We start from the raw sequence: 104299 nt of genomic DNA, 5'->3' as shown, positions 1-104299 counted from the left end.
TAAAATTGCTCTGTTTCATAATTATCCCTAAGTTAATAAACTATATTTTTAAACGGTCCGGTTTTTAGGGAAGATTACATTTCCATACATTTATTTCTATAATTTGCTCTTCTTTAATTCCAGACTTTATTAGTTTTTGTTTTATTATTTTATAGAAAAAGGTCTTACCAACTCCCCAGCTTCCATTTATACCAAATATACTCTCATCTACTCTATCTTGTAAAAGATTAAAAAAATCATCTGCTTTACTACCTAATAGCAATTGATCTTTATTATGTTCTTTTGAATCGTTTAAAGATTTTTCTTCTGAAAACAACAAAAAAATACTGATATAATAGAGATTAATGATAAGCAGAATAAGACTAAGAATGTTTATTTCAATATTTTTGAAACTAATTAATACAAATAAATCAAAATAATCTAAACAAACACTTTTAAAAAATAAAAGATTTAAAAATAAAAGTATTGAATAGATTAATAGATTGTTCAATAAGACTAATAGATTATATCTGATTAATAAGTAAATAGATAATATAGATATAAATAAAATTGTAATACAACTAAACCAAGTATTTTCAAATTCAAAGAATGGCTTAACATATAAGTCAATTAAATTTAAAATATTTTTAATCAAACCTTCATTTTTAAAAAAAATTAAGAAGATGATAGTTATTAGAAATAAACTGAATAATGTTTTTTTATCAAAGTTTTTAAACTTCATATTAATGTATATTGTATTTCAAATATAAATTAATATTATTGGTAAAACAGAGGAAAGCGTATAAAAACAAAAAAAGTGCTAATCAATTTGATTAACACTTCTGAGGTTCCTAGCGGATTCGAACCGCTGTGGACGGTTTTGCAGACCGCTACCTAACCGCTCGGTCAAGGAACCATTCCCGTTCTTTTGGACTGCAAATATAAGGATATTTTCAGAAAAAAAAAGTTTAATACGTTTTTTCTAAAATAACACTCACTTTTTCTACATGCCCACCAATAGGAGGATTCAGCTTAGATAATTTCACTTTAGCATACGTAACACTTGTAAGTTCTTGACCTATACGATCTAAGACTCTTTTACAAACATGTTCTAATAATTTTGAACGAACACCTACTTCTTCCTTAACAATTTTATTTAACGACACATAATCCAATGCATCAACCAATTCGTCCGATTCCGTTGCTTTCGTAAAGTCTGCGTGCGCTTCCAAATCTACCAAATAATCCGAGCCTATGCGAGCTTCCTCGTCTAAACATCCGTGATTAGAATAAATTTTTATATTTTCTAAAATTATTATTCCCATTACTCTATAATTCTATTCTCATTAATAAATTTTGTCGGATCCAAATAACCCTCTGTTTCAGAAGAATACCCTGCTCCTAAAGGTAAACCTACCTGATCTCTAATCTCAAAATGCAAATGTGCTAAATATTTTCCATTCGCAGTTCCTATAGTCCCTATTTTATCACCTTTAAAAACAATATCTCCCTTATTTACTAATATTCTATCACAGTGCGCATATAAAGATTCTATCTTTTTTCCATCAAATCTGTGCACAACACGAATTACATTTCCCCATCCTCCACTCATATCTTCTGCGCTAACTACATATCCATCAGCAATAGCGTAAATCGCATCTCCTAAATCTGTATTTCCTCCTCCAATTCCATTCCAATCATCTCCTAAATGATTATTTTCTCCAAAAATTTGTGCGTTATAATACCCACTTGCATTGGGTTTACCTACAGGAAAATCAAAACCTTTGGCATTAGGAAAATCATCAATCTTAACTTCATTAACTTCATGAGATTGATGATTACAACTAAGCACAAGCACTAGAACAAAAAAAGGTATTTTAAATTTCATAGATAAATGGATATAATTAATCAAAAGATTATCAATGAAATATACAAAAAAAAAGACTTGCATATTTCTACACAAGTCTCATATAGTTTAAAAATTTTTAAACAAATTATTTTGCAGATGCAAATCTTTCTGCAACTTTATCCCAGTTAATTACAGCGAAGAAAGCCTCAATGTAATCTGGACGACGGTTTTGGTAGTTTAAGTAATAAGCATGTTCCCAAACATCTAATCCTAAAACTGGAAATCCTTGTACATCAGCAACTGGCATCAAAGTAGAATCTTGATTTGGAGTTGATGTTACAACTAATTTACCATCTTTCACGATTAACCAAGCCCATCCTGATCCAAAACGTGTTGCAGCAGCTTTAGAAAACTCGTCTTTGAAAGCTTCAAAAGATCCAAAAGCAGCGTTAATTGCTTCAGCAACTTCTGCAGTTGGTTGATTAGCTCCACCTGGAGTTAAAATTTCCCAAAATAAGTTGTGATTATAAAAACCACCACCATTGTTACGAACAGCTGGTTTATCAGTTCCTTTTGCTAAAATTTCTTCAATTGTAGCATTTGCTAAATCAGTACCTTCGATAGCAGCATTCAAGTTATTTGTATATGCAGCGTGGTGTTTATCGTGGTGAATCTCCATTGTTTTTGCATCAATATGAGGTTCTAAAGCGTCAAAAGCATAAGGTAATTTTGCTAATTCAAAAGCCATAATATTATAATTTTTAGATTTATTATTTTGTATAAATGTACGCATTTACTCCGCAAATATAATTCCGTTATGATAGAATTTTAACATTATTTAATAGTAAAAGCTTATTTTAGTAGAAGATTATATTTTTTTGTGATGAAAATACTTTGGAAAATAATAAAATGGATCATTATAATTATCTGTGTTCTAATTCTGATTCTTTATGCAACCGGAAATGACTACATTTTTCGTGGTGTAAAATTGACGTACCTAAAAGGTGAAAAAACCGCCAACATTGATGATTATAAAGATTTTGATAACAATGTAATTATGGCTGCTTCGCCACGTGTTTGGTACCAACACTTAGATTACAACCAATTTCCGTTATCTCCAAAATTCGAAAAAGAAATGAAGGATTTCGGAACTGCTGGATTGGTTATCATAAAAGATAATCAAATTTTGAGCGAATATTATTTTAATGGTTATGTACAAAATGATATTACCAATTCATTCTCAATGGCCAAAACATTCACAACAATGATGTTAGGAAAAGCAATTGAACAAGGATATATCAAAAGTTTAGATCAAAAAATAACAGATTTTATTCCCGAATTTAAAGATGATAAATTTGGAGTCGAATGTACGGTTGGCGATTTATCTGCGATGACTTCTGGTTATGATTGGGACGAAGATTACTATTTCCCTCTCAATCCTACTGCAAAAGCCTATTATGGCGATGATATCGTCAAACAAATGTTAGACAGAAAATTTGTTGCTCAACCAGGCGGACATTTCAAATATCAATCGAGTGATACACAACTTTTAGGAATTGTAATTGAACGTGCATTAAAAAATAAATCGTTATCACAATATTTTCAAGAAGAATTTTGGCAGCCAATGGGTATGGAATTAGATGCACAATGGTCAAAAGATAATCCGAAAGGAATGGAGAAAACCTATTGTTGTTTCAATGCTACAGCGCGAGATTTTGCCAAACTTGGACAATTATTATTGAATGATGGAAATTGGTACGGAAAACAAATTTTAGATTCTGCTTTTGTGCAAAAAATGGTTTTACCAAACAAAAAAGCGTTTGGACCAAATGAACCACAAATTTATGGTTATTCGGTTTGGATGGATTACGATTACAAAACGCCTTTTTATACGATGTTAGGTCATTTAGGACAACGTGTAATTGTAATTCCTTCGGAAAAATTAGTTATTACTCGAACTGGAAAAACACATAACGATCAGCCAAATAATCGTCCAATTGCAGATGGCGATGTTTACCGATTAGTAGACGAAGCGATGCGAATTAATCAAAAAGTGAAAGAAAATGATCCAACGAATTCCTTACAGTAAAATACTATTTTTAGACATCGAAACGGTTCCACAAACCGATGATTGGAATCTTTTGTCCGAAAGAACACAAGCGCTTTGGGATAAGAAAACGGCTTATCAACGCAATAATAACGAAATTTCTCCTGAAGAATTTTACCACGAACGTGCTGGAATTATGGCTGAATTCGGAAAAATTGTATGTATTTCAGTCGGAATTGTCGTCAAAGATTCTTTCATTCACATCAAAAGTTTTTATGGACATGATGAAAAGATTTTATTGGAAGAATTTAATACGATGTTAATTGAAAACTTTTTCAAGCCCGATCATATTTTGTGTGCACATAATGGAAAAGAATTTGACTTTCCGTACATCGCTCGCCGAATGATGATTAATCAGATAGAAATACCTGTTATTCTGCAATTATTTGGTAAAAAACCGTGGGAAGTTCAACATTTAGACACAATGGAACTATGGAAATTTGGCGATTATAAAAACTTTACATCGTTGGATTTATTAGCCAATATTTTCGAAATTCCAACACCTAAAGATGATATCGACGGTTCGCAAGTTGCACGTGTATACTACGATGAAAACAATGTAGAACGCATCAAAGATTATTGCGAAAAAGATGTTGTAACATTGATTAACGTTTTCCGTAAAATGCGCTACGATGAACCTTTGCAACGAAAAGAAGATTTATAAAACGAATAAAAAAATCCGCTACAAGCGGATTTTTTTATTCTATATTTTTTAATGATTAATTTTCATCATCTTCGGCAGAATCAGGTTCATCTCGAAAGTTTTCAATCAATTCTTCTTTCACTTTCAATTGAATTTGCTCAACAGAATTTCGGTACATTTTGATAATTGTTCCTGTATATTCATCTAAATCAACCAAATCACCTTCTTCTAGTTCTTTATCAGGATAACATTCAGAAACCAATCCAGCCAATGTATCATAATGTTCACTTTCTTCAAACCTAAATGGTACCAAACGATTAATATCGCTTATTGCGTTATGCGCATTTACATTATAAACACCTTCAGAAACACGAGAAACAATTGGATCTTCGTTATCGTATTCATCTTGAATTTCTCCAACTAATTCCTCCAAAATATCTTCCATCGAAACAATTCCTGCAACTTCACCTACTTCGTTTGTCACAATTGCAATTTGCATATGTTTTTTCTGAAATTGTTTCATTACATTTTTAATCAACGCATTTTCTGAGATAAAAATTGGCTCACGCAATAAACCCTCGATTTCAGTTTGATTTGGATTTTCTAATAACTGCTTGATTAAATCTTTCGCGTAAATGATCCCTTTTATATTATCAAATTCTTCTTCGTAAACTGGATAACGAGAATAACCTTCATTTATCGCAAAATCTAACGCCTCTTTTACAGATGTATTAATGTTAATTGCAGAAACATTTTTACGTAAAGTTTGAATATTCATTACTCGACGATCATCAAAATCAAAGACATTCTGAATTAAATTACGTTCAGATTCTTCAATTGCACCACCTTCAGTACTCTCAGTAATAATCATCTTTAATTCCTCTTCTGAATGAATTTCACCTCCATGAATAGGATGAATACCAAAAGCGCGAAGAATAACATTCGCCAAACCATTCATCATAACAATAAGTGGTTTAAACACAAAATAGAATGCTCTAAGTGGCCAGGCTACTGCGAAAGTAGTTCTTGCTGGAAACTGAATTGCTAACGATTTCGGTGCTAATTCACCAAAAACAATGTGCAAAATTGTGATGATAACGAAAGCTGCCGGAAATGCTACATTTTGAGCAATTGTAGTCCAAGACGGAGATGTTAATCCTAAAACTTCAAAAAGTTTTACGATTACAGGTGTCAAAGAACTTTCTCCAACCCAACCAAGTCCAAGCGAAGCTAATGTAATACCTAACTGTGTTGCAGCAAGATAAGAATCTAAATGTGTTACGATTCTTTTTGCAGCATTAGACGTTCTTTCGTTAATATCTTGATTAACTTCAATTTGTGACGAACGTACTTTTACAATTGCAAACTCAGCTGCAACGAAAAAACCATTTAATAAAACAAGGAAAATTGTAAGCAAAAGTTTTGCTATAGAAATTTCATCGGCGACATTGTGATTAGCAACTAAAAACAATGTCGAAATCTGGGAGTATGTATCCATTCTACGAATTTAAAAAACTGACTTGTGATAAGTTTTATGAGTCAGTAAATCAATACATCTAAATTAATAAAAAAAATTTAAAAATCACAACGTTTTGATTCGTAGCAAAATTACAAAATTTATAAATACAAAATCTTAGAAATTATTGATTCGATAAAATGACTAAAAAATCACTAAATTTCCACTTCATTTACCAAGCAACAATTTGCCATGCAAAAGCAAGATTTACATTATATCATCGAGGTTAAAAATTTATCGATTTCTTTTGGAGATAAACAAGTTCTGAACAACATCAATTTCAATGTTGAACAAGGCGATACATTAGGAATTGTTGGAGAATCTGGCTCTGGAAAGTCGTTAACTTCTTTGGCGATTATGGGTTTATTGTCACCTAATGCAACAATTCATCCCGAAAGTGAAATTCTTTTTCGTCAAGATGATAAAATGATCGATTTACTGAAACTTTCGCCTAAAGAACTGGAAGAAATAAGAGGAAATGAAATCGGAATGATTTTTCAAGAACCGATGACTTCACTTAATCCAAGTTTACATTGCGGGGAACAAGTAGAGGAAGCGATTCGTTTGCATCAAAATTTATCGAAAGAAGAAGCTAAAAAGAAAGTTCTTCATCTTTTTGAACAAGTAAAATTACCCAATCCAGAGCGTATTTATAAAGCATATCCCCACGAATTATCTGGAGGACAAAAACAACGTGTAATGATTGCAATGGCTATTTCTTGCGAGCCAAAATTATTGATTGCCGACGAACCTACAACCGCTTTGGATGTTACGGTACAAAAAGCAACATTAGATTTACTGAAAGAATTACAAGAAAAAAATAACATGAGCATGTTGTTTATTTCACACGATTTGGGTGTAATTGCAAATGTTTGTGAAGAAGTTTTGGTAATGTTTCGTGGCGATGTTGTGGAACAAGGAAATGTAGAAACAATTTTTAATCATCCGAAAGAAAATTATACAAAAGGATTAATCGCTTGCCGACCTCGATTAGATGAACGCGCAAAACGTTTGCCTACTGTGAAAGACTTTCTTGAAAACCCAAATTTCGAAACTGAAATCTATACAAAAGGGGAACGCGAAGCTTTCCATGAAAAAATTTATGCAAATCCACCAATTTTAGAAGTTAAGAACTTAAAAAAATATTTCTATCCATCGACTTTATTCGGTAATGCGAAAAATCCAAATGTAAAAGCTGTAGATGATATTTCGTTTAAGGTTTATCCAGGCGAAACGATGGGCTTGGTTGGTGAATCTGGTTCTGGAAAAACAACATTAAGCAGAACGGTTTTGTTATTAGAGAAACCAACTGCTGGAGAAATCTATTATAATGGTACAGATATTACAAAACTTAAAAAAGAGGAAATTCGAAAATTAAGAAGAGAAATTCAGATTATCTTCCAAGATCCTTATTCAAGTTTGAATCCCCGACAAACCGTTGCGCAAATTATTACAGAACCAATGCAAGTTCATAAAATCGGTGCAAATAAAACGGAAAGACTACAAACAGCTTCATCTCTTTTACAAAAAGTTGGCTTATCAAATCAAGATTTAAACAAATATCCGCATGAATTTTCTGGTGGACAGCGTCAGCGCATCGGAATTGCTCGTGCTTTGGCTTTAAATCCTAAATTTATCATTTGTGACGAGTCGGTTTCTGCGTTGGACGTTTCTGTACAAGCACAGGTTTTAAATTTATTAAATGATTTAAAAACGGAGTTTGGTTTTACCTATATATTTATCTCACACGATTTGGCTGTCGTAAAATATATGAGCGATCAATTGTTGGTAATGCAACATGGAGAAATGAAAGAATTAGATGATGCAGACAATGTCTATGCTAATCCCACAACAAACTATACTAAAGAATTGATAGAGGCTATTCCGAAATTATAAACGGAAACCATAAAAAAGACAAAAGGGTATGAAATAAATTTCATACCCTTTCTAATATCCAATAATTGGAAGCTATTGAATATATATTAAAAAAGCATTCAAAATTATGAATGCTTTTTGTAGTCCCTAGGGGAATCGAACCCCTCTTTCTAGAATGAAAATCTAGTGTCCTAACCGATAGACGAAGGGACCTCCCTTTCGTATTATTGTGGTGCAAAAATAAACGTTTATTTTGTATTACCAAACAATTTTCGAAAAATTTTATTTTATTTTCTAATTAAGCCAAAATTTGTAGTCCCTAGGGGAATCGAACCCCTCTTTCTAGAATGAAAATCTAGTGTCCTAACCGATAGACGAAGGGACCACTTAATATGAATTAATTATTCGAATATTCTTTTAATGAACGTCAATTTGTGTTGGGAGTTGTAGAAAAGTCGATGTATAATTCTAATAATTTGAACCAAGTTGAATTATACAGCGACATTTTCATTCCCGATTAATCATCTAAACAATATGATTAACCTTTACAAACAAAACACAAAAAACAATTTCCTTTACACAGTATTCTACTGGTTGTTTAATTAAAATCAACAACTATGAACAAGGAAAAAAAAGATTGCATTACTGCAATCCATCTATTAATTTGTAGTCCCTAGGGGAATCGAACCCCTCTTTCTAGAATGAAAATCTAGTGTCCTAACCGATAGACGAAGGGACCACTTGTATGATTATTAAGCTAATCCCGCGATATGTTTAGCTAACTTAGATTTTAAGTTTGAAGCTTTATTCTTGTGAATAATGTTTCTTTTAGCTAATTTGTCAATGATTGAAGAAACTTTTGGAAAAACTGTTTCTGCTTCATTTTTATCTGTTTCAGATCTTAAAGCTTTAATTGCTGTACGAGCTGATTTGTGATAATATTTATTACGATCGCGTCTAACCGCTGATTGTCTAATTCTTTTTAATGCTGACTTATGATTTGCCATAACGTTTAAATCTCTTTCTATTTTAGTTCGGCAAAGATAAAAACAAATATCTTATCTAACCAAATTAATTTTACAAATTTCTAAAACACTTTTATGTAGCCCATAGGAGAATCGAACTCCTGTTTCCAGGATGAAAACCTGATGTCCTAACCACTAGACGAATGGGCCGCATGACGGCTTATACACTTCTTGTGAAAAGCGAGTGCAAATGTATATCTATTTTTGAGACTAACAAAATTATTCAAAACTTTTTTTGATTTATTTTTTGTTAAAAAATGTTAAGGAAGTTAATATTTTGTCAAAATGTAGCTTATATATAATGTGTTATAATTTTAACAACTACTTTAGCCTCGCTATTAAAATTTATACAAAGAAAACAAAATATATGAAAGCATCGATTTTAGGTGTAGCTGCAGTAGTTTGTACGATGTTCATCACTTCATGTTCATCTTTAACTCCAGTTAATGAAGCTACAGAATATTCTTCGAGAAGTTTCATCCCGAAACCAAGAGCAATCGAAGCTCAAGCTAAAATAATCAACAAGCATGCCAATTTAGATGTTACGCCGATTGAAATTAACGACGAAGCAAAGTCTATGGTTGTGTTAAACAGTGTTTTAGAAGAGACTAATGAATTATTTTCTGGGTTTTTGTTAAAAGAAGCAGAGACATATATTGGTACACCATACCGATACGGAGGCACAACAAGAAGTGGTATTGATTGTTCTGCATTCGTAAGAAATGTTTTTGAAACTTTTAATAAAAATTTACCTCGTGTTTCGGCTGATCAAGCAAGAGAAGGTTTTACAGTTAGTACTGACGAAGCAAAAGAAGGAGACTTAGTATTTTTTGCTACAAGAGGAAGAGGAAGAGTATCTCACGTAGGAATTGTACATGGAAGAAATAAAGATGGTGTTTTAGAGTTTATTCACTCATCAACTTCTCAAGGTGTTATGGTATCATCATTAAACGATAAATACTGGGGACCTAAATTTTTATATGTTAAAAGAGTTTTATAATCCGATATAAATTTATTTCATTATCATAAAAAAAGCATCAAGTATACTTGATGCTTTTTCTTTTTGTATTTATTTTATTTACTTTCTATTATCTCTCATAATCATTATAAATAAAACGATTAATGGTAAAATCATTCCGATAATATAATAAGTATTGATTTGCAAAATTGCTGGATAATAAATGATTGTTGCTAACATTCCGACAATTGCTCCTCCTAAATGAGCTGAATGCCCTATGTTACCTAAATTAGTTTTCATTCCATATACAGAGTATCCTAAATATAGAATTGCAAAAATCCACGCTGGAATAGGTATTGCAAAAAACAATCTTAATTCCATTTCAGGGAAAGCTGCAATTGCAGCAAACAAAACTCCTGTCACTCCACCTGAAGCACCAACTGCTGAATAGTAATTTTCTTTTTTATGTATCAATAAAGAAAGTAAATTACCTCCGATTACAGCTGCTAAGAAAATTAACAAAAACATTCCGTAACCTACATTCAATTTTGCTCCAGAAAAATCACCAAAAAGAAAACCTTCAGGACTCGCAAAAAAACCAATCACAGGATTCGCAAAAAAGTATAAGGTTAACATATTAAATAGTAAATGCGTAAAATCTACATGCAAAAACCCTGAACTTAAAATCCTGTAATACTCTTTGTGATGTATAATTGATCCTACTTGAAATTTATACTTATCAAAAAAAGCTAAATCATTAAACCCTTTCCAACTAATTAATACATTAAGACCAATTACACCTAATGCTACAATAGAAATATCTCCCATTATTCTATATTTTCTTCTTCATTATCATTCTCCTCAATCGCATCAAAAAGCGTTGGTTGTGGCTCTTCTTCAGGCTCTTCCTCTTCTTCTGGCTCTTCGAAAGGAAGCGATTCCAACACATTAATTTGTTTTAATTTATACGTCGTCAACTGATTTCCTTGCGCTTTGATTCCTTTAATTGTAATAAATTCTTCTAAATTTATCACTTCTGGTTCTTTTTCTAAACCTTTTACTTTCGGGAAAATCAACTCAATAACTGGTAAATAATCTGTCGAAACAACTTTAATAGATGATTTACCATCTTCTAACGTATAAAAAGCTTGTGGAGAAAATGTATCTTCTAAAAGGAAACGTTTCACGAAATAACGATCTTTCTCCGCATCATAATACACGCAAGAGATTGGTTTTGCAGGCTTCCATTTCTCGATAATTTCTAAATCTTCGTCAAAACGATTACTCAAATCAAACGAAACCAATTTCGCTTCACCTTTTTTATTAATCGTTAAAATTTTATCATCACCTTTGAAAGAACCCAATAAAATCCCCAATCCATCAGCATTTAGACGCTTTGTATCCGTATCAAACCAAATTTGACGAGGCGCTAAAGTCGAAACTCCTTCCTCTTTCAATTCTACTTTTTTGATTGGATATTTTGTTACTAAATTACCTTTAGATGCACGACCTTTAATCGCTAAATCAGCAAAATTAATATCGAATTTTAACTTTTTGATTCGTTGATGAGTTTTCAAAATAATTGACACAACCTCGGCTTCACCATTTGGATTCGCTGAAAAATACAACACTTCCGACCCTTTATTACCAGCCGTTAAATCATATTCTTTATCTCGCGTAATTCCCGTTACAGCAAAACGTTTTTGATAAGCCGGACCATTCTTACCATCGCGATAAATCAAGTTGTAAATAGTACGTTTATCGTTTTTATGCCAAATTCCGACATGAATAATTCCTTTTCCGACAAACGTTTTTGCGTCAACTTTTGTCACAATCATAGAACCATCATGTTTGAAAACCACAATATCATCAATATCAGAACATTCGAATAAATATTCATCTTTTTTCAACGAAGTTCCGATGAAACCTTCGTTTCTATCTACATAAAAACGTGTATTTGCAACAGCAACTTTTGTCGCATCAATCGTATCAAACGTTCTAATTTCTGTTTTACGTTCTTTTCCTTTTCCGTATTTTGTTTTTAGATTTTTGAAATAATCAATCGCGTAATCAATCAAATTTGCTAAATGATGTTTTACATTCTCGATTTTATCTTCTAACGATTCAATAAATTGTTGCGCTTTATCTAAATCAAATTTCGAAATACGTTTGATTCGAATTTCTGTTAAACGTGTAATATCTTCTTCCGTAACTGGACGAACTAAATGCGCAATATGCGGTTTTAATCCTTTATCAATTGCAGAAATTACGCCTTCCCATGTTTCTTCTTCTTCGATATCATGATAAATTCTATTCTCGATAAAAATTCGTTCCAACGAAGAAAAATGCCATTGTTCTTGTAATTCATCTAACTCAATTTCTAATTCTTTTTTCAACAAATCAACTGTATTGTTTGTATTGTGAATTAAAATTTCAGAAACTGTTAAAAATTCTGGAGTTTGTTCATTAATCACACACGCATTTGGCGAAACAGAAATCTCGCAATCCGTGAATGCATACAACGCATCAATCGTTTTATCAGGACTACTTCCCGGAACGAGATGAATTAAAATCTCCACCTCAGCCGCTGTATTATCTTCAATCTTTTTGATCTTGATTTTACCTTTATCATTGGCTTTCAAAACCGAATCAATCAAAGAACCTGTCGTTGTTCCGTATGGAATTTCCGTAATTTTTAGCGTTGTTTTATCTTCTTGCAAAATCTTTGCACGAATTCGCACTTTACCACCACGCAATCCGTCATTATAGTCCGAAACATCAACCAAACCAGATGTTAAAAAATCTGGGAAGATTTGAAATTTCTTTCCTTTCAAATGTAAAATTGACGCATCAATTAACTCATTGAAATTGTGCGGTAAAATCTTTGTTGATAAACCAACTGCAATTCCTTCCACTCCTTGTGCCAAAAGCAAAGGAAACTTGATTGGAAGATCGATTGGTTCTTTATTTCGACCATCATAAGACGGTTGCCATTTTGTAGTTTTTGGGTTATAGACAACTTCTAACGCAAATTTAGTCAATCGAGCTTCGATATAACGCGACGCAGCCGCTCGGTCACCAGTGTAGATATTTCCCCAGTTTCCTTGCATATCGATCAACAATTCTTTTTGACCAATTTGCACCATTGCATCAGAAATCGCCATATCACCATGCGGGTGATATTTCATCGTATTTCCTACAATGTTCGCAACTTTGTTGTATCGTCCGTCTTCCAACTCGCGCATTGAATGTAAAATTCGGCGCTGAACTGGTTTCAAACCATCATAAATAGATGGAATTGCTCGTTCTAAAATTACATAAGAGGCATAGTCAAGAAACCATTCTTGGTACATACCAGAAACCTTCTTGATGCTCTCTTGATTGTCTTGCATCATGTTATATAGCTACTTCTACATTGTCTTTTACCGCATAATTAGACTCTACTATTTTGTCTAACTCGGTCAAAATAATATTAATATTTCGGTTAGAAATGAATGCTAAACGAAATTTCACTTTTGTTAAATTGGTAGGATTCTTTTTACTATTAATATAAAAAGTAATACGCTTAGAAAGAAGTCCTTTCTGAAAATCGTATTTGATCAATTTATATTTCGGTAAATCGATTTTATTTGCTTTTGAATCTAAGAAAGATAAAAATCCAACATTCTTGGTTTCAAAAGTTATGGTTTCTCCTTTTGTGTCCATCGAAAAAAATTGATTTCCACTTTTATAGCTCACGAAAATCAGCCATGCTATAAATACGGTCACAACATAAGGTGGAATTATGTGATACTTGTAAGGTAAAACTCCAGTATACATAATCAAGTTTAGGATGATTAAAATAACGATAGCGATATTCAGTAGTTTGAACAACTGAATAACTTTTTTATTATTTTTCTTCATACATTAATTTTGGTTTTTGGGTTAGGTTAGGTTTAGTTTATTAATTTTTTATCGATTCAATTGCTAAATTATTTATAATAAATTCTTGTCTTGTTGGTGTATTTTTTCCCATGTAAAACTCTAGAAGACTTTCTATGGTTTGATCTTTCCCTATCATTACAGGCTCCAAACGAATATCTTTTCCTATAAAATGCTTGAACTCGTCTGGCGAAATTTCTCCTAATCCTTTGAATCGTGTAATCTCTGGATTTTTCACTTCTTCCAACGCTTTTATACGTTCTGGTTCAGAATAACAATAACGTGTTTCTTTCTTATTTCTCACGCGGAAAAGTGGTGTTTGCAAAATATACAAATGACCTTCTTTGATCAGTTCTGGAAAAAATTGTAAGAAAAATGTAATAATCAATAAACGGATATGCATTCCATCTACGTCGGCATCAGTTGCAATTACAACGTTGTTGTAACGTAAATCTTCTAATCCTTCTTCGATATTTAGTGCAGCTTGCAAAAGATTAAATTCTTCATTTTCATAAACAATTTTCTTCGTCAATCCGTACGAATTCAATGGTTTTCCTCTCAAACTAAATACTGCTTGCGTTTCTACACTTCTACTTTTGGTAATCGATCCACTTGCCGAATCTCCCTCGGTAATAAAAATCGTAGAATCTAAACGTAATTCAGCTTTCGGATCGTTATAATGTTGACGGCAATCGCGCAATTTCTTGTTATGTAAACTCACTTTTTTAGCACGATCACGCGCTAATTTTCGAATTCCAGAAAGTTCTTTTCGCTCCGTTTCCGATTGTTTTATTTTACGTTCCAATGCTTGCGCAACTTCTGTATTTTTATGTAAAAAATTGTCAAGATTTGTTTTAATAAAATCATTTACAAACGTACGAACCGTTGTCATTCCTGGTCCAATCTCGTTAGAACCAAGTTTAGTTTTGGTTTGTGATTCAAAAACTGGTTCAATAACTTTTATCGAAATTGCTCCAATAATCGATTTTCTTATATCCGCAGGATCGTAATTTTTATTATAAAATTCGCGAACAGTTTTTACAACCGCTTCTTTAAAAGCTGTTAAATGCGTTCCTCCTTGCGTTGTATTTTGTCCATTTACGAAAGAATAATAGGTTTCTGAATAAGATTTTGAACTGTGCGTCATCGCCAATTCAATATCTTCTCCTTTCAAATGGATGATATCATAAATCGTTTCTTCCTCGATATTATCTTTCAATAAATCTTTCAAACCATCTTTCGAAAAGAACTCTTCTCCATTGAAAATAATTTTCAATCCTGGATTTAAGTAAACATAGTTTTTCAACATTTTGTCTACATATTCTTTTCTGAATTTAAAATTCAAGAAAATTGATTTATCTGGAACAAATGTAATTTTAGTTCCTTTTCGCAAAGATGTTTCTTTTTCATCCTCTTGAACCGTCAAAATTCCTTGTTCAAACTCCGCTACACGCGTTCTACCATCACGAATAGATTGCACTCGAAACGATGTTGACAACGCATTTACCGCTTTTGTACCAACCCCATTCAAACCAACCGATTTTTTAAAGGCTTGCGAATCGTATTTACCACCTGTATTCATCTTAGAAACGGCATCAACCATTTTTCCAAGCGGAATTCCACGACCATAATCACGAACTGTCACCTCATCTTCGCGCAGATTAATCTCGATTGTTTTCCCTGCACCCATCACAAATTCATCGATACAGTTATCTACAATCTCCTTCAACAAAATATAAATTCCATCATCTTGAGACGAACCATCTCCCAGCTTCCCAATATACATCCCAGGTCGCATACGAATATGTTCGCGCCAATCAAGGGTTTTGATATTGTCTTCCGTATAATTTACTTGTTGATCTAATTCTGACATTTGAGTTGTTGAGTGTTAAACGAGTTTTACAAAAATAAGAAAAAAATTCCTAAAAATATTAAGGTTTATTGTTTTGATTTTGAGCAAAAACGACCTAATTTACCAATATGATAAAATCTAAACTACCCCATGTTTCGACAACCATTTTTTCGGTCATGAGCCAATTAGCAAATGAACATCAAGCGATTAATTTGGCGCAAGGTTTCCCTGACTTTAACGCAGATTCTGAATTAATTAGCCGTTTAAATTATTATTCAATACAAAATTACAATCAATACGCGCCAATGACTGGCGTCGAAAAATTGCGCATATTACTTTCAGAAAAATATTCTAAACTTTATCAATCTGATTACGATTTTCAGAATGAAATTAACATTACAAGTGGTGCAAGTCAAGCAATTTTTAATGTTATTTCTACATTAATTCATCCAAATGATGAAGTGATTATTTTTGAACCTGCTTACGATTTATATCAACCAACTGTCGAATTATTTGGAGGAAAAATTGTTCCAATTCAATTAAAATATCCTGAATATTCAATCGATTTTGAAGAATTGAAGCAAAAAATCAATGATAAAACAAAACTAATTATCGTTAATAATCCGAACAATCCAACAGGAAAAATTTTATCTGAAAATGATTTGAAACAATTTGAACAAATCTTAAAAAATACCGATTGTTATTTATTAGCAGATGAAGTTTATGAGCATATTACATTTGATGGAAAATTGCACCAAAGTTTTGCGAAATTAAAATCGGTTAAAGACAAAGTGTTTATTGTTGGTTCTTTTGGAAAATTATTTCACATTACAGGTTGGAAAATCGGTTACATTTTAGCCGAAAAAGAATTGATGAAAGAGTTTAGAAAATGTCATCAATTTAATACATTTTCTACGCATACGCCATCACAATATGCAATTGCAGATTACTTAGAAAACCCTGATCATTACTTGTATTTGAATGATTTTTTTCAACAAAAAAGAGATTTATTTGTTGAAGGTTTAACTTCAACAAATTTTGAAGTTTTGCCTTGCGAAGGAACTTATTTTGTAAGTGCAAATTATGCTAAAGTAAGTGATTTATCTGATGATGAATTTGCAAAACAGTTAACCATCAAAAATAAAGTTGCCACAATTCCAATTTCGGCATTTTACCATGATAAAACAGATAACAAAGTCATCCGATTTTGTTTTGCTAAAAAGGATGAAACACTTTTAATGGCTTTAGAAAATTTGAAAAATTTATAAAAAACAAAAGCTCAATCCGAAGATTGAGCTTTTTATATAGAGATGTTTTTAAATCTTAAACATTAAATAAGAAATGCATAATATCACCATCTTGTACGATGTATGCTTTTCCTTCTACGTTCAATTTTCCTGCTTCACGACATTTAGATTCTGATCCGTAAGTAATAAAATCTTCAAATTTAATAACCTCTGCACGAATAAATCCTTTCTCGAAATCGGTGTGAATAACTCCTGCCGCTTGTGGTCCAGTAGAACCTTTTTTGATTGTCCAAGCGCGAACTTCTTTTACACCTGCTGTGAAATAAGTTTCTAAATCTAACAATGTATAAGCCGAACGAATCAAACGATTAACACCAGGCTCTTCTAAACCTAATTCTTCTAAGAAAATTTGGCGCTCGTCAAACGTTTCTAATTCATTGATATCCGCCTCAATTTGTGCAGCTAAAATTAACACTTCAGCATGCTCATTTTTAACAGCTTCTTTTACTTTCTCTACCCATTCGTTTCCGTCTTTTGCAGCAGACTCATCTACATTACATAAGTATAAAACTGGTTTAGAAGTAATCAATTGTAACGAATCTACAATTTCTTGCTCTTTTTCGTCTAAATCCATTTCACGAACATTTTTCAACTCTTCTAAATGAGCTATAACTGCCATTAAAACTTCTACTACTTTTTGTTCGTCTTTATTACCAGCTTTAGCTGCCTTTTTAGATTTATCAATACGTTTCACAACTGTATCTAAATCTTTCAATTGCAACTCGATATCAATTGTTTCTTTATCACGAATTGGATTAATAGAACCATCTACGTGCGTAATATTTTCGTTTTCGAAACAACGTAAAACGTGAATAATTGCATTACACTCGCGGATATTTCCTAAAAACTGATTCCCTAAACCTTCTCCCTTACTTGCTCCTTTTACCAAACCAGCAATATCTACAATTTCTACAACCGCAGGCACAACGCGCTCTGGATTTACAATTTCCTCTAATTGGTTTAATCGAATATCTGGTACAGAAACAGTTCCTACATTAGGCTCTATTGTACAGAAAGGATAATTCGCCGATTGCGCTTTTGCATTCGACAAACAGTTAAATAAAGTAGATTTACCAACATTAGGCAATCCAACAATTCCACATTTCATATATGTTGTTTCTTTTTTTAATGATTGAATATTAGAACGATGTTCTAATAATTTTGTGCAAAGATAATGATTTCCATTAAATTTATTTAACCGAAGAAACCCTGTTTAATTTTATGTTTAATACATTTCCTGAATGTGATTTCATTTCACCAAAAAAACAGTCACACACTACATCATAATTAAGGTCGTATCGATTAAATGTTTTTTCAAGATTTATTTTTCTAAACTTAAGTTGCGGATAATTAAATACAACAGAATCTGTTTGATCTTTTTCGTAACCATCTTGAAAATCAAATTCTATTTTTATTTTTGATTTAATTCTCGAAACGTCCATAATCGCATCACTTTTTGCTAAATGAACATCCACAACTTTAGATTTGTAATCTAAGAATTCTTGTTGCCATTTTCCTTCAATCGTTTTCATCTTATTCGAAGCACAACTTGTCAGCAATAGCAAAAAGATAAATCCTAAAAAATGTTTCATAAGTGTTAATTTTTTATTGAAAATACAATTATTTATTTACATTTACTTAAATACTTATTACAATGAAATTAAAAGCCTTAATCGTAAGTTTTATGATTGCTTTCGCAGGAATCGTAAACGCGCAAACAGCAACAGAAATATTAACAAAAGCTCAAAATCAAGCGAAAGTTGAAAACAAAAATGTCTTTTTAATTTTCCATGCTTCTTGGTGTGGATGGTGTAAAAAGATGGAAAAAAACATGGACGATCCAGCTGTAAAACCATATTTTGATGCGAATTATGTCAAAACTTTTATCACCGTACAAGAACGTGCTGAAAAGAAAAATTTAGAAACGCCTGGTGGAGCAGAAATTAACGAAAAATTAGGTGGAAAAGATCAAGGTTTACCTTTTTGGGTAATTTTAGATTCTAACGGAAAAGTTCTAGAAGATTCTCGCGTAAATGGAGAAAATCTTGGAGGTCCAGCATCTGAAGAAGAAGTAAATCATTTGATTACAAAACTAGAAAAGACAACGAAAAACGATAAAGTTGATCCAGAAAAAATCAAAGAAGTTTTTATCTTGAAAAAGAAATAATTTACAAAAAAATCCGCTCGATGAGCGGATTTTTTTATTGCGTTAAAACATGAAAAGCTTCTTCCAAATTTTTATATTGTCCTTTAAATTCTTCAATTGATTGATCTGCCACAATTTTTCCTTTATTCAACAAAATTACACGTGAACAAAGCGCTTCCACTTCTTGCATAATATGTGTTGAAAGAATCACCGTTTTCTCTTTTCCAATTTCTTTAATTACCTCTCTAATCTCGATAATTTGATTTGGATCCAAACCATTTGTAGGTTCATCCAAAATTAAAATTTCTGGACTCGAAATAATCGCTTGCGCCAAACCAACACGTTGTTTATATCCCTTTGATAATTGATGAATTTTCTTATGTTTTTCTGGTCCTAAACCTACTCTCTCGATAACTTCATCAATTTTAGATTTTGAAACTTTTCTCAGATTCGTCACAAATTCCAAATACTCTTTTACATACATATCCATGTACAATGGATTATTTTCTTGCAAAAACCCAATCAACTTTTTCGATTCAATTGGCTGCGATGTAACATTAAAATCATTCACAGAAATTTCTCCAGAATCTGCATTTATTGCATTGGTAATACTTTTCATCAAAGTCGATTTTCCTGCTCCATTTGGACCAAGTAAGCCAACAACTTCTCCATTATTTATCGAAAACGAAACTTTGTCCAAAGCCAGCTGTTCACCGTATTTTTTTACTAAATCTTTAATGATTATTCCCATTTGATGAAAAATTTTCGATAAAATTAGCAAAAAAGATTTGGATAACTGAAAAATTATTTTTTAGATTTGTATATCAATTAGAAAACAAAATGGCAACATTCAATATTTATAACGCATTCTTTTTTTACTTTTTTGGATATTATCCAGGAGAGCAGGGACTGCGTTGTCAAAATTGATTGTTAACATTCATAATAAGATAATATAAAGTCCCGCAATTTGTGGGACTTTTTTTGTGGAAAAAAATGAAAAATAGAGTTGCAATACAAGGTTACATTGGTTCATATCATCACGAAGCTGCCAATAATTATTTAGGAAATGACATCGAAATTGTAGAATGTGACACATTCAAAACTTTAGCAAAGTCGCTTGCAAAAGGAAAAGTTGATACAGCAATTATGGCAATAGAAAACACAATTGCCGGAGCAATTTTACCAAACTATGCTTTGCTAACGAAATATAATTTGAAAGTTGTAGGAGAAATTTATTTATCAATTCAACATCAATTGATGGTCAAAAAAGGACAAACTTTAGACGATGTAAAAGAAGTTCGTTCGCACCAAATGGCATTATTGCAATGTGATAAGTTCCTTGAAAAACATCCTACATGGCGTGTTGTAAATGATATCGATACCGCATTAACAGCCAAAGATATTGTAGAACAAGATTTGAATGATGTTGCTGCAATTGCATCTAGAAAAGCGGCAGAAGTTTATGGATTAGACATTTTAGCATCAAGCATTCAGACGTTTCAAGATAATTTTACTCGCTTTTTTGTATTGCAACGCGAGCACAATGATTACGAAAATTTCAACAAAGTTTCGATGCGTTTTTCTGTTCCACATCAATCTGGTGCTTTGGTTGACGTGCTAAACCAAATTGCGGAATGTGGAATAAATATGGACAAAATACAATCTGTTCCGATTATTGAAAAACCTTGGGAATACTCTTTCCACATTGATATTACGTTCGAGCAAAAAGAACAATATTATGAATTGCTTGGGAAAATTGCACGAAAATTAACTGATTTAGAAATATTAGGAGAATATAAACTGGGAAAAAAATGATAACAGAAGCCCAACGATTACAAAGCGTTCAGGAATACTATTTCTCGAAAAAATTACAAGAAATAGCGAACATGAAAACCGACATTCCAATCATTTCATTAGGAATTGGAAGTCCAGATTTACAACCTCATCCAGATGTGATCGAGGAGTTAATCAAAAGTTCACAAAGCGGTATCAATGGTTATCAGAGTTATCGTGGAATTCCAGAAATGCGTGAAGCAATGGCAACTTTTTACAAAAACAAGTTTGATGTAGACGCCAATCCTTCAACAGAAATTTTACCTTTAATGGGTTCTAAAGAAGGAATTATGCACATTTCGATGGCTTTTTTGAATGAAGGCGACAAAGTTTTAATTCCGAATCCTGGTTATCCAACCTATTCTTCGGTTACAGAATTAGTTCAAGCAGAATCGTTATTTTATGATTTGAAAAATGAAAATGATTGGCTTCCAGATTTTGATCAATTAGAAAAATTAGCCGAGCAAAAACCTAAAATTATGTGGCTTAATTATCCACATATGCCAACAGGAGCCAAAGCTCCGAAAGACGTTCTTAGAAAATTAGTAGAGTTTGCAACTCGTCATCAAATCTTAATTGTGAATGATAATCCGTACAGTTTTATCTTAAACGATGAACCGACAAGTATTCTAACAATTGAAGGTGCAAAAGATATTTGTATAGAACTTAATTCATTAAGCAAAACCTTTAACATTGCAGGTTGGCGAGTAGGAATGGTAATTGGGAAAGAAAGTTTTATCAATTCTATTCTAAAAGTGAAATCAAATATGGATTCGGGAATGAATTTTGCAATACAAAAAGCTGCTACAAAAGCACTTTTGGTTGATGATTCTTGGTATGATGAGTTGACAAAAGTTTACGCAGAAAGACGAAAAATCATTTGGGAAATCGCTGATCTCTTAAATGTAAAATACAATCCCAATGCCGCAGGAATGTTTATTTGGGCGAAACTTCCGGAAGGAAAAGATGATAAAGAATTTATTGATGAAATTCTGTACAACAAAAAAGTATTTATCACGCCAGGAAGTATTTTCGGAAGCAATGGCGAAGGATTTATAAGATTCTCACTTTGCGCACCTGTCGAGAAGTTGATTGAAGTAAAGAAAAGATTAGAAGCATGAAAACAATTTCTGTAATCGGTTTAGGATTAATCGGAGGTTCTTTTGCTTTAGCTCTGAAAAAAGTTGGTGTTGCAGAGAAAATAATCGGAGTTGATCAAAATATCGAACATCAAATACAAGCTTTAGAATTAGGAATTGTAGATGAAATTGCTCCTTTAGGTGAAGCGCTTTCTCAATCAGATTTAGTCGTGATTGCGGTTCCAATTAATACGATCCAAAAAGTTTTACCAGAGATTTTAGATCAAATTAATGATAAAACAATTGTAATGGATATGGGATCGACAAAAGCTGGAATTTGTAAAAAAGTAGCAAATCATCCCAAAAGAAAACAATTTGTAGCTACGCATCCAATCGCAGGAACAGAAAATTCTGGGCCAAAAGCAGCTTTTCCTGAATTGTTTTTGAACAAAGTTGCGATTTTGTGTGATATTGAAGAAAGCGAAAAAGAAGCGGTAAAAAAAGTGAGAAAAATTTATCAATCGCTTTGGATGAATGTCAAAACAATGACTTCGGAGGCGCATGATGCGCACATTGCCTACGTTTCTCATCTTTCACATATTACATCTTTTGCGTTAGGACAAACAGTTTTGGAAGAAGAAAAAAACGAAGATGCAATTTTTGACATGGCTGGATCTGGTTTCGAATCTACGGTTCGTTTGGCAAAAAGTTCTCCTGATATGTGGACGCCAATTTTGATTCAGAATCGAGAAAATTTACTCAATGCTATTGATGCTTATCAAACACAAATTTCTAAAATCAGAAAAATGATCGAAGAAAAAGATGCCGAAGATATTCATCAATATTTAAAAAACACAAACGACATACGTCGAATATTAAATAAATAATTACTCTCAAATAAAATAAATATTAAACCTTAAATTTGTAAATGTTATGGAAAACAATAACTGGATAAAAGAATACGACAAACCAATGATCATTGCTGGACCTTGTAGTGCAGAAAGTGAAAAACAAATGATGACAATCGCTGAAGATTTGGACAAAGATTACGTTCAAGTTTTCCGTGCAGGAATTTGGAAACCTCGTACTAAACCAAATTGTTTTGAAGGAGTTGGAGCAATCGGGTTAAACTGGTTGAAAAAAGTAAAAGACGAATTCGGAATGAAAATCGCGACTGAAATCGCCAATGCTAATCACGCAAAATTAGCGTTAGAGTATGATGTTGACGTTTTATGGATTGGAGCTCGTTCTACTGTAAACCCTTTTACAGTACAAGAAATTGCAGAAGCTTTACGCGATACTGATAAAACAGTTTTAGTTAAAAACCCTGTAAATCCGGATTTAGATTTATGGATTGGTGCTTTGGAGCGTTTAGAAGGGCAAGGAATCAAAAATTTAGGTGCTATTCACCGTGGTTTCTCTTCTTACAAAAAGACAAAATACCGTAATGATCCACAATGGCAAATCGCATTAGATTTCAAAAATAAATTACCAAATATTCCTATCATTTGTGATCCATCTCACATTTGTGGTAACAGAACAGGATTATTTGATGTTGCGCAACAAGCATTCAATTTTGAGTACAATGGATTAATGATCGAAACGCACAATAATCCTGACGAAGCTTGGTCTGATGCTGCACAGCAAATTACACCAGCTCGTTTACTAGAAATCTTAAAAGATTTAGAAATTCGCGTTTCTGATGATCCAGATTCTATTTACAAAACTGGTATTGAGAATTTACGTCATCAAATTGATGAATTAGATAGCTCAATTTTAGATACAATTGCACAACGTATGAAAGTTGCAAATTCTATCGGAGAATTAAAAAAAGATCATAACGTTGCTGTTTTTCAGCCAGATCGTTGGAAACAAATCAAAGATAACTCAATCAAGGCAGGAATGTCTTTAGGTTTATCAGAAGATTTTGTTGATAAATTATTACAAGCAATTCACCAAGAATCGGTTGCTCAGCAAAACCAAATTATGGTGAAAAGAGAAGAAAAAATTTAATACATATTGAAAGGAATTGTAGTAAAATCTACTGGTAGTTGGTACCATCTTCGTACAGAAGATGGTACAACTTTTCAGGCAAGAATTAGAGGAAAGTTTAGAATCGCAAATATCAAGCACACCAATCCTATTGCAGTTGGTGATGAAGTAGATTTTGAAATAGATAAAGATGAAATTGCTGTGATTACAAAAATTCACGAACGCAAGAATTACATCATCAGAAAATCAGTCAATCTCTCAAAAAAAACCCACATTATAGCGTCTAATATTGATGTGGCATTTTTGGTTGTAACACTTTCTAATCCAAAAACATCTTTTGGTTTTATTGATCGTTTTTTAATTACAGCAGAAGCTTATCATATTCCGGTTGTTATTTTATACAATAAAATTGACATTTACAAAGAAGAAGAATTAGCAGATTTAGCTTTTTATAAATCGATTTACAATTCTATTGGTTATGATAGTTTAGAAATTTCTGCAGAATCTGGTCATAATTTAGACTTGGTAAAAGAGTACATGAAAGATAAAGTTAGTTTAGTTTCTGGACATTCTGGTGTTGGAAAATCTACTTTATTGAATGCTTTAAACCCAGAATTAAATCTAAAAACACACGAAGTTTCTGATTTTAATAGCAAAGGACAACATACCACAACTTTTGCACAGATGTACGAATGGCCTTTTGGAGGTTTTATTATTGATACTCCTGGAATAAAGGAATTTGGTTTAGTACATATCGAAAAATCAGATTTACAAGGTTATTTTCCTGAGATTTTAGCGTTAAAGAGCGAATGTAAATTTGACAACTGTATTCACGTCAACGAACCAAAATGTGCTGTAAAAACCGCAGTAGAAAACGGAGAAATTGCAGATTCTCGCTATGATAATTACCTTACTTTTTTAGAAGAAGAAATTTACACGGATTAATCCTTTTTTTTTAATCATATTTATAAAGTCATTTCAATCCGAAATGGCTTTTTTTATTTAAAATAAGCTAATTACGGTTTCACGTAAAAATATCATATAAAATCATTTTAAGTTTGTCAAAACAAAACAATGATGGATTTTTCTGTACAAATTGCTTTAGACTTTGTTGAATGTACTAAAGCTCAAAAAGAGGCTTTTACAAAACAATTAGAGTTGATGAATTGGCAAGCGATTAACCCAAATAAATTATGGGTTGTAGAAAGTACAGCATATAAAAATCATACAAAACTTATTCAACGAATTGAGAAAGATATTGCTTTAGCAAAACAAGTTTCAAAATTATATGAATTGGATTATATCATCATTGCTAAGGATGAATTGCTTTATAATCAGCTAATGTAAATAGAGATTACTTTTCAAACTTAAATTACTAATTGACGCGTTACAACTTTAACCTAACCAAATTGTTGTAACGCATTTTTTATTTCTTAAATTTTTCTTAAATTTCTAAAAATTTAATGTTCAACTTATGCGAACAATAATACAACGTGTACAACACGCGTCTGTAACTGTAGATGGAAAAATTACAGGAAAAATTCAGCACGGCATTTTAGCCTTAGTTGGTTTTGAACCTGATGACACAACAGAAGATTTTGAATGGATAGCAAAAAAAATCATTCAACTCAGAATTTTTAATGATGAAAACCAAGTGATGAACTTGGATGTACAACAAACAAAAGGTGAAATATTAGTTGTTTCGCAATTTACACTTCATGCTGCAACTAAAAAAGGAAATAGACCTTCCTATGTAAAAGCATCTAAACCAGATTTGGCTGTAGAACAATATGAGGAATTTTTGAGCGTCTTAGAAAAAACTTATCAACCTGTACAAAAAGGAATTTTTGGAGCAGATATGAAAGTTGAATTGCTAAATGATGGTCCTGTAACAATTTTCATCGATTCAAAAAACAAAGAATAAATTAACACTAATATGAATAAAACTCTACTAACAATTTCATTATCTATTAGTACTTTTAGTTTTGCTCAAAACTATGCGATAGACCAAATTCCGGCAAATTTACTCACAGATGCTTACGCTGTTGTAAGACAAAATGATGAGAAAATTGAGCTGTTAAAAATAGATGAGTTAAAATATACCGAAGATGTTGTTGTAACAGTTTTGAGTAAAGCTGGGGATAATTACGTTGGTGCCCAAACAGATTATAGTCCAAATACAAGAATCGATTTATTTGAAGCCACACTTTATGATGCAAATGGTAAAGAAATAAAAAAATTCAAAACCAAAGATTTCAGTGATCAAAGCTATGTAACTGGTGGTCAAATGTACACGGACGATCGTATAAAGTATCTAAATTATACTCCCACAACATATCCGTATACTATTCATTACAAAATAACAACGACGACAAAAAATACACTTTGGATTCCGAGATGGATGCCAATTAAAGCGCCAAATTTAGCAATAGAGAAATCATCTTATCAATTTGTAAACAAAACCACGTCAATTATTCGATTGAAAGAAGACAATTTCAAAGGTTTTGAAATCTCAAAAACGGGTGATAACAATAATTTAAATTATTCGTTGAGCAATATATCAGCGTTCAACGAAGAAGATAAAATGGTTAGTGGACGCAAAATTTTTCCACAAGCAATTTTAGCCTCAAATCAGATTAATATTGATGGTGTTAAAGGAAATTTTGATAATTGGAATGATTACGGAAAATGGACTTTTGATAATTTAATTCGTTCAAAGTTAGATTTCACTCCAGCGCAAAAAGCCTACTTTCAAGATTTGATAAAAGATGCCAAAACTGATCAAGAAAAAGTACAAATTTTATACAAACATTTACAAAACAAAGTTCGATATATTGGCGTACAGCTTGGCATTGGTGGACTTTCTCCTTTTCCTAACTCTTATGTAGAAAGTAAAAGTTATGGCGATTGCAAAGCACTTTCTAATTATATGATCGGAATGTTAGATGCTGTAAACATAAAATCGTATCACACTATTTTATACGCAGGAAATCCTGTTGATATTGATGAACAAATGATGTATCAACAAGGCAATCATATGATAGTTTTTGTTCCGCTAAAAGATCAAGAAGTTTGGTTAGAAGCAACTAGCCAGACTGCTCCATACAACTATTTAGGCGATTTTGCAGGAAATAGAAAAGTATTGATTGTAGATCATGAAGGAGGAAAAATTATTCCAGCACAACAATTCAAAACAGAAGATAATCAATTACTTGTTGAAGGAAATGCAACAATTTCCTCTGATGGAACGTTAAATTTCCAGTTTTCTGAGACTACAAAAGGTTTACTTTACGAGAATTTCTCACGTTTTAGTCAATACACTCCTAAAGATTTAGAGAGTAGTTTAAAAAATCGTTTTTCTTACTTACAAGGAATTACATTCAAAAAGAAAGATTTCAACAACAATTGGAAAGAGGCTATTTTTACATCAAACTTTGAATTTTCTGCGCCAAATTACGCCAAAGTACAAGGAAATAATATTATCATAAATATGATTCCTGTTAATAGAGAAGAAACTTCTCTTAAAAAATCTAAGGATCGCAAATTTGATTTTAATGTAGAAACTGGTTATGTAGACCAAGTTTCTTACTTATTAACATTGCCAATAGGCTATAAAATGCCTCAAAAATTTGATGCTTTAACTATTAAATCTGCTTTTGGTGAATATCAATTAGAGATCAATCCTAAAGAAAATAACACTTTCGAAATAAAACGAGTTTACAAACAATTTTCTGGAACTTTTGCAAAAGAAAAATACAACGATTATGTAGAATTTCGCAGACAAATTGCTGGCTATGACAACACTAAATTACTTTTAGAAAAACTATAACACTAATATGAAAACAATCTTTACAATTGTAGCTACTATAGCGACAGTATCAAGTTTTGCACAAGATGTGAAATTTGGTAAAATATCAAAACAAGATTTTGAGAAAACAAAAAGTACAATACAAACGGATGCTCCGGCAGAAGTTTTATATGCAGACGGTAATTATAAAGTCAGTTTCAATACATCACAAGGAGGAGTAGAACAAACAAAGCGTGTTTTTTACAGAGTCATAGTTTTTGATAAAGACAAAACACCTGATGACGTTTTAAAAATTGAAATTCCATTAAGAAAAAATGCAACGGGAGATTATGAAAAAATATTATCTCTAAAAGCGGTTACTTACAACCTTGACAACGGAAAAATAGTTGAACAGAAAGTTGAGAAAAAAGATATTTTTCAAGAAAAAGTTCATCGTTTTATGGACAAACAAACGTTTACATTTCCAAATGTAAAAAATGGTTCAATTTTAGAATATTCTTACGAAGTCCTTTCTCCATTTGTCAATCAAACAGATACTTGGTATTTTCAGCAGTCAATTCCAGTTGTAAAGAGTAATCTAACGATGCAAAGCCAAGAGTTTTTCAACTTTCAACAAGATTTAAGAGGAAGCTTTGCGCCAAAAGTAACAACTAATTCTAAAGAGGACACTTATTCAAGTACTTCATTTGGTAACAGAGGCGTTACATCATTTGGTGGAGATATGGGTAATCAAGGAGCAACATCAAGTAGTCAAAAATTAAAAATTAACACTCAAACATATTCCTTATCAAACTTACCAACTTATGCTAACGAAGCATATGTTTTAAATCCTCGCAATATGTTATCGAGTATCAATTTTGAGCTAGCTTCGTTTGTTGCTCCAGGAAGAGCTTCAGAGAATTATTCAACAACTTGGGAACAAATTGGTAAAGATTTAATGGATCATGAAAGTTTTGGTCGTGAATTGAATGGTAATGGATTCTTAGATGAAGCTGTAAATACTACTATAGCAGGAAAATCAACACCTGTAGATAAAATGCTTGCTATTTTTAACTACGTAAAAAATAATATGACTTGGAATGATTATTACGGAGAATACACTGACAAAGGTTTGAGAAAAGCGTTTAATGAAAAATCTGGAAATACAGCTGATATCAACTTAATGTTAACATCAATGCTTAAAAAAGCTGGTATAGATGCTAATCCAATTGTTTTGAGTACAGTACAAAACGGTGTGTTAAATTATTCTTTTCCATCGCGAAGCAAACTAAATTATGTGATTGTTGGAGTTTCAATGGGGGAAGATTTTTACCTAATGGACGCAACAGACAAAAACTCTCAAATCAATCTGCTTCCAATTCGTGCAATAAACGATAGAGGATTTATGGTTACTAGTAAAGGAATAAAAGAAATTCCGCTTCGTAATTCTGTCGAAACATCAGATAACAAAACGATCACAGCAGAATTAACTGCTGACGGAAGTATTACGGGTACTTATGCTAGCGTTAGAGATAATTATTTTTACATGTATGATTTAAATGAAATAACAAATGATCCTAAAGCTTTCGAAAAAGAATACACTGAGGATTATAATTTTGAAATTTCAGATTTCAAAACACAAGACAACAAAAAAGATTTAATTCGTCATCAATTCAAATTTAGTGATGTAAAAGCTGATGTTGCAGGAAATAAAATCCTATTCAACCCATTTTTGTTTATTGCAAATACTAAACATCATCTAAATTTAGATCAACGTAATTATAATATCGAGTTTGGTGCGCCAATTAGTAATACAAATACAGTCAAAATTAAAATCCCAGAAGGTTATAAAGTAGAATCTTTACCAACTGAAAAGCAATTATCAATGCCAGATAACACTGGTGGATATGGTTCTAAAGTAATTGAAAAGGATGGTTACATTATAGCGCAAACAAAAAAGATTATGCCTTATAGCGTTCTGCCTCCTCAATATTACAAATCACTGAAAGAATTTTTAACAAACATCATTAATTCAGAAAGTCAGCAGGTAATTTTAGTAAAAAAATAAAATAATTTCGAAACCACTAATAAAGCCAACTCCTAACGTGAGTTGGCTTTTTATTTTTGTACATTTACATCAACAAATTTTAATAAAATGAGTCTTAAACAAGCACAATTAGACGTTGATAATTGGATAAAAGAACATGGTGTTCGTTATTTTAACGAGTTAACAAATATGGCACAATTAACAGAAGAAGTTGGAGAGGTTGCACGTATTATTGCTCGTCGTTATGGTGAACAATCAGAGAAAGAATCAGACAAAAACAAAGATCTAGGCGAAGAATTGGCTGATGTTATTTTTGTAGCGCTTTGTTTAGCAAATCAAACAGGAGTTGATTTGGAATCAGCTTTTTATAAAAAATTAGATTATAAAACAAAACGTGATCACGATCGTCATCAAAATAATGATAAATTAAAATAAATATGATTGAAATTTCTGCTCTAAAATCTCCGATAAACAATCAATTAGCCATCACAGGATCTAAAAGCGAGAGCAATCGTTTATTATTATTGAATCAATTATTTGAGAATGTTTTGACATTAGAAAATGTTTCAAATTCTGAAGATTCTCAATTAATGCAAAAAGCTCTGGCAAACAAAACGGACTTAATTGACATTCACCATGCGGGAACAGCAATGCGATTTTTGACGGCTTATTTTTCTATTCAAGATGGGCGAAAAGTAACGTTAACGGGCTCTGAAAGAATGAAACAACGCCCAATAAAAGTTTTGGTTGATGCCTTGAATGAGTTGGGTGCAGAAATTTCGTATCAAGAAAATGAAGGTTTTCCACCTTTATCAATTGTTGGAAAAAAATTAACGAAAAATTCAATTACAATACCTTCTAATATTAGTTCGCAATACATTACTGCTTTGTGTTTAATCGGGACGAAATTAGAAAATGGTTTGACAATTAATTTGGATGGAAAAATTATTTCTGTTCCTTATATTCAAATGACAATTCAATTGTTGAATAAAGTTGGAATTGAAGCTATTTTCGAAGGAAATACAATCAAAATTCCATTTACAGAAAATATTAAAGCGCAAAATTTACAAGTAGAATCAGATTGGAGCTCAGCTTCATATTATTATAGTTTGATTGCTTTATCACAGAATTCTGAAGTGAAAATTTCAACTTATTTCGAAGATTCTTTGCAAGGAGATTCAGCTTTACAACATATTTATGCAGATAATTTCGGTGTAATTTCAAGTTTCGAAAATGGATTTTTATCATTGAAAAATGAAGAAAATTTCATTCCAAAATCTATCATCGAATTAAATTTAATCAACACACCAGATATTGCGCAAACCATTGCTGCAACTTGTGTAGGATTGAAAGTAAAATGTCATTTAACCGGTTTAGAAACATTAAAAATTAAAGAAACTGATCGTTTAGTTGCACTTAAAAATGAGTTAGAAAAATTTGGAGCAATTATTACAATTACCAACGATTCTTTAACAATTGAAGGTTATAATCATTTTGAAGAAACACCAACTTTAGCGACTTACAATGATCATAGAATGGCAATGTGTATGGCGCCTTTGTCTCAAATTTACCCAATTAAAATTGAGAATGAAATGGTGGTAGAAAAGTCATATCCAACATTTTGGGAAGATTGGAAACAATTAGGTTTTGAAATTAAATCAATTTAATATAAACAAAAAATCCGCTTTTTAAGCGGATTTTTTTATGTTATAAAGATAATTTTATTCAAAATTTTGCATGTTTACCAAATTCGCGTAAACACCTTTTTTCTCGATAAGCAAATGATGATTTCCTTCTTCAATAATTTTTCCAGCTTCCATTACCACAATTTTATCTGCACTCTGAATCGTTGATAAACGGTGCGCAATAACCAAAGAAGTTCTGTTTTGCATCATATTATTTAGAGCAACTTGAACCAGTTTTTCAGATTTTGTATCCAAAGCAGAAGTCGCCTCGTCCAACACCATAATCGGTGGGTTTTTATAAACGGCACGCGCAATACTTACACGTTGTTTTTGTCCACCAGAAAGCTTGCTACCGCCCTCACCTACTGATTCCTCGTATTTCTCCGGCATTTTTACAATAAACTCTTCAGCATTTGCAATTTGCGCCGCATGTTCTACTTTTTGTAGATTTGGAGCTTTATCTCCCAATGAAATATTGTTGAAAATTGTATCATTAAATAAAATAGAATCTTGCGTTACCAAACCAAATAACAAGCGATAATCATGTAATTTTATATGTTTAATATCTATTCCATCAATTAAAATTTGACCAGATTTCACATCCCAAAAACGCGTAATTAAATTGGCTAAAGTCGATTTACCTGAACCTGATTGACCAACTAAAGCAACTGTTTCTCCTTTATTAATCGTTAAATTAAAATCAGTAATCACATCATGCTCTCCATAAGCAAACGTTACATTTTTGAACTCAATTTTATCTTCAAAAGCTTCAATTCCTTTTGCATTTGGAACATCTTTAATGGAAACATCTGCATCCAAAACATCAAAAATTCTTTTTGCAGAAACTTCTCCTTTTTGCACATCTGATAAAGCCTTAGAAAAACGCTTGATAGGATCTAATAATGTATAAAATGTTGCGATATAAAAGATAAACTGTGAACCCGTTAATCCATTTCCTTCCAAAGATAATTTTCCTCCAAAAAATACAATTAGACCAATTGTTATCGCTCCTAAAAACTCACTTGTTGGCGATGCCAACGCTCGTTTTTTCATTACTTTTTGAAGATATTTTCGATAACGATTAATTGACGAATCAAATCGACCTTTTACTTGATCTTCTGCATTGAAAATTTTAATAATCTTAAGCGAAGTCAAGGTTTCATCAACATATGTAATAATATTTGATAGTTCATCTTGCGCATGTTCTGCAGCTTTTTTCAAGCTTTTACCAATCAACGAAATAATTGTTCCCATAATTGGAAAAACCAAAATAGCAAAAATCGTCAATTGATAACTTACTGTAAATAAAACAACTACAAAAACAATAATCATAATTGGCGAACGAACAATTTCTACAATCGAATTTAAAATGTTAGATTCCACTTCATTCACATCACTTGAAATACGATTAATCATATCTCCTTTTCGTTTTTCGGTAAAATAAGCAACTGGCAAATCGATAATTTTGTTGTGAATATCTACTCGCAAATCGCGTGTAACCCCCGAACGTAAATCAACTAAACAAGTTTCGGATAAAAAGCTGAAAATATTTCGAAATAAAAAAGCTACAATAAATACAACACACGAAATGGCTAATACATAAACTGGACCTTCAGTTTGAGAAACCTCATTCATATAATAGGCAGAATAATCAGAAAAAAACTGCTTCAAATCACCTAAATTTCCCGAGTAAACTGGTTTAGCAATTATTCCAGACGTTTTTTCTCCAAACAAAACACCCAAAATAGGCATCATAAATGCCAACGCAATTACGTTGAAAAGTGCATAAAGTAAATTGAATATAATCGCTGTTACAAACGAACTTCTATATGGTTTGGCGTATGCAAACGCTCTTTTAGTTAAACTCATTAATTTATTTTAGAAAATCAAAACTTTTGTTTTGAAGCTACAAATTTAAGCAAAAAAAATAATGACTATTCTTTTTAGAAATAGTCATTATAGAGTAAATTTTTGTGGGTTTGATTACTCAGAGTAACCTTTTCGTTTTTGTTTTGATTTTTATTTAACTCGTTGCCAAGTCTGCGTTCTTCCTACAAGAGAAATCCCGATAAAACCTCTTACGTCTAATTTATCATTTCCGTTAAGAGACATTTTTGCTTTGTATTCCTTTCCAGAATTAGGATCTAAGATTTTTCCTCCGTTCCATTCTTTTCCATCTTTTTTCATCGCAGAAAGAATTTGCATTCCTAAAATTGGTTTATTTTTTAATGCTCCTGAACAATCTGTACATTTAGCATTTTCTTTTCCTTTTGTTAAAATCTTTGTGACTTTACCATAAAGTTTTCCATCTTTCTCGAAAATCTCTACGTAAGACTTCGCCTGTTTCGTTTCGTCATCAATTGTTTTCCATGTCCCAACTGGTGATTGCGCATACATTAAAGATGTCAACATAAAGAATAATCCGAATAAAATTGATTTTTTCATATTTTTATCCTTTAAAAATTATTTCACTAAAATAAATCTTTTTTAGTGTAAACAAAACACTATGCTTTATTTTTTATAAAAATAATCATTTTTTCTTATAAATATCAATTTAACACATTAATTATCAATACAATTTTTCAAAACTCTGTTTTAAATAAAATTACATGATTTTTATTTTAAAAAGTCATTTTAGTGTACTACATTACTCCTCGACAGACAAATTAATTGAATCTATAATTAAGAAATACTCAAAATTAATTGAAAAAAGGTAGACAAGATTAAAATAATTTTTATATTTGTCTACTATTTTTATAGAGTTTATAGATATACAAAATGATCCAACTAACACGTTATAGTTTACCTTTTAAAAAACAAGAATTAGAACCGTTGATTGAATCCATTATTTATGATGAGATTTTTCAACAACCAAATCCTTCTTACAAGAAAGAGGATTTACTTAATCAATTTAATTCTATTTTATTAAAAATTGTTCCTGAGGAAAAATCGAACCAAATAAGTCTTTACTTTTTTGATCAATTTGCAAAACTTAGACAGGAGTTAGAGGAATTAATTTTTGTATTCTATTCAAATGATCCTGCTTCGAAATCAGAAATCGAAATTATTTTGGCTTATCCAGGTTTTTTTGCAATTGCAATTCATCGTTTAGCAAACATTCTTTATAAATTAAACACTCCTATTCTTCCGCGTTTCTTCTCTGAATATTCGCATTCTAAAACAGGAATTGACATACATCCTGGAGCAACAATTGGTAAAAATTTTTATATAGATCATGGTACAGGAATTGTAATTGGAGAAACAACTGTTATTGGTGATAATGTCAAAATTTATCAAGGCGTTACATTGGGTGCATTTTATGTCTCAAAAAATTTGGCTGATAAAAAAAGACATCCAACGATCAAAAACAATGTCACCATTTATGCTGGCGCAACTATTTTAGGAGGAACAACAGTTATTGGAGAGAATTCTGTAATTGGCGGAAATGTTTGGATTACAGAAAGTATTGAGGATAATTCTATTGTTTATCAAGAGAATCAGCCACAAATTAAAAAACAAAAAAAAGAACAACATCAAGATTATATCATCTAAAACCTTAAAATAATGATTTACAATAATGTATTAGAAACTATAGGAAATACACCAATTATTAAACTGAATAAATTATTTCCTGATCACAACGTTTATATTAAAGTAGAAAAACAAAATCCAGGCGGATCAATTAAAGATCGAATTGCTTTGGCAATGATTGAAGATGCTGAAAAAGCTGGAATTCTAAAACCTGGAGGAACAATTATAGAACCTACTTCGGGAAATACTGGAATTGGTTTATCATTTGTTGCCGCTGTAAAAGGTTACAAAATGATTATCACAATGCCAGAATCGATGTCAATTGAACGTCGAAAAATAATGGAAGCTTATGGAGCTGAATTTGTTTTGACGCCAAAAGAATTGGGTATGAAAGGTGCCATTGCAAAAGCACAAGAATTAGCCGAAACAATAAAAGGCGCTTGGGTTCCGCAACAATTTGAGAACAATTCGAATCCAACAGTTCATTACAATACAACTGCAAAAGAAATTCTTACAGATTTTCCTCAAGGAGTTGACTATTTAATCACAGGAGTTGGAACAGGTGGACATCTTTCTGGAATTGGAAAAGCATTAAAAGAAGTTAATTCTTCAACAAAAGTTATCGCTGTAGAACCAACTGATTCTCCCGTAATTTCTGGAGGAAATCCTGGTCCTCACGCGATTCAAGGAATTGGAGCAGGATTTATCCCAACTAATTTAGACACTTCAATCGTTGATTCTTCTATTCAAATTACAAAAGAAGAAGCATTTGAATTTGCAAAAAAAGTAGCTAAAGTAGAAGGTTTATTTGTCGGAATTTCGACAGGTGCATCATTAGCTGCAGTTGCTAAAACATTAAATGAAGTAGACAAAAATGCAAAAATACTAACTGTTAACTACGATACTGGCGAACGCTATTTATCAGTAGAAGGATTGTTTTAAATACTTAAAATTTTTAAACGAAAGGAGATGTTGTCAAAATGTCTCCTTTTTTTATGCAAATAGGTCAAAAAGTCAGTAATAATTTCTTAATCTTAGTTTGGAATTTTTTTTGATTAACTTGTAGCAACAACAAAACAAACTATTAAACTATGGATTTTAATCAATTTACTATAAAGGGTCGCGAAGCGATTCAAGCAGCACAACAAATCGCAGTTGCGTATAAAAATCAAGCGATAGAGCCAGCTCATATTTTAGGAGGAATGATCGATGTTGATGAAAACGTGTTATCATTAATTTTAGAAAAACAAGGTGTAAAAATGGATATGTTGAAACCTGAGTTGGATTTAGAAATCAATAAATATCCAAAAATTGAAGGTCAACAAGGAAATCATTTTTCTAATTCGTCTAACCAAATTTTGCAATCTGCACAACAAATTGCGAAAGAGATGAACGATGATTTTATCACCTTAGAGCATTTATTATTAGCAATAATCAAAGATGTTTCGTCTGTAAGTCAATTATTAAAAAATAGAGGTGTAACATTCGATAACACAAAAAAATTAGTAACAGAATTGAGAAACGGAGAAAGAGTAACTTCTGAAAACGCAGAAGGAACATATAATTCATTAAACAAATACGCTAAAAACTTAACAGATTTAGCAAAAGAAGGAAAATTAGATCCTGTAATTGGACGTGACGAAGAAATTCGTCGTGTTTTACAAATTCTATCACGTCGTACAAAAAATAACCCAATCCTTATTGGTGAACCAGGTGTTGGTAAAACCGCTATAGCAGAAGGTTTAGCACATCGAATCATCAATGGAGATGTTCCAGAAAATCTTTTGAATAAACAAATTTTTTCATTGGATATGGGAGCTTTGGTTGCGGGTGCAAAATACAAAGGTGAATTCGAAGAGCGTTTGAAAGCCGTTGTAAAAGAGGTAACTGCTTCTAATGGAGAAATAATTTTGTTCATCGATGAGATTCACACGCTTGTTGGTGCTGGCGGTGGCGGAGAAGGCGCTATGGATGCAGCAAATATCCTGAAACCTGCTTTGGCTCGTGGCGAATTACGTTCAATTGGTGCTACTACTTTAAATGAATATCAAAAATATTTCGAAAAAGATAAAGCTTTAGAGCGTCGTTTCCAGAAAGTAATGGTAGAAGAACCAGATGAAGAATCGGCTATTTCTATTTTGCGTGGAATCAAAGATAAATACGAGCAACATCATAAAATTGGAATTAAAGACGAAGCAATTATTGCGGCTGTAAAATTATCAACACGTTATATTACAGATCGTTTTTTACCAGATAAAGCCATCGATTTGATGGACGAAGCAGCTTCTAAGTTGAGAATGGAAATGAATTCGAAACCTGAAGATTTAGATAAATTAGATCGTAGAATTATTCAGTTAGAAATCGAAATTGAAGCGATAAAACGTGAAAATGATGAGAAAAAATTGAACCTTTTGAAAGAAGAATTATCTAATCTTCAAGATGAAAGAAATCAATTGAATTCGAAATGGGAAGCGGAAAGAAATCGTGCCGATGAAGTTCAAGATTTAAGAAAATCTATCGAAAATATCAAATTCGAAATTGAGCGTGCGAAACGTGATTATGATTATGCAAAAGCTTCCAAATTAGAGTTTGAAGATTTAGTTAATGCAAAAAATAATTTAGAAGAAGCTGAACATAATCTTGAAGAAAATAAACAAAATAAACTCGTTAAAGAGTTTGTTGATGCTGATGATATTGCAGAAGTTGTATCAAAATGGACTGGAGTTCCAGCTCAGAAAATGATGCAATCGGACCGCGAAAAATTATTGAATTTAGAAAGTGAATTACACAAACGTGTCCTTGGACAAGAAGAAGCAATTACAGCTGTTTCTGATGCAATTCGTCGTTCTCGCGCAGGTCTTAGTGACGAAGGAAAACCAATTGGTTCGTTCTTATTCTTAGGTTCGACTGGTGTTGGGAAAACTGAGTTAGCTAAAGCTTTGGCTGAATTCTTATTCGATGATGAAAATGCAATGACTCGTATCGACATGTCCGAATATCAAGAGCGTCATGCGGTTTCTCGCTTGGTTGGAGCACCTCCGGGTTACGTTGGTTACGACGAAGGAGGTCAGTTAACAGAAGCGGTTCGTCGTCGTCCTTATTCAGTTATTTTGTTGGACGAAATTGAAAAAGCTCATCCAGATGTTTTCAATATTTTGTTACAAGTTTTGGATGACGGGCGTTTGACAGACAACAAAGGGCGTATGGTTAACTTTAAAAATACGATTATCATTATGACATCGAATTTTGGTTCGCATACGATTTTAGAAAAATTTGCAAATATTAATGAAAACAATGTTCCGCAAATTTACAACGAAACAAAAGATGTGGTTTTTGAAGAATTGAAACAAAACTTTAGACCAGAATTTTTGAATCGTATTGATGAAATTATTTTGTTCCGTCCGTTGAGCGAAAATCAAATCTCTGGAATTGTAAATATCTATTTAAGCGGAGTTGCGAAGAAATTAGCACAACGTGATATTACATTAGATATTACGCCAGAAGCTGTCGATTACTTGGCAAGAAAAGGTTACGATCCACAATTTGGAGCACGACCATTGAAACGAGTTATTCAGCAAGATGTGTTAAATGAACTTTCGAAAGAAATTTTGAAAGGAACAATAAATGATAATGATGCGGTTTTAATCGATTATTTCGAAGAAAAACCTGGAGATAATAAATTAGTTTTCAGAACTAATCAATAAATAAATTACGATTTTATTCATGTGTAAAAAATCCGCTCAATTGAGCGGATTTTTTAGTTTTTATCAACACCTTGTTTTTGATTCATTGATTCTTCAATTTTTTTATAATATTCGTCTTCAATTTTCTCAAAATCAGCTTTAGAAACTTGTTTTCCTTTATTCGAAATTTGAATTTTTAACTTATCATCAACTTGTATCGACTCAAGTTTATAAGTAGAATATTGTTTTTCATCTTTCAAAGAAGTTCTCTTCAGTTCAAGTAACAATCCTGGTAATCCGTCATAATTCTCTGGTCCACATTTAGATTTTATCGAAGTTGAATACCAAGCAACATTCTCGTAATCTTTGTCAATAAAAATTGCTTTTTTGGCTTCGTAACCATTTATTTTCTTTGTTTCTCGTGTCAAATTCCACTTATTTTGGGTAATCGAATCATCGATCGAATAAATTTTAGAATCCATTTCTCGTAAAACTTTTTTAGTATTTTTCTCAAAATCTGTATAAATTTCTAAATCTTTAAAACCTCCAATAACTCTCATTTTATAATTAGTTCCTTGCGAATTATCAATCTTCTCCACTTCCTTCGACAAACATTGATTTTTATCAACAGAAAGTTCGATGTATTTAGGCTTAGAAAAAACTTCTTCTCTTAATTTTTTACTCTCAGGATTGGGATCATTCAAATTAATAAAAAATCGTCTTTCATATTCAACCTTAAACTTTTCTTGAGAAAAAATAGAAATCGGCAGTAACATCAATAATAAGTATTTCATCTAAATGGTTTTGTTTGAAATTTAAAGATAGCAAAAAAGCCTCACCAAAAGATGAAGCTTTTTTGTTATATACCCCTATATAGTTGATTAAAATACTTTAATCAATAATTCTTGTTCGATTTTATCATGACAATCTTCTAATGCATTTTTCTCTGCCTTACCAGCTTTCCAGTGCGATGTACAATAAAATTCGTCTTTTTTCCATTCTAAATCATCTTTAAAAAATGATTTTATTTCTTTAACAGATTTAGATTCTCCCGCAACATAAGCAAAACGCTTTCCGTCTTTACGTTTCGGAAAATCTTGTTTCTTTACTAAAGTATGCAACGCTGTTCCATTTCCTACAGCAGGATTAACAATCCATTTAAACTCTAAATTAGCTTTTGTTTCAATTGTATGAATATCATTTTCCGTTGGCACTTCTACACATACAATTCCTTTTGTTTTAGCAGATAAAGACTCTATAATTGCTGAAATAACTGGTAAACCTGTAAGATCCGCAGCTAATAAAATAAAGTCTGTTTTTGGAGCTAATTCTTTCTTTTTCGATTTCATCGAAACGCCAATTCTATCTCCAATTTTAGCTTCGTTTGCCCAACGCGAACCAGGACCATTCAATCCATGATTAGCAATATCTATTACCACTTGATTATTTTCTACATCTATATTACGTAATGTATAAGTACGAGAAACTGGTTTGAATTTTTCTGAGGGCGAAATCCATTTTTTATTCTTTTCATCATACTCTGCATAATGAATATCACGGATTCCCAGTGGAGGAAACAACAACTTACACGTTCCGCCAAGCGTTGTGTCTTCAAAAAAAGAAACGTCATCATTCTCCAAGTAAACGCGTATAAGATGTGGTGTTACAAATTCTTTCTTTTTTAAGATGAATTTTTCTTTCGCGATTTTAACTTTCTCTCCCATCAGGCTATTTAGATTTATTCTAATTATATGCGAAGATAATCTAAATTTAGATTGAATTAAAATAATAAAATGTTAAATAAAAAACTTATCTTTTTTTTAATATCATCAACTCAATTAAAACCCTTAACTTTTAAGTGCAAAAAATAACTACCTAAAACGAATAGAAAATGGAAAATACTTTATCAGCAATTACGCTAAACGAAAGAAATCTTCCACTTGAAGGCGGATTTAATTTTAGAGATTTAGGCGAAATTATTAATACAAAAAATCAAGTTATAAGAAAAGGATTGTTAATTAGATCTGATGATTTAGCAAACTTGACAGATAATGATTTAGAAATCCTGAATGATTATCCAATCCGAACAATTATAGATTTAAGAACAACTTATGAACGTCTAAAAAATCCTGATCATATTCCGAACAGTTGTAATCACGAAGTTCATTTAGATATTTCTTCTGGACATTTTGAAAATCTTGTCAAACAATTTAAAAAAGGAATCTCTAATCCAAAAGAATTTATGTGTAACATTTATGAAGATTTTGTTTTAGACAAAACGTGTCAAATGCAATACAAAAAATTCTTTGATATTATTCAGCACAAAAACAGAACACCAATCTTATTTCATTGTACTGCTGGAAAAGATAGAACAGGTTTTGCAACAGCTATGATTTTAGCTGCTCTGAAAGTTGATTTTGAAACTATTTTGGATGATTATATGGATTCAAATTTTTATTTGGAACAGAAATACGCTCACATCTTAAAAATCAATCCTGATTATAAATACTTAATTGAAGTTTATCCAGAATATTTAGGAAAATCATTTGAAGTTATTGAAACTAATTTTGGATCTGTCGAGAACTATTTAACTGATATTTTAGGAATTGATCTTCAACTAATGGAAGAGTTATATTTAGAGAAATAAAAAAGTGACTTTTTAGCCACTCATGGTCGGAAGAAATTCCGACCATTTTTTATGTTTTAAAAATTTTATCAGGATCACCACCTGCAAAAATGATTAAAATAGCCGTAATCATTTCACTAAGTTCCATTTTAATGCGTCGTTTTGCGGTTTTATACCCCAGATTATTGGCTTTTTTGTAAATCAAAAGTAACATTGCAGCAATCATGGTGGTGTAAATCATGACCTCAATTCCATTTTTGTTGAGTGACACAAGATGACTTAGATTGAGCTCTTGTTTCATAAATCTAAAAAACACTTCAATATACCAACGTTTTCTGTAATAATCTGAAATTTCTTTGGCAGAAAGATCAAATTCATTCGTCAAAAACCAAAACTTCTTATCCGTTTTTTCATTTTCAATCACTACCAAACGAAACGCTGTCTCCACCTTCTCTTCTCTAAAATGCGCATTTCCACGCTTATTCTGAATAGGTTTTCCTGTGTAAAGCTTCACTTTTGAATCTTTCACTAACAACCAATTGTCCCATTTTTGGACATTTGTTTCTTCAAGAAAAGACTCCAATTCCTCAAATTTTCGATTCTCTTTCGAGCGAATAATAAATTTGATCGATCTCCCGTCAAAATCTTTCATCGCTCGGGTTGACTGCAAACCTCGGTCGATAACATAAATATTTTTATGATCCGCCTCCTTGAAAGCATGTTTCAAAATAGCTTCTGGCAAAGCAGATTCCTCCGAAGAATATTTTTGACCATTAAAAACTTCAACCCCCGAAGGCAAAATTCCGTCAAAAGAAAAGCTAAATTTCACCAGTTTTTTACCACTTTTTTGATCAATTCCCTCTTTCAATTTCACACAAGTATCTGAAACAATGGTGCTATCCACACGAATAAGATTGTATTTTTCGATTTCAGTTCCCGAATAAAAACTTGAAAATCGATCGTACATATGCTCATAAATCTCCTTGAAATAATTGGGATCGATTTTGGAAAGTCGCTCTGAAATTGAGCTCCTTCTAATTTTTTCATCCTCACCCAATCCAAATAAAGCCTTAAAACTGCTTCCATTAAAAGTGTCTTCGAGTGTTCTTTGGCTCAGTTTTTCATTGTCGAAAATAGAAAATAGCAACAGGTAAAACATTTTTTCACCATGCAGCACTTTGCTGTAATAATCCACTTTCGTGGTCGCCGAAAGATGGCTTAACAAAGCTTTTGGAATAAATTCTAAAACTTGTTTGAGAGATATTTTGTGATCCTGAAAAACTGACATAACATATTGATTATCAAATATAAAGATACAAAATAATAATCATAAAAACAATTTAAATAATTAATAATCAGCTATTTGTCTCGAATATCCTTACGTTTAAAAACAAAAAAGTCGGAAGAAAAATCTTCCGACCATGAGTGACTTTTTAGCCACTTTTTTATTTAATATCAGATTTTAAAATTTCATCTTCTGGATGCGTATTGCATTCAGAATTGCTAACATCGCAACTCCTACATCAGCGAAAACAGCCTCCCACATATTGGCAATTCCTTCGGCTCCTAGTAATAAAACAATAATTTTTACACCCATTGCCAAAACAATATTCTGAATCACAATCTTTTTAGTTTCGCGACCTATTTTAATTGCTGTTGCAATTTTAGATGGTTGATCTGTTTGAATCACAACATCTGCAGTTTCTATCGCTGCATCGCTTCCTAATCCTCCCATTGCAATTCCAACATCAGAAAGAGCTAAAACAGGCGCATCATTGATTCCATCTCCAACAAAAGCAACAATTTGATTTTGATCTTTTTTCAAAGCTTCTATTTTTTCAACTTTTCCCTCTGGTAACAATCCACCAAAAGCCTCATCAACACCTACTTCTTTCGCTACTTTTTGCGTAATGGTATTTTTATCACCACTCAACATAATTGTTTTCGAAACGCCCAAAGCTTTCATTTTCTGAATTGCTTGTTGTGCATCCTCCTTTATTTTATCAGCAATCGTAATATATCCAGCATATATATCATCAACCGCAACCACCACAATACTTTCTACAATATCATGAATTTCTTGTGGATATTGAATCGAGAAATGATCTAACAATTTAGAATTTCCAGCTAAAACTGTCTTTCCTTCAACTTTTCCTTTCAAACCTTTTCCAGAAATTTCTTCCACTTCTATTGCTTTCAAATCAGATGGATGACTTGCGACAATCGCTTTTGCAATTGGATGTGTAGATTGTTTTTCTAAAGCTGAAACTAAGTTTAAAAAATCTTTTTCAGGAAGATTAGTTTCAATTTTTTGCACTTCGAAAACACCTTCTGTCATTGTTCCGGTTTTATCCATCACAACCGTGTTAACTTTAGCAATTAAATCTAAAAAGTTAGAACCTTTTACTAGAATTCCGTTACGCGAAGCTGCTCCAATTCCACCAAAATAACCCAACGGAACCGAAATAACCAACGCACAAGGACAAGAAACAACCAAGAAAACTAAACCTCTGTACAACCAATCATGAAAATCGTAATTGTCGACAAAAAAGTAAGGAATAATCACCAAAGCTGTTGCCAAAAAGAAAACGATTGGTGTATATATTTTTGCAAATTTTCTGATAAATAATTCGGTTGGTGCTTTGCGAGAAGCTGCATCTTGAACCATTTGTAAGATTTTTGCGATCGAACTATCTTCAAATTTTTTAGTCGTTTGAATTTCAATTACATTTTCGAGATTTAACATTCCTGCCAAAACAGTTTCTCCAGTTTTATAAGTTGAAGGTTTACTTTCTCCTGTCAAAGCAGCTGTATTAAAGCTTCCTTTATCTGAAATCATAATTCCATCTAACGGAACTTTTTCCCCAACTTTTACCTGAATTGTTTCTCCAATTACAACATCATGAGGTTTTATCGTCTCAAAATTACCATTTCGTAAAACATGCGCTGTATCTGGACGAACATCTAACAAAGCCTTAATATTTCCCTTTGCTTTGTCAACCGCAGCGTCTTGAAACATTTCTCCTATTGTATAGAATAACATTACCGCAACACCTTCTGGATATTCGCCAATAATAAAAGCACCCAAAGTTGCAATTCCCATCAACGAAAACTCATTGAAAAAATCCAACTTTTTGGCTAATTTGAACGCTTCTCCCCAAACAGGGAACGCAACTAAAATATAGGAAATAGCGAACCAAATCAGACGAATAGCTTGATTATCAACAAACCAAGTTGGTTTCAAAACATATTGAACAAAAATCCCCGCAAAGAAAATAGCTAAACTTACTCCTAATAAGATTTTACTATTGTTATGTTCATGGTCGTGATCATGACCTTCGTGATTGTGATCATGTGAATGATTGTGTTCGTCATTTGACGTGCTACAGCAAGTTTTAGACATAATTCAAAATTTATTCTACAAAATTATGAAGCTTTTGCTGCAACCAAGTTGCAAAGTTTAGGATTTACAATGATCGCAAATTCCTTTTAAGATAAATGAAGATTGTTCGACCTCGAAATTTTTGGGAAGATTGATTTCGGGTAAATGAATATTTCTCAAACAAAATGTCTGATTACAGTTATTGCAATGAAAATGAGCATGTGTAAATTCGGGTGTGCATTTGCAACTCGACTCACACAATGCATATTTTATAGAACCTGTTCCGTCCTCAATCGAATGAATTAATTTATTTTCTTCGAAAGTTTTTAATGTACGATAAATCGTCACACGATCCGCTTGATCCATTTCAATTTCAAGATCTGCTAAACTTAACGCAACTTCTGCATTCATTAATTTATCTAAAATCAATAAGCGCATTGCGGTAGGATTTATTTCTCTACTTTTTAATCTTTTTGTTAAAACTTCGGTTTGCATTTCATTCAAATTCTGAACCTAAAGTTACGAAAAATCGAAGAGTTTAGATTATACAATTTTACTTATTCGTTATAAAAAAATCCATTTGAAATGATTCAAATGGATTTTAAAATTTTATTTCACAGTTATTTCATCAACAAAAATATAGGATTTTCCTTTGAAAGGTTCTGCTAAATGACCTTTCGGAAATGCACCATAATTGTACACTTTTACTTTTATATATTGTGCTTTTTGGGTTTGGAACTGAACTTTCCAAAGATCTGTAAAAGTTGAATCATTGAATGGATTAGCTTCTTTCTCGATAACGCCAGCTAATTTAAACACCTCTTTATTGTTTGATGTATAAATTTCTAATTTTGTAGGCATCATAATCCACGAGCGAGAATCTTGTAAGAAATTTACATCAACTTCTGAAATAGATTTGACTTTTCTTAAATCTATAATAGCTTCAAAATCTTGATCAAAATAACCTTGCCAATCTCCTTTTTTCCAGTTTTGTGTACCGAAAATCCCATCCAATAAACCATCTGGTCCACCAGCATGATATTGCGGAGTGTAGGTAGAATGCAACTCTATTCCATAATCATTCGGCTTTTTAGTAAAAGTACCCGAAATTGTTTTGCTTTTCTTATCTCCATTTTTCACATAAGCTGTTATTGTAGAAGTTTCTTTAATCGAAATTGGATTTTTGAACAATTGTTCTTTCTTTCCATTCACCGAATAATAAATTTTGTCTTTAGAATTTTGAGATGTCAAAACAATAGTGGTTCTATCTTTAAATGCTCTCTCAGAGTTCTTAAATACAGGTACTGTTACAATTTTTTCTTCTTCTGAAATAGATTGAACATTACGATCTTTCAAAAACTCAAAACCTAAATATTGATTTTCTTTGTAATTTTCTTTTGTAATAACACGCTTCGAACCATCTTCTAAATTAATCGTGATTTCATCAAAAAATGGTTCAACTGTTGTCCAAATTCCAGAACCTGGCGTAACGCTGTAAATTCCCATCGAAGCCAAAACATACCAAGCACTCATTTGTCCGCAATCTTCGTTGCCGATTAATCCGTCAGGAGAATTTTTATAAAAATCATTCAGAATTTTATGAACTAATTCTTTCGTTTTTTCTGGTTTATCGATGTAATTATATAAAAAAGCTACATGATGACTCGGTTCATTTCCTTGTGCATATTGCCCAATTAATCCCGTAACATCTACTTGCTCACGACCTGTCATTTCAGAAGTTGAATTGAACAACTCATCTAATTTAGCCTCAAAACTTTCTTTTCCTCCATAAGAATCAATCATTCCATTAATATCTTGCGGAACAAAAAATGTGTATTGCCAACCATTTGCTTCTGTATAATTATTATTCACTTCTCGCGGATCAAAAGGAGAATCCCAAGCGCTATTTTTCTTTGGTTGAATAAATTTTGTGCTTTGATTAAATAAATTTTTCCAAGACTGAGAACGTTCTATAAAGTATTTATAATCATCTTGTTTATTTAAAATCAAAGCCATTTGCGCAATACACCAATCATCATAAGCATACTCTAACGTTTTAGAAACTGACTCGTGTTCATCATCAATAGAAATAAAACCATTTTCTTTATACGCTTTCAATCCTAAATGATCTAACATTGCCGAATGTTTAGATGCTTCGAACGCTTTTTCGTAATCAAAACCTTTTAAGCCTTTTACCATCGCATCTGCAATCACAGAAACCGAGTGATAACCTATCATACAATCTGTTTCGTTACTTGCTAATTCCCAAACTGGCAAACGTCCACCTTGCTCGTATTGCTTAATAAATGTATTGATAAAATCTACTGTTCTTCGTTTCTCAATCAACGTATACAAAGGATGTGCAGCTCTAAAAGTATCCCAAAGTGAAAACACAGAATAATAATCGAAATTGTTTGCTAAATGAATTTTATCATCACGACCACGATAGTTTCCGTTTACATCTTGCGCAATATTTGGTTGCATCATTGTATGATAAAGCGCTGTGTAAAAAATAGTCAATTTGTCTTTATCTGATGATTTTATCTCAATTTTGGATAATTCTTTGTTCCAAACTTTTTCAGCTTCTGCTTTCGTTTTTGCAAAATCAAAACTTGGTAATTCTTTCGAATTGACATCTGTTCCTTCAAATCCTGTTGTTGATAAAGTAACTTTAACAAGAATTTTTTCTCCTTTCTTTACTTTCTTTCCAAAAGCCAGAGCAATTTCATTTCCTTTAAATTCATTTGATTTAAGAGATCCATTTTTTGTAGACGTTACTTTTAGCGGAACATTGAACTGTATTTTGGCAAAAATCTTTTGATTAGTAGCCCAAGCTTCAGAATTTCTGTAGACATAAACTGTTTTATCGTCTACAACTTTTACTGAACCATCTACCAATCTATCACGATGATTAAGATCTAAAATGATATTAGCATCACCAGCTTTACTAAATGTATATTCGTGCAAACCAACTCTTGTTGTTGTAGTAAGTTGTACATTTATATTATCTTTTTCTAACAAAACTTGGTAATATCCAGCCGAAGCTTTTTCATTTTTATGAGAAAACTTTGATCCATATTCTTTTTGGTCAAAACTTGTATTCCCCATTGTTGGCATTAACATAATATCACCATAATCTGAAACTCCAGTTCCATTAAGATGTGTATGTGAAAAGCCATAAATAAAATCATCAGAATAATGATAACCACCACATCCGTCCCAGCTTCCGTCTACACGAGTATCTGGTGATAGCTGCACCATTCCGTAAGGTAATGTAGCACCTGGAAAAGAATGTCCATGACCACCAGTACCGATAAATGGATTTACGTACTGTACAACGTTTTTGGTTTGTGCTTGAATAAAAATAGACGAAATAATCATCCAAAGAGTGAGTAAAGTTGATTTCATACGTTTTTTTAAGTTTAGTTTTATCTGATAACAGACATACAATAATATGAATTATATTTGTTATCAACACAATTAGAAATCGATAACCACATGAGTAACAGAAGAAATTTTATTAAAAACTTAGGCGCACTGAGCCTGCTTTTAGGTACTTCTAAAATAACCGTTAATGCTCAAACTCCTAAAAAAACAGCTTCTAAAAAAGTTAATAAACCAATTGTTCTTTCAACTTGGCGTTTCGGAATTGAAGCCAATGCAGAAGCTTGGAAAATTCTAAGTAAAAACGGAACGGCTTTGGATGCCGTAGAGCAAGGTGTAAAATTAGTAGAAGCTGATCCGAATGAGCGAAGCGTTGGTTATGGTGGACGCCCGGATCGTGACGGAAAAGTTACTTTAGACGCATGTATTATGGATGATCAAGCAAATATTGGTTCGGTTGCTTGTCTTGAGAATATAAAACACCCTATTTCTGTTGCTCGAAAAGTGATGGAAGATACGCCACACGTGATGTTAGTTGGAAACGGAGCATTACAATTTGCTTTAGAAAAAGGTTTTAGAAAAGAAAATTTATTGACTGAACTTTCTGAAAGAGAGTGGAAAGAATGGTTGAAAGACACCAATTATCAGTTACCAATAAATATAGAAAATCATGATACAATCGGAATGATTGCCTTGGATGCGCACGGAAATCTTTCTGGAGCTTGTACGACGAGTGGAATGGCGTACAAAATGCATGGTCGTGTTGGCGATTCACCAATTATCGGTGCAGGATTATATGTTGATAACGAAATTGGCGCTGCAACGGCTACTGGACATGGTGAAGAAGTGATTCGTATTGCGGGAAGTCATTTGGTTGTAGAATTAATGCGTCAGGGTTATTCACCAGAAAATGCTTGTAAAGAAGCTATTCATCGAATCATTAAATTAACAAAATCACGAAAAAAAGACTTGCAAAATATTCAAGTTGGTTTTATCGCAATAAATAAACAAGGCGAATATGGTTCGTTTTGTATCCATCCAGGCTTTAACTTTGCGGTTTATGACGAAACTGGAAATCGTTTGATTGACGGAAAATCTATTACAAAATGAAAAAATTAGAAATCGCTTGCTTTAACATAGAATCGGCTTTAGTTGCAGCAAAATCAACTGCAGATAGAATTGAATTATGCACTGATGCTTCTTTAGGTGGAATTACGCCAGATTTTGAAGATATCAAAACATTAAGAAAAGAAACGGATAAAGAAATTATGGTGATGATTCGTCCTCGTGGTGGAGATTTTTGTTATTCTGATCAAGAGTTTGAACAAATGAAATCTGAGATTATCATGATTAAAAATTTTAGAATCGATGGTTTTGTTTTCGGAATTCTGAATGAGGATAATGAAATTGATTTTGAAAGAAATCAAGAATTAGTTGAACTTGCAAAACCTTTTCCTTGTACATTTCATCGTGCTTTTGATAGAGCAGCTGATGCCGAAGATTCACTTCAAATGGTAATTGAATTAGGCTTTACAACCATCTTAACTTCTGGTTTGGATATCAATGTTGATTACGGAAAACGTGAATTAAAAAATCTGGTTAAAAAAGCAGAAAATCAAATCACTATTATGCCTGGAGGAGGTTTACGTTCGACAAATATTCAAGAAATTGATACTTATACAAACGCGACTTACTTCCATTCTTCTGCAATGATAGACGATTCAGGAATTGCTAATCTCGAAGAAATCAATCGATTGAAAACTTTGATAAATTCTGAAAAATAAAAATAGTAACTTTGACTTATGCTTTGGGAAAACATAATTGGTCAAGAAGAAGTTAAAGCCAAACTTCAACAATCTATAAAAGATGGTCGAATAAGTCATGCGCAGCTTTTTGCTGGACCAGAAGGTTCTGGTACATTAGCATTAGCTATTGCTTATGCTCGTGAGGTTTTATGCGGTCTTGATAACAATCAATGCAATTTAAAGGTTGATAAATTACAACATCCAGATTTACATTTTGCATTTCCTTATTCAGCGACAGATACAGTTAAAAAACCACTAGCTAAGTATTTATTAAATGACTGGAGAAGTTTTGTAGACGAAAATGTCTACGGAAATTTAACTGATTGGATGACTCATCTCGGTATTGAGAAAAAACAAGGTGTTATTCCAGTTGATGAAGCAGATGAAATTGTCAAAACATTAGCTTTAAATAGCTACGAAGGTGGTTATAAAATTATGATTATTTGGCAGCCAGAAACAATGACAACTTCTGCGGCAAATAAATTACTGAAGATTTTAGAAGAACCTCCACAGAAAACATTGTTTTTGTTAGTAACTGAACGAGAAGATCTTTTATTACAAACGATTACTTCTCGCTGTCAATTGGTTAAAATTCCACGATTAGCTCAAAATTCGATCAAAGATTATTTGATTGAAACGAAAAATATTAGCCCAGAAAAAGCTCAACATATTGCTTTTTTGTCTCAAGGAAATGTACGAGAAGCCTTGCATCAATTGAGTGATGAAGAGCATTTATTTGATAAATATTTTGTGACTTGGGTAAGAAAAGCATTTATGGCTGCGAAAACACCAACCGTTTTAAAGGATTTGATTGATTGGTCAAATCAAATTTCAAGCTGGTCAAGAAGTGAGCAAAAAGATTTTTTGAATTATTGTTCGGAGATTTTTCGTCAAGCTTTATTAAAAACCTATCAATCTGATGATTTAGTTTTTTTACAAATCAATGCAGAAGGTTTTAAATGGCAAGGGTTTGCGCCTTTTATACATGGAGCGAATATAGAAGATATTTTAAATGAAATTAACGAAGCTTCGTATCATATAGAGCGAAATGGTAATTCTAAAATTATACTTTTAGATTTATCGATTAAGTTAACACGTTATTTACATCGCAAAACAGCATAAAAAAAACCACTTATCTAATAAGTGGTTTCTTTATATGATTTGAATTTAGTTCAAATTATTTTGCTGGAGCTTCAGTAGCTGGAGCTGCTGGAGTTGTAGCTGCATCTTTAACTGCACCTTCTACTTTAGTTGCTGCTGAATCAACTTTAGTTGCTGCTGAATCAACTTTAGTTGCTGCTGAATCAATTGTAGCTGCTGCTGAATCAATTGTAGCTGTTGCTGAATCTACGTTTGTTGCTGCTTCTTCTGCTTTTTTCTCTCCACAAGATACTGCTCCTAATGATAAAGCTGCTACTGCAACTACTGCGAAAAATTTTTTCATTGTTTTATTGTTTTAATTATTAATAATTTTCGATTAATTTTCTTTGTCAAAGATATTTCGATCTAAAAAAAATAGTGTGTAAAATGAATGTAATATCATTGTAACAAAATTTACTGAAATATTAAAAACAAAATAATTAATAATCAATTAATTACATATTATTATACAAATTTGTATAAATTTTTGTAAAATATATTTTTGAATATATTTATTATATAAAGACAATAAATTCAACACTTTTAAATAAAAAGAAGATTTTTTACTAGTTAATCATCTAAACTTTATCTAAAAAAATTAATTATTAATACATTTGTATAAATTAATTAAATACTATGCTAGTAGTTTCTTACATTCAAGAAAACAAAGATCGTGTAATTGAAGGACTTAAAAAACGTAACTTCAAGAATTTAGATCTTGTTGATGAAGTTTTAAATGTTGATGAACTTCGTCGTAAAACTCAATTTGAATTAGATAATGTATTAGCTGAATCCAACAAATTAGCAAAAGAAATTGGTAATTTGTTTAAAGATGGAAAATCGGAAGAGGCTAATGAATTAAAAAACAAAACGGTTGATTTAAAAACTCAATCAAAAGAGTTACAAGATTTATTATCCACTTATGAAAACTCTGTAAAAGAGATTTTGTATCAAATTCCGAACATTCCGAATGATATCGTTAAACCAGGTAAAGACGCTGATGATAACGAAATCGTTTTTGAACACGGAGATGCAACAGCAAAACCAAACAATTTACCACACTGGGAAATTGCGAAAAAATTTGACATCATTGATTTTGAATTAGGTGTTAAAATTACTGGTGCTGGCTTCCCTGTTTACAAAGGAAAAGGTGCGCGTTTGCAACGTGCTTTAACGCAATTTTTCTTAGATAAAAATGCAGATGCAGGATATACAGAAATTGTTCCTCCATTTGTTGTAAATGAGGCTTCTGGTTATGGAACTGGACAATTACCAGACAAAGAAGGGCAAATGTATTATATTGGAGAAGATGATTTGTACTTAATCCCGACTGCGGAAGTTCCTGTGACAAATATTTACCGTGATACGATTGTAAAAGCAGAGGATTTACCAATTACGTTGACTGCATATTCGCCTTGTTTCCGTCGTGAAGCAGGTTCTTATGGAAAAGATGTAAGAGGATTGAATCGTTTGCACCAATTTGAGAAAGTAGAGATTGTACGTATCGAAAAACCAGAAAATTCTTACGCTGCTTTAGATGGAATGATCGAGCATGTAAAAGGATTATTAGAAGATTTGGAATTACCTTACCGTATTTTGAGACTTTGTGGTGGAGATACAGGTTTTACATCTGCAATTACTTACGATTTTGAGGTTTTCTCTGAAGCGCAAGAAAAATGGTTAGAGGTTTCTTCTGTTTCAAACTTTGAGACATTCCAAGCGAATCGTTTGAAATTACGTTACAAAGACGAAAACGGAACGCAATTAGCGCACAGTTTAAATGGTTCTGCTTTGGCTTTACCACGTATTTTGGCGTCAATTTTAGAGAATCACCAACAAGCGGATGGAACAGTAAAAATTCCGAAAGCATTGCAACCTTATACTCGTTTTGAGATTTTAGATTAATCAAATAATCTTTCAGATAAAAGAAAAGCTCGAGAAGTTCTCGAGCTTTTTTATATTATTAAAATTGAAATTAAATCAAATGTTTTAATTCTTCTTTCAAACTATCATCCCAAGTTGGAATGTTAAGTTGATAAACTTCTTTAATCTTCGATTTATCTAATAAACTATACGCTGGACGTTTCGCTTTGGTAGGATAAGCAGAAGTTGGAACAGGATTAATTTCTATTGTCGAATTAGACAGTTCTTTAATCTTTTGAGCAAATTCAAACCAAGAACATTCTCCTTCGTTAGAATAATTATAGATTCCGTACACTAAATCATCTTTCGAAATAATCGTTAAGATTGCATCAGCTAAATCAATTGCATTTGTTGGTGAACCAATTTGATCAGCCACAACTGAGATAGAATCTTTATCGTTGAACAATCTAAGCATCGTTTTAACGAAGTTATTTCCAAATCTTGAATAAACCCAAGCTGTGCGAAGAATAATTGTTTTAGGATTATTGGCTAAAGCCAAATTTTCTCCATCTAACTTTGTTTGTCCATAAACTCCAATTGGATTTGTTTGATCAGCTTCGGAACGAGGAATAGATTCAGTTCCATCAAATACATAATCTGTCGAAACGTGAATAAAAGGAATTCCTTTTTGATTTGTGATTTTAGCTAAAAATTCTGTTGCTTTAGCGTTAACTAAAAATGCATTCTCTTGATCATCTTCTGCTTTGTCAACTGCTGTATAAGCTGCACAATTAACAACAACATCAAATGATTTATCTTCGAAATAATGATTAATCAACTCTTCATTTGTAATATCCAACTCATTTCGAGTAACAAAAAAACATTCGATTTCTTTATAATTCTTAGACACTTCTGCAATTGATTGCCCTAATTGTCCATTTGCTCCGGTGATTAATATTTTCTTCATGATATAAAAAAAGCCACTAAAATAAGTGGCTTAAAGATATTAATTATCTGATTATTATAATCCTAATTCTTTTTTAACGTCGTTTAATAAATCGTATCCTCCAGCTTTGTAAACTAAAACACCTGCAGGTAAAACATATTTAACTCCTTTTTTAGCAGCAGCAGCATTAATTGCATCCATTACTTTTTTCTCAATTGGATCCATTAAAGCTTTTTCTTTTGCTTGCATTTCTTCTTGAGCAGCTTTTGCAACAGTTTCGTATTTCTTTTGCATTTCTTGCTCTTTTTCTTGGTATTTGTTAGCTGCAGCAATTTTTTGAGCCTCTTCAGGAGATTTACCAGCTAAAGATTTTTGAGCTGCTTCCATAAAAGTTTTATATTCTGCTTGTAAAGCTTCAATTTTAGTTTGGTGACCTTTTCCTAACGCTTCTAAATCAGCTTCAGCTTTTTTGTAAGCTGGCATTGATTCAATCACTGCTTGTGTATCAATATGAGCAATTTCTTGAGCGAAAGATAATACGCTACCAAAAACCATCATTGTAAATACTGCTATCAATCTAATTTGTTTCATTTTCTAGTTTGTTTATTAATATTATTTTTTGTTTTATTCTTTGAGTTTACCTCTTATTATTTTTATTTGTTGAGTTTGAATTTTGTTGTTTCAATTCAGGACGTAACGTTTGTAAAACTTCTCTGCTTATATCAAACTTTGGGTCTGTATAAATCATGATTAAATCACTTCCTTTATCAAATACAAAACTGTATCCTCTTTTATCTGCTACTTCCTTCGTGGCATTGTAAATCTGATCTTGTAATGGTTTCACCATCGAGCGACGCAAATTTACTAAATCTCCAGTTGGTCCGTATCGTTTATCTTGTAAAGCTTTTACAGCTTTTACTTCATCTGCAATTTTCTTTTCTTGCTCTTTAGCTTGTTCAGCAGTTAGCAAAATCTTTTCTGCTTCAAATTCGGCTTGTAATTTAGCTAAATTTTCTTGTTTTTGCTCAATTTCTTTTTGCCAAGATTCTGTTTGAGATTTTAATCTACTTTGAGACGTTGTATATTCTGGCAAATTTTCAAGAATATACTCCGAATCTACGTAACAGAATTTTTGCGCAAACGTTACACTAGCTAAGCCAAAGAATAACGCAATAAAGCTAATCCATTTTTTCATATTGTGGTAGTGTTAATTCTAAAACTATGCCAAACGATTTTTCTAATTTATAAAAAACTGTTAGAATTGTTGACCAATGATAAAGTGTGTTTGCCAACCAGAACGTTCTGTTTGTCCAAATCCTTTATCAAATCCGTAACCAAAGTCAAATCCTAATAATCCAAATGCTGGCATAAAGATACGTACACCTGCTCCAGCTGAACGTTTTAACTCAAATGGTTTAAACTCGCTTGTATTGTTCCAAACATTACCACCTTCTGCAAATGTTAAGGCATAAATCTTCGCTGTTTGGCTCATTGTAATTGGGTAACGTAACTCTAACGTATATTTATTATAAATTGTACCACCTCCACTTGGCGTAATATCTCCTGTTTGTCCCCCAGAATTTGTTGCATCTTCGTAACCTCTTAATGAGATAATTTCGCGACCATCAAATCTGTTTTGATTTAATCCAGTTCCTCCTAAATAGAAACGCTCAAAAGGAATTGTTCCAATTTTACGATTGTAAGTTCCTAAAACTCCAAATTCTCCACCAGCTTTTAACACTAATTTACCAGCTAATTCTTTGTAGAAATATGCTTTTGCTTTGAATTTGTAGTACTCTAACCATTTAAATTTCTCTACATCAGAAATTTTTGTATAATCTTTATCCTTAAATGCAGAATATGGTAAAGTCGTCGTAAACGATAAGTTTATCTCAGATCCAGATTGTGGGAAAACAGGGTCTGGTCCTGCAGAATTACGTGTTAAACCAATTGTATAATTTAAGTTATTAGATGAACCGTTTTCGTATTGTAAATTACCTACAGATAAATCGTAGTTATCAAAATTATAACGTTGGAACGAGATTGTGTTAGATAATCTAAAGTAATCATCTGGCCAAGTTAATAGTTTTGTTAAACCTACTGATGCTCCTAAGATGTCTAATTTAGCTTTTTCACCATAGTTATCTCTATAGTCATATTGAGAATAGTAAACTGAAGTTGATAAAGCTGTAGGACGTTTTCCTCCAATCCAAGGTTCTACAAAAGAGAAGCTATAGTTTTTGTATCCGTTACCAGCTTGTGCACGTAAAGATAACTGCTGACCATCTCCCATTGGGATTGGTTTCCATGCTTTTCTATTAAATAAATTCTTGATAGAGAAGTTACCAAACGTTAAACCTAAAGTACCAATAAAAGTACCTGCACCATAACCACCTTGTAACTCTACTTGAGAAGAAGATTTTGGAGCAACTTTCCACTCAATATCAACAGTATTATTTTCAGGATTTTGTTTAACATCAGGTACAATTTGCGTTGGCTCTAAGTAACCTAGTTGCGCCAACTCCATCATTGTACGTTTGATATCAGATTTAGAGAATAAATCTCCAGGTTTTGTTCTTAACTCACGATACAAAATATGGTCGTGTGCTTCTGTATTACCATTGATCGTAACTTTATTTAAAGTTGCCTGAACTCCTTCAAAAATCTTAATATCAAGATCAATTGTATCATTTTTCACACTTTTTTCTACAGGAATTGCTCTTACAAACAAATACCCTTTGTCCATATAAAGTGTAGCAATATCATCATCTTTCTCAGAACCAGAAATCTTTTTGTTGATACCTACAGCATCATAACGATCTCCTGTTTTGTAAGAAAATACACGTTGTAAAAATTCTGATGTATAAATAGAGTTTCCAGAAAATGTAACATTACCTAAGTAATATGGTTTTCCTTCGTTTACTTTTATTTTGACCAATAAATTTTTATCATCAACTTTCTGAATGTCGTAAGATTCTACTTTAGCATCTCTAAAACCTACAGATTTGTATTCTTCAACAACTGTTTTTAAATCATCCTGAAATTTTTCAGGAATCATTTTTGAAGATTTGAAAACGTTGATCGATTTACGCTTCGTATTTTTCATACCTTTTTTGCGTAAACGAGCCGCTGTTAAATTTTCGTTTCCTTCAAAAACGATATCTTTAATTTTTACACGCTCTCCTCTATTTACATTAAGTGTAATATTTTCTTCGTCTTCTTTTCCTGCGATTGGTTGACGATCTACATTAATAGTAGAATTAGGATAACCTTTTCCTGTGTAATAATCTTTGATTTTGTTATTTGTCGTGTTGATTAAACTTTGTGTAATCTTAACGCCTGGATTTAATTTATTTTGTTTAATTAAATCTTCTCGTTGCGATTTTTTAACTCCGTTAATCTTTATTTCGCCTAAACTTGGAACTGAAACTAAGGCTAATTCTAATGTTACTTGATCTCCTTCAATTTTATCAACATACAAATCGATGTCAGAAAAAATGTTAGATCTCCATAACTTTTTTACTGCATTATTTACTTTCGTACCTGGTAATTCTATCTCTTCGCCGATAGCAAAACCTGCATAACGGATAATTTGATTTTTAGAGTATTTTGTATCGCCAGTTACAATAATATCTTTCAGTTTGAAAGTTTTTGCGTTAGCATAATCTAAAACAAAATTATCTTGTTGTGTTGAATCAATGGTTTTCGTAGAGTCTACTACTTGCGCATGTGCCATGTAAGCACCAAGCATACACATTGTCCAAAAAATTTTCTTCATAATCCTCTATTTCAGTTCGATTAGTTCGTTAGTTGCTCACTTATTTTACCAAATCTACGTTCGCGGTTTTGATAATTTAAAATTGCTTTGTAAAATTCCTCCTCATTAAAATCAGGCCATAAAACGTCTGTAAAATATAATTCTGCATAAGCTATTTGCCATAACAAGAAATTACTAATACGTGTTTCTCCGCTTGTTCTAATCATAAGATCTACCATAGGTAAATCGTGTGTATATAAGTTTTGATGAACTAATTCTTCATTAAAATCGTTATCCGATATTTCGCCGTCTTTGTATTTTGTCGCAATAGATTTAATTGCTGTAAGCAATTCATCTTTCGATCCATAACTTAAGGCTAATGTTAGAACACAGCCTGTGTTATTTTTCGTTAATTCCATTGCTTTGGTTAAATCTTTGTTCGCTTTGCTTGGCAATTTTGACATATCACCAATTACATTCAATCGAACGCCGTTTTTATCCAAATCTTTTATTTCGTCTTTTATAGCAGAACTTAATAATGTCATTAAAACATTAACTTCTAACTTTGGACGATTCCAGTTTTCTGTAGAAAAAGCGTAAAGTGTAAGATATTTTATTCCTAATCTACGGCAAGTTTCTATTGAAGAACGTACAGCTCTTAAAGCACTTTTGTGTCCAAAAGTTCTTTCTTTGCCATTCTTCTTTGCCCATCTTCCGTTGCCATCCATTATAATCGCAACATGATCAGGTAATTTATTTGTATCTATTTGTTCTAGTAAACTAATTTCCATTCTTTTTTAATCGCAATAACATGCAGGTCGTCCAAAACTATACGTCAAAGATATTCCTGTTAATACATACCAATCTTTATTTGATGTATTGCCGTATACTCTTTTATTATATTCATCTTTCGGGATCGCATTATCTTCTACTGCTTGTAAAAAACGATCCGTAAATTTTCCGTTGTTATAATCTATATAGTCAACATTTGTGTATCGAACACCTGTCTCAAAGCCTAACACCCAACTGTAATTAAATCTTACTTTATAACCAACTCCGAAAGGAATTGATAAGTCTGTGTTATATTTTGTTTTTTGTATAATCACATTTCTACCTTCATCATAATCATATTCCTTTCCTTTTGCAGAGAAAGCTCCTATACCTATAAAGATATAAGGTGAGTGTGCTGATTCTTGCGCATCATTAAAATTGAAGAAATTATATTCAAACATTAATGATCCTTCTACAATATTATTTTTGAAGCTTGCGCCTCTTTCTATCTTATATTGTTCTTTTGCAACATGATCTCCTGCTCCCACTCTTGAATAAGAAACATTTGCTCTAAATCCCATTTGTGGATTAATGTTGAAACGATACAAACCACCAATAGAGATTGGTATCATATATGACCCTCCTTTTTCTACTCTTGTTGGAAAAGGATTGATATAATTTGCTTTACCTACATCTCCTATTACGTTTGCACCACCCGCAAAAACACCGATTTCGTGACGCTGTGCAAAAATAATTTGCGACAAACACATCGTAAAAACAAACAAAAATAATCTTCTCATAAATTCTGTTATTTTTTCGGCTTTTGCTTTATTCTTCTTTTAAATTCGAACAAATATAAACAAAAGTCAATTCAACATAACTGATTTAACAAAAATTAAGAAGTTTTATTGTAAATTTTAATTCCTTTTATCCGAGCCCCAAAGCATTTTTTCTCTCAGGGTAGTAAAATAAGTCGCATCAACAGCCTCAACAATTAAGATTTTAAAGTCTGCTTTCTCTATTGTTAATTCTACATCAGTTGTTAAAGGAAAGTTACGAGAATCTAATGACAAGAAATATTCGTTGGCACGACTGCGTATTTTTAAGTCAATTTTATCATTCTCAGAAACTACCAAAGGACGCACATTAAGATTATGTGGTGCAATTGGCGTTATAATAAAGTTTTGATTGGACGGATGTACAATTGGTCCTCCACAACTTAACGAATATCCTGTTGATCCTGTTGGTGTAGAAATAATTAAACCATCTGACCAAAATGAATTCAAAAACTCATTATTTAAATAAGCGTCAACTGTAATCATACTTGTTGTTTCGCGGCGTACAACAGTTATTTCATTTATCGCAAAATTATTTTCAATAACTACTCCATCACTACGTTTAACAGTCAATAAAGTTCTCGGAATAATGTTATAATCATCATTGAAAAAGCTATCCATTTGCTCTAACAACACACTTTTATTAATTGTTGCAAGAAAACCTAAGCGTCCTGTATTTACACCTATAATCGGAATCATCGAATCCTGAACAAATGTTGTAGCAGAAAGTATCGTTCCATCTCCACCAAAACTGAACATAAATTTGACTGATTTATCTAAATCTTCGTAAGATGTATACGTTTCTACATCGTCCAGCGTAACATCAGTAGAGTCTTTCAAAATTTCTAGAAATTTTTTCTCAACACAATAAGAAATCTCTTTGTAATCTAAATAATTAAGAAAAGGTGTGATAATATCTGTTAAAGACGTACTTGTTTTTTGTCCAAAAAGTGCAACTTTTATCATTAGGTATTCATATATTTTAATAACTGCGCATAACGACTTTGAAGTAATTCTTGTTTTTCGTCGTTATAAAATTTCTGAATCACTTGATATCCATAACGTTCAAATGTTTCACCAATCGTCAATAAGTTTGACGAACTAAATTTAACCAAAACATACACGCTATCTTCCTTGTAGCCAACAATCATCATTCCTAATATCTTACCATTGTTCGCCTCAACAATGTTAGAAATCGCTGTCATCGACAAATCTTTTTCTGCAATAGATACTAACATCGAAACACCATCTGAAGATACAAACGGAAAATTTGCAAAGGTCTTGATTATATCCGATTCTGTTATAGAACCAAGATACTTAGATTGTTCATTAATAATCGGAAGGATATTCGCCTGATTTGTGTACATCATCTGAATTGCGTCTAAAAGCGTACTTGAATCTGAAAGGAAAAAATTCTCTAAATAAGACGTATAATCAATCTTTTCATTCTCAATCGCTAATTCTGCTAAATCTTCTTCAGAAATATTACCAACAAAGTCCATCCCCTTAAATAGAGGTAAATGAGTCAATTTATGCTCATGCACAACTTCTAAAAGCTGACTTGGAGTAGAATTAACTTTACCTGGTTTTACTTCGTTTGATAAATATTCTGTGATATACATGGCGCAAATTTATATATTTTATAACATTAATACTCAATTTTTGTCATCTAATTCAACACTTAACATCCTAAGAAAACAAAAATTAACCAATTTATTTTAAAATATTTAGACCAAAATATATTCCAAAACAATGGTTTTACGATAAAATAATTGTAATTTAAATTTGAATAACGATGATTTACAATTTTTTAAAGCAAAACTCTTTTCTAAAACAGAAAAGAATGGCTTAAATTTTGTAGATTTGCAGTACCAATTTTAACATGGAATGAAGAACCCATTATTTTATGCCAAAATCTTACTTTTTGGCGAATATGGAATTATTGAAAACTCGAAAGGATTAACGATTCCTTATAATTTTTATCAAGGTGCATTAAAATTTGAACCGTCTGAAATAGCGGAACAATCAAATGCTCACCTGAAAAATTATGCAAAATTTTTGGAAGAAAATTTTGCCGAAACTTTTGATACAAAATCCTTTTCGGAAGATGTTGCAAACGGAATGTACTTCGATTCTAACATTCCTCAAGGATATGGCGTAGGTAGTTCTGGCGCTTTAGTTGCTGCTATTTATGATAAATATGCCTTGAATAAAATTGATATTAATCAAAATCTAAACAAAGAAAAAATTAGCGAATTAAAAGCTCTTTTCGGAAATTTAGAATCGCACTTTCATGGTAAAAGTTCGGGAATTGATCCTTTGATTTGTTACATGAATATTCCTTTATTAATCCAATCTAAAGATGATATCTCGACAATTGGTTTACCATCTGCAAACGTAGACGGAAAAGGAGCTGTTTTCTTAATCAATTCAGGAACACCTGGTGAAACAGCACCAATGATTCATATTTTCTTCGAAAAAATGAAGAAAGAAGGTTTCCGTAAAACATTGAAAGAAGAGTTTATCAAGTACAACAATGCGTGTATAGAGAATTTTGTAAAAGGAGAATACAATCCTCTTTTTGCAAATCTTCAAAAATTATCTGCTTGGGGTTATGAACATTTCAGACCAATGATTCCTCAAAAATTAGTGAATGCTTGGAAAACAGGAATCGACACAGATACATATTATCTAAAACTTTGTGGTTCTGGCGGTGGCGGTTATGTTCTTGGTTTTACACAAGATTATGACAAAGCAAAAAGTTACCTAAAAGACTTTCAGACCGAAGTTATTTACAAATTCTAAGAAATCTATTTTAAAATATAAACGATGAACGTACAGAAAATAATCCTAAAAATTATTGCATTATTTTCTGTTGTTCGTGGTTATAATTTAGTTGTGCTTATTTTGGCACAATATCTTGCTGCGCTTTTTATTTTCGCGCCAGAAGTTGGACATCGTCAATTGTTGACAAACCCACGATTGGATGGAATTATTTTATGCTCGATACTTTGTGTGGCAGCTGGTTACATTATCAATAATTTTTACGATTTAGAGAAAGATGAACTCAAACGCCCTTTACAAGTTTACTTACAAAAACAAGTATCACAAGGGTTTAAGTTAACGGTTTACATCTTTTTGAACGCAATTGCGCTAATAATTGCTGGATTAATTTCGTGGAAAGTTTTTATTTTCTTTCTCATCTATCAATTTTTGGTTTGGTTTTATAGTCACAAAATCAATCGTTTTGCATTGATCAAAAACTTTTATTTGGTTATCATTCGCGTAATGCCATTTTTTGCATTATTGGTTTATTTTGACAATTTTACCTTCAATCTTGCTTTACATGCAATTTTTGTAACCATTTTATTTCTAATTACTGATATCGTTAAAGATTTAACGTCACAAAAAGCAGATATTATATATAATTACGATTCGATACCTATTAAATACGGAATCGATTTCACTAAAGTTCTGATAGCAAGCTTACTATTTATAGACATTATCATTGGCTTTGTAATCATTTATAGAAATGATGTAGGCGCGATGAAATATTTTTTTATTGGAGCAGTTTTTTGCTTTATCATTATTTTTTTAATGATTTGGAAGTTAAAAACAACCCAAGAATACAAGATTTTACATTACTTTTTTAAAGGAATGATTGTAGCAGGTGTATTTAGTATCGTATTAATCGAAATAAATCCCTTAACTTTGCAAACTATTGCGCAAAATTTTAATAAGCGCGTAAATTAATCAAATTCAGATGAATAACAGACGAAATCAATCCAACGACAGAAATTCCCAAGGCGGGAACAATCGTGGAAAAGGTGGAGCTAGAGGAAATTCTTCTTCTAAACCATCTTCAGGGAAAGGAAAACCAACTTTTGGAGGGAAACCAACAGAAGAAGGAAAGAAAAGTTTTGGACCAAAGAAACCGTTTAACAAAGCTGGTGAAAAACCATTTGTTAAAAGACTGAAAAAAGCACCAGTTGATGACGGGACTATTCGTTTAAATAAATATGTAGCGAATGCAGGGATTGCATCCAGAAGAGAGGCCGATGAGTTGATCAAAACTGGAATCGTTACAGTGAATGGTCAAGTTATTACAGAAATGGGTTATAAAGTACAACCCGATGATGAAGTACGTTTTGATGGTCGTAAAATCTCTTCAGAAAAAAATGTATATTTTGTGTTGAACAAACCAAAAGGTTTTATCTCAACATCAAATGATGAAAAAGGACGTAAAACAGTTATGGACTTGATGGCTAATGCAACTACAGCGCGTATTTTCCCTGTAGGACGCTTGGACAGACAGACTACCGGAGTTTTATTATTTACTAACGATGGTTACTTAACTAAGAAATTGACACACCCAAGTCATGATGTTAAAAAAATCTATCATGTAACTTTAGATAAAAAATTAACAGCAAACGATTTGGCTGACATCAAAAAAGGAGTTCGTTTAATTCCTGAAGGAATTGCAGTTGTTGACGAAATTTCTTTTATTGAAGGTAGACCAAAAACTGAAGTTGGTGTAGAATTACACATTGGTTGGAACCGCGTTGTACGTCGTATTTTCGAATCAAAAGGTTATGCAGTAGAAGCTTTAGATCGTGTTTCTTTTGCTGGACTTACAAAGAAAACTTTACAAAGAGGAGATTATAGAAAATTAACAGAGTTAGAAGTTAACTTCTTGAAAATGTTATAATACCTCATCTATAAAATTAAAAAAACCACTTCTTTCGAAGTGGTTTTTTTAATTTTTGATAATCTCAAAAGTAAATAAACTATATTTGAATAATAAATTTTTATTATGGATAAAGATTCAACATCTATTATATTCGCAGGTATAGCTTTAATAATTTCATTTGGTTCTTTAATAATTGCACAAAAGAATATTTCTAATAATTTAAGATCTAAAATATATGATGAACAAATATTCTATATTAAAGAATTGTACTCTATAATTATTGAATTCTCAAAATATATAGACTATGGACAACCGATATCAACAAGAAAAGAATTCTTAGATCAAAATAATAAAAAAGAAATTATGATTGATTTATGTAATAAATATTATACTCTTTATTATAAGTCAGAAATATTCCTACCTCAAAAAATAAGACATTTATTTCACGATATTTTATTTGATATGGATAATATTATAAAATCTTTTGAAATACACCATCCAAAACCTCCTTTTGGTGATAAAGTATTTGAAAAAATTAGAATACTTTATTTTGAAAAAGAGATAAAATTATTAAAAAAAATACGTAAGAAATTTCATATTAAAAAAATTACAACTCAAAACAGAAGTTATATTAAATAATAAAAAAAGCGATTCAAAATTGAATCGCTTTTCTTGTATTGAGAATTATTTCTTTTCAGAATTTTTTCCTTTGTTTTTTACATATTTCTCTAACCATTGATCTTGTTCCCACAACATGTGTAGAATATTCTCTTTGGCTACATATCCGTGAGATTCCTTAGGTAATAAAACCAAACGTGTTGTCGCTCCTAAACCTTTTAGCGCATTAAAATAACGCTCAGACTGCATTGGGAAAGTTCCTGTATTATTATCAGCTTCACCATGAATTAATAACAATGGTGTTTTCATTTTATTTGCATTCTGGAAAGGCGCCATTGTGTTATAAACATCTGGAGCTTCCCAATAATTACGTTGCTCAGACTGGAATCCAAAAGGAGTCAGTGTACGGTTATAAGCACCTGAACGCGCAATACCTGCTGCAAATAAATTAGAATGTGTTAATAAATTAGCTGTCATAAATGCTCCATAAGAATGTCCACCAACTGCAACTCTTTCACGATCAATAAAACCTAATTTATCCACTGCATCAATCGCAGCTTTTGCGTTAGCAACTAATTGTGGAATAAATGTATCATTTGGCTCTTCTTTTCCTTCTCCAATAATTGGGAATGCTGCATCATCTAAAACTGCATATCCTCTCAATGCCCAAAAAATAGGCCCTCCGTAAGATGGTGAAGTAAATTTATTTTCAGAAGTTGTAACCTGACCAGCTGTAGACGCATCTTTAAACTCACGAGGATAAGCCCACATTAACATTGGTAACTTTTCCTTTTTCGATTTATCGTAATTTGGTGGTAAATATAAAGTTCCTGATAATTCTACACCATCAGCACGTTTGTAAGTAATTAATTCTTTCGAAACTTTGTTCATTGCCTCGAAAGGATTTTTTGTAAACGTTACTTGTTTTGGCTTTCCTCCTCTTTGGAAAATATTACGAACATATAAATTAGGATAATCTGTTTTCGATTGAATCTGTTCTAAAATGACTCCTTTCTTCGGATCGATAACACGAGCAATCGCTTCTAATTTATCTGATTTCTGCGCTCTCCATAAACGAGAAGTCTTTTGCGTTTTGATATCAAAATCATCTACAAAAGGTAAAATTCCGTCCGCTGAAACTCCATCTCCAACTAACATCAATTTGCCTTTATTAATTGAAAGAACACTATATCCATAATCATTCATTTCTGTTACGAAATTTCCTGGATTATTGTAAGCATCTTGCGAATTTCTACTGAAAAAACGTGTTGATTCTTGATTAGGATTTGATGGATTGAATAAATAACTACTTTCATTACGTGTGTTGTACCAAGCATCTCTCACAATCGCAACTTCATCATTTCCCCAAGTCACTCCTCTGTAACGATCTTTTACTTTTACCAATAATTCTTTATTCGCTGTAAAAGGCGCCGCAACTTGATATAGCGCGTCGCGATATTCCGCAGGCTTATTTGCATCACCACCATCTAAAGCCTCTACCCAATATAAAGTATTTGGTTTATCTGATCTCCAATACAAACTTCTTTTTCCCATAATCGTTGAAGAAAATCCTTTCGGAACTACTTCTTGCAACTCTTTATGATCGACTTCTTTCACTAATTTTCCGTTGATATCGTAAACTACATCTGTTGATGGAAAACTACTGTAAGTAACAATATAAGAAAAAGGTTTTTTGATTTCGTTTACCAAAACATATTGTCCATCTGGAGAAGTCGTAATATCCGTGTACATTGCTGCATCTTTCCATTTCGATTTTGCTCCTGTTTCGATATTTACTTTTACTAATTCAGAAATTGCTAATTGCTCAAAGTTGAACTCATCGTTTTTATTCTGTAATAAATCTTGATAAGTTCTGTTTTGCGCTTCTTTCCCGTCAGCAACAGAAACTGTAGGTCCAGTTGCAATAGCATCTTTCGTATCAATCAATGCTTTTTTAGAAGCTGGTATTACATTTACGATTAATTCTGAATCAGAAATCCAATTGAAAGGGCGACCTAAGTTTGCGTTTAATTTATCTTCATAAATTTTTGTAGCTGTCTGCGTTTTTACATCAACAACCCACAATTCTACACCTTTATTTGTTGTATTTGTAACAGCAAATTTAGATTGAGAAGTGTTCCAAGATTGATTAGAAAAACGCCCTTTTGCAGGTAAACCAGCAATTGTTTTTTCTTTAGACGTTTTAAGATCAAAGAAAGTTATTCTTTCACTAAAAGTCTCACGCGAATTGATGTTTGTAACAGGATTAATACGTAAACCTGCTAAACGTAATTCAGTCTCTGATAATTCATTAATCGTTTTATAACGACTTCTGTAAGATAAAAAAGCGTTTTCTGCTTTACGATCTGCACTAATAGATGGTGGCATATCTGCATCCGCTAATTGCAAAATTTCTTGCGGAGGCAATTGAAACGTTACATTTTCTTGAGCTTTTACCGATGCTCCAAAAGTCATCGCTATAAAAAGCAACGAGTAAACAATTTTCTTCATGTGTTTTAAGATTTTACTTTATAAAGATATTAAATCTTTGTTAAAACAATATGACAGAATTTAGTATTCAATAAAAAAGACGAAAAATATTCGCCTTTTAAATTTTATCTTCTCTTTCCTCCTTTCGCTTTATTAGGATTACTTTTCCCAACACGCGCTTGCGAAGTTTTAGTCTTTGGTTTAGCTTTTTTAATTGATTTCCCTTTTGAATCTTTAAAATCTGGAGAAATCTCTTTGGTTTTTTTTGCAGATGATTTCTTTGGTTTAGACGAGGGTTTCTTTTCTTCGTGTTTCTCCGAATCTTTCGTTAATCGATTGATTTCTGCTAATTCTTCTGCTGTTAAATCTCGGTGTTGACCAATTCCAACGTTCAACGTTAAGTTCATAATTCGAACACGTTCTAATTTTTTTACGTTGTAACCAAAATATTCGCACATACGACGAATTTGTCTATTTAAACCTTGAATTAATGTAATTTTGAAAACATTATTACTTATTTTTTCAATCTTACATTTCTTCGTAACTTGATTTAGAATCGGAACACCTTTCGACATTCTTTCGCAAAATTCATCTGTAATTGGTTTATCAACGGTTACGATATATTCTTTTTCGTGATTATTTCCTGCACGTAAAATCTTATTCACAATATCGCCATCGCTTGTCAATAAAATCAATCCTTGCGAATCTTTATCTAAACGACCAATCGGAAAAATTCGTTCTCCAAACGAAAGAAAATCGACAATATTATCTGGATCTGTAGGATCTGTTGTACACGTTACGCCCACAGGTTTATTGAGCATAATATAAACAGCGTTCTCCTTTTCGCGTGGTTCTATCTCCACTCCTTTCACCGTTACTACATCACCAGGACCTACGTGTTGCCCCATTTTAGCAACTCGTCCATTGATGTGTACCAAACGATTTTCGATGTATTGATCTGCTTCGCGACGCGAACAAAAACCACTATCGCTAATATATTTGTTTAAGCGCAAAAAATTAGTCTCCTCCATAACTGCAAAGATAGTTTTTTATCGATTTGAAATATAAATTGACAAAATTCTTTAACCTCATCAAAAAAGAAGAATCTTATTTATATTTACAAAACCAAAGATTTTGAAAATGAAGAAAATATTTTTTTTGAAAACTTGCGATACGTGCAAACGTATTATGAAAGAGTTTGATTTTACAGGTTTTGATTTGCATGAAATAAAATCGACTGTGATTACAGCAGAAGAATTAGAAGAAATGAAAAATTTAGCTGGTAGTTACGAAGCTTTGTTTTCGCGTCGTGCGCAGAATTATAAAAAATTAGGATTGAAAGATCAACAGCTTTCTGAAGAAGATATCAAAAATTATATTTTATCAGATTATACTTTCCTAAAACGTCCTGTGGTTGTAGACGGAGACAAAATTTTTGTTGGAAATGAAAAGAAAAACTTAGAAGCCCTTGGGCAACATTTGAAATAGATTCACACATGAAAAAAACAATTTTATTCAGTACACTTTTGATGAGCGCTAGTTTATTGGCTCAGAAAAAGAATGTCACAATGGAAGATGCTGTACTTGGATTATCGACGAATTTACGTATCGAAAATCTAAATCAAGTACAATGGATTCCTAATCAGAATGCATACACGCAAAATGTAAAAACGTCTTATGGAGAAGCTTTAATCAAGAAAGAAGTTCCTTCTCTTAAAACTGATACAATTTTTAGAAGTTCTCAATTTGAGAATAAAAGAATTCCTTCTTTGAATTGGATTAATGATAAGCAAGCCTATTATTCGACAAAAACGGGTTACAAAACAATTACAACTGCTGGTCAACAAAACGATTGGTTGAAATTACCTGATAATGCAGAAAATGTAGAATTTGATGCAACGAATAATCAAGTTGGATATGTGGTTGATAACAATTTATTTTTTGTTGATAAAACTGGAAAAACGCATCAAATTACCAAAGACGGAAAATATGAAATCGTGAATGGAAAATCGGTTCATCAAAATGAATTCGGGATTCACAAAGGAATTTTCATTTCGCCAAAAGGAAATTTAGTTGCTTTCTATAGAATGGATCAAACTGTTGTGACTGATTATCCAATTATCGATTGGTCGGTGCAACCTGCAGTGAACAAAAACATCAAATATCCATTTGCTGGAACAAAAAATCATACCGTTACATTAGGTGTTTATAATCCAACCACTCAAAAAACGATTTTCTTAGAAACTCATCCAGAAGTTGATCATTATTTAACTTCGGTTACGTGGTCGCCAGATGAAAAACATATTTATATCGCGTTACTTTCTCGTAATCAAAAACATTTGGAATTGAATCAATACGATGCAGTTTCAGGGAAATTGATTAAAACATTATTCAAAGAAGATGATGCAAAATATGTAGAACCTCAAAATGAATTACATTTTATTCCAGGAAAAAATAATGAGTTTGTTTGGTGGTCGCAACGCGATGGTTTTATGCATTTGTATCGTTTCAATACAGATGGAAAATTATTAAACCAAATCACAAAAGGAGATTGGATTGTAACAGATCTTGTTGGAGAAAATGCGAAGAAAAAAGAATTCTTAATTATGACAACAAAAGATTCTCCGAAAGATCGTCATTTATATGCGGTAAATTGGGAGAATGGAAAGTTGCGTAAAATAACAACAGATGCAGGAACGCACAATGTTTCGGTTTCAACGAATGGAGAATATGCAATTGATAATTGGAGCAATGATAACACGCCGCGTAAAATTGATGTGTTGGATGCAAATGGAAAATTCAAACAAAATATCTTAACTGCTCAAAATCCTTTAGCAAATTACAATACAGCGAAAGTTGAAAATGTAATGTTAAAGGCAGATGATGGAACAGATTTGTATGGAAAATTAATCTATCCAACAAACTTTGATTCTTCGAAAAAATATCCAGTTATCGTTTATTTATACAATGGTCCTCACGCGCAATTAATCACGAATCGTTTTCCTGCAACAGGAAATCTTTGGTACGATCATTTAGCGGAAAAAGGTTATGTTGTTTTTACAATGGACGGGCGCGGATCGGCGAATAGAGGTCTTAAATTTGAGCAAGCGATTCATGGAAATGTCGCAACTATAGAAATGAATGACCAAATGAAAGGTGTCGATTTCTTGAAAACTTTACCTTTCGTAGATGCGGAACGAATGGGAATCCATGGTTGGTCTTATGGTGGATTTATGACAACATCTTTTATGTTGCGTAAACCTGATGTTTTTAAAGTTGGAGTTGCTGGTGGACCAGTTTTAGATTGGACGCAATACGAAATTATGTACACGGAGCGTTACATGGAATCGCCACAAGATAATCCTGAAGGTTTCAAAAACACGAATTTAATTAATCGTGTAAAAGACTTAAAAGGTAAATTATTAATGATTCACGGAGCGCAAGATAATGTGGTTGTTTGGCAACATTCGGTAGACTTTATCCGCGAAGCAGTGAAAAATGGTGTTCAAATGGATTATTTTGTTTATCCTGGACATGAGCACAATGTTCGTGGAAAAGATCGCGTTCATTTGATGCAAAAAATTACAGATTACTTCGATTTATATCTTAAACCAGAAAGTACATCTCAAAAATAATATTCAACAAAAAACCACTTCGCAAGAAGTGGTTTTTTTATTGAATATTATAATAAATTTAAAGTTTACAATTCCTCAACCAACCACGACGGATAATCATCTACATACTTCCATTGATTGTTTACTTTCTCAATAAAAATAAAACTGCGACAAATACCGTTTCTGCAATAAAAAGACACTAAATAGCACCCCTTACTTAAGCTTTTATTAAATACAGCTCGATAAATTTTACTTGCTTTGACACAAAAATCACCTTCACAGGGCTTTGAAAAATCAGTGTATTGATAATAACTATGGTTTAATTCTTCTCGTGATATGATTTTGTCTGTGCCTTTATAATCAATTTGTTTTTTTATTAAATCAAGATAATCTTCTCCAATAATAGTATCTAAACGAACCAAATGGTTTTTTTCAAAATCATCTAACAACATCTCGTATGCCCCTTGCCAATTTTCCTTTTTTTGCAAATTACTGCTACCTATGGTGTATTTATATGCAAAAATCGTATCACTTATTTGAACGGATATTTTATTCGTTTTTAATACATCAACCAAAGAATCAGAGAACGTATCAAACTCATTTAAGCCTTTCTTTAAATCATTTTTCTTAGCCTCATCTTCTTCCATAGCAATACCCATTTTCAAACCGAAAAGAGCCAATTCATGTCCTTTAGATCCTTTTAAATAATTTGCGATGGAATTGGGATTACTATTTAAGTATTCTGCAAAGGTTTCTTTAATGATGCTTTTTTCGGTTTCAAAATCTATAGATTGTGCGAAAGAAACATTGAAAAGAAAAAGGAAAAACAAAATAAATTTCATATTTGTTGCTTTTAAAACATTTTAAAAATCTAAATCATCAAATTGTTTAATAGTTGATAAATAAATGGGCTTGTTCGTTTTTAGGGTTTCCCAAGTATCTACAAAGTTTTCTTCATATTCTTTTCATATATCTAGATATCAAACAAATTATTAAACAAATCTACTTCTTCGTAAACTCTAATTTCTGATCTTCTTCTTCAACTACAAAAGACTTTTTATCTTTTGCAAAAGTTAATTCAAATCCAGCTTGTTCGTTCAAAAATTTACCTTCACCTTGATATTCTAAAGGAAAAGTTTGACCATTAAAAACTAAATTCAATTTATCGTTTTCACCTTTTAACACGAACTCAGCATTAATTTGTTTACTAAAAAATGTTCCTGCATAATCTTTTAGATTAATCTTTTCAACTGGTTTTGCATCTGCCATGTTGAATGTGTTATTCTTCAAATCTACATCTGGCAAAGCACCTTTTGGATCTAGTTTAACCGTCGAAACTTCTTTTGTAGATGGTACTTTAAATGTCCATTCTGTATTACGTTTCCAAACTTCGATTGGTAATTTTACTTCCTCTGATGTTCCGTCCTTGTAATTAACTTGTACTGTTGTAGGCATTGGTAACTGTCCAAAATTTTCAACTTTTAATACTAAGCCTTTTTTGTAATCACCATCTACATATTTCGCGCTATTAATTCCTTGATCAATTGTCCATTTATTCATAAACCAACCTCTCCAGAACCAAGATAATTCTTCTCCTGAAACATTTTCCATTGTACGGAAAAAATCTTCTGGTGTTGGATGCTTAAATGCCCAGTATTTGATGTATTGACGCAATGCTTTATCAAATCTCTCTTCTCCCAAAATAGTTTCACGTAAAACAGTCATTCCCGCTCCTGGCTTATAATAAAGTAATGCTCCAATATTACGTTCGCGCATGTTATCAGGCTGCGTTGTTACAGGCTCTAGATTCTCACTGAATAAAAATCCAGCCATTCGTTGCGCAGATTTCTTTTTGTAATACTCTCCGTTATTGAAATTTTTTGTCGAAATATCATTGATAAATGTATTGAAACCTTCGTCCATCCAACCGTGTACACGTTCGTTAGAGCCAACAATCATCGGGAACCAAATGTGTCCAAATTCATGATCTGTTACACCCCAAAGACTTTCTCCTTTCGAATTCATGTGGCAAAAAACAATTCCAGGATATTCCATTCCTCCTTCGTTACCTGCAACATTTGTTGCTGCTGGATAAGGATATTCATACCATTGTTTTGAGTAATGCTCGATTGAAGCTTTTGTATATTCTGTTGATCTTCCCCAAGCTGCTTGTCCGTCACTTTCTACAGGGTATGCAGAAATTGCCAACGATTTTTTCCCACTCGGAAGATTAATTTTCGCAGCATCTAAAATAAATGAAGTAGAAGACGCCCATGCAAAATCACGTGTATTCTGAATTTTAAATTTCCATGTTTTTGTTCCATTAGAAGTTTTTGCAGATTTGTTAACCTCATCAGCAGAACGAATTACAACAGTTTTTTCGCTGTTTTTCGCTTCGTTCCATCTTTTTACTTGTTCTTTAGAGTAAACTTCACTTTCATTTAATAATTCACCCGAACCAACTACATAATGGCTTGATGGAACTGTAATATTTGCTGTTACATCTCCATATTCTAAATAAAATTCACCTGGACCTAAATAAGGTAAAGTATTCCATCCCATTATGTCATCATAGACAGCCATACGAGGAAACCATTGTGCCATTGTAAAAATCTTTCCATTTTTAGTTGGTTCAACTCCCATTCTATCAGCTCCATAATCTGGTGAAACAAACGAATATTCTACTTTTATTTTTACTTTACCTCCACGTGCTTTCAATTCATTTGCTAAATCAATTTGCATGCGTGTATCGGTAATTGTGTACTTCGCTTCTTTACCATCAATTTGTACTGATTTTATCTTGTAACCTCCTTCAAATTGCGATGACGAATCTCCATAACGACTACCAGACATTGGTAATAATGAACTACCGCGCGAATCTTTTTTGAATAAATTTTGATCTAATTGTAACCAAAGAAATTCTAAATTATCAAAACTATTATTGGTATATGTAATTTCTGAAGTTCCAGAAATTTCGTTCTTCTCTTCGTTCAAACTTACATTCAAATTATAATCCGCACGATTTTGCCAGTAATTATGACCAGGTTTTCCGCTTGCAGAACGAGTTTCTGTTGCGTTATTTTGATAAAAAAAAGGTTTAAACGCTTCTTGATAATCATACTTTGGTTTTTCTTGACCAAAAACAGATATCGAAAATAAGCTTAAACCTAACAATAATGGTTTGAAATAATTTTTCTTCATGTGTGAAATTTTACAGTAATTATAAAATTACCTCATATTTTTCAATATGAGGTAATTTTAAACTTTATAATTATTCTAAAATCTTCGTTTGAAGCTTTTTAAATTCTTCTGGAGTTGATTTTTTTGGTTGATACAAATCTGGTTTCTTCGACCATTCGACTTCCATCTTATAAAAATCCTCTGGATTAGAGATTTTACCATTGATAGAGTTGTCTACAAAGACTTTCCAACGCTCCAAATAAAGCGATCCTAACAGTCCGTTCCAATCTTTGTGTGCATAATCACGCAATGTTGTTCTTGGTAAATTATCTGGTCCCCAAAATGTAATTTGTCCTTTTGCATTGTACATTACATTTTTAGCGTCAGGTAAATTTTTTCCAAAATCAGTAGCTTCATCTAACCAACGATTTAAAGTGAAAAATTTATTGTTTCCTAACAATTCGTCCTGAGTTTTTACCATATCTATAAATGCGTTTCCTGCATTCTTTATTCTCTCTTTATCTTGGTAATTAATTGTCGATACTAAACGTGCATAAGCGTCATCTCCTTTATCTGACCAAACTTGGCGTAGAAAATCTATTTTATCTGTTTGATATGTCTCTACATCTTTGAATTGATCATCAGCTTGAACAAAAATTTTGACCGCGTTTTTGAAACGTTTAATATCATAATTTCTCTTTCTTGTTCCCCAAGACGAAACTGGATTTACGCTAAGTGAAGGACGTGCTGCGTAAATTGTTTCTGAAGGTCCTTCTTGATAAACTTCTGGACTTGAATAAACTGTTTGAGCAAACTCTTTCCAAGCATTAATAATTTGTTGATTTTCTTTTCCGTAACGGTAAACTGTGTATGCTTTTAACCATTCATCAAGATTTGGTTTATCTTCTTGCCAAGCCATGTCTAGCATCAAATCGTATGCAACAGGATTATTAATTATACCTTCCGGAATAATTCCGACACCTTTTAAATATTGTCCATATTCAGAATTTTTTGCACGATAAACCTCGTCTATAAAACGTTGTAATTTTCCGTATAAACCGTTCTTTTCACCAAAATTACTTACGTTAGACCAAATAAAACTTGTTCCGTTATATCCTTTTCTATTGTACCAATTGTCTGTATTTTCTCCAAATAATTCAATGATTAGTGTATTCTCTTTTTTTAATCCTTTCAGGATATCGTCCGAAGGATTACTCTGCCAACCTTGTAAAACCCAAGTAGAATTTGGATAGTTTTTTTGCATCGTTTCCTGTACATGCTTAGCTACTTCAGGCACGTTTACGCCTTTCGTTTTACCTCCTTCATGAAAAGGCTCACCTCCAAAATATTTGATATCGTTTCCGTATAATTTCTTCATTTCATCGTAATAAATATCGGCTACTTTAGAAAAGTGAGAACTTGTCGGAACTAAAATTGCTGGACGCGTAAATTCTGTAAATACCCATTTACCTTGATCAATAACTGGAGCATCTTTAAAACCTTCTTTCTTATTTAAATCATGAGGAACCATTCCGTAAAAACCTTGTAAAATAGGCTCGATTCCTAAATCTTTCATTCGTTTAAGAATCTTTTTTTGTAATTCTGCTTGTTGATCTATTAATTGATTACTAACAGGTCCGCCCCAACCTTCAAGATTCCCCATTAACCACCAAGCTGTAAAAGCTGGTCCAGGAATAATAGCTTTCGCTTCTTGATCTGTATAACCTAATTTGATTAACGTATTGTACCAAACTTTTTCTGTACCAACTGGTGCTAACATAATATTTACACCATTTAAAGCCATCCAATCCAATTCTTTTTCCCACTCGTCCCATGTATAAAAACTAAATGAGTAATTGATTGTACAATAGTTTAACGCATAACGATAAGGTACAAATGATTTCTTTTTTATAGGTTGTGTAACTTCAGGTAATTTTTTAAGATTTTTAACATTATCACCCATATGCGAAATACTTTGATTAGCGACATGTTTTACATACCAATCTAATCCACGAGAAGCTGCACTTGTAGACGATGCAGATATATAAAGTTTATCTTTCTTTGTTTCGATAATGAAAACATCTTCATTATTTTCTTTCGGAATCTCCTTTAATGAGACTTTATTCTTTAACCATGGAAATTGTCTTGTGGCTAATTCTTTTACAGCAGAATACTGTGCGTTAAGTTGAATACCGAAAATAAATAAGGTAAAGCAAGTAATAAATTTCAGATTTTTCATTCTAATGTTTTGATTAGATGAAATTAACATTTTTTTTTAATAAAAAAAACTCACCTTAAAAAAGATGAGTTTTCTATATATTGTATTTTTTAAAGAAAATTATTTCTTGTTTGCATATAGAACAGGATTCAAATCCTCGTCATTATACATTTTCATTTGTTTATACACTTTCATGTATTTGTCACCATTCTCAAAATCTGATAATAATTCTTCAACAGCTATAGATAAATCTTGATGTTGTTGATTCAAAACATCCAATTTTGCTTGACAAGCAGCTTTGTGTTCTGCTGTTGCATCTGTACGTTCCGCTTCTTGCTTCATGTGGTAAACCTTAAGCGACAAAATAGAAAAACGGTCAATTGCCCAAGCCGGAGATTCTGTGTTATACTTAGCGTCTTCTTTTACCTCAACATTAGCATATTGTTGTAAAAACCAGCTATCCACATATTCTACCATATCTGTACGTTCTTGGTTTGATTTATCAATCCAACGCTTCAATTTTAAGGCTTCAACTGGATCAATTTGTGGATCACGAATAATGTCTTCTAAATGCCACTGAACTGTATCAATCCAATTTTTCTTGTACAATAGGTGCGAAATTAAATCTTCTTCGCTATAAGGATTCTCGATTTGACGATTTACATCATCATATTGGTGATAATCATTAATACTTTGATTAAAAATTGACCAAGCTTTATCTGTAAATTTCATGTTTTGTGTTTGTTTATAAAATAAAAGCATTGTAGTTGAACATACAATTACAATGCTTGTTTATTGAATTAAAAATAATTTTAATTTTCTTTTTTCTCAGAAGTTGTATCTGTAGCTTCTGTTTTGTTTTCGTCTTTTGTTGCTTTCTTAAATTCGTTTAAACCCGAACCTAATCCTCTCATTAATTCAGGAATTTTCTTCCCTCCGAATAATAATAACACAACAAGTACGATTACGATCCATTCTTTTCCGCCTAATCCCATACTGAATTGATTTTAATGCAAATATATTATTTATTTATCACATTCCTGCTACCCAAAGGGCAGGATTTTGTTTCGATGTTCCACTCCAAACTTGGAAATTCATGACTGTCTCTCCATCACCACTTGTATAAACAGTTCCTAATGATTGACCTCTTTTAACATCATCTCCTTTAGAAACACTTACACTTGATAAGTTTGTATAAACTGAATAGTATGAACCATGTCTTACTAACACTGATTTACCATTTCCTGAAACACTCATTACAGCTTGTACGACACCTTCGTATACAGCTCGTGCTTGAGCTCCTTTGTAAGTTGAAATATCAACACCACTATTCTGAGTAGTAATATTTGATAAGACTGGATGCGAGTTAGAACCAAATCTACTTACAACAGTTCCTTTATCTACTGGCCAAGGTAAGCGCCCTTTATTTGATGAAAACTCTCCTGAAATTCCATCAGAATCTGGACGTTCTGCATGCGTTACAGATGGTTTTACAGCATCTACTTTTACAACACGTTCTTTTTCTGGAACTTTAGTTACAACTTTTTGTTCTGCTTCTATTTTTGCTTTACGTTCTGCTTCAGCTTTCGCAGCAGCAATCTTACGTGCATCGTCTTCTTTCTGAGCTTTTAATCTAGCCTCTTCTTCAGCTTTACGTTGCGCAATAATACGCTGACGTTCTGCTTCAGCTTCTCTTTCTAATTGCTCAAATTTAGAAACTTCTGTTTTTGCAGTTGATACGAAGCTACCAGTTGGATGATGATTTAAATATGATTGATACGCTTGTTTTGTATGCGCCGAACGTGCAATATTCCAAGCTTTTGCATCATTTTCGATACGTAAGATAGCTGTTTTAGCAGACTTCGCATAATCTCCTTTCGGGTTATCTCTTAAATACTCGTTATAAGCAGCAATTGTATTTCCACGTTTAGCTTCATTCCAATCTTTCAAATCTTTCTCTGCACGAATCTTCGCTTGACGAATTTCTTCTTCAATAATTGCTTTAATTTGTGCATCAATTTGGCGTTGTTGAGCTTCTTTCGCATTAATTTCAGCCGCAATAACGCCTTCATTTTTTCGGAATTCCTCAACAGCTTTTTCCTTTGTTAGACGTTCTTTTTCTAAATTTTGAGAAAATAGCACTTGCTGAGAAAGTACTTTATCCTTGTCTTGTTTAGCTCTTTCTTTCTTCGCTTTTTTAGTCTGAATATCAGTTTGTTTACCAATAATCTCATTCGCTTGTCCTAATTGAAAAGCCGAATATTTTTCTAAGTATTTGATACGACGATAAGCTTCTCCTAAACTTTTAGAAGAAAGCACAAAAAGCAATTTATTTTCGACAGATTTATTTTTGTAAGCTCTAACTAAAACCTGTTTGTAGTCTTTTTTTAATTCCACCAACTCGCGCGAAAGTTTATTAATCTCTAATTGAGTTAAATAAATTTCGTCTTCGATGAATCTTTTCTCTTTACTTAAATTGCCAACCAATTTTGTCTGAACTTGTATTTTTTTAGACAAATTCTGTACATAATCAACATTTAACTTCGAGTTTTTTTGATTCTCCTGTAATTGTTTGTTTAAGTTTAAAATCTCTTTTTTAAGCTGAGCATTCTGTTTTTGTAAGTTCGTTTTATTATACGGAACTTGCGCAAACACAGCCAATGACAACGTTAAAAATATGGTTGATAAAACAAACTTCATTATTTTATTTCTTTTTTCTTATACCCATCTGGAATTGAGAAAGGTGTATTCGTTTCTTGAAACGTAAAACTATTATATTCCAAGTCTATTTGACGCGTTTTTTTCTCTTTTATAATAATTTTAACATTTTTAGGAAATTCCTCTGCTCCAGCTGTTACCCAATTACTATATGTCAAATCTACTTCCATCATACGTTTTGGATCTTTTAAATGCGCTTCTTTTAATCGAAAACCATTATCAAAAACATATGTTTGTATGTATTCGCCTTCTTTTGGAGAAGTTGAAATTGATTGATTTTTATTATAAGTAACCGTATATTGATTATTTGTAAAATTCGCTGTATAATCTGCAGGATTTAGATCAACAAAAACTTTTCCTAACATCAAATTTTGTAATTTTTGATAATCGATAAAATCAACTTTCAATAATTTATTTGCGATAGAAAAATCTCCCTCATAATACGTTCCACCGATTTTTTCGTAAGCCGAAAAACCATTTGGCGTAATTAAGGCGCGAGCTCCTGTAAGTCCAAATTTCGTTGCATTAACCCATATCTGTTTTCCGTTTTTTACAGCAATAGTAGCATTTGCATCACCCAAATCTGCTGTCACTTTCGCTTTGATCGTTAAATCTTTGAATGATGACTTTTTTGACAAGGTTTGCTGAATAATCTTTGCTGAAGCTGATACAACTTCAGTATTACTATTTTTATCAACTTTTACTACTTTCTGAGTATTACAAGCTGTTGTAAGAACTCCTAAACAAAAGATATACGTTAATTTCTTGATCATAATTTATTAAGCTTCGTGAGATTTAAAATCCAATTCTGAGTAATCTCCTAAACTGATACTGCGCGAAACACCATAATATTTGGCATTATTTCCTATCATTGTATCTGTAAGATTTGCATTACTGATGATTGAATTTTCTTGAATCAAACTGTTATCAATATTCGAGTTTTCAACAACCGTTCCATTTCCTAATGAAACAAAAGGTCCAATTTTCGAATTTTTAATCACAACATTTTCTCCAATAAAACATGGCTCGATGATTAATGAATTGTCAATTTTTGCAGAAGAAGAAATCGTTTTAAAATCTTCTTTATCTAAATTCAACACACGTGTATTGGTATCAACTGTAACCGCTTTGTTACCACAGTCCATCCATTCGTCCACTTTTCCAAGCGTAAATTTATCACCTGCAGCACGCATATTTTCTAATGCATCTGTCAATTGATATTCACCTCCTTTTTGAATATCATTCTCCAATAAATATTCAATTTCTTTATATAGCTTTTGTCCATCACGGAAAAAGTAAATCCCGATAATTGCTAAATCCGATACAAATTCTTTTGGTTTTTCAACGAAATCTGTAATAACATTGTTATCATCTAATTTCACTACACCAAAAGCCGAAGGATTTTCGACTTGTTTTACCCAAACAACGCCATCCGATTCCATATCTAATTTGAAATCTGCACGAAATAATGTATCTGCATACGCCACAACCGTTGGTCCGTCCAAAGCTTCTTTCGCCATCCAAATAGAATGTGCTGTTCCAAGCGGCTCTAACTGATGACAAATTGTTCCTTTTGCTCCTAATTTCTCTGCAATTGCAATTAAATCAGCTTCAACCTCAGCGCCAAAATCACCAATTACAAAAGCAATTTCGTCAATTTTTTCTGAACAAACTTTTGCAATATCTTCTACCAAACGATGTACGATTGGTTTTCCGGCAATAGGGATTAATGGTTTTGGTGTTGTTAATGTATGAGGGCGTAAACGTGAACCACGTCCTGCCATTGGGATAATAATTTTCATTTTATTTCTAAAAATATTTTTTGTTAGATTGATATTTTATAATTGGATTAATTCATTTTTTAGATTCTTCGACAGGCTCAGAATGACACTTAAATATCTTCTTGAACTCAAATCAGAATGACAAAAAAATTATTGTTTTCCTGTACTTCCGAAACCTCCAGCTCCGCGTTCAGTTTCATTTAAAGCGTTTGATTCTTCCCACTCAACAGTTTCGTGTTTCGCAATCACTAATTGTGCAATACGTTCACCGTCGTTGATTGTCACTGCTTCGTTAGAAACATTTGCTAAAATAACACCGATTTCTCCACGATAATCAGCGTCGATTGTACCAGGAGAATTCAAACAAGTTAAACCATATTTTAACGCCATTCCACTACGAGGGCGAACTTGCGCTTCGTAACCTGCTGGTAATTCGATACTCAATCCTGTTGGAATTAATCTTCTTTCCAAAGGTTTTAATTCAATTGGTGCATCAATGTTAGCCGTTAAATCCATTCCAGCCGATAAAGCTGTTTTATATTCTGGTAAAGCGTGTTTCGAGATATTGATAACTTTTACTTTCATCTTTATTTTCTTAGTTTTTTAAGTGTATTTTTTTCCGCAAACGCAATAAACGCAATGTACACGATAAGTATTAGATTGCCAATTATTAAATTAGAATCGAGCATATAATAATTTGTACATGCTAAAGCAATTGCAATTCCCATATACAATAGAATTTTATTCACTTTATATGGAATTGGATAAACTTTCTGCCCCCAAATGTACGAAATCACCATCATTACACCATACGCTAATAAAGTTGTCCAAGCAGAGACCATAAAACCATATTTTGGCAATAAAAAAACATTCAAAATAATAGTAATTGCACCACCAACCAATGAAATTATAGTTCCGATACTTGTTCTATCCGTTACTTTGTACCAAGTTGAAAGGTTGTAATAAATTCCGAAAAATAAATTCGCAATTAAAATAATTGGAACAATATCTAAAGCATTCCAATACGTTGAATTTGGAACAAATATTTTCTTAATCCAATCTATATTTGCTAAAATTCCAAGAATCACAATATTACAAATGATACTGAAAAAGAACAGAATATTCGCATACGTCTGTTTTGCATCTCCTTTTTTGGCAACTTTAAAGAAAAATGGTTCTATACCCATTCGATAAGCTGTTACGAAAAGCGTCATCAATGTTGCTAATTTGTAACAAGCGCCATAAGAACCCGCTGCTGCTGGATCTATTAATTGTCGTTGAACTAATTTATCGAAATTTTCATTCAAAATATAACCCAAACCAGCAATCATAATCGGATATCCGTACAAAAACATTTGCTTGAAAAGAGGTTGATCAAATTTGAATTGAACATGGCGTACAACGCCTATTAACAATACAAAACCTAAAATACTCGCTAATAAATTCGCAATAAATGGATAGGAAATCGCATTATCGAAACCTAAACTTAGCATAAAATCTTTCGAAACATAATACAACAAACCAATTGTCAAAACTGCTTGAAAAACATTCTGAATTACGCGAATTGCTGTATATAATATTGGTCGATTTTTAAAACGTAGAACTGCAAAAGGAATCACACAAATTGCATCAAAAAACGCAATCCACGCAAACCACAACAAGTATTCGGGATGATCGCTATAATTGGCAAAATCAGCCAAAGGTTGTAAAAAAAGAAAAACCAAAACGAGCATCGCAGTAGAACTCATTACCATAAACCAAAAAGCTGTATTCAACACTTTTTGATACATTCCTTCTTCGGTTGCGTAGCGGAAAAATGCTGTTTCGAAACCAAATGTTAAAATGACATTAAGGAAAGAAACCGCAGAATATAATTGAGAAAACATTGCAAAATCTGAATTATCAACTTGCTTGATAATAAAAAAATTCAATGCTAAAATAATTACCCTCGGCAAAATAGAGCCAATACCGTAGATAATGGTCTCACTAAAAAGCTTTTTATACAAAGTCGTTAAAATTTTTACAAAATTGAGTTTCTTTTCGTAAAATTCAAAATACCTAAGCTACAAATTAATTAACTTTGTCTGTTCAATACATATATTATGATAGAGTTATCTAATCGTAAAGTTGGATTAATAGGGAATGGAAGCTGGGCAACTGCGATTGCAAAAATGCTGAATAAAAACCTTGAAACTTTCAACTGGTGGGTAAAAGATGAATACGTAAAAGGATATTTGGAGCGAAATAGACACAATCCAAATTATTTAACTGATGTTGAGTTTAAGTCAGAAAAACTTAAAATATCAACGGATATCAACGAAGTTGTCATGAATTCTGACATTATCTTTTTAGTTGTGCCATCTATTTACGTTGTCGATTGTTTAAGTAAATTAACTGTTCCGTTGACAGATAAATTTGTTGTAACATCAATCAAAGGAATTATTCCTGATCATTATCAATTAGTAGGGCAATATTTGTTTGATAAATTCGACGTAAAAGAAGAACAATTAGGAATTGTAAGTGGACCTTGTCACGCTGAGGAAGTTGCTTTGGAGCGTCTTTCATATTTGACAATTGCGGCACAAGACGAAAACAAAGCGCAAATTGTTGCTGATTGTTTGGCGTGCGATTTTATCAAAACAAAACTTTCAAACGATATTTACGGAACTGAATTTGGTGCTGTATTGAAAAATATTTATGCAATTGCAGCTGGTATTGCACATGGTTTGGGTTATGGAGATAATTTTCAAGCAGTTTTGATGAGTAACGCGATTCGAGAAATGAATTATATCTTGAAAACCACAAGTCCTATGAAACGTAAAATTAACGAATCTGCTTATTTAGGTGATTTGTTGGTAACTGGATATTCGTTTTTCTCGCGAAATCGTATGTTTGGGAATATGATTGGGAAAGGTTACACCGTAAAATCGGCTATTTTGGAGATGAATATGGTTGCCGAAGGTTATTACGCAACAAAAGGTGTGGCAATTATGAATGAACAATATCAAATAAAAGCGCCAATTATCAACGCGGTTCATAAGATTTTATACGAAGATAAAAACGCGAAGAAAACTTTCGAAAAGTTGTCTAAAAAATTAGATTAAGGTGATTAGAAAAGATTTTATTACAAAATACATAGAAGAATTAGCTAAAATTCTAAGTAAACTTTTAAATTTAGAATTTATAGATAATAAGGATGATACTGAATTTCTTTATTATTTTGAACAAATGTTACAATCGTATTACAAGATTGATGATAATAATTTATCAACTTTATTGGAAGCAAACGAAGAACGCGATCAATTTTTATTGGTTGATGAATTGAAAAAGAAAAATATTTTGACGTTTATGAAAGCAATTCGTATTTATCTAAATCGTGAAGATATCACAAAAGCAAAAGCTTCTTACGAAGTCTTGAAACGTATTGAAAGTATCAATTCTGGAATTTTTCAATTCCCCACAGAAGAAGACAATTTAATAGCTCAAGAACGAAAAATTGTGGAAGAAAAAATGAGTAATTTGTAATAAAGTCTTTATTTAAAATATTTCAAAAAGCTGTTAGAAAACTAACAGCTTTTTTTAGGTTAAAAAATATTTTGTACCTTCATCAAAACCTTTAAATCTCTCTTTATGGAAACCTTAGCTTCATTGTTCGGAATGTTATTATGCTTCATTCTACCTATTCTTTTAATCTTTTTGATTGCTTTTTTAGCAAGTAAATCGCGCGAAAAAAAACAAAATGCTCTTTTACAAAAAGTTCCTACAAATGCAGAATTCAAAGCAGTTTTACGTTATAACTTCGGAAATCAACAATCAAAATTTTGGAAAATGAAAGCGTTTCAAGGAAGTGGTGTTTTGTATGTTTTGGACGATCAAATACATTATATCACTACAAATAATCCAAATGATAATTTTATTTTCGACCTAAAAACTTCACAAATCAATTGGATTGGTGTTAATCTTACAAATGGTTTGTTAGAATGGTTTCAGTTGAAAAATGGAGACAAAGATTATTATTTCAATGTCGAAACTGGTTTGTTTATTTTTCATACCGATTCAAAAAAGATGAAAACAATGCAAGTTTTTAATTACTTAAAAGAAGCGCAGAAAAAATATCAATAATGCTAAAACCACTTCACAACGAAGTGGTTTTTTATTTAATCAAAAATCATCAACTCAAAACTTAATGATTTATTTTCCAATTTGTCCGTATCTTTGCGCAAACACAACAAAACAATGCAAATTTTAGACGGTATTAAACTGGCAAAAGAGATCAAACAAGAAATCAAGGAGCTGGTGCAGAATTACAAGGACCAAGGAGTTCGTGTACCACATTTGGGTGCAATTTTAGTAGGAAGTAATGGTGCTTCTCAAACCTATGTTGACAATAAAATCAAGGATTGTCATTTTGTAGGTTTCGAGTCTTCAGAATTACGTTTGCCTGATACAATTTCGCAAGAAGATTTGATTGCCGAAATTGAAAAATGGAACAATGATGATACATTGGACGGATTTATTGTACAATTACCATTACCAAAACACATCGATCAAGAAGCGGTTATCAATGCGATTGATCCTAAGAAAGATGTAGATGGTTTTCATCCAATGAATTTCGGGAAAATGGCGTTAGAAATGGAAACATTTTTACCTGCTACACCTTACGGAATTATGGAAATGTTAGAGCGTTATAACATTGACACAGCTGGTAAACACACAGTTGTGATTGGTCGTTCTCGCATCGTTGGTCGCCCAATGAGTATTTTGATGAGTAAAAACGGAAATCCTGGAAACAGTACAGTTACGTTAACACACTCAAAAACACAAAATTTAGAACAATTTACAAAAGAAGCTGATATTGTGATCACTGCATTAGGTGTTCCAGGTTTCTTAAAAGCTGATATGGTAAAAGATGGAGCGGTTATCGTTGACGTAGGAATTACGCGCGTTGATGACGAAACTAATCCACGAGGATTTAGATTAGCTGGTGATGTAGATTTTGATAATGTAAAAGAAAAAGCATCGTGGATAACGCCAGTTCCTGGAGGAGTTGGACCAATGACACGCGCTATGTTATTAAAAAACACATTGTTGGCATACAACAACAAAAAATAAAATTATGATACACATTGCATCAACAACTGCAGAAGAACAACAATTGATACAAGAAGGGAAATTATTGCCTGTAATGGAACATTTTTACACAATACAAGGTGAAGGAATGTATACAGGTGTGGCTTCTTATTTTATTCGATTAGGAGGTTGTGATGTTGGTTGCCATTGGTGCGATGTAAAAGATAGTTGGGATGCTGACAAGCATCCCTTAACTAACGTTGATGAATTGGTAGATTTGGCAACTTCCCAAGCCAAAACAATCATCATTACAGGAGGAGAACCTTTGATGTGGGATTTAACTTATTTGACAAAAAAACTACACGAAAAAGGTGCAAGAATCCATATCGAAACTTCGGGTGCTTATCCATTGAGTGGAGAAATTGATTGGGTTTGTCTTTCTCCAAAAAAATTAATGTTGCCGTTAGATGAAGTTTGCGAAGCTGCAAATGAATTGAAATGTATTGTGTTCAATAATCACGATTTTCAGTTTGCTGAAGAACAAGCCGCTCGTGTTGGAAAAGATTGTACACTTTTCTTGCAAACAGAATGGAGCAAACGCGACAAAAACCTTCCATCAATTGTAGAGTATGTAAAAGAAAATCCGAAATGGCGTTATTCTTTACAAACACACAAATACTTGGATATTCCTTAGCGATTTATCTGCTTAAAATCAGTTCTATTTATATTCAGTAAACTTTTTTAAGTTATTGTATTTCATTATTTTTATTGCATCAAATAATGGAATCATGAAGAAATTATTTTTAATGAGTTTCACAGCTTTAATGATTATGAGTTGTGGAGAAAAAAAAGAAGAATCAACTCAGACAGAGATTGATTATAGTACTGCTCCAGCTGAATCTTCTGAAACAACTGCAACGCCTGAAGCTAAGACAAACAATCATATTGTGTTAAAAGCAGGTGATGATATGCGTTTTGACAAAACAGAATTTACGGTAAAAGCAGGAGAAGAAGTAACGTTGATTTTGATGAATACAGGTGAAATGTCAAAAGAAGCTATGGGACATAATTTTATCTTGTTAAACCCAGGTTCTGATGCTTCTGAATTTGCGAACAAAGCGGCTTCTGCTAAAGCGACAGATTATATTCCAACAGAATTGAAATCTCAAATCATTGCAAATACAAAGCTTTTAGGAGGTAAAGAAAACGAGCAAATAAAATTTACATTAAAAGCTGGTTCTTATGACTTTTTATGCTCTTTCCCTGGACATTTTGCTACAATGAATGGAAAAATTACAGCGATTTAAAAACAAATTTTTATATCATCATTAAATGCGAGCAGTTTTAAACTGCTCGCATTTTTTATTGAGTAAAACTGTCACAAAACATGTCAGGACAAAGTTTCATTTTTACGTTTTTTTATAATAAAAATCGGATAAATAACTCATCAATTATAAGTTATCTATTTAATTTCTTTTTTACACATTTCACAATTATTTAAGTTTATCACGTCAAATAATTTCATTATTCTTAATTAAAACATAATTTTAATGAATTTATTAAAATTTTATTTCGCCAAAATAATTTTGGCACAGATATTGAAATATTACAAAGTGTATAAGATTTAGTAGAGTAAATTTTGTCCTCATGTGTTAATTTTAAGCCTGTTACTCAAAACAGGCTTTTTTTATTTTTAAAATCACTCTTTAATTAAAAAGTTATAAAATAATATAAATAAAAAACTCTGCTTTTAGCAGAGTCTTCATTAAAGTATGTTATTCTATTTTCTCCAATATTTATACGCATTAATTAATCCATTTGTAGAAGAGTCATGACTCTTCACTTGCTCGTCATTTGTCAACTCAGGTAAAATCACATTTGCCAACTGTTTTCCTAATTCTACTCCCCATTGATCAAAAGAAAAAACATTCCAAATAACACCTTGCACAAAAATTTTGTGTTCGTACATCGCAATTAAGTTTCCTAAAACTTTTGGTGACAACACTTCATATAAAATAGAATTTGTAGGACGATTTCCTTCAAAAATTTTAAAAGCAGTTAAGAAATCAATTTCTTCTTTTGATTTTCCAGCTTTCTCTAATTCAGCAACAACTGTTTCTTCATCTTTACCAAAGGCTAAAGCCTCTGTTTGAGCGAAAAAGTTTGATAATAGTTTAACATGATGATCGCCTAAAACATTCAATGAATTAGCTCCTGCAATAAAATCGGCTGGAATTAATCTTGTTCCTTGATGAATTAATTGATAAAAAGCATGTTGACCATTTGTTCCTGGTTCTCCCCAAATAATAGGTCCAGTTTCGTAATCAACTTTTTTTCCATCGCGACCAACATATTTACCATTACTTTCCATATCTCCTTGTTGAAAATACGCCGCAAAACGCGATAAATACTGTTCATAAGGTAATAATGCCACAGAATCTGCTCCAAAAAAATTGTTGTACCAAATTCCTAAAAGAGCCAAAACAACCGGAATATTTTGATCTAAAGTTTCCGTTTTGAAATGAACATCCATTTCGTGAGCTCCTTCTAATAATTCTTCGAAATTATCGAAACCTACTGCCAAAGCAATGCTCAAACCAATCGCACTCCACAATGAATAACGACCACCAACCCAATCCCAAAATTGGAACATATTTGCCGTATCAATTCCGAAATTAGCAACACCTTCTGCATTTGTCGATAACGCCACAAAATGTTTCGCAACATCAGCTTCTTTTGCATCCGAATTCAGAAACCATTCTTTCGCCGAAAATGCATTGGTCATCGTTTCTTGCGTTGTAAATGTTTTTGAAGCAACAATAAATAATGTTGTTTCAGGATTTATTTCCTTAAAAGTTTCTGCTAAATGCGTTCCATCAATATTTGAAACAAAGTGAATATTTAAACGTGTTTTATAATGTTTCAATGCTTCTGTTGCCATCACTGGTCCAAGGTCAGAACCTCCAATTCCGATATTGACAACATCTGTAATTTCTTTGCCCGAAAAACCTTTCCATTCACCTGAAATTACTTTCTCTGTGAAAGATTTCATCTGTTTTAAAACCTCATTAATTTGAGGCATGACATCTTTTCCATCAACCAAAACTTCTTCATTAGTTCGGTTGCGTAAAGCTGTATGCAGAACAGCTCTTTTTTCTGTCACGTTAATAACATCACCTTCAAACATTTGCTGAATTGCCGTATCAACATCCATTTCTTTCGCTAAATCAACCAAAAGTTGAATGGTTTCAGCATTAATTCTATTCTTTGAATAATCCACTAATAATGAAGGATATTGAATAGAAAACTCCTCAAAACGATTTGCATTTTGAGCAAACAGTTCTTTAATTGTAGTTTTTTGAATTGTTTGAAAATGATTCTTTAATGCCTTCCACGCATGAGTAGTTGTAGGATTGGTTGATTTTAAAGCCATAATAGTTATGTTTCCAAAACAAATTTAATCATTTATAATTCATCTAAAAATCATTCAAGATCAATAATTATTAAAATTAATTGAAGATTATAGATGAAAGTATGTAACCTTTATTAAATTACAGCGTCTATCATTCAAAACTATTTAATGAGAAATTATTTTTTCCTTACAATCCTATTACTTTGTACGATTACGCAAGCACAAATACGTGTGACGGGAAGTCTAAGAGACAACAATAATTTTGCTATTCCTTATGCTTCAATTGGAATTAAAAATTCAGAAATTGGAGCAATCACAGATGAAAAAGGTGAGTTTACAATCGAAGTTCCGGAAAGCTTAATTGATCATCAATTAATTTTTGATGCTTCTGGATATGTTGAAAAATCTATTCCTGTTAAAGAAATTCGACAAAATTCTATTGTAATATTAAATGAAAAGGAAGTTTCTTTGGCAGAAGTGATTGTTAAATCTGAAAAAATGAAAGAAAAAATCATTGGGCAAAAAACTCGCCCAATGTTGACTTTTTCTAAAATGTTTCAAGAAAATGCGCCAACTGTAGAACAAGGAAATATTTTTGAAATTTATCCAATAACAAAACTTAATACGTATAATTTTCACATCATTCCAAGCTCTAAATATGAAGAGATTACATTAAAAGTTAATATTTACGCAGTTAAAAATGGATTACCAACAGAATCTATATTAGAAGAAAATATCATTTACAAAACATCTACAACTGGATGGCAAAAAATAGATTTAACTCCTTATAAATTTCGTTTCAAAAATGTGGAAAAAATTGCTGTGACACTACAATTAGTTGATTATAAAAAATCTGAAAACGAAGACTTTGTTTTTGGTGTTTCAGCAAAAAAATCTCTAGCAAAAGATTTGCTGTTTCGTTACCAAAGTCAAGGCAATTGGGAACCATCTCCGGGTGTTTTTATCGCGAACTTAGACGTTTTATATTCCAAAGATAAATTAAATATAAAAGAAGAAAAGTCTGAAGAAATTGATACAAAAACGCAAGAATTAATATCATATTACCAACATAAAGAGGATGCTAAAAAGTCGATTTACGGAAAAAATAAGACAGGTAAATATATTGACGTAAACGATGCGAAAATCTATTATGAAGAATATGGACAAGGAGAGCCTTTGATATTTTTGCATGGAAATAACGGAAGTATAGAAGATTTTTATCAACAAATTCCATTTTTCGCAAAACAATATCGAGTAATTGCAATCGATACGCGTGGGCAAGGAAAAAGTACTGATTTGACAAATACCCCTTATGCATACGAAACATTTGCAAACGATTTATTACAAGTTGTTCAAAAACTTAATCTAAAAAAAGTAAACCTAATTGGTTGGAGTGATGGCGGAAATACAGCTTTAATTTTTAACGCCCAACGTCCTGAATTAGTTAATAAAATTGCAACAATTGGTGCTGTTCTTAACCCGAATGGAGTAAGCGAAGAACTGATTGAGAATTTGAAAAATTTAGCAAGTAATCCTTCAGAAAATACTAATTCACGCTTAATCCAATTGATGTTAAATGAACCAAATATTACAAAAGCAGAATTAAGTAAAATTCAAAATCCTGTATTAGTCATTGCTGGTGAAAAAGACGAAGTAAAAGAAAGTCATACGAAAGAAATTCAACAAAACATTTCAAAAGGAGAGTTATTGATTATTCCAAATTCGACACATTATGTTCCTTTCGAACAACCAAAAACATTGAATGATGCTATTTTGAAGTTTTTAAGGAATTAATTTATTGGAAATTTTCTAAATCTTTTGAAAATTCATTTAATAATTTTTCAAAAGATTTTTTAGCTAACTTATTGATGTTTTTCGTGTAAACAGGACCATCATTCGCATTAGATTGAATAATTCCTTTCACTTGTTTATTATAAATTAAGGTTTGTTTACTTAAATCAAAAACATTAATTTCACTAACAACTTGCTTACTAGTACTATTATCAGATGAAGGAATCAAAGAATAATCAGAAAAATCATTTCGTCGAATTCCAACTTCTAACAAAATTAAATAATCAATATCGTTACCATTTTTAATATCTTCTAAAATTGATTTATCAGGATTTAAGGATAATTTTCCAGGAACTAAAATCGTAGTATTTTGTTTATTCAATAAACGGTTACCCAAATGATTTTTTAATAAATCATTCGTTTTATTTTTAATATTACTTTGTAATTCAAAAGGAATCGAAGTTTCTAAAAATAACCAATTTCCTTCGGATGTATTCAATTTTAAGTTGTTTGTTTTGCTTTCTACTACATAAGAGGGAAATGAAATTGAAGGAACTAGCGCACAAGAATTTAGTACGATTAGAATAAATAAAGTAGGAATAAGTTTCATTTTTTTATGGTTTAATTGTTTACTAAAAATACTAAATAATTTAATATTTTATATCAAATTATTTTCTCCATATCTTTACTCCACTAAACCAACTCAATGAAATACATCACAGGTTTTTTTGTCCTTATTTGGCGCATTTGGATGATTTTGCTAGCCGCAATTTATGTCCTAACAATCGGCGTTTTTATCGTATTGCCTTTGGCAAGTTTCGAAAAAACATTCCCTTATATCTATCCTTTAATTAGATATTGGGGCAAATTTGTTTTGTACGGGACAGGATTCCGAATTGATTACAAAAAACTTGTTCCTCTCGATCCCAAAGAAAATTATGTTTTTATAGCTAATCATACTTCGGTGATGGACATTATGTTAATGTTGACAATTCTAAAGCATCATCCAATTGTATTTGTAGGCAAGGCAGAATTACTTAAAATTCCTATATTTGGAAGAATATTCGAACGAATTTGTATTCCTGTCGACCGAAAAAGTGCACGTAGTAAAGCGCTTGTTTATCCCGAAGCTAAGAAAAAATTAGACAAAGATCTCAGCATTTTTATTTTTCCTGAAGGTGGTGTAACCAACGACAAAGAATTCAAAATTTATTTAGATCCTTTTAAAGATGGTGCGTTTAACATTGCCATCGAAACAAAAACGCCTTTGGCTGTCATTGCTATTCATGGTGTAAATAAAATGTTTCCATTCAATTGGTTTAGAGGTTATCCAGGAAAAATTAGAGTTCGATTATTAGCAACTTTCGAAACGAAAGATTTAAACGTTAAAAACGATAAAGCTGCATTAAAAGAAGCTGCTTACAATACAATATTAAAAGATTTAGAACAATGAAAAATTTAGTTTATATAGCTCTTGGAACAACATTAATTGCTACAAGTTGTAATAAACAAATCTCTTCTACGACAAATACTGAAGCAAAAGACAATCAAACTTTTGCTGATTTAGATAAAGCTCGCATCAAACATTTGAGCTTGGATATTGAAACTGATTTCGATACGCATCAAATTAAAGGTTCGGCAGCTTATACATTCGAAAATAATCAAGCAAAACAATTGATTTTAGATACCGAAAAACTAACAATTGATTCAGTTTTATTAGCGAATGGGCAAAAAACAACATACAAATTAGGTGAAAAAGATTCAATCAAAGGTCAAGCTTTAATTATTGATGTCACACCAAATGATACAATTGTAAAAGTTTTCTACAAAACTTCGCCAGATGCAAATGCTTTACAATGGTTAAATCCACAACAAACACACGATAAAAAACATCCTTTTTTATTATCGCAAGGTCAAGCGATTTTAACACGTTCTTGGATTCCGATTCAGGATACACCAAGTGTTCGTGTAACGTATGATGCAAAAGTAAAAACACCAAAAGATTTGTTGCCTTTGATGAGTGCAATTAATCCAAAAGAAAAAAATGCCGAAGGAATTTATACCTTCAAAATGCCACAACCAATTGCGCCTTATTTGATTGCTTTGGCTGTTGGTGATGTGCAATATCAACCAATCGACAACAGAACTGGTGTTTATGCAGAACCTGGTTTGTTGAAAGCTGCTTCATGGGAATTTGCCGATATGGGAAAAATGGTGACTGCTGCCGAAAAATTGTACGGAAAATATCCGTGGGAACAATTTGATGTCTTGGTTTTACCACCTTCTTTTCCTTTTGGTGGAATGGAAAATCCACGTTTAACATTTGCTACGCCGACTGCAATTGTTGGTGATCGTTCGATGACGAATTTGATTGCACACGAGTTGGCGCATTCTTGGTCTGGAAATTTAGTAACGAATTCTACTTGGGATGATTTCTGGGTGAACGAAGGATTTACAGTTTATTTTGAGCGTAGAATCATGGAAGAATTAGAAGGAAAAGATTATGCGGATATGATTTCGGTAATCGGGTTTCAGGATTTGGAGACGTCGATGAAAAATATTCCAGAAAAATATACTTCATTAAAAGTGAACATGAAAGGTGCAAATCCTGATGATGCTTTTTCAGATGTTCCGTACGATAAAGGTTATTTATTTTTGAAAATGTTAGAAGATAAATATGGTCGTGAAAAGTTTGATCAATTCTTGAATCAATATTTTTCTTCGCATGCTTTCCAAACGATGACTACAGAAAAATTTGTGGATTATTTGAAAGCTAATTTGACAAATGGAGACGATTCTTTTGTTCAAGAATGGATTTATAATACAGGGTGGCCAAAAGATTTAAAAAAACCTACTTCAAAATTATTTGATTTAGCAGAAGCTCAATTACAGCAAGATATTACAAACGGACGAAATAAAGTTGCTCCGAAAAAGGTGGCAATTTCTACGAAATCTACAAACGAATGGGTTCATTTTATTCGTCAAATTGATACAACTAAAAACACAAAAGAAGATTTAGCTTATTTGGATGCTATTTATGATTTTACAAATTCAAAAAATCCTGAAATAGAAACAGCTTGGTACGAAAAAGCATTTTTAATGCATTATGATAAAGTCAACACAAATGCGAAAGAATTCTTGGTAAATGTTGGTCGTCGTAAATTTTTAGAGCCTTTATACTTAGCTTTAAAAGAATCTAATCAATTAGATTTAGCAAAGAATATTTACAAAGATGCACGTCCAAATTATCATTTTGTAGCGCGTCAAACTATAGATACAATGTTAAATTACAAACCATAAAACATGGCGATTGTAGCATATACAGACGGTTCGTCGTTGGGAAATCCTGGTCCAGGAGGATTTGGTTGTATTTTGTTGGAAACCGAGAAAAAAGTCAAAAAAGAAATTTCTCAAGGTTTTCGGCTAACTACGAATAACCGAATGGAATTGTTGGCAGTTATCACAGCTTTAGAAACGCTAAAATTTACCAATACAGAAATTACCATTGTCACAGATTCTAAATACGTGGTAGATGCAGTAGAAAAACGTTGGGTTTTTGGTTGGTTGCAAAAGAATTTCAAAGGAAAAAAGAACGAAGATTTGTGGCGACGCTTTTTAGATGTTTACAAAATTCATCGTGTAAAATTTCAGTGGATAAAAGGTCACGCCGGACATCATTGGAACGAAGAAGCTGATAAATTAGCTGTTGCTGCTGCAAATAAACCCGAAAATTTTAAGATAGATTCTTACTTCGAAATTCATCAAAACGAAGAATAATTTTCTAATTTTGTGAAGGAGAAAAAACAATGAAAACGAAAAAATGGTGGAGATTTCTCCCGCTAATTTTAATTATAATGTACAGTTGCTCACCCAACTCAAAAAAAGGTGAAATTATCTACTTTGGTGGACGAATAGCGAATGCACAAACTGATAGCATTTACCTATTATTGAATAACCGAGAAAAAGCTTTTGCATTAGATTTTGATGGAAATTTCTCAGATACAGTTCAATTAGTTGACGAAGGTTACAAAAAACTTTCAATAGATCGAGAAGAATTTACTATTTATTTAGTTCCAGGTGATAGTTTAGTGCTAAACGCTGATTTAAATAAAATAGAGAGTCAATTTAAATTTTCAGGAAAAGGTGATAATCGAAACAATTATTTGATCGAAAAAAGTTTTAAAGCGGATCAATTTCTAACCAATAATACCGAATTATTTCAATTAGCACCTCCAGATTTTAGAGAAAAAATAAAAACATTTCACGAAATTGTTTTTAATAATCTAAAGAATTTAGATGTTAATCCTTCTTTTATCAAAACTGAAGAACAAAATTTAAACTACGATTTTATTAACTTATTGTATTTGTATAAAGATACTTATGCATATTACAATCCTGCATCACAACAATTACCAGTAGATTTTTTGAAAGAGTTAGATAAAATTGACCTAGATAATGATGATGACTACAAAACTTATCAAAGCTATCGAAATATTGTCTTAACTCATTTACAAGAGAAATTATACCAAGGATTTTCAGCAGATAGCTTACTTGAAGAAGTTAAAAGCAAAGCGATAAAAAATGGATTTATTAATTCGTTAATTTATGAACTTAATCCAAAAGATCAAAACAGTACAGCAATTTATCAAGCTATACAGAAACACTGTGATTATCAGCCTTGGCTAGATGAAGCAAAAAAACGAATGGAGTTAAAATAAATATTTATTAAACAAGAAAACCTTGCAAAATTGCAAGGTTTTCTTGTTTAATTCTGACACAATTTTATCCATTAAATGTGTAATATCTTGCTCCTTTCAAATCTGGATTCTCTTTTTCTATGCGATCTAAAGCAAATCCTTTCGAATTATTTATCGATGTTTTCAGATTCTTATTATGTAAATCTTGGTATTGCTCAAAAGAAATCTCTTGTCTATCATTCAAATATTCAAATAAATTCATTTTATTCATCACGTTTTTCCAACCTTCACCAATTTGTCCTTGAAAAACTTTTGATTTTGATCCAGATCCATACGCAATAAACCCTATTTTTTGTCCTACCAATTCCTCGTTTACATCAAAACTAACTTGTAATGCAGACAAAAAAGCTGTAAAAATAGACGCTGTGTACATATTCCCAATTTCTGACGAAGCACGTTGAGTTGGCTCAACTTTCTCTTTAATTAAAGCTTTATATTCGTCCGATTTTGAAACCAATTTCAGATTATCGTTCGAGTTATCTTGATTGTTTTCTAAAGCAAAAACATCCGAAAACATTCGTTTTCCTTGAAAAGCATATGGTAAATGAAACGCTATATAACGCCAATTCTCGTATAATTTTGTTGTAATACCGGCTTGTTCTTTAAAGTTATAATAAGCTTCTCGAACACGATTTTTATAACATTCGTTTGAATACTGACCTTCAAAAACGGGTTCATCAGAAAAAATCTCTATCTCCGATTTTGTTGTTTCTAAAGTATTTAAAACTTCTTCTTGAGATGTAGTTTGGCGTGGTTTAAAGAAATCAAAAACCGATTCTGTTCCAATTCCCCAAACAGAATCAAACTCGATTAAATTTGGTTGATTTGAAATTAAAACTGCTACAGCACCAGCGCCTTGCGTATATTCTCCTGTCGATTCTAATCCATATTTAGCATAATCTGCTGCAATTACAATTGCTTTTTTCTCCGGATTAACACGTACATAATCTATCGAATTCTGCATTGCATCAACTCCACCAATACAAGCAAACGTCATGTCGACAATATCAGTATGTTTAAAAATTCGAGCTCCAAATTCATCTTCCAAAACAGATTCTACCAACTGAACAGCGTAAGTTGCAGTAGGTTTTGCACCATCTAGAGCACTTTCTGTACCTAAATAAATGCGCCCAATTTCTGTAGGATTAATCTTAAAATCTTTGATTAATTTCAGTAAAGCATTCGCCGCAATTGTCGCTGTATCTTCGTGCACATCGAGGATAGCCATTTTTTTAAGTCCTAATCCTAATTCTAGTTTTTCGGGATCAATATTTCTTTTTATTGCTAAGTCTTTTATAGGCAAATAGATGTGTGGGACGTAGATAGAAGCCGCCTCAATTCCATATTTCATTCTGAGTATTTTTTAAGCGAACTTCAAAGTTAAGTTTAATTTAAAAAAATTTAATCTCGAAATTATACTATTCTTGAATCATTAAAAATTAGATAAAAATCACTAGTTTTTATTGAATTATTCCTAAATTTAGACATCATTTAAATAAAATTCAAAAACCTATTATGGCAAGAACCTTTTATAAATCAATTAAAAATTCAATCAAATATTGGTGGATTTTATCAATTATCGGAATCCTTTTTATTGGATTAGGTATATACTGTTTTGCTAACCCATTAGCTTCTTATACAGCTTTATCTATATTTTTTGCGGTATCTTTTTTATTCTCAGGAGTTTCAGAAATCATTTTCTCTCTTTCGAATAAAGATGAAATTGATAGCTGGGGTTGGACATTAGCTTACGGAATTGTAACAACTATTGTAGGACTTTTGTTAGTTACAAACCCTGTTTTAAGTTTAGAAGTTTTTGCAGCTTACATCGGGTTTTTAGTTATGTTTCGTTCTATTGCTGGAATTAGCTACGCATTTGATCTTAAGAACTATGGAGTAAAAGATTGGGGAGGAACATTATTTATCTCAATTGTTGGATTAATTTTAGCTTTCATCTTATTAGCTTCTCCTGCTTTAGCTGGCTTAACAGCAGTAACTTGGATGGCTTTAGCGGTAATAACGTCTGGAATTTTTGCGATTTTTGTGTCTTTACAATTAAAACGTGTAAAAGGAATTCCTCAAAAAATTTCGGATGATTTGAGAAAACGATACGAAGAAATTAGAAAAGAAATTGAAGATTTTAGAGACTAATCTTATTATAAAAAAACAAGCGCTATTTCAAATTTGAAATAGCGCTTGTTTTTTTATTTTCCTGAAAATCCATCTAAAACACCAGCTTTAAAAGACTGAATAATCGTTTCTGGATGATCGATAAAATTTAATATTCCGTAAGCTAAAATAGCTCCTAATGCTATTCTACCAATTGATAAAGATATTTTTTTCATCGTAGTTAAGTTTTTTTCTAAGATAAGATAATTTATAAGATTGGAGCTAATAATCTGCAAACTGATGCAAATGCACGATTATACCAAGGTCGATTCATCCAATGTTCTATTGTTAAAATATCCGAATTATTTCGATCAATCTCAAAATGTTTTGCCATTTCTTGTAATAATCCATCATTCTGAAGAACAGAAGTTATCTCAAAATTGATAAAAAAGCTTCTGTAATCTAAATTTACAGTTCCGATATACGCTATTTCGTCATCTATCGTAATTGTTTTTGCATGTATAAAGCCTTTGTTGTATAAAAAAACTTTAACACCACGCTCCAAAAAAGGTTTTAAATAAGACAAAGAAGCTTGCTGTACAATAACAGAATCTCCTTCTTTTGGAATAATCAATTCTACTTCTACACCGGCAGAAACGGCAATAAAAATCGCTGTTTTAAATTCGTCACTCGGAATAAAATAAGGTGTACAAATTTGTACTTTTTTCTTTGCCAACATAATTCCCAACATCATAGACTCCATTGCAGAATGTATTTTGTCTCCTGGCGAAGTAAATCCGAAACTTACAACTGCGGAATCCTTGTATTGTTCTTTAGAAAGATTATAATATTTAGAATCCGAAATAGCATAGTTTTTCCCGTCAGTCATCATCCAATTAAGGTAAAAACGTAATTGTAAAATATTTATCGCTTCACCTTTTATCATCACAGATGTATCGCGCCAATAAACCTTATTATTGGGACTTTTCTCACCATTTTGATTGATATATTTATCCGAAATATTAATTCCACCAACAAAGGCTATTTTAGCATCTACAATTAATATTTTACGGTGATTTCGGTAATTAGAATTTGCCAAAGAGGTAAAATGAACAGGTAAAAAAGTCTGGAAATCGACTCCCGTTCCTTCAAACCTTTTCTTGTGTTTATTAAGAGCTGGCGAACCAAAATCATCAACCGTTATTCGTACATCAACACCATTTTTAGCTTTTTCTTCTAAAATTGAAATGATTTCATTACCTATTTTATCTTCCTCAAAAATATAATATTCGAGATGGATGTGATCTGTTGCGGAACGTAAAGCGTCCAAAAACAAAGGAAACTTTTCTTCACCATTCGTCAATAATTTTACTTCATTATTTGTAGATGGAGGAGCAATTCTCCCGTTATTTAGATAACGAAAAACTTGCGTTAATGAGCCTAAATTTTCTTCAATTTTAGATAAATCATCTTGAATTAAATTTTCTAACTCATTCCATTTTTGATTCACGACATCTTTATGCGTTTTATCAACTCTCTTGAAATATTGTTCTTTTTTGAAACCTTGCCCAAAGAAAAAATAGATAATAACACCAACAACTGGCAAAAAAACGATGACTAAAATCCAAGCCATTGTTTTAGTTGGATTTCCATTATTGAATAAAATAGTCAAAATTGTAGTTAAATAGATAATTGTAAGTGGAATCCAGCTCCATTCCTTTACAAAATTCCAACAATCTATCACTGTTACTAAATCCATCTTTTACAATTCAAGTTATTTTTCCGAAATAAATATACTTGAAATCAGATGATTAAAAAAATATTAAATTTTTATTGAAATTAATTTGGATTAATAAAAAATACATCCTTATATTTGCAATCCAAAATGACGGTGCCTTAGCTCAGTTGGTAGAGCAAAGGACTGAAAATCCTTGTGTCCCTGGTTCGATTCCTGGAGGCACCACCACATTTATAACCTCAAACGCAAGTTTGAGGTTTTTTTTATTATATAGATATTATAACAATTTATTAATTGAATATTTCTCAACATCTTGATGAAATATTCCGTAAATTGCATTACAATGGAGATAGGAAACAGACCTTGGGGTTCTTACTATGTATTAGAGGACACAGATTTTTATAAATTAAAAAGAATTGAAGTTAATGTTGGAGGGCGCTTGTCTTATCAATATCATAATCATCGTGCAGAAGTTTGGACTATTGTACAGGGGAAAGCTTTGGTTACTTTAGATGGAAATGATTACGAATACAAGGCTGGAGAAGTTGTTATAATACCTTTACAAGCTAAACATCGTATTCAAAACATTGGAGATGAGACATTAATTTTTATCGAAGTACAACACGGCACGTATTTTGGTGAAGAGGACATCATTCGTATCGAAGATGACTACAACCGTTCTAGTGAAGACTAGAAATACCAAACTATAAAACTAAACTACTAATTATATACTATGAAAATCGGAATTACATTCAGTGCATTTGACCTTTTGCATGCTGGGCATATTAAAATGCTGGAAGATGCGAAACAACAATGTGATTATTTGATCGTTGGTTTACAAACCGATCCAACATTAGATCGTCCAGAAAAAAACAAACCAACACAAACTGTTGTTGAGCGTTACATTCAGTTAAAAGGATGCAAATTTGTTGACGAAATTGTTCCTTACGCAACAGAACAAGACTTAGAAGATGTTTTACGCTCTTTTAATGTTGATGTTCGTATTCTTGGTATAGAATATCAAGATAAAAACTTCACTGGACGTAATTATTGTGAAGAGAAAGGAATTGAGTTATATTACAACTCTAGAGATCACCGTTTTTCTAGCTCTGGGCTTAGAAAAGTGGTTGCTGAAAAGGAATTATTAAAAATTGTAAAATAACAATTTAATGAGGTTAGAAATTTATCTAACCTTTTTTTATACCCAATACTTTCTCAATCAAAAAATTAATATAAAAATTTATTCTAAAAATTATACCTTTGCAAAATGTCAAATATAGTTGCAATTGTAGGAAGACCAAACGTTGGTAAATCTACGTTCTTCAACAGATTAATTCAAAAAAGACAAGCTATCGTTGATGACACTTCTGGTGTTACACGTGATCGTCACTATGGAAAATCTGATTGGAATGGAAAAGAGTTTACCGTAATCGATACCGGAGGGTATGTCGTTGGTTCTGATGATACCTTTGAAGAAGAGATCCGCAAGCAAGTTGAATTAGCTATTGATGAAGCAAATGTAATTTTGTTCATGGTAGACAATCAAGTTGGATTAACGGATATGGATAAGGAAGTTGGCAACCTTTTAAGACGCACTAAGAAGCCTACATTCTTAGTTGTGAATAAGGTCGATACCAACAAAAACATTGACGATACTTATGAGTTTTATAACCTAGGTTTCGAAAAAATGTACACAATCGCTGCCATGAGTGGTAGTGGAACTGGTGAATTATTGGATGATGTTGTGGATACTTTCACAGAAGAAGAACACATTGATCCATTCGAAGGTTTACCTAAAATTACAATCGTAGGTCGTCCAAATGCTGGAAAATCTACTTTTATCAATGCTTTATTAGGTGAAGAACGTAATATTGTAACAGATATCGCAGGAACTACACGTGATTCTATCGAAACGTTGTACAATAAATTTGGACACGAGTTTGTTTTGGTAGACACTGCAGGTATGCGTAAAAAAGGAAAAGTTAGCGAAGACTTAGAATTTTATTCTGTAATGCGTTCAGTTCGTGCTATTGAAGAATGTGATGTTTGTGTTTTAATGATTGACGCTGAACGCGGAATAGAAGCACAAGATTTAAATATTCTTTATTTAGCAGAACGCAACCGAAAAGGTGTTGTAATCTTGGTAAACAAATGGGATTTATTAGAAAAGGAGACCAATACAATGAAAGAATACAAAGATGCTATTCTGAAACGTATTGCGCCTTTTACAGACGTTCCTGTATTGTTTATCTCTGCGTTAACTAAACAACGTGTACTAAAAGCGGTAGACACATTTATTGATGTGCACGAAAATCGTAGTCGTCGTATCAAAACGAGTAAATTAAATGAAACTTTGTTACCGATTATCGAGATTACGCCTCCGCCTGCAGTAAAAGGAAAATACATTAAGATCAAATATGTAACGCAATTACCTACAAAAACGCCACAGTTTGCGTTTTTCTGTAATTTGCCACAATACATCAGAGATCCTTACAAACGATTTATTGAAAATCAATTGAGAAGAGAATTTGATTTTGAAGGAGTTCCAATCGAAGTTTACTTCAGAAAGAAATAACAAAAAACCAAAAAGTCCATTTACAATTTGTAGATGGACTTTTTTATTGAATAACAATAGAATTTAATATTCATAAAAAAAGCTCAACGATTGACGCTGAGCATTTTTGTGACCGAGACAGGATTCAAACCTGTAACCTCTTGAGCCGTAATCAAGTGCGCTATTCAGTTGCGCCACTCGGCCGTTTGAAATAATTGAAAGTATTTCCCCTTATTTTCGAATGCAAATATACAGTACTTTTATCGTAAAAACCTAAGCTTTTCGAGAAAAATTTTTAACAATAATTTAATTTACAACGTATCAATCCCTTACAAAATAAATTTCTCCTCTTTTTTAAGAATTCTTAACTTGTGACAGAATAAATACAAACCAAATGATCAAAAAAATACTTGTAAGTTCTCTTTTCCTTCTTGCCATTAGTAGTTGTAAGCAATCAAAAGAAACAGTCAAAACCGAACAAGGAAACACAACCTTCCAATATGCTAAAAATATTTCTGTCGAAGAAAATGAAACTTCAATCACAATAAAATCTTCTGGTAATAACATTTCATTTAACAAAAATGAATTACCAATCAAAACGGTAATGGTGGAAACAACTTCTGCAATCGCTTATTTAAACGAATTAAACGCATTAAACACAGTGAAAGGAGCAACAGATGTAGATTTTATTTACAATCCAAAAATCGCAGAAGGAATTACAAATAAATCAATCCTGAAAATTGGTTCTTCAAATGAGTTGTTCACTGAAATTATTTTAAAAAATAAACCTCAATTAATTATTGCAAGTTCTAATCCAGTTTTGGCAAAATTTCATCAACAATTGGAGCAAAATGGTATAAAAATCTTGTATTTAGACGAATACAAAGAACAAAATCCATTAGGACAGGTTGAATATTTGAAGATTTTCGGAAAATTATTCGGTAAAGATGTAGAAGCTGAAAAACGAGTAGAAACAGTTAAAAATAATTATGATTCAATCAAAAATATCATTCAAACCAAAGCGCAAGGCAATGTTTCGACAATTGTAAATACAATGTATGGTGATGTTTGGTATGTGCCAACAAACGATTTGTTGCAAGCAAAATTAATTGATGATGCAAAAGGAAACTATATTTTTAAAGATAAAAAAGGTGAAAATAGTTTGAGTTTAACCTTCGAAGAAGTCTATACAAAAGGAAAAACTGCAAATTATTGGATCAATGTAACGAACGTGAATTCTTTGGCTGAAATGAAAGCTTCTTACCCAAATTATGCGTGGTTTGATGCTTTTAAAAAAGGAAATGTCTACGCTTACAACAAACGTATGAATGCAAAAGGGTCAAATGATTATTTTGAACAAGGAATTCTTCGCCCAGATATTATTTTGAATGATTTAGGAAAAATTTTCTATCCGAGTTTATTTCCAACTTATGATTTATACTTTTATCAACAATTAAAGTAAATGACTGAAATTATTCAAAAATTTGAAGATTTTGTTCTAAAATCGATGAATTTATCCATTTCAAATCTTGAAAAAGATGCAGAATGTGGTGAATATTTTGGATATAATTTCAAAGTGAAAGAATTATTATTCAAATTCAGAAAAGCGAAAATTACGCCTAAAAAAGTTGGTCAATTTGTAACATTATGGAAACGAAATTCGGCTAAACAAACCGAACCTTTCGACGAAAATGATCTATTCGATTATTACATTATCGCTATAGAAGAAAATTCAAAACTAGGTTTTTACATTTTTCCGAAAGCAGTTTTAATTGAAAAACATATTTTAACCTCAGCCGAAAAAGAAGGAAAACGAGGTTTTAGAGTATATCCAAATTGGGTGAGACCTGAAAACAAACAAGCTGAAAAAACTCAAAATTGGCAACAAGATTATTTTGTAGAAGTCGATAACCATCAGATTGATTTAAATAAATTTAATACATTGTTCAAATAAAAAAATTACTGAATTAGCAGATTTTTTGTATTATTCATCTAAAGATGAGATGGCTTGACATGACAATTTCAGATTTATTTAAAAATTAAAAACGATGGGAATGTCATTCCGACTTTAGGAGGAATCTCAAATATATTATTTCAAGTAACTTAAAGTTTTATTTAAAATAAATTTTCAGTAAAAATACATCAAAGATTAAAAACAGGTAAAACGGTTGTAAATAAAGACTTTACAGCCGTTTTGTGATTTTTTGGTAATGAGGTAAAAAGCAGTAAAAAGC

95 protein-coding genes and 7 tRNA genes are annotated in these 104299 nt (G+C 32.0%); 49 read left to right on the top strand and 53 right to left on the bottom strand.

The window, feature by feature from the left end; translation table 11 throughout:
• Positions 1-64: 64 nt before the first annotated feature.
• The 5 genes from QHG34_RS10250 to QHG34_RS10230 form a co-directional block, all read right to left on the bottom strand.
• On the bottom strand, positions 65-721 hold the full coding sequence (locus QHG34_RS10250; RefSeq protein WP_282630087.1) for a P-loop NTPase fold protein: 657 nt from the start codon (positions 719-721) through the stop codon (positions 65-67).
• A 103-nt stretch (positions 722-824) separates the two neighbouring features.
• Positions 825-895, bottom strand: a tRNA-Cys gene (locus QHG34_RS10245).
• A 52-nt stretch (positions 896-947) separates the two neighbouring features.
• On the bottom strand, positions 948-1304 hold the full coding sequence (gene folB / locus QHG34_RS10240; RefSeq protein WP_282630086.1) for a dihydroneopterin aldolase: 357 nt from the start codon (positions 1302-1304) through the stop codon (positions 948-950).
• Positions 1304-1867, bottom strand: a complete 564-nt coding sequence (locus QHG34_RS10235; RefSeq protein WP_282630085.1) for a murein hydrolase activator EnvC family protein — start codon at positions 1865-1867, stop codon at positions 1304-1306. Before QHG34_RS10235 ends, folB begins: the two co-directional genes overlap by 1 nt.
• A gap of 106 nt (positions 1868-1973) precedes the next feature.
• Positions 1974-2576, bottom strand: coding sequence for a superoxide dismutase (locus QHG34_RS10230; protein WP_282630084.1), 603 nt, complete (start codon positions 2574-2576; stop codon positions 1974-1976).
• 135 nt (positions 2577-2711) lie between these two features.
• Here QHG34_RS10230 and QHG34_RS10225 point away from each other — a divergent pair, with 135 nt between their 5' ends.
• Together QHG34_RS10225 and QHG34_RS10220 are read left to right on the top strand one after the other, a co-directional pair.
• A complete protein-coding gene (locus QHG34_RS10225; RefSeq protein ID WP_282630083.1) occupies positions 2712-3917 on the top strand; it encodes a serine hydrolase domain-containing protein in 1206 nt (401 codons plus the stop codon).
• Positions 3892-4599: a 3'-5' exonuclease gene (locus tag QHG34_RS10220; RefSeq protein ID WP_282630082.1), complete on the top strand. Its 708-nt coding sequence runs from the start codon at positions 3892-3894 to the stop codon at positions 4597-4599. Before QHG34_RS10225 ends, QHG34_RS10220 begins: the two co-directional genes overlap by 26 nt.
• A gap of 55 nt (positions 4600-4654) precedes the next feature.
• On the opposite strand, the gene QHG34_RS10215 is transcribed toward QHG34_RS10220, so the two are convergent.
• Positions 4655-6076 carry a hemolysin family protein gene (locus QHG34_RS10215; RefSeq protein WP_282630081.1) on the bottom strand — a complete coding sequence of 474 codons (1422 nt, stop codon included), beginning with the start codon at positions 6074-6076 and terminating at the stop codon, positions 4655-4657.
• Positions 6077-6253: 177 nt separating this feature from the next.
• On the opposite strand from QHG34_RS10215, the gene QHG34_RS10210 reads away from it, so the two are divergent.
• The gene (locus QHG34_RS10210; protein ID WP_282630091.1) at positions 6254-7990 is read left to right on the top strand and encodes an ABC transporter ATP-binding protein; all 1737 of its coding nucleotides are present in this window, start codon (positions 6254-6256) and stop codon (positions 7988-7990) included.
• 120 nt (positions 7991-8110) lie between these two features.
• Here QHG34_RS10210 and QHG34_RS10205 read toward each other — a convergent pair.
• From QHG34_RS10205 to QHG34_RS10185, 5 genes are all read right to left on the bottom strand, one after another.
• Positions 8111-8182: transfer RNA gene (locus tag QHG34_RS10205), tRNA-Glu, on the bottom strand.
• A gap of 100 nt (positions 8183-8282) precedes the next feature.
• A tRNA-Glu gene (locus QHG34_RS10200) sits at positions 8283-8354 on the bottom strand.
• 282 nt (positions 8355-8636) lie between these two features.
• Positions 8637-8708: transfer RNA gene (locus QHG34_RS10195), tRNA-Glu, on the bottom strand.
• 13 nt (positions 8709-8721) lie between these two features.
• Positions 8722-8976 (bottom strand): 30S ribosomal protein S20, encoded by a 255-nt coding sequence (rpsT, locus tag QHG34_RS10190; protein ID WP_282630080.1) that lies wholly within the window; start codon positions 8974-8976, stop codon positions 8722-8724.
• A gap of 96 nt (positions 8977-9072) precedes the next feature.
• Positions 9073-9144: transfer RNA gene (locus tag QHG34_RS10185), tRNA-Glu, on the bottom strand.
• A 217-nt stretch (positions 9145-9361) separates the two neighbouring features.
• On the opposite strand from QHG34_RS10185, the gene QHG34_RS10180 reads away from it, so the two are divergent.
• Positions 9362-9994 carry a C40 family peptidase gene (locus tag QHG34_RS10180; protein WP_282630078.1) on the top strand — a complete coding sequence of 211 codons (633 nt, stop codon included), beginning with the start codon at positions 9362-9364 and terminating at the stop codon, positions 9992-9994.
• A 78-nt stretch (positions 9995-10072) separates the two neighbouring features.
• Here QHG34_RS10180 and QHG34_RS10175 read toward each other — a convergent pair whose 3' ends face one another.
• From QHG34_RS10175 to QHG34_RS10160, 4 genes are read right to left on the bottom strand one after another with little or no spacing between them, the layout of a single operon-like run.
• A complete protein-coding gene (locus QHG34_RS10175) occupies positions 10073-10780 on the bottom strand; it encodes a rhomboid family intramembrane serine protease (protein WP_282630077.1) in 708 nt (235 codons plus the stop codon).
• Complete coding sequence (locus tag QHG34_RS10170) at positions 10780-13344, bottom strand: DNA gyrase/topoisomerase IV subunit A (protein WP_282630090.1); 2565 nt, start codon at positions 13342-13344, stop codon at positions 10780-10782. Before QHG34_RS10170 ends, QHG34_RS10175 begins: the two co-directional genes overlap by 1 nt.
• A gap of 4 nt (positions 13345-13348) precedes the next feature.
• Positions 13349-13855, bottom strand: coding sequence for a hypothetical protein (locus QHG34_RS10165; protein WP_282630076.1), 507 nt, complete (start codon positions 13853-13855; stop codon positions 13349-13351).
• Between the two features lie 40 nt (positions 13856-13895).
• Positions 13896-15746 carry a DNA topoisomerase IV subunit B gene (locus tag QHG34_RS10160; RefSeq protein WP_282630075.1) on the bottom strand — a complete coding sequence of 617 codons (1851 nt, stop codon included), beginning with the start codon at positions 15744-15746 and terminating at the stop codon, positions 13896-13898.
• 107 nt (positions 15747-15853) lie between these two features.
• Here QHG34_RS10160 and QHG34_RS10155 point away from each other — a divergent pair, with 107 nt between their 5' ends.
• Positions 15854-16993, top strand: coding sequence for a methionine aminotransferase (locus QHG34_RS10155; RefSeq protein ID WP_282630074.1), 1140 nt, complete (start codon positions 15854-15856; stop codon positions 16991-16993).
• A 55-nt stretch (positions 16994-17048) separates the two neighbouring features.
• On the opposite strand, the gene ychF is transcribed toward QHG34_RS10155, so the two are convergent.
• Entirely contained in the window at positions 17049-18140 is a 1092-nt protein-coding gene (gene ychF / locus QHG34_RS10150) for a redox-regulated ATPase YchF (RefSeq protein ID WP_282630073.1), read from the bottom strand.
• A gap of 82 nt (positions 18141-18222) precedes the next feature.
• Complete coding sequence (locus QHG34_RS10145) at positions 18223-18624, bottom strand: hypothetical protein (RefSeq protein WP_282630072.1); 402 nt, start codon at positions 18622-18624, stop codon at positions 18223-18225.
• Between the two features lie 62 nt (positions 18625-18686).
• On the opposite strand from QHG34_RS10145, the gene QHG34_RS10140 reads away from it, so the two are divergent.
• The gene (locus QHG34_RS10140; RefSeq protein WP_282630071.1) at positions 18687-19199 is read left to right on the top strand and encodes a thioredoxin family protein; all 513 of its coding nucleotides are present in this window, start codon (positions 18687-18689) and stop codon (positions 19197-19199) included.
• A 34-nt stretch (positions 19200-19233) separates the two neighbouring features.
• On the opposite strand, the gene QHG34_RS10135 is transcribed toward QHG34_RS10140, so the two are convergent.
• Positions 19234-19929 carry an ABC transporter ATP-binding protein gene (locus tag QHG34_RS10135; RefSeq protein ID WP_282630070.1) on the bottom strand — a complete coding sequence of 232 codons (696 nt, stop codon included), beginning with the start codon at positions 19927-19929 and terminating at the stop codon, positions 19234-19236.
• Positions 19930-20171: 242 nt separating this feature from the next.
• On the opposite strand from QHG34_RS10135, the gene QHG34_RS10130 reads away from it, so the two are divergent.
• The 11 genes from QHG34_RS10130 (at position 20172) to QHG34_RS10080 (ending at position 31583) form a co-directional block, all read left to right on the top strand.
• Positions 20172-20993 carry a prephenate dehydratase gene (locus tag QHG34_RS10130; RefSeq protein WP_282630069.1) on the top strand — a complete coding sequence of 274 codons (822 nt, stop codon included), beginning with the start codon at positions 20172-20174 and terminating at the stop codon, positions 20991-20993.
• The gene (locus QHG34_RS10125; RefSeq protein WP_282630068.1) at positions 20990-22132 is read left to right on the top strand and encodes a pyridoxal phosphate-dependent aminotransferase; all 1143 of its coding nucleotides are present in this window, start codon (positions 20990-20992) and stop codon (positions 22130-22132) included. Before QHG34_RS10130 ends, QHG34_RS10125 begins: the two co-directional genes overlap by 4 nt.
• Entirely contained in the window at positions 22129-22977 is an 849-nt protein-coding gene (locus QHG34_RS10120) for a prephenate dehydrogenase (RefSeq protein ID WP_282630067.1), read from the top strand. Before QHG34_RS10125 ends, QHG34_RS10120 begins: the two co-directional genes overlap by 4 nt.
• Before the next feature lie 46 nt (positions 22978-23023).
• On the top strand, positions 23024-24103 hold the full coding sequence (locus tag QHG34_RS10115) for a bifunctional 3-deoxy-7-phosphoheptulonate synthase/chorismate mutase type II (protein ID WP_282630066.1): 1080 nt from the start codon (positions 23024-23026) through the stop codon (positions 24101-24103).
• Positions 24104-24109: 6 nt separating this feature from the next.
• Positions 24110-25027 carry a ribosome small subunit-dependent GTPase A gene (rsgA, locus tag QHG34_RS10110; protein WP_282630065.1) on the top strand — a complete coding sequence of 306 codons (918 nt, stop codon included), beginning with the start codon at positions 24110-24112 and terminating at the stop codon, positions 25025-25027.
• Positions 25028-25156: 129 nt separating this feature from the next.
• Complete coding sequence (locus tag QHG34_RS10105; RefSeq protein WP_282630064.1) at positions 25157-25429, top strand: hypothetical protein; 273 nt, start codon at positions 25157-25159, stop codon at positions 25427-25429.
• A gap of 127 nt (positions 25430-25556) precedes the next feature.
• The gene (gene dtd / locus QHG34_RS10100; RefSeq protein ID WP_282630063.1) at positions 25557-26006 is read left to right on the top strand and encodes a D-aminoacyl-tRNA deacylase; all 450 of its coding nucleotides are present in this window, start codon (positions 25557-25559) and stop codon (positions 26004-26006) included.
• Between the two features lie 12 nt (positions 26007-26018).
• Positions 26019-27911, top strand: a complete 1893-nt coding sequence (locus QHG34_RS10095; RefSeq protein ID WP_282630062.1) for a DUF3857 domain-containing protein — start codon at positions 26019-26021, stop codon at positions 27909-27911.
• Between the two features lie 7 nt (positions 27912-27918).
• Positions 27919-29937: a DUF3857 domain-containing protein gene (locus QHG34_RS10090; protein WP_282630061.1), complete on the top strand. Its 2019-nt coding sequence runs from the start codon at positions 27919-27921 to the stop codon at positions 29935-29937.
• A gap of 87 nt (positions 29938-30024) precedes the next feature.
• Entirely contained in the window at positions 30025-30351 is a 327-nt protein-coding gene (locus QHG34_RS10085) for a nucleotide pyrophosphohydrolase (RefSeq protein WP_135834709.1), read from the top strand.
• Positions 30352-30353: 2 nt separating this feature from the next.
• Positions 30354-31583: a 3-phosphoshikimate 1-carboxyvinyltransferase gene (locus tag QHG34_RS10080; RefSeq protein WP_282630060.1), complete on the top strand. Its 1230-nt coding sequence runs from the start codon at positions 30354-30356 to the stop codon at positions 31581-31583.
• A gap of 54 nt (positions 31584-31637) precedes the next feature.
• Here the strand turns inward: QHG34_RS10080 and QHG34_RS10075 are convergent, their stop codons facing one another.
• Entirely contained in the window at positions 31638-33470 is a 1833-nt protein-coding gene (locus QHG34_RS10075; protein ID WP_282630059.1) for an ABC transporter ATP-binding protein, read from the bottom strand.
• 150 nt (positions 33471-33620) lie between these two features.
• Positions 33621-34046: a DUF2147 domain-containing protein gene (locus QHG34_RS10070; protein ID WP_282630058.1), complete on the bottom strand. Its 426-nt coding sequence runs from the start codon at positions 34044-34046 to the stop codon at positions 33621-33623.
• Positions 34047-34379: 333 nt separating this feature from the next.
• On the opposite strand from QHG34_RS10070, the gene epsC reads away from it, so the two are divergent.
• From epsC to clpB, 3 genes are all read left to right on the top strand, one after another.
• Entirely contained in the window at positions 34380-35153 is a 774-nt protein-coding gene (gene epsC, locus QHG34_RS10065) for a serine O-acetyltransferase EpsC (protein ID WP_282630056.1), read from the top strand.
• 12 nt (positions 35154-35165) lie between these two features.
• Entirely contained in the window at positions 35166-36074 is a 909-nt protein-coding gene (cysK, locus tag QHG34_RS10060; RefSeq protein ID WP_282630054.1) for a cysteine synthase A, read from the top strand.
• A 149-nt stretch (positions 36075-36223) separates the two neighbouring features.
• On the top strand, positions 36224-38836 hold the full coding sequence (gene clpB / locus QHG34_RS10055; protein WP_282630053.1) for an ATP-dependent chaperone ClpB: 2613 nt from the start codon (positions 36224-36226) through the stop codon (positions 38834-38836).
• A 53-nt stretch (positions 38837-38889) separates the two neighbouring features.
• On the opposite strand, the gene QHG34_RS10050 is transcribed toward clpB, so the two are convergent.
• Positions 38890-39609, bottom strand: a complete 720-nt coding sequence (locus tag QHG34_RS10050) for a GLPGLI family protein (protein ID WP_282630052.1) — start codon at positions 39607-39609, stop codon at positions 38890-38892.
• An 87-nt stretch (positions 39610-39696) separates the two neighbouring features.
• On the bottom strand, positions 39697-40539 hold the full coding sequence (locus QHG34_RS10045) for a siderophore-interacting protein (RefSeq protein WP_282630051.1): 843 nt from the start codon (positions 40537-40539) through the stop codon (positions 39697-39699).
• 167 nt (positions 40540-40706) lie between these two features.
• On the opposite strand from QHG34_RS10045, the gene QHG34_RS10040 reads away from it, so the two are divergent.
• Entirely contained in the window at positions 40707-41462 is a 756-nt protein-coding gene (locus tag QHG34_RS10040; protein ID WP_282630050.1) for a tyrosine-protein phosphatase, read from the top strand.
• 49 nt (positions 41463-41511) lie between these two features.
• Here the strand turns inward: QHG34_RS10040 and QHG34_RS10035 are convergent, their stop codons facing one another.
• The 4 genes from QHG34_RS10035 to QHG34_RS10020 form a co-directional block, all read right to left on the bottom strand.
• The gene (locus QHG34_RS10035; protein WP_282630049.1) at positions 41512-42729 is read right to left on the bottom strand and encodes an IS4 family transposase; all 1218 of its coding nucleotides are present in this window, start codon (positions 42727-42729) and stop codon (positions 41512-41514) included.
• Between the two features lie 174 nt (positions 42730-42903).
• On the bottom strand, positions 42904-44844 hold the full coding sequence (locus tag QHG34_RS10030; RefSeq protein WP_282630048.1) for a heavy metal translocating P-type ATPase: 1941 nt from the start codon (positions 44842-44844) through the stop codon (positions 42904-42906).
• A gap of 57 nt (positions 44845-44901) precedes the next feature.
• Positions 44902-45318 carry a Fur family transcriptional regulator gene (locus tag QHG34_RS10025; protein WP_282630046.1) on the bottom strand — a complete coding sequence of 139 codons (417 nt, stop codon included), beginning with the start codon at positions 45316-45318 and terminating at the stop codon, positions 44902-44904.
• Between the two features lie 114 nt (positions 45319-45432).
• Entirely contained in the window at positions 45433-48231 is a 2799-nt protein-coding gene (locus tag QHG34_RS10020) for a GH92 family glycosyl hydrolase (protein ID WP_282630045.1), read from the bottom strand.
• 90 nt (positions 48232-48321) lie between these two features.
• Here QHG34_RS10020 and QHG34_RS10015 point away from each other — a divergent pair, with 90 nt between their 5' ends.
• From QHG34_RS10015 to QHG34_RS10005, 3 genes are read left to right on the top strand one after another with little or no spacing between them, the layout of a single operon-like run.
• Positions 48322-49317 (top strand): isoaspartyl peptidase/L-asparaginase family protein, encoded by a 996-nt coding sequence (locus QHG34_RS10015; protein ID WP_282630044.1) that lies wholly within the window; start codon positions 48322-48324, stop codon positions 49315-49317.
• The gene (locus QHG34_RS10010) at positions 49314-49991 is read left to right on the top strand and encodes a copper homeostasis protein CutC (protein WP_282630043.1); all 678 of its coding nucleotides are present in this window, start codon (positions 49314-49316) and stop codon (positions 49989-49991) included. The genes QHG34_RS10015 and QHG34_RS10010 overlap by 4 nt, the downstream gene beginning before the upstream one ends.
• Positions 49992-50009: 18 nt before the next feature.
• Positions 50010-51134 carry a DNA polymerase III subunit gene (locus QHG34_RS10005; protein ID WP_282630042.1) on the top strand — a complete coding sequence of 375 codons (1125 nt, stop codon included), beginning with the start codon at positions 50010-50012 and terminating at the stop codon, positions 51132-51134.
• Between the two features lie 55 nt (positions 51135-51189).
• Here QHG34_RS10005 and QHG34_RS10000 read toward each other — a convergent pair whose 3' ends face one another.
• On the bottom strand, positions 51190-51456 hold the full coding sequence (locus tag QHG34_RS10000; RefSeq protein WP_282630041.1) for a hypothetical protein: 267 nt from the start codon (positions 51454-51456) through the stop codon (positions 51190-51192).
• Between the two features lie 332 nt (positions 51457-51788).
• Between QHG34_RS10000 and serS the strand changes: the two genes are divergently transcribed.
• Complete coding sequence (serS, locus tag QHG34_RS09995) at positions 51789-53057, top strand: serine--tRNA ligase (protein ID WP_282630040.1); 1269 nt, start codon at positions 51789-51791, stop codon at positions 53055-53057.
• A gap of 70 nt (positions 53058-53127) precedes the next feature.
• On the opposite strand, the gene rfbD is transcribed toward serS, so the two are convergent.
• The 8 genes from rfbD to QHG34_RS09955 form a co-directional block, all read right to left on the bottom strand.
• Positions 53128-53982 carry a dTDP-4-dehydrorhamnose reductase gene (gene rfbD, locus QHG34_RS09990; RefSeq protein ID WP_282630039.1) on the bottom strand — a complete coding sequence of 285 codons (855 nt, stop codon included), beginning with the start codon at positions 53980-53982 and terminating at the stop codon, positions 53128-53130.
• Between the two features lie 54 nt (positions 53983-54036).
• Entirely contained in the window at positions 54037-54552 is a 516-nt protein-coding gene (locus QHG34_RS09985) for an OmpH family outer membrane protein (protein ID WP_282630038.1), read from the bottom strand.
• Positions 54553-54598: 46 nt separating this feature from the next.
• The gene (locus tag QHG34_RS09980; protein WP_282630037.1) at positions 54599-55156 is read right to left on the bottom strand and encodes an OmpH family outer membrane protein; all 558 of its coding nucleotides are present in this window, start codon (positions 55154-55156) and stop codon (positions 54599-54601) included.
• Between the two features lie 60 nt (positions 55157-55216).
• On the bottom strand, positions 55217-57739 hold the full coding sequence (gene bamA, locus QHG34_RS09975) for an outer membrane protein assembly factor BamA (RefSeq protein ID WP_282630036.1): 2523 nt from the start codon (positions 57737-57739) through the stop codon (positions 55217-55219).
• 20 nt (positions 57740-57759) lie between these two features.
• Complete coding sequence (locus QHG34_RS09970; protein ID WP_282630088.1) at positions 57760-58503, bottom strand: isoprenyl transferase; 744 nt, start codon at positions 58501-58503, stop codon at positions 57760-57762.
• Between the two features lie 12 nt (positions 58504-58515).
• Positions 58516-59289 carry a type IX secretion system protein PorG gene (porG, locus tag QHG34_RS09965; RefSeq protein ID WP_282630035.1) on the bottom strand — a complete coding sequence of 258 codons (774 nt, stop codon included), beginning with the start codon at positions 59287-59289 and terminating at the stop codon, positions 58516-58518.
• A gap of 117 nt (positions 59290-59406) precedes the next feature.
• Positions 59407-60291, bottom strand: coding sequence for an NAD kinase (locus tag QHG34_RS09960; protein WP_282630034.1), 885 nt, complete (start codon positions 60289-60291; stop codon positions 59407-59409).
• Positions 60291-60947: a CBS domain-containing protein gene (locus tag QHG34_RS09955; protein ID WP_282630033.1), complete on the bottom strand. Its 657-nt coding sequence runs from the start codon at positions 60945-60947 to the stop codon at positions 60291-60293. Before QHG34_RS09955 ends, QHG34_RS09960 begins: the two co-directional genes overlap by 1 nt.
• A 265-nt stretch (positions 60948-61212) precedes the next feature.
• Between QHG34_RS09955 and QHG34_RS09950 the strand changes: the two genes are divergently transcribed.
• The 4 genes from QHG34_RS09950 to QHG34_RS09935 all read left to right on the top strand — a co-directional run bounded on the left by QHG34_RS09950 (position 61213) and on the right by QHG34_RS09935 (position 64654).
• Positions 61213-62130, top strand: coding sequence for a mevalonate kinase family protein (locus QHG34_RS09950; protein WP_282630032.1), 918 nt, complete (start codon positions 61213-61215; stop codon positions 62128-62130).
• Between the two features lie 24 nt (positions 62131-62154).
• Positions 62155-63078, top strand: a complete 924-nt coding sequence (locus QHG34_RS09945; protein ID WP_282630030.1) for a geranylgeranylglycerol-phosphate geranylgeranyltransferase — start codon at positions 62155-62157, stop codon at positions 63076-63078.
• 10 nt (positions 63079-63088) lie between these two features.
• Positions 63089-64033: a pseudouridine synthase gene (locus QHG34_RS09940; RefSeq protein ID WP_282630029.1), complete on the top strand. Its 945-nt coding sequence runs from the start codon at positions 63089-63091 to the stop codon at positions 64031-64033.
• A gap of 105 nt (positions 64034-64138) precedes the next feature.
• Positions 64139-64654, top strand: coding sequence for a hypothetical protein (locus QHG34_RS09935; RefSeq protein WP_282630028.1), 516 nt, complete (start codon positions 64139-64141; stop codon positions 64652-64654).
• 45 nt (positions 64655-64699) lie between these two features.
• On the opposite strand, the gene QHG34_RS09930 is transcribed toward QHG34_RS09935, so the two are convergent.
• Both QHG34_RS09930 and rluF read right to left on the bottom strand, forming a co-directional pair.
• Positions 64700-67144 carry an alpha/beta hydrolase family protein gene (locus QHG34_RS09930; protein ID WP_282630027.1) on the bottom strand — a complete coding sequence of 815 codons (2445 nt, stop codon included), beginning with the start codon at positions 67142-67144 and terminating at the stop codon, positions 64700-64702.
• Positions 67145-67248: 104 nt separating this feature from the next.
• Positions 67249-68154, bottom strand: coding sequence for a 23S rRNA pseudouridine(2604) synthase RluF (gene rluF / locus QHG34_RS09925; protein WP_282630026.1), 906 nt, complete (start codon positions 68152-68154; stop codon positions 67249-67251).
• A 109-nt stretch (positions 68155-68263) separates the two neighbouring features.
• On the opposite strand from rluF, the gene QHG34_RS09920 reads away from it, so the two are divergent.
• Both QHG34_RS09920 and QHG34_RS09915 read left to right on the top strand, forming a co-directional pair.
• A complete protein-coding gene (locus QHG34_RS09920; protein ID WP_282630025.1) occupies positions 68264-68611 on the top strand; it encodes an arsenate reductase family protein in 348 nt (115 codons plus the stop codon).
• An 8-nt stretch (positions 68612-68619) separates the two neighbouring features.
• Complete coding sequence (locus QHG34_RS09915) at positions 68620-70758, top strand: S9 family peptidase (RefSeq protein WP_282630024.1); 2139 nt, start codon at positions 68620-68622, stop codon at positions 70756-70758.
• A gap of 65 nt (positions 70759-70823) precedes the next feature.
• Here the strand turns inward: QHG34_RS09915 and QHG34_RS09910 are convergent, their stop codons facing one another.
• The 10 genes from QHG34_RS09910 to QHG34_RS09865 all read right to left on the bottom strand — a co-directional run bounded on the left by QHG34_RS09910 (position 70824) and on the right by QHG34_RS09865 (position 82640).
• Positions 70824-71579, bottom strand: coding sequence for a hypothetical protein (locus tag QHG34_RS09910; RefSeq protein ID WP_282630023.1), 756 nt, complete (start codon positions 71577-71579; stop codon positions 70824-70826).
• Between the two features lie 160 nt (positions 71580-71739).
• Entirely contained in the window at positions 71740-73938 is a 2199-nt protein-coding gene (locus tag QHG34_RS09905; protein ID WP_282630022.1) for a M1 family metallopeptidase, read from the bottom strand.
• Positions 73939-74008: 70 nt separating this feature from the next.
• Positions 74009-76156 carry an alpha-N-acetylglucosaminidase gene (locus tag QHG34_RS09900; protein ID WP_282630021.1) on the bottom strand — a complete coding sequence of 716 codons (2148 nt, stop codon included), beginning with the start codon at positions 76154-76156 and terminating at the stop codon, positions 74009-74011.
• A gap of 99 nt (positions 76157-76255) precedes the next feature.
• Entirely contained in the window at positions 76256-76867 is a 612-nt protein-coding gene (locus tag QHG34_RS09895; protein ID WP_282630020.1) for a DUF4254 domain-containing protein, read from the bottom strand.
• A gap of 80 nt (positions 76868-76947) precedes the next feature.
• A complete protein-coding gene (gene tatA, locus QHG34_RS09890; RefSeq protein WP_282630019.1) occupies positions 76948-77130 on the bottom strand; it encodes a twin-arginine translocase TatA/TatE family subunit in 183 nt (60 codons plus the stop codon).
• 37 nt (positions 77131-77167) lie between these two features.
• Positions 77168-78835 (bottom strand): peptidoglycan DD-metalloendopeptidase family protein, encoded by a 1668-nt coding sequence (locus QHG34_RS09885; protein WP_282630018.1) that lies wholly within the window; start codon positions 78833-78835, stop codon positions 77168-77170.
• Entirely contained in the window at positions 78835-79626 is a 792-nt protein-coding gene (locus tag QHG34_RS09880; RefSeq protein ID WP_282630017.1) for a DUF4292 domain-containing protein, read from the bottom strand. Before QHG34_RS09880 ends, QHG34_RS09885 begins: the two co-directional genes overlap by 1 nt.
• Positions 79627-79632: 6 nt before the next feature.
• Positions 79633-80655, bottom strand: coding sequence for a sugar phosphate nucleotidyltransferase (locus QHG34_RS09875; protein WP_282630016.1), 1023 nt, complete (start codon positions 80653-80655; stop codon positions 79633-79635).
• 129 nt (positions 80656-80784) lie between these two features.
• Positions 80785-81219 (bottom strand): dUTP diphosphatase, encoded by a 435-nt coding sequence (gene dut, locus QHG34_RS09870; protein WP_038336568.1) that lies wholly within the window; start codon positions 81217-81219, stop codon positions 80785-80787.
• A gap of 2 nt (positions 81220-81221) precedes the next feature.
• Positions 81222-82640: a lipopolysaccharide biosynthesis protein gene (locus tag QHG34_RS09865; protein ID WP_280062637.1), complete on the bottom strand. Its 1419-nt coding sequence runs from the start codon at positions 82638-82640 to the stop codon at positions 81222-81224.
• A gap of 96 nt (positions 82641-82736) precedes the next feature.
• Between QHG34_RS09865 and QHG34_RS09860 the strand changes: the two genes are divergently transcribed.
• The 6 genes from QHG34_RS09860 to QHG34_RS09835 all read left to right on the top strand — a co-directional run bounded on the left by QHG34_RS09860 (position 82737) and on the right by QHG34_RS09835 (position 87011).
• Positions 82737-83738, top strand: a complete 1002-nt coding sequence (locus tag QHG34_RS09860) for an NAD(P)H-dependent glycerol-3-phosphate dehydrogenase (RefSeq protein ID WP_282630015.1) — start codon at positions 82737-82739, stop codon at positions 83736-83738.
• Position 83739: 1 nt separating this feature from the next.
• A complete protein-coding gene (locus QHG34_RS09855) occupies positions 83740-84159 on the top strand; it encodes a hypothetical protein (protein ID WP_282630014.1) in 420 nt (139 codons plus the stop codon).
• 105 nt (positions 84160-84264) lie between these two features.
• Entirely contained in the window at positions 84265-84756 is a 492-nt protein-coding gene (locus QHG34_RS09850; protein ID WP_282630013.1) for a hypothetical protein, read from the top strand.
• Positions 84757-84870: 114 nt separating this feature from the next.
• The gene (locus tag QHG34_RS09845; RefSeq protein ID WP_038336522.1) at positions 84871-85746 is read left to right on the top strand and encodes a bifunctional 5,10-methylenetetrahydrofolate dehydrogenase/5,10-methenyltetrahydrofolate cyclohydrolase; all 876 of its coding nucleotides are present in this window, start codon (positions 84871-84873) and stop codon (positions 85744-85746) included.
• A gap of 4 nt (positions 85747-85750) precedes the next feature.
• Positions 85751-86398, top strand: coding sequence for a 7-carboxy-7-deazaguanine synthase QueE (locus QHG34_RS09840; protein ID WP_282630012.1), 648 nt, complete (start codon positions 85751-85753; stop codon positions 86396-86398).
• A gap of 94 nt (positions 86399-86492) precedes the next feature.
• Positions 86493-87011: a plastocyanin/azurin family copper-binding protein gene (locus tag QHG34_RS09835; protein ID WP_282630011.1), complete on the top strand. Its 519-nt coding sequence runs from the start codon at positions 86493-86495 to the stop codon at positions 87009-87011.
• Between the two features lie 473 nt (positions 87012-87484).
• Here QHG34_RS09835 and pgi read toward each other — a convergent pair whose 3' ends face one another.
• Positions 87485-89137 carry a glucose-6-phosphate isomerase gene (gene pgi, locus QHG34_RS09830; protein WP_282630010.1) on the bottom strand — a complete coding sequence of 551 codons (1653 nt, stop codon included), beginning with the start codon at positions 89135-89137 and terminating at the stop codon, positions 87485-87487.
• 147 nt (positions 89138-89284) lie between these two features.
• On the opposite strand from pgi, the gene QHG34_RS09825 reads away from it, so the two are divergent.
• Complete coding sequence (locus tag QHG34_RS09825; protein ID WP_282630009.1) at positions 89285-90910, top strand: alpha/beta fold hydrolase; 1626 nt, start codon at positions 89285-89287, stop codon at positions 90908-90910.
• 1 nt (position 90911) lies between these two features.
• Here the strand turns inward: QHG34_RS09825 and QHG34_RS09820 are convergent, their stop codons facing one another.
• The gene (locus tag QHG34_RS09820) at positions 90912-91517 is read right to left on the bottom strand and encodes a hypothetical protein (protein ID WP_125349188.1); all 606 of its coding nucleotides are present in this window, start codon (positions 91515-91517) and stop codon (positions 90912-90914) included.
• A 96-nt stretch (positions 91518-91613) separates the two neighbouring features.
• Between QHG34_RS09820 and QHG34_RS09815 the strand changes: the two genes are divergently transcribed.
• From QHG34_RS09815 to QHG34_RS09800, 4 genes are all read left to right on the top strand, one after another.
• Positions 91614-92360, top strand: a complete 747-nt coding sequence (locus QHG34_RS09815; RefSeq protein ID WP_282630008.1) for a lysophospholipid acyltransferase family protein — start codon at positions 91614-91616, stop codon at positions 92358-92360.
• The gene (locus QHG34_RS09810) at positions 92357-94207 is read left to right on the top strand and encodes a M1 family metallopeptidase (RefSeq protein WP_282630007.1); all 1851 of its coding nucleotides are present in this window, start codon (positions 92357-92359) and stop codon (positions 94205-94207) included. Before QHG34_RS09815 ends, QHG34_RS09810 begins: the two co-directional genes overlap by 4 nt.
• Before the next feature lie 3 nt (positions 94208-94210).
• Complete coding sequence (gene rnhA, locus QHG34_RS09805; protein ID WP_282630005.1) at positions 94211-94684, top strand: ribonuclease HI; 474 nt, start codon at positions 94211-94213, stop codon at positions 94682-94684.
• 77 nt (positions 94685-94761) lie between these two features.
• Positions 94762-95625, top strand: a complete 864-nt coding sequence (locus tag QHG34_RS09800) for a hypothetical protein (RefSeq protein WP_282630003.1) — start codon at positions 94762-94764, stop codon at positions 95623-95625.
• Between the two features lie 64 nt (positions 95626-95689).
• Here QHG34_RS09800 and QHG34_RS09795 read toward each other — a convergent pair whose 3' ends face one another.
• Positions 95690-97015 carry a hydroxymethylglutaryl-CoA synthase family protein gene (locus QHG34_RS09795; RefSeq protein ID WP_282630002.1) on the bottom strand — a complete coding sequence of 442 codons (1326 nt, stop codon included), beginning with the start codon at positions 97013-97015 and terminating at the stop codon, positions 95690-95692.
• 164 nt (positions 97016-97179) lie between these two features.
• Here QHG34_RS09795 and QHG34_RS09790 point away from each other — a divergent pair, with 164 nt between their 5' ends.
• The gene (locus QHG34_RS09790) at positions 97180-97815 is read left to right on the top strand and encodes an HdeD family acid-resistance protein (protein WP_282630001.1); all 636 of its coding nucleotides are present in this window, start codon (positions 97180-97182) and stop codon (positions 97813-97815) included.
• A gap of 53 nt (positions 97816-97868) precedes the next feature.
• Here QHG34_RS09790 and QHG34_RS09785 read toward each other — a convergent pair whose 3' ends face one another.
• The gene (locus QHG34_RS09785; protein ID WP_282630000.1) at positions 97869-98009 is read right to left on the bottom strand and encodes a hypothetical protein; all 141 of its coding nucleotides are present in this window, start codon (positions 98007-98009) and stop codon (positions 97869-97871) included.
• 32 nt (positions 98010-98041) lie between these two features.
• On the bottom strand, positions 98042-99532 hold the full coding sequence (gene cls / locus QHG34_RS09780) for a cardiolipin synthase (protein WP_282629999.1): 1491 nt from the start codon (positions 99530-99532) through the stop codon (positions 98042-98044).
• Between the two features lie 131 nt (positions 99533-99663).
• Here cls and QHG34_RS09775 point away from each other — a divergent pair.
• The 4 genes from QHG34_RS09775 (at position 99664) to der (ending at position 102086) form a co-directional block, all read left to right on the top strand.
• Positions 99664-99739: transfer RNA gene (locus QHG34_RS09775), tRNA-Phe, on the top strand.
• Between the two features lie 115 nt (positions 99740-99854).
• Complete coding sequence (locus QHG34_RS09770) at positions 99855-100205, top strand: phosphomannose isomerase type II C-terminal cupin domain (RefSeq protein ID WP_282629998.1); 351 nt, start codon at positions 99855-99857, stop codon at positions 100203-100205.
• A gap of 39 nt (positions 100206-100244) precedes the next feature.
• A complete protein-coding gene (locus QHG34_RS09765) occupies positions 100245-100673 on the top strand; it encodes an adenylyltransferase/cytidyltransferase family protein (RefSeq protein ID WP_282629997.1) in 429 nt (142 codons plus the stop codon).
• A gap of 105 nt (positions 100674-100778) precedes the next feature.
• A complete protein-coding gene (gene der / locus QHG34_RS09760) occupies positions 100779-102086 on the top strand; it encodes a ribosome biogenesis GTPase Der (RefSeq protein WP_282629996.1) in 1308 nt (435 codons plus the stop codon).
• Positions 102087-102195: 109 nt separating this feature from the next.
• Here the strand turns inward: der and QHG34_RS09755 are convergent.
• Positions 102196-102269, bottom strand: a tRNA-Arg gene (locus tag QHG34_RS09755).
• 190 nt (positions 102270-102459) lie between these two features.
• Here QHG34_RS09755 and QHG34_RS09750 point away from each other — a divergent pair.
• Both QHG34_RS09750 and QHG34_RS09745 read left to right on the top strand, forming a co-directional pair.
• A complete protein-coding gene (locus QHG34_RS09750) occupies positions 102460-103527 on the top strand; it encodes an ABC transporter substrate-binding protein (protein ID WP_282629994.1) in 1068 nt (355 codons plus the stop codon).
• Positions 103528-104019, top strand: a complete 492-nt coding sequence (locus QHG34_RS09745) for a MepB family protein (RefSeq protein ID WP_282629993.1) — start codon at positions 103528-103530, stop codon at positions 104017-104019.
• The last annotated feature ends 280 nt before the right edge of the window (positions 104020-104299 follow it).

Source organism: Empedobacter sedimenti (assembly GCF_030005555.1).
GTDB classification, from domain to species: domain Bacteria; phylum Bacteroidota; class Bacteroidia; order Flavobacteriales; family Weeksellaceae; genus Empedobacter; species Empedobacter sedimenti.
This window is presented reverse-complemented; position numbering and strand designations above follow the sequence as displayed.

What these genes read in the sequence shown, in the direction of transcription:
- dut (WP_038336568.1), bottom strand. Translation starts at nt 81,219, where the DNA reads ATGAAAGTAAAAGTTATCAATATCTCGAAACACGCTTTACCAGAATAT.
- QHG34_RS09875 (WP_282630016.1), bottom strand. Translation starts at nt 80,655, where the DNA reads ATGAAAATTATTATCCCAATGGCAGGACGTGGTTCACGTTTACGCCCT.
- QHG34_RS10180 (WP_282630078.1), top strand. Translation starts at nt 9,362, where the DNA reads ATGAAAGCATCGATTTTAGGTGTAGCTGCAGTAGTTTGTACGATGTTC.
- QHG34_RS10230 (WP_282630084.1), bottom strand. Translation starts at nt 2,576, where the DNA reads ATGGCTTTTGAATTAGCAAAATTACCTTATGCTTTTGACGCTTTAGAA.
- QHG34_RS10070 (WP_282630058.1), bottom strand. Translation starts at nt 34,046, where the DNA reads ATGAAAAAATCAATTTTATTCGGATTATTCTTTATGTTGACATCTTTA.
- porG (WP_282630035.1), bottom strand. Translation starts at nt 59,289, where the DNA reads ATGAGAAGATTATTTTTGTTTGTTTTTACGATGTGTTTGTCGCAAATT.
- QHG34_RS10025 (WP_282630046.1), bottom strand. Translation starts at nt 45,318, where the DNA reads ATGCAAACCGAAGTTTTAACAAAAAGATTAAAAAGTAGAGAAATAAAT.
- QHG34_RS09940 (WP_282630029.1), top strand. Translation starts at nt 63,089, where the DNA reads ATGAATAACAGACGAAATCAATCCAACGACAGAAATTCCCAAGGCGGG.
- pgi (WP_282630010.1), bottom strand. Translation starts at nt 89,137, where the DNA reads ATGGCTTTAAAATCAACCAATCCTACAACTACTCATGCGTGGAAGGCA.
- QHG34_RS10105 (WP_282630064.1), top strand. Translation starts at nt 25,157, where the DNA reads ATGATGGATTTTTCTGTACAAATTGCTTTAGACTTTGTTGAATGTACT.
- QHG34_RS09900 (WP_282630021.1), bottom strand. Translation starts at nt 76,156, where the DNA reads ATGAAAAATCTGAAATTTATTACTTGCTTTACCTTATTTATTTTCGGT.
- QHG34_RS09765 (WP_282629997.1), top strand. Translation starts at nt 100,245, where the DNA reads ATGAAAATCGGAATTACATTCAGTGCATTTGACCTTTTGCATGCTGGG.
- QHG34_RS10140 (WP_282630071.1), top strand. Translation starts at nt 18,687, where the DNA reads ATGAAATTAAAAGCCTTAATCGTAAGTTTTATGATTGCTTTCGCAGGA.
- QHG34_RS10250 (WP_282630087.1), bottom strand. Translation starts at nt 721, where the DNA reads ATGAAGTTTAAAAACTTTGATAAAAAAACATTATTCAGTTTATTTCTA.
- QHG34_RS09795 (WP_282630002.1), bottom strand. Translation starts at nt 97,015, where the DNA reads ATGAAATATGGAATTGAGGCGGCTTCTATCTACGTCCCACACATCTAT.
- QHG34_RS09825 (WP_282630009.1), top strand. Translation starts at nt 89,285, where the DNA reads ATGAGAAATTATTTTTTCCTTACAATCCTATTACTTTGTACGATTACG.
- QHG34_RS10080 (WP_282630060.1), top strand. Translation starts at nt 30,354, where the DNA reads ATGATTGAAATTTCTGCTCTAAAATCTCCGATAAACAATCAATTAGCC.
- QHG34_RS10010 (WP_282630043.1), top strand. Translation starts at nt 49,314, where the DNA reads ATGAAAAAATTAGAAATCGCTTGCTTTAACATAGAATCGGCTTTAGTT.
- QHG34_RS10075 (WP_282630059.1), bottom strand. Translation starts at nt 33,470, where the DNA reads ATGAGTTTAACTAAAAGAGCGTTTGCATACGCCAAACCATATAGAAGT.
- QHG34_RS09835 (WP_282630011.1), top strand. Translation starts at nt 86,493, where the DNA reads ATGAAGAAATTATTTTTAATGAGTTTCACAGCTTTAATGATTATGAGT.
- QHG34_RS09815 (WP_282630008.1), top strand. Translation starts at nt 91,614, where the DNA reads ATGAAATACATCACAGGTTTTTTTGTCCTTATTTGGCGCATTTGGATG.
- QHG34_RS10235 (WP_282630085.1), bottom strand. Translation starts at nt 1,867, where the DNA reads ATGAAATTTAAAATACCTTTTTTTGTTCTAGTGCTTGTGCTTAGTTGT.
- QHG34_RS09745 (WP_282629993.1), top strand. Translation starts at nt 103,528, where the DNA reads ATGACTGAAATTATTCAAAAATTTGAAGATTTTGTTCTAAAATCGATG.
- QHG34_RS10145 (WP_282630072.1), bottom strand. Translation starts at nt 18,624, where the DNA reads ATGAAACATTTTTTAGGATTTATCTTTTTGCTATTGCTGACAAGTTGT.
- QHG34_RS09935 (WP_282630028.1), top strand. Translation starts at nt 64,139, where the DNA reads ATGGATAAAGATTCAACATCTATTATATTCGCAGGTATAGCTTTAATA.
- dtd (WP_282630063.1), top strand. Translation starts at nt 25,557, where the DNA reads ATGCGAACAATAATACAACGTGTACAACACGCGTCTGTAACTGTAGAT.
- QHG34_RS09880 (WP_282630017.1), bottom strand. Translation starts at nt 79,626, where the DNA reads ATGATCAAGAAATTAACGTATATCTTTTGTTTAGGAGTTCTTACAACA.
- QHG34_RS09910 (WP_282630023.1), bottom strand. Translation starts at nt 71,579, where the DNA reads ATGAAATTTATTTTGTTTTTCCTTTTTCTTTTCAATGTTTCTTTCGCA.
- QHG34_RS10170 (WP_282630090.1), bottom strand. Translation starts at nt 13,344, where the DNA reads ATGCAAGACAATCAAGAGAGCATCAAGAAGGTTTCTGGTATGTACCAA.
- QHG34_RS09800 (WP_282630003.1), top strand. Translation starts at nt 94,762, where the DNA reads ATGTACAGTTGCTCACCCAACTCAAAAAAAGGTGAAATTATCTACTTT.
- epsC (WP_282630056.1), top strand. Translation starts at nt 34,380, where the DNA reads ATGATCCAACTAACACGTTATAGTTTACCTTTTAAAAAACAAGAATTA.
- QHG34_RS09810 (WP_282630007.1), top strand. Translation starts at nt 92,357, where the DNA reads ATGAAAAATTTAGTTTATATAGCTCTTGGAACAACATTAATTGCTACA.
- cysK (WP_282630054.1), top strand. Translation starts at nt 35,166, where the DNA reads ATGATTTACAATAATGTATTAGAAACTATAGGAAATACACCAATTATT.
- QHG34_RS10005 (WP_282630042.1), top strand. Translation starts at nt 50,010, where the DNA reads ATGCTTTGGGAAAACATAATTGGTCAAGAAGAAGTTAAAGCCAAACTT.
- QHG34_RS09820 (WP_125349188.1), bottom strand. Translation starts at nt 91,517, where the DNA reads ATGAAACTTATTCCTACTTTATTTATTCTAATCGTACTAAATTCTTGT.
- QHG34_RS09860 (WP_282630015.1), top strand. Translation starts at nt 82,737, where the DNA reads ATGATAGAGTTATCTAATCGTAAAGTTGGATTAATAGGGAATGGAAGC.
- QHG34_RS09885 (WP_282630018.1), bottom strand. Translation starts at nt 78,835, where the DNA reads ATGAAGTTTGTTTTATCAACCATATTTTTAACGTTGTCATTGGCTGTG.
- QHG34_RS10115 (WP_282630066.1), top strand. Translation starts at nt 23,024, where the DNA reads ATGGAAAACAATAACTGGATAAAAGAATACGACAAACCAATGATCATT.
- QHG34_RS09955 (WP_282630033.1), bottom strand. Translation starts at nt 60,947, where the DNA reads ATGTATATCACAGAATATTTATCAAACGAAGTAAAACCAGGTAAAGTT.
- QHG34_RS09915 (WP_282630024.1), top strand. Translation starts at nt 68,620, where the DNA reads ATGAAAAAAACAATTTTATTCAGTACACTTTTGATGAGCGCTAGTTTA.
- QHG34_RS10215 (WP_282630081.1), bottom strand. Translation starts at nt 6,076, where the DNA reads ATGGATACATACTCCCAGATTTCGACATTGTTTTTAGTTGCTAATCAC.
- QHG34_RS10160 (WP_282630075.1), bottom strand. Translation starts at nt 15,746, where the DNA reads ATGTCAGAATTAGATCAACAAGTAAATTATACGGAAGACAATATCAAA.
- serS (WP_282630040.1), top strand. Translation starts at nt 51,789, where the DNA reads ATGCTAGTAGTTTCTTACATTCAAGAAAACAAAGATCGTGTAATTGAA.
- folB (WP_282630086.1), bottom strand. Translation starts at nt 1,304, where the DNA reads ATGGGAATAATAATTTTAGAAAATATAAAAATTTATTCTAATCACGGA.
- ychF (WP_282630073.1), bottom strand. Translation starts at nt 18,140, where the DNA reads ATGAAATGTGGAATTGTTGGATTGCCTAATGTTGGTAAATCTACTTTA.
- QHG34_RS10135 (WP_282630070.1), bottom strand. Translation starts at nt 19,929, where the DNA reads ATGGGAATAATCATTAAAGATTTAGTAAAAAAATACGGTGAACAGCTG.
- rfbD (WP_282630039.1), bottom strand. Translation starts at nt 53,982, where the DNA reads ATGAAGAAAATATTAATCACCGGAGCAAATGGACAATTAGGGCAATCA.
- QHG34_RS09785 (WP_282630000.1), bottom strand. Translation starts at nt 98,009, where the DNA reads ATGAAAAAAATATCTTTATCAATTGGTAGAATAGCATTAGGAGCTATT.
- QHG34_RS09895 (WP_282630020.1), bottom strand. Translation starts at nt 76,867, where the DNA reads ATGAAATTTACAGATAAAGCTTGGTCAATTTTTAATCAAAGTATTAAT.
- rnhA (WP_282630005.1), top strand. Translation starts at nt 94,211, where the DNA reads ATGGCGATTGTAGCATATACAGACGGTTCGTCGTTGGGAAATCCTGGT.
- QHG34_RS10220 (WP_282630082.1), top strand. Translation starts at nt 3,892, where the DNA reads ATGATCCAACGAATTCCTTACAGTAAAATACTATTTTTAGACATCGAA.
- tatA (WP_282630019.1), bottom strand. Translation starts at nt 77,130, where the DNA reads ATGGGATTAGGCGGAAAAGAATGGATCGTAATCGTACTTGTTGTGTTA.
- QHG34_RS09960 (WP_282630034.1), bottom strand. Translation starts at nt 60,291, where the DNA reads ATGATAAAAGTTGCACTTTTTGGACAAAAAACAAGTACGTCTTTAACA.
- QHG34_RS09920 (WP_282630025.1), top strand. Translation starts at nt 68,264, where the DNA reads ATGAAGAAAATATTTTTTTTGAAAACTTGCGATACGTGCAAACGTATT.
- QHG34_RS10175 (WP_282630077.1), bottom strand. Translation starts at nt 10,780, where the DNA reads ATGGGAGATATTTCTATTGTAGCATTAGGTGTAATTGGTCTTAATGTA.
- QHG34_RS10020 (WP_282630045.1), bottom strand. Translation starts at nt 48,231, where the DNA reads ATGAAATCAACTTTACTCACTCTTTGGATGATTATTTCGTCTATTTTT.
- QHG34_RS10120 (WP_282630067.1), top strand. Translation starts at nt 22,129, where the DNA reads ATGAAAACAATTTCTGTAATCGGTTTAGGATTAATCGGAGGTTCTTTT.
- QHG34_RS10095 (WP_282630062.1), top strand. Translation starts at nt 26,019, where the DNA reads ATGAATAAAACTCTACTAACAATTTCATTATCTATTAGTACTTTTAGT.
- cls (WP_282629999.1), bottom strand. Translation starts at nt 99,532, where the DNA reads ATGGATTTAGTAACAGTGATAGATTGTTGGAATTTTGTAAAGGAATGG.
- QHG34_RS09790 (WP_282630001.1), top strand. Translation starts at nt 97,180, where the DNA reads ATGGCAAGAACCTTTTATAAATCAATTAAAAATTCAATCAAATATTGG.
- QHG34_RS10225 (WP_282630083.1), top strand. Translation starts at nt 2,712, where the DNA reads ATGAAAATACTTTGGAAAATAATAAAATGGATCATTATAATTATCTGT.
- rpsT (WP_282630080.1), bottom strand. Translation starts at nt 8,976, where the DNA reads ATGGCAAATCATAAGTCAGCATTAAAAAGAATTAGACAATCAGCGGTT.
- QHG34_RS10000 (WP_282630041.1), bottom strand. Translation starts at nt 51,456, where the DNA reads ATGAAAAAATTTTTCGCAGTAGTTGCAGTAGCAGCTTTATCATTAGGA.
- QHG34_RS10045 (WP_282630051.1), bottom strand. Translation starts at nt 40,539, where the DNA reads ATGGGAGAGAAAGTTAAAATCGCGAAAGAAAAATTCATCTTAAAAAAG.
- QHG34_RS10130 (WP_282630069.1), top strand. Translation starts at nt 20,172, where the DNA reads ATGAAAAATAGAGTTGCAATACAAGGTTACATTGGTTCATATCATCAC.
- QHG34_RS09845 (WP_038336522.1), top strand. Translation starts at nt 84,871, where the DNA reads ATGCAAATTTTAGACGGTATTAAACTGGCAAAAGAGATCAAACAAGAA.
- clpB (WP_282630053.1), top strand. Translation starts at nt 36,224, where the DNA reads ATGGATTTTAATCAATTTACTATAAAGGGTCGCGAAGCGATTCAAGCA.
- QHG34_RS10165 (WP_282630076.1), bottom strand. Translation starts at nt 13,855, where the DNA reads ATGAAGAAAAATAATAAAAAAGTTATTCAGTTGTTCAAACTACTGAAT.
- QHG34_RS10125 (WP_282630068.1), top strand. Translation starts at nt 20,990, where the DNA reads ATGATAACAGAAGCCCAACGATTACAAAGCGTTCAGGAATACTATTTC.
- QHG34_RS10035 (WP_282630049.1), bottom strand. Translation starts at nt 42,729, where the DNA reads ATGTCAGTTTTTCAGGATCACAAAATATCTCTCAAACAAGTTTTAGAA.
- QHG34_RS10015 (WP_282630044.1), top strand. Translation starts at nt 48,322, where the DNA reads ATGAGTAACAGAAGAAATTTTATTAAAAACTTAGGCGCACTGAGCCTG.
- QHG34_RS10050 (WP_282630052.1), bottom strand. Translation starts at nt 39,609, where the DNA reads ATGAAATACTTATTATTGATGTTACTGCCGATTTCTATTTTTTCTCAA.
- QHG34_RS09980 (WP_282630037.1), bottom strand. Translation starts at nt 55,156, where the DNA reads ATGAAAAAATGGATTAGCTTTATTGCGTTATTCTTTGGCTTAGCTAGT.
- QHG34_RS10085 (WP_135834709.1), top strand. Translation starts at nt 30,025, where the DNA reads ATGAGTCTTAAACAAGCACAATTAGACGTTGATAATTGGATAAAAGAA.
- QHG34_RS09770 (WP_282629998.1), top strand. Translation starts at nt 99,855, where the DNA reads ATGGAGATAGGAAACAGACCTTGGGGTTCTTACTATGTATTAGAGGAC.
- bamA (WP_282630036.1), bottom strand. Translation starts at nt 57,739, where the DNA reads ATGAAGAAAATTTTTTGGACAATGTGTATGCTTGGTGCTTACATGGCA.
- QHG34_RS09985 (WP_282630038.1), bottom strand. Translation starts at nt 54,552, where the DNA reads ATGAAACAAATTAGATTGATAGCAGTATTTACAATGATGGTTTTTGGT.
- QHG34_RS10155 (WP_282630074.1), top strand. Translation starts at nt 15,854, where the DNA reads ATGATAAAATCTAAACTACCCCATGTTTCGACAACCATTTTTTCGGTC.
- QHG34_RS09840 (WP_282630012.1), top strand. Translation starts at nt 85,751, where the DNA reads ATGATACACATTGCATCAACAACTGCAGAAGAACAACAATTGATACAA.
- der (WP_282629996.1), top strand. Translation starts at nt 100,779, where the DNA reads ATGTCAAATATAGTTGCAATTGTAGGAAGACCAAACGTTGGTAAATCT.
- QHG34_RS09930 (WP_282630027.1), bottom strand. Translation starts at nt 67,144, where the DNA reads ATGAAGAAAATTGTTTACTCGTTGCTTTTTATAGCGATGACTTTTGGA.
- QHG34_RS10030 (WP_282630048.1), bottom strand. Translation starts at nt 44,844, where the DNA reads ATGTCTAAAACTTGCTGTAGCACGTCAAATGACGAACACAATCATTCA.
- QHG34_RS09945 (WP_282630030.1), top strand. Translation starts at nt 62,155, where the DNA reads ATGAACGTACAGAAAATAATCCTAAAAATTATTGCATTATTTTCTGTT.
- QHG34_RS09850 (WP_282630013.1), top strand. Translation starts at nt 84,265, where the DNA reads ATGGAAACCTTAGCTTCATTGTTCGGAATGTTATTATGCTTCATTCTA.
- QHG34_RS10090 (WP_282630061.1), top strand. Translation starts at nt 27,919, where the DNA reads ATGAAAACAATCTTTACAATTGTAGCTACTATAGCGACAGTATCAAGT.
- QHG34_RS09750 (WP_282629994.1), top strand. Translation starts at nt 102,460, where the DNA reads ATGATCAAAAAAATACTTGTAAGTTCTCTTTTCCTTCTTGCCATTAGT.
- QHG34_RS09950 (WP_282630032.1), top strand. Translation starts at nt 61,213, where the DNA reads ATGAAGAACCCATTATTTTATGCCAAAATCTTACTTTTTGGCGAATAT.
- QHG34_RS10040 (WP_282630050.1), top strand. Translation starts at nt 40,707, where the DNA reads ATGGAAAATACTTTATCAGCAATTACGCTAAACGAAAGAAATCTTCCA.
- rluF (WP_282630026.1), bottom strand. Translation starts at nt 68,154, where the DNA reads ATGGAGGAGACTAATTTTTTGCGCTTAAACAAATATATTAGCGATAGT.
- QHG34_RS09905 (WP_282630022.1), bottom strand. Translation starts at nt 73,938, where the DNA reads ATGAAGAAAAATTATTTCAAACCATTATTGTTAGGTTTAAGCTTATTT.